The 109209-nt window shown below is 64.5% G+C and carries 124 protein-coding genes and 1 tRNA gene (2 of these 125 cut by a window edge); 73 read left to right on the top strand and 52 right to left on the bottom strand.

Annotated features, from left to right (window positions below; translation table 11 throughout):
- On the bottom strand, nucleotides 1-648 hold the 5' portion of the coding sequence (locus tag ACLB0R_RS01775; RefSeq protein WP_416641604.1) for a DMT family transporter. Its footprint begins 261 nt before the window's first position; only the first 648 of its 909 coding nucleotides appear in the window; it begins with the start codon at nucleotides 646-648; its stop codon lies beyond the left edge, outside the window.
- A gap of 41 nt (nucleotides 649-689) precedes the next feature.
- Nucleotides 690-1616: a c-type cytochrome gene (locus ACLB0R_RS01770; RefSeq protein ID WP_416641603.1), complete on the bottom strand. Its 927-nt coding sequence runs from the start codon at nucleotides 1614-1616 to the stop codon at nucleotides 690-692.
- A 102-nt stretch (nucleotides 1617-1718) separates the two neighbouring features.
- On the opposite strand from ACLB0R_RS01770, the gene ACLB0R_RS01765 reads away from it, so the two are divergent.
- From ACLB0R_RS01765 to ACLB0R_RS01745, 5 genes are all read left to right on the top strand, one after another.
- Nucleotides 1719-3254 carry an aminoacyl--tRNA ligase-related protein gene (locus tag ACLB0R_RS01765; RefSeq protein ID WP_416641602.1) on the top strand — a complete coding sequence of 512 codons (1536 nt, stop codon included), beginning with the start codon at nucleotides 1719-1721 and terminating at the stop codon, nucleotides 3252-3254.
- A 1-nt stretch (nucleotide 3255) separates the two neighbouring features.
- Nucleotides 3256-4011 carry an SDR family NAD(P)-dependent oxidoreductase gene (locus ACLB0R_RS01760; RefSeq protein ID WP_416641601.1) on the top strand — a complete coding sequence of 252 codons (756 nt, stop codon included), beginning with the start codon at nucleotides 3256-3258 and terminating at the stop codon, nucleotides 4009-4011.
- Between the two features lie 182 nt (nucleotides 4012-4193).
- Complete coding sequence (locus tag ACLB0R_RS01755) at nucleotides 4194-4541, top strand: ArsC family reductase (RefSeq protein ID WP_416641599.1); 348 nt, start codon at nucleotides 4194-4196, stop codon at nucleotides 4539-4541.
- 66 nt (nucleotides 4542-4607) lie between these two features.
- The gene (locus ACLB0R_RS01750; RefSeq protein WP_416641598.1) at nucleotides 4608-4889 is read left to right on the top strand and encodes a DUF427 domain-containing protein; all 282 of its coding nucleotides are present in this window, start codon (nucleotides 4608-4610) and stop codon (nucleotides 4887-4889) included.
- Between the two features lie 74 nt (nucleotides 4890-4963).
- Nucleotides 4964-5398: a hypothetical protein gene (locus ACLB0R_RS01745; RefSeq protein ID WP_416641597.1), complete on the top strand. Its 435-nt coding sequence runs from the start codon at nucleotides 4964-4966 to the stop codon at nucleotides 5396-5398.
- A 4-nt stretch (nucleotides 5399-5402) separates the two neighbouring features.
- Here the strand turns inward: ACLB0R_RS01745 and ACLB0R_RS01740 are convergent, their stop codons facing one another.
- Nucleotides 5403-5624: a helix-turn-helix transcriptional regulator gene (locus tag ACLB0R_RS01740; protein WP_416641596.1), complete on the bottom strand. Its 222-nt coding sequence runs from the start codon at nucleotides 5622-5624 to the stop codon at nucleotides 5403-5405.
- Nucleotides 5617-6045: a hypothetical protein gene (locus ACLB0R_RS01735; protein WP_416641594.1), complete on the bottom strand. Its 429-nt coding sequence runs from the start codon at nucleotides 6043-6045 to the stop codon at nucleotides 5617-5619. The genes ACLB0R_RS01740 and ACLB0R_RS01735 overlap by 8 nt, the downstream gene beginning before the upstream one ends.
- A 128-nt stretch (nucleotides 6046-6173) precedes the next feature.
- On the opposite strand from ACLB0R_RS01735, the gene panB reads away from it, so the two are divergent.
- The 6 genes from panB to ACLB0R_RS01705 all read left to right on the top strand — a co-directional run bounded on the left by panB (nucleotide 6174) and on the right by ACLB0R_RS01705 (nucleotide 11533).
- Nucleotides 6174-7034 carry a 3-methyl-2-oxobutanoate hydroxymethyltransferase gene (panB, locus tag ACLB0R_RS01730; protein WP_416641593.1) on the top strand — a complete coding sequence of 287 codons (861 nt, stop codon included), beginning with the start codon at nucleotides 6174-6176 and terminating at the stop codon, nucleotides 7032-7034.
- A 68-nt stretch (nucleotides 7035-7102) separates the two neighbouring features.
- Nucleotides 7103-7840: a tetratricopeptide repeat protein gene (locus ACLB0R_RS01725; protein WP_416641592.1), complete on the top strand. Its 738-nt coding sequence runs from the start codon at nucleotides 7103-7105 to the stop codon at nucleotides 7838-7840.
- Nucleotides 7837-9180: a PQQ-binding-like beta-propeller repeat protein gene (locus tag ACLB0R_RS01720; RefSeq protein WP_416641590.1), complete on the top strand. Its 1344-nt coding sequence runs from the start codon at nucleotides 7837-7839 to the stop codon at nucleotides 9178-9180. Before ACLB0R_RS01725 ends, ACLB0R_RS01720 begins: the two co-directional genes overlap by 4 nt.
- Before the next feature lie 244 nt (nucleotides 9181-9424).
- The gene (gene der, locus ACLB0R_RS01715) at nucleotides 9425-10813 is read left to right on the top strand and encodes a ribosome biogenesis GTPase Der (protein WP_416641588.1); all 1389 of its coding nucleotides are present in this window, start codon (nucleotides 9425-9427) and stop codon (nucleotides 10811-10813) included.
- Nucleotides 10810-11031 (top strand): sulfurtransferase TusA family protein, encoded by a 222-nt coding sequence (locus ACLB0R_RS01710; RefSeq protein ID WP_416641587.1) that lies wholly within the window; start codon nucleotides 10810-10812, stop codon nucleotides 11029-11031. The genes der and ACLB0R_RS01710 overlap by 4 nt, the downstream gene beginning before the upstream one ends.
- Nucleotides 11032-11086: 55 nt before the next feature.
- A complete protein-coding gene (locus ACLB0R_RS01705; RefSeq protein ID WP_434953680.1) occupies nucleotides 11087-11533 on the top strand; it encodes an Hpt domain-containing protein in 447 nt (148 codons plus the stop codon).
- Here the strand turns inward: ACLB0R_RS01705 and ACLB0R_RS01700 are convergent.
- From ACLB0R_RS01700 to purL, 3 genes are read right to left on the bottom strand one after another with little or no spacing between them, the layout of a single operon-like run.
- A complete protein-coding gene (locus tag ACLB0R_RS01700; protein WP_416641583.1) occupies nucleotides 11513-12763 on the bottom strand; it encodes a DUF418 domain-containing protein in 1251 nt (416 codons plus the stop codon). The genes ACLB0R_RS01705 and ACLB0R_RS01700 overlap by 21 nt on opposite strands.
- The gene (locus ACLB0R_RS01695) at nucleotides 12760-13434 is read right to left on the bottom strand and encodes a nitroreductase family protein (protein WP_416641582.1); all 675 of its coding nucleotides are present in this window, start codon (nucleotides 13432-13434) and stop codon (nucleotides 12760-12762) included. The genes ACLB0R_RS01700 and ACLB0R_RS01695 overlap by 4 nt, the downstream gene beginning before the upstream one ends.
- 38 nt (nucleotides 13435-13472) lie before the next feature.
- The gene (purL, locus tag ACLB0R_RS01690; RefSeq protein WP_416641581.1) at nucleotides 13473-15686 is read right to left on the bottom strand and encodes a phosphoribosylformylglycinamidine synthase subunit PurL; all 2214 of its coding nucleotides are present in this window, start codon (nucleotides 15684-15686) and stop codon (nucleotides 13473-13475) included.
- A gap of 64 nt (nucleotides 15687-15750) precedes the next feature.
- Between purL and ACLB0R_RS01685 the strand changes: the two genes are divergently transcribed.
- Nucleotides 15751-16086, top strand: coding sequence for a hypothetical protein (locus ACLB0R_RS01685; RefSeq protein WP_416641579.1), 336 nt, complete (start codon nucleotides 15751-15753; stop codon nucleotides 16084-16086).
- Here ACLB0R_RS01685 and ACLB0R_RS01680 read toward each other — a convergent pair.
- The 9 genes from ACLB0R_RS01680 to aroQ form a co-directional block, all read right to left on the bottom strand.
- Nucleotides 16074-16730 carry an aquaporin gene (locus tag ACLB0R_RS01680; protein WP_416641578.1) on the bottom strand — a complete coding sequence of 219 codons (657 nt, stop codon included), beginning with the start codon at nucleotides 16728-16730 and terminating at the stop codon, nucleotides 16074-16076. The two genes, ACLB0R_RS01685 and ACLB0R_RS01680, sit on opposite strands and share 13 nt — an antisense overlap.
- A complete protein-coding gene (gene arsC, locus ACLB0R_RS01675; RefSeq protein WP_416641576.1) occupies nucleotides 16727-17083 on the bottom strand; it encodes an arsenate reductase (glutaredoxin) in 357 nt (118 codons plus the stop codon). The genes ACLB0R_RS01680 and arsC overlap by 4 nt, the downstream gene beginning before the upstream one ends.
- Nucleotides 17080-17508: an ArsI/CadI family heavy metal resistance metalloenzyme gene (locus ACLB0R_RS01670; RefSeq protein ID WP_416641574.1), complete on the bottom strand. Its 429-nt coding sequence runs from the start codon at nucleotides 17506-17508 to the stop codon at nucleotides 17080-17082. Before ACLB0R_RS01670 ends, arsC begins: the two co-directional genes overlap by 4 nt.
- Nucleotides 17505-17837, bottom strand: coding sequence for an ArsR/SmtB family transcription factor (locus ACLB0R_RS01665; protein ID WP_416641572.1), 333 nt, complete (start codon nucleotides 17835-17837; stop codon nucleotides 17505-17507). Before ACLB0R_RS01665 ends, ACLB0R_RS01670 begins: the two co-directional genes overlap by 4 nt.
- A 49-nt stretch (nucleotides 17838-17886) precedes the next feature.
- A complete protein-coding gene (locus ACLB0R_RS01660; protein WP_416641571.1) occupies nucleotides 17887-18555 on the bottom strand; it encodes a hypothetical protein in 669 nt (222 codons plus the stop codon).
- Nucleotides 18556-18723: 168 nt separating this feature from the next.
- The gene (locus ACLB0R_RS01655) at nucleotides 18724-19716 is read right to left on the bottom strand and encodes an alpha/beta fold hydrolase (protein WP_416641569.1); all 993 of its coding nucleotides are present in this window, start codon (nucleotides 19714-19716) and stop codon (nucleotides 18724-18726) included.
- A 113-nt stretch (nucleotides 19717-19829) separates the two neighbouring features.
- Nucleotides 19830-21182 carry an acetyl-CoA carboxylase biotin carboxylase subunit gene (gene accC / locus ACLB0R_RS01650; RefSeq protein WP_416641568.1) on the bottom strand — a complete coding sequence of 451 codons (1353 nt, stop codon included), beginning with the start codon at nucleotides 21180-21182 and terminating at the stop codon, nucleotides 19830-19832.
- A 4-nt stretch (nucleotides 21183-21186) separates the two neighbouring features.
- On the bottom strand, nucleotides 21187-21696 hold the full coding sequence (accB, locus tag ACLB0R_RS01645; RefSeq protein ID WP_416641566.1) for an acetyl-CoA carboxylase biotin carboxyl carrier protein: 510 nt from the start codon (nucleotides 21694-21696) through the stop codon (nucleotides 21187-21189).
- A gap of 36 nt (nucleotides 21697-21732) precedes the next feature.
- Nucleotides 21733-22167, bottom strand: a complete 435-nt coding sequence (aroQ, locus tag ACLB0R_RS01640; protein ID WP_416641564.1) for a type II 3-dehydroquinate dehydratase — start codon at nucleotides 22165-22167, stop codon at nucleotides 21733-21735.
- Nucleotides 22168-22261: 94 nt separating this feature from the next.
- On the opposite strand from aroQ, the gene thiS reads away from it, so the two are divergent.
- The 3 genes from thiS to ACLB0R_RS01625 all read left to right on the top strand — a co-directional run bounded on the left by thiS (nucleotide 22262) and on the right by ACLB0R_RS01625 (nucleotide 24548).
- On the top strand, nucleotides 22262-23266 hold the full coding sequence (gene thiS, locus ACLB0R_RS01635; RefSeq protein ID WP_416641562.1) for a sulfur carrier protein ThiS: 1005 nt from the start codon (nucleotides 22262-22264) through the stop codon (nucleotides 23264-23266).
- Nucleotides 23267-23458: 192 nt separating this feature from the next.
- Complete coding sequence (locus ACLB0R_RS01630) at nucleotides 23459-24247, top strand: alpha/beta hydrolase (RefSeq protein WP_416641561.1); 789 nt, start codon at nucleotides 23459-23461, stop codon at nucleotides 24245-24247.
- Between the two features lie 133 nt (nucleotides 24248-24380).
- Entirely contained in the window at nucleotides 24381-24548 is a 168-nt protein-coding gene (locus tag ACLB0R_RS01625) for a CsbD family protein (RefSeq protein WP_416641559.1), read from the top strand.
- A gap of 199 nt (nucleotides 24549-24747) precedes the next feature.
- Here the strand turns inward: ACLB0R_RS01625 and ACLB0R_RS01620 are convergent, their stop codons facing one another.
- Entirely contained in the window at nucleotides 24748-26427 is a 1680-nt protein-coding gene (locus ACLB0R_RS01620) for a thiamine pyrophosphate-binding protein (RefSeq protein ID WP_416641558.1), read from the bottom strand.
- A gap of 233 nt (nucleotides 26428-26660) precedes the next feature.
- Nucleotides 26661-28100, bottom strand: coding sequence for an NAD-dependent succinate-semialdehyde dehydrogenase (locus ACLB0R_RS01615; RefSeq protein WP_416641556.1), 1440 nt, complete (start codon nucleotides 28098-28100; stop codon nucleotides 26661-26663).
- 76 nt (nucleotides 28101-28176) lie between these two features.
- On the opposite strand from ACLB0R_RS01615, the gene ACLB0R_RS01610 reads away from it, so the two are divergent.
- The 28 genes from ACLB0R_RS01610 (at nucleotide 28177) to ACLB0R_RS01475 (ending at nucleotide 53926) form a co-directional block, all read left to right on the top strand.
- On the top strand, nucleotides 28177-29094 hold the full coding sequence (locus ACLB0R_RS01610) for an SMP-30/gluconolactonase/LRE family protein (protein WP_416641554.1): 918 nt from the start codon (nucleotides 28177-28179) through the stop codon (nucleotides 29092-29094).
- 161 nt (nucleotides 29095-29255) lie between these two features.
- Nucleotides 29256-29948, top strand: coding sequence for a VIT1/CCC1 transporter family protein (locus ACLB0R_RS01605; protein ID WP_416641552.1), 693 nt, complete (start codon nucleotides 29256-29258; stop codon nucleotides 29946-29948).
- 71 nt (nucleotides 29949-30019) lie between these two features.
- Nucleotides 30020-30727, top strand: a complete 708-nt coding sequence (locus tag ACLB0R_RS01600; protein ID WP_416641550.1) for a CoA transferase subunit A — start codon at nucleotides 30020-30022, stop codon at nucleotides 30725-30727.
- Nucleotides 30724-31041 carry a DUF5076 domain-containing protein gene (locus tag ACLB0R_RS01595; RefSeq protein ID WP_416641549.1) on the top strand — a complete coding sequence of 106 codons (318 nt, stop codon included), beginning with the start codon at nucleotides 30724-30726 and terminating at the stop codon, nucleotides 31039-31041. Before ACLB0R_RS01600 ends, ACLB0R_RS01595 begins: the two co-directional genes overlap by 4 nt.
- A complete protein-coding gene (locus tag ACLB0R_RS01590; RefSeq protein ID WP_416641547.1) occupies nucleotides 31041-31703 on the top strand; it encodes a CoA transferase subunit B in 663 nt (220 codons plus the stop codon). The genes ACLB0R_RS01595 and ACLB0R_RS01590 overlap by 1 nt, the downstream gene beginning before the upstream one ends.
- A 167-nt stretch (nucleotides 31704-31870) precedes the next feature.
- The gene (locus ACLB0R_RS01585; protein WP_416641545.1) at nucleotides 31871-32557 is read left to right on the top strand and encodes a ferritin-like domain-containing protein; all 687 of its coding nucleotides are present in this window, start codon (nucleotides 31871-31873) and stop codon (nucleotides 32555-32557) included.
- An 87-nt stretch (nucleotides 32558-32644) separates the two neighbouring features.
- The gene (locus ACLB0R_RS01580) at nucleotides 32645-33544 is read left to right on the top strand and encodes an alpha/beta hydrolase (protein WP_416641544.1); all 900 of its coding nucleotides are present in this window, start codon (nucleotides 32645-32647) and stop codon (nucleotides 33542-33544) included.
- A 9-nt stretch (nucleotides 33545-33553) separates the two neighbouring features.
- On the top strand, nucleotides 33554-34513 hold the full coding sequence (locus tag ACLB0R_RS01575; RefSeq protein WP_416641542.1) for an NAD-dependent epimerase/dehydratase family protein: 960 nt from the start codon (nucleotides 33554-33556) through the stop codon (nucleotides 34511-34513).
- A 108-nt stretch (nucleotides 34514-34621) separates the two neighbouring features.
- Nucleotides 34622-36355: a B12-binding domain-containing radical SAM protein gene (locus ACLB0R_RS01570; RefSeq protein WP_416641539.1), complete on the top strand. Its 1734-nt coding sequence runs from the start codon at nucleotides 34622-34624 to the stop codon at nucleotides 36353-36355.
- Between the two features lie 39 nt (nucleotides 36356-36394).
- Nucleotides 36395-37840, top strand: a complete 1446-nt coding sequence (gene leuC, locus ACLB0R_RS01565) for a 3-isopropylmalate dehydratase large subunit (protein WP_416641537.1) — start codon at nucleotides 36395-36397, stop codon at nucleotides 37838-37840.
- Nucleotides 37837-38685 (top strand): N-acyl homoserine lactonase family protein, encoded by an 849-nt coding sequence (locus ACLB0R_RS01560; protein WP_416641535.1) that lies wholly within the window; start codon nucleotides 37837-37839, stop codon nucleotides 38683-38685. The genes leuC and ACLB0R_RS01560 overlap by 4 nt, the downstream gene beginning before the upstream one ends.
- Nucleotides 38685-39299, top strand: a complete 615-nt coding sequence (leuD, locus tag ACLB0R_RS01555) for a 3-isopropylmalate dehydratase small subunit (RefSeq protein ID WP_416641533.1) — start codon at nucleotides 38685-38687, stop codon at nucleotides 39297-39299. The genes ACLB0R_RS01560 and leuD overlap by 1 nt, the downstream gene beginning before the upstream one ends.
- Nucleotides 39280-40281: an NADPH:quinone oxidoreductase family protein gene (locus tag ACLB0R_RS01550; protein ID WP_416641531.1), complete on the top strand. Its 1002-nt coding sequence runs from the start codon at nucleotides 39280-39282 to the stop codon at nucleotides 40279-40281. Before leuD ends, ACLB0R_RS01550 begins: the two co-directional genes overlap by 20 nt.
- A gap of 213 nt (nucleotides 40282-40494) precedes the next feature.
- Complete coding sequence (locus ACLB0R_RS01545; protein WP_416641530.1) at nucleotides 40495-40818, top strand: DUF1476 domain-containing protein; 324 nt, start codon at nucleotides 40495-40497, stop codon at nucleotides 40816-40818.
- Entirely contained in the window at nucleotides 40818-41051 is a 234-nt protein-coding gene (locus ACLB0R_RS01540) for a BolA family protein (RefSeq protein ID WP_416641528.1), read from the top strand. The genes ACLB0R_RS01545 and ACLB0R_RS01540 overlap by 1 nt, the downstream gene beginning before the upstream one ends.
- A 12-nt stretch (nucleotides 41052-41063) precedes the next feature.
- Nucleotides 41064-41396 (top strand): Grx4 family monothiol glutaredoxin, encoded by a 333-nt coding sequence (gene grxD, locus ACLB0R_RS01535; RefSeq protein ID WP_416641526.1) that lies wholly within the window; start codon nucleotides 41064-41066, stop codon nucleotides 41394-41396.
- A gap of 60 nt (nucleotides 41397-41456) precedes the next feature.
- Nucleotides 41457-42740 carry a glycosyltransferase gene (locus tag ACLB0R_RS01530; protein WP_416641525.1) on the top strand — a complete coding sequence of 428 codons (1284 nt, stop codon included), beginning with the start codon at nucleotides 41457-41459 and terminating at the stop codon, nucleotides 42738-42740.
- 306 nt (nucleotides 42741-43046) lie between these two features.
- On the top strand, nucleotides 43047-43415 hold the full coding sequence (locus ACLB0R_RS01525; RefSeq protein ID WP_416641523.1) for a BlaI/MecI/CopY family transcriptional regulator: 369 nt from the start codon (nucleotides 43047-43049) through the stop codon (nucleotides 43413-43415).
- Nucleotides 43412-45052 (top strand): M56 family metallopeptidase, encoded by a 1641-nt coding sequence (locus ACLB0R_RS01520; RefSeq protein WP_416641521.1) that lies wholly within the window; start codon nucleotides 43412-43414, stop codon nucleotides 45050-45052. The genes ACLB0R_RS01525 and ACLB0R_RS01520 overlap by 4 nt, the downstream gene beginning before the upstream one ends.
- A 115-nt stretch (nucleotides 45053-45167) precedes the next feature.
- The gene (locus tag ACLB0R_RS01515) at nucleotides 45168-46025 is read left to right on the top strand and encodes an MBL fold metallo-hydrolase (protein ID WP_416641520.1); all 858 of its coding nucleotides are present in this window, start codon (nucleotides 45168-45170) and stop codon (nucleotides 46023-46025) included.
- Nucleotides 46025-46705, top strand: coding sequence for a DUF4230 domain-containing protein (locus tag ACLB0R_RS01510; RefSeq protein WP_416641518.1), 681 nt, complete (start codon nucleotides 46025-46027; stop codon nucleotides 46703-46705). The genes ACLB0R_RS01515 and ACLB0R_RS01510 overlap by 1 nt, the downstream gene beginning before the upstream one ends.
- Before the next feature lie 69 nt (nucleotides 46706-46774).
- On the top strand, nucleotides 46775-47545 hold the full coding sequence (locus ACLB0R_RS01505; RefSeq protein ID WP_416641516.1) for a hypothetical protein: 771 nt from the start codon (nucleotides 46775-46777) through the stop codon (nucleotides 47543-47545).
- Nucleotides 47546-47596: 51 nt separating this feature from the next.
- On the top strand, nucleotides 47597-48559 hold the full coding sequence (nadA, locus tag ACLB0R_RS01500; RefSeq protein WP_416641514.1) for a quinolinate synthase NadA: 963 nt from the start codon (nucleotides 47597-47599) through the stop codon (nucleotides 48557-48559).
- Nucleotides 48560-48989: 430 nt separating this feature from the next.
- The gene (rpsM, locus tag ACLB0R_RS01495; protein ID WP_416641512.1) at nucleotides 48990-49358 is read left to right on the top strand and encodes a 30S ribosomal protein S13; all 369 of its coding nucleotides are present in this window, start codon (nucleotides 48990-48992) and stop codon (nucleotides 49356-49358) included.
- Nucleotides 49359-49467: 109 nt separating this feature from the next.
- On the top strand, nucleotides 49468-49857 hold the full coding sequence (gene rpsK, locus ACLB0R_RS01490) for a 30S ribosomal protein S11 (RefSeq protein WP_416641510.1): 390 nt from the start codon (nucleotides 49468-49470) through the stop codon (nucleotides 49855-49857).
- A gap of 103 nt (nucleotides 49858-49960) precedes the next feature.
- Nucleotides 49961-51025 carry a DNA-directed RNA polymerase subunit alpha gene (locus ACLB0R_RS01485; RefSeq protein ID WP_416641509.1) on the top strand — a complete coding sequence of 355 codons (1065 nt, stop codon included), beginning with the start codon at nucleotides 49961-49963 and terminating at the stop codon, nucleotides 51023-51025.
- A 215-nt stretch (nucleotides 51026-51240) separates the two neighbouring features.
- Nucleotides 51241-51663 carry a 50S ribosomal protein L17 gene (gene rplQ / locus ACLB0R_RS01480; RefSeq protein ID WP_416641507.1) on the top strand — a complete coding sequence of 141 codons (423 nt, stop codon included), beginning with the start codon at nucleotides 51241-51243 and terminating at the stop codon, nucleotides 51661-51663.
- Between the two features lie 82 nt (nucleotides 51664-51745).
- Complete coding sequence (locus ACLB0R_RS01475; protein WP_416641506.1) at nucleotides 51746-53926, top strand: prolyl oligopeptidase family serine peptidase; 2181 nt, start codon at nucleotides 51746-51748, stop codon at nucleotides 53924-53926.
- A gap of 11 nt (nucleotides 53927-53937) precedes the next feature.
- Here the strand turns inward: ACLB0R_RS01475 and ACLB0R_RS01470 are convergent, their stop codons facing one another.
- A complete protein-coding gene (locus tag ACLB0R_RS01470; RefSeq protein WP_416641505.1) occupies nucleotides 53938-54795 on the bottom strand; it encodes an ion channel in 858 nt (285 codons plus the stop codon).
- Nucleotides 54796-54826: 31 nt separating this feature from the next.
- Nucleotides 54827-55741: a LysR family transcriptional regulator gene (locus ACLB0R_RS01465; RefSeq protein ID WP_416641503.1), complete on the bottom strand. Its 915-nt coding sequence runs from the start codon at nucleotides 55739-55741 to the stop codon at nucleotides 54827-54829.
- Nucleotides 55742-55816: 75 nt separating this feature from the next.
- Here ACLB0R_RS01465 and ACLB0R_RS01460 point away from each other — a divergent pair, with 75 nt between their 5' ends.
- The 4 genes from ACLB0R_RS01460 to ACLB0R_RS01445 all read left to right on the top strand — a co-directional run bounded on the left by ACLB0R_RS01460 (nucleotide 55817) and on the right by ACLB0R_RS01445 (nucleotide 61636).
- Entirely contained in the window at nucleotides 55817-56746 is a 930-nt protein-coding gene (locus ACLB0R_RS01460) for an NAD-dependent epimerase/dehydratase family protein (protein ID WP_416641501.1), read from the top strand.
- A 60-nt stretch (nucleotides 56747-56806) separates the two neighbouring features.
- A complete protein-coding gene (gene guaA, locus ACLB0R_RS01455; protein ID WP_416641499.1) occupies nucleotides 56807-58363 on the top strand; it encodes a glutamine-hydrolyzing GMP synthase in 1557 nt (518 codons plus the stop codon).
- Nucleotides 58364-58744: 381 nt separating this feature from the next.
- Nucleotides 58745-61333 (top strand): TonB-dependent receptor, encoded by a 2589-nt coding sequence (locus ACLB0R_RS01450; protein ID WP_416641497.1) that lies wholly within the window; start codon nucleotides 58745-58747, stop codon nucleotides 61331-61333.
- Between the two features lie 138 nt (nucleotides 61334-61471).
- Nucleotides 61472-61636, top strand: a complete 165-nt coding sequence (locus tag ACLB0R_RS01445; protein WP_416641496.1) for a hypothetical protein — start codon at nucleotides 61472-61474, stop codon at nucleotides 61634-61636.
- A gap of 17 nt (nucleotides 61637-61653) precedes the next feature.
- On the opposite strand, the gene ACLB0R_RS01440 is transcribed toward ACLB0R_RS01445, so the two are convergent.
- The gene (locus tag ACLB0R_RS01440) at nucleotides 61654-62943 is read right to left on the bottom strand and encodes an MFS transporter (protein ID WP_416641494.1); all 1290 of its coding nucleotides are present in this window, start codon (nucleotides 62941-62943) and stop codon (nucleotides 61654-61656) included.
- Nucleotides 62944-63080: 137 nt separating this feature from the next.
- Between ACLB0R_RS01440 and pgsA the strand changes: the two genes are divergently transcribed.
- The 3 genes from pgsA to ACLB0R_RS01425 are packed head-to-tail and all read left to right on the top strand — an operon-like array spanning nucleotide 63081 to nucleotide 64346.
- Nucleotides 63081-63632, top strand: a complete 552-nt coding sequence (gene pgsA / locus ACLB0R_RS01435) for a CDP-diacylglycerol--glycerol-3-phosphate 3-phosphatidyltransferase (protein ID WP_416641492.1) — start codon at nucleotides 63081-63083, stop codon at nucleotides 63630-63632.
- Between the two features lie 13 nt (nucleotides 63633-63645).
- Nucleotides 63646-63900 (top strand): molybdopterin converting factor subunit 1, encoded by a 255-nt coding sequence (moaD, locus tag ACLB0R_RS01430; RefSeq protein ID WP_416641490.1) that lies wholly within the window; start codon nucleotides 63646-63648, stop codon nucleotides 63898-63900.
- Nucleotides 63897-64346 (top strand): molybdenum cofactor biosynthesis protein MoaE, encoded by a 450-nt coding sequence (locus ACLB0R_RS01425; RefSeq protein ID WP_416641489.1) that lies wholly within the window; start codon nucleotides 63897-63899, stop codon nucleotides 64344-64346. Before moaD ends, ACLB0R_RS01425 begins: the two co-directional genes overlap by 4 nt.
- Here the strand turns inward: ACLB0R_RS01425 and ACLB0R_RS01420 are convergent.
- Both ACLB0R_RS01420 and ACLB0R_RS01415 read right to left on the bottom strand, forming a co-directional pair.
- Nucleotides 64343-65002: a fasciclin domain-containing protein gene (locus tag ACLB0R_RS01420; RefSeq protein ID WP_416641487.1), complete on the bottom strand. Its 660-nt coding sequence runs from the start codon at nucleotides 65000-65002 to the stop codon at nucleotides 64343-64345. The two genes, ACLB0R_RS01425 and ACLB0R_RS01420, sit on opposite strands and share 4 nt — an antisense overlap.
- A gap of 99 nt (nucleotides 65003-65101) precedes the next feature.
- Complete coding sequence (locus ACLB0R_RS01415; RefSeq protein ID WP_416641486.1) at nucleotides 65102-66004, bottom strand: hydrogen peroxide-inducible genes activator; 903 nt, start codon at nucleotides 66002-66004, stop codon at nucleotides 65102-65104.
- 207 nt (nucleotides 66005-66211) lie between these two features.
- Between ACLB0R_RS01415 and epsC the strand changes: the two genes are divergently transcribed.
- Nucleotides 66212-66892 (top strand): serine O-acetyltransferase EpsC, encoded by a 681-nt coding sequence (gene epsC / locus ACLB0R_RS01410; RefSeq protein ID WP_416641484.1) that lies wholly within the window; start codon nucleotides 66212-66214, stop codon nucleotides 66890-66892.
- Nucleotides 66892-67239 carry a DUF2794 domain-containing protein gene (locus tag ACLB0R_RS01405; protein WP_416641483.1) on the top strand — a complete coding sequence of 116 codons (348 nt, stop codon included), beginning with the start codon at nucleotides 66892-66894 and terminating at the stop codon, nucleotides 67237-67239. Before epsC ends, ACLB0R_RS01405 begins: the two co-directional genes overlap by 1 nt.
- A gap of 104 nt (nucleotides 67240-67343) precedes the next feature.
- Here ACLB0R_RS01405 and ACLB0R_RS01400 read toward each other — a convergent pair whose 3' ends face one another.
- From ACLB0R_RS01400 to ACLB0R_RS01350, 11 genes are all read right to left on the bottom strand, one after another.
- Nucleotides 67344-68378, bottom strand: a complete 1035-nt coding sequence (locus tag ACLB0R_RS01400; RefSeq protein ID WP_416641481.1) for a hypothetical protein — start codon at nucleotides 68376-68378, stop codon at nucleotides 67344-67346.
- A gap of 236 nt (nucleotides 68379-68614) precedes the next feature.
- A complete protein-coding gene (locus ACLB0R_RS01395) occupies nucleotides 68615-69514 on the bottom strand; it encodes an SDR family NAD(P)-dependent oxidoreductase (RefSeq protein ID WP_416641479.1) in 900 nt (299 codons plus the stop codon).
- Between the two features lie 75 nt (nucleotides 69515-69589).
- The gene (locus ACLB0R_RS01390) at nucleotides 69590-69853 is read right to left on the bottom strand and encodes a hypothetical protein (protein WP_416641477.1); all 264 of its coding nucleotides are present in this window, start codon (nucleotides 69851-69853) and stop codon (nucleotides 69590-69592) included.
- Nucleotides 69854-69865: 12 nt separating this feature from the next.
- Entirely contained in the window at nucleotides 69866-70306 is a 441-nt protein-coding gene (locus tag ACLB0R_RS01385) for a hypothetical protein (RefSeq protein ID WP_416641475.1), read from the bottom strand.
- Nucleotides 70307-70585: 279 nt separating this feature from the next.
- Nucleotides 70586-71278, bottom strand: coding sequence for a phosphate regulon transcriptional regulator PhoB (gene phoB, locus ACLB0R_RS01380; protein ID WP_416641474.1), 693 nt, complete (start codon nucleotides 71276-71278; stop codon nucleotides 70586-70588).
- A 13-nt stretch (nucleotides 71279-71291) separates the two neighbouring features.
- Nucleotides 71292-71978 carry a phosphate signaling complex protein PhoU gene (gene phoU, locus ACLB0R_RS01375; protein ID WP_416641472.1) on the bottom strand — a complete coding sequence of 229 codons (687 nt, stop codon included), beginning with the start codon at nucleotides 71976-71978 and terminating at the stop codon, nucleotides 71292-71294.
- A gap of 17 nt (nucleotides 71979-71995) precedes the next feature.
- The gene (pstB, locus tag ACLB0R_RS01370; RefSeq protein ID WP_416641470.1) at nucleotides 71996-72775 is read right to left on the bottom strand and encodes a phosphate ABC transporter ATP-binding protein PstB; all 780 of its coding nucleotides are present in this window, start codon (nucleotides 72773-72775) and stop codon (nucleotides 71996-71998) included.
- A complete protein-coding gene (pstA, locus tag ACLB0R_RS01365) occupies nucleotides 72775-74055 on the bottom strand; it encodes a phosphate ABC transporter permease PstA (protein WP_416641469.1) in 1281 nt (426 codons plus the stop codon). Before pstA ends, pstB begins: the two co-directional genes overlap by 1 nt.
- Entirely contained in the window at nucleotides 74048-75418 is a 1371-nt protein-coding gene (pstC, locus tag ACLB0R_RS01360; protein ID WP_416641468.1) for a phosphate ABC transporter permease subunit PstC, read from the bottom strand. The genes pstA and pstC overlap by 8 nt, the downstream gene beginning before the upstream one ends.
- Nucleotides 75419-75496: 78 nt before the next feature.
- Nucleotides 75497-76546, bottom strand: coding sequence for a substrate-binding domain-containing protein (locus ACLB0R_RS01355; protein WP_416641466.1), 1050 nt, complete (start codon nucleotides 76544-76546; stop codon nucleotides 75497-75499).
- 62 nt (nucleotides 76547-76608) lie between these two features.
- On the bottom strand, nucleotides 76609-77892 hold the full coding sequence (locus tag ACLB0R_RS01350) for an ATP-binding protein (RefSeq protein ID WP_416641464.1): 1284 nt from the start codon (nucleotides 77890-77892) through the stop codon (nucleotides 76609-76611).
- A 231-nt stretch (nucleotides 77893-78123) separates the two neighbouring features.
- Here ACLB0R_RS01350 and ACLB0R_RS01345 point away from each other — a divergent pair, with 231 nt between their 5' ends.
- From ACLB0R_RS01345 to ACLB0R_RS01315, 7 genes are all read left to right on the top strand, one after another.
- The gene (locus ACLB0R_RS01345) at nucleotides 78124-78528 is read left to right on the top strand and encodes a hypothetical protein (RefSeq protein ID WP_416641462.1); all 405 of its coding nucleotides are present in this window, start codon (nucleotides 78124-78126) and stop codon (nucleotides 78526-78528) included.
- The gene (locus ACLB0R_RS01340) at nucleotides 78528-78797 is read left to right on the top strand and encodes an HPr-rel-A system PqqD family peptide chaperone (RefSeq protein WP_416641461.1); all 270 of its coding nucleotides are present in this window, start codon (nucleotides 78528-78530) and stop codon (nucleotides 78795-78797) included. The genes ACLB0R_RS01345 and ACLB0R_RS01340 overlap by 1 nt, the downstream gene beginning before the upstream one ends.
- Nucleotides 78794-79654 carry an HprK-related kinase A gene (locus ACLB0R_RS01335; RefSeq protein WP_416641459.1) on the top strand — a complete coding sequence of 287 codons (861 nt, stop codon included), beginning with the start codon at nucleotides 78794-78796 and terminating at the stop codon, nucleotides 79652-79654. The genes ACLB0R_RS01340 and ACLB0R_RS01335 overlap by 4 nt, the downstream gene beginning before the upstream one ends.
- Entirely contained in the window at nucleotides 79639-80655 is a 1017-nt protein-coding gene (locus tag ACLB0R_RS01330; RefSeq protein ID WP_416641457.1) for a nucleotidyltransferase domain-containing protein, read from the top strand. Before ACLB0R_RS01335 ends, ACLB0R_RS01330 begins: the two co-directional genes overlap by 16 nt.
- 66 nt (nucleotides 80656-80721) lie before the next feature.
- Complete coding sequence (locus ACLB0R_RS01325; RefSeq protein WP_416641456.1) at nucleotides 80722-82029, top strand: FAD-dependent oxidoreductase; 1308 nt, start codon at nucleotides 80722-80724, stop codon at nucleotides 82027-82029.
- Between the two features lie 88 nt (nucleotides 82030-82117).
- Nucleotides 82118-82194 (top strand) — tRNA-Pro (locus ACLB0R_RS01320).
- 162 nt (nucleotides 82195-82356) lie between these two features.
- The gene (locus ACLB0R_RS01315) at nucleotides 82357-82968 is read left to right on the top strand and encodes an SOS response-associated peptidase family protein (RefSeq protein WP_416641454.1); all 612 of its coding nucleotides are present in this window, start codon (nucleotides 82357-82359) and stop codon (nucleotides 82966-82968) included.
- Nucleotides 82969-83080: 112 nt separating this feature from the next.
- On the opposite strand, the gene ACLB0R_RS01310 is transcribed toward ACLB0R_RS01315, so the two are convergent.
- Nucleotides 83081-84304 (bottom strand): hypothetical protein, encoded by a 1224-nt coding sequence (locus ACLB0R_RS01310; protein WP_416641452.1) that lies wholly within the window; start codon nucleotides 84302-84304, stop codon nucleotides 83081-83083.
- A gap of 73 nt (nucleotides 84305-84377) precedes the next feature.
- Nucleotides 84378-84692: a hypothetical protein gene (locus ACLB0R_RS01305; RefSeq protein WP_434953679.1), complete on the bottom strand. Its 315-nt coding sequence runs from the start codon at nucleotides 84690-84692 to the stop codon at nucleotides 84378-84380.
- Between the two features lie 135 nt (nucleotides 84693-84827).
- On the opposite strand from ACLB0R_RS01305, the gene ACLB0R_RS01300 reads away from it, so the two are divergent.
- Genes ACLB0R_RS01300 through ACLB0R_RS01290 form a run of 3 tightly spaced genes read left to right on the top strand, consistent with a single transcriptional unit; the run spans nucleotide 84828 to nucleotide 86430 of the window.
- On the top strand, nucleotides 84828-85217 hold the full coding sequence (locus ACLB0R_RS01300; protein ID WP_434953678.1) for a hypothetical protein: 390 nt from the start codon (nucleotides 84828-84830) through the stop codon (nucleotides 85215-85217).
- Nucleotides 85207-85869: a hypothetical protein gene (locus ACLB0R_RS01295; protein ID WP_416641449.1), complete on the top strand. Its 663-nt coding sequence runs from the start codon at nucleotides 85207-85209 to the stop codon at nucleotides 85867-85869. The genes ACLB0R_RS01300 and ACLB0R_RS01295 overlap by 11 nt, the downstream gene beginning before the upstream one ends.
- Nucleotides 85870-86430, top strand: a complete 561-nt coding sequence (locus tag ACLB0R_RS01290; RefSeq protein ID WP_434953677.1) for a hypothetical protein — start codon at nucleotides 85870-85872, stop codon at nucleotides 86428-86430. It abuts the gene before it with no gap.
- Between the two features lie 9 nt (nucleotides 86431-86439).
- On the opposite strand, the gene ACLB0R_RS01285 is transcribed toward ACLB0R_RS01290, so the two are convergent.
- Nucleotides 86440-86835 carry a hypothetical protein gene (locus tag ACLB0R_RS01285; RefSeq protein ID WP_416641448.1) on the bottom strand — a complete coding sequence of 132 codons (396 nt, stop codon included), beginning with the start codon at nucleotides 86833-86835 and terminating at the stop codon, nucleotides 86440-86442.
- Nucleotides 86836-87092: 257 nt separating this feature from the next.
- On the opposite strand from ACLB0R_RS01285, the gene ACLB0R_RS01280 reads away from it, so the two are divergent.
- The gene (locus tag ACLB0R_RS01280; RefSeq protein WP_416641446.1) at nucleotides 87093-87341 is read left to right on the top strand and encodes a hypothetical protein; all 249 of its coding nucleotides are present in this window, start codon (nucleotides 87093-87095) and stop codon (nucleotides 87339-87341) included.
- A 62-nt stretch (nucleotides 87342-87403) separates the two neighbouring features.
- On the opposite strand, the gene ACLB0R_RS01275 is transcribed toward ACLB0R_RS01280, so the two are convergent.
- On the bottom strand, nucleotides 87404-88558 hold the full coding sequence (locus tag ACLB0R_RS01275; RefSeq protein WP_416641445.1) for a hypothetical protein: 1155 nt from the start codon (nucleotides 88556-88558) through the stop codon (nucleotides 87404-87406).
- Nucleotides 88559-88924: 366 nt separating this feature from the next.
- Between ACLB0R_RS01275 and ACLB0R_RS01270 the strand changes: the two genes are divergently transcribed.
- Both ACLB0R_RS01270 and ACLB0R_RS01265 read left to right on the top strand, forming a co-directional pair.
- Entirely contained in the window at nucleotides 88925-89209 is a 285-nt protein-coding gene (locus ACLB0R_RS01270; protein WP_416641444.1) for a hypothetical protein, read from the top strand.
- A gap of 289 nt (nucleotides 89210-89498) precedes the next feature.
- Nucleotides 89499-90119 carry a cation diffusion facilitator family transporter gene (locus tag ACLB0R_RS01265; RefSeq protein WP_434953676.1) on the top strand — a complete coding sequence of 207 codons (621 nt, stop codon included), beginning with the start codon at nucleotides 89499-89501 and terminating at the stop codon, nucleotides 90117-90119.
- 291 nt (nucleotides 90120-90410) lie between these two features.
- Here the strand turns inward: ACLB0R_RS01265 and ACLB0R_RS01260 are convergent, their stop codons facing one another.
- The 3 genes from ACLB0R_RS01260 to ACLB0R_RS01250 all read right to left on the bottom strand — a co-directional run bounded on the left by ACLB0R_RS01260 (nucleotide 90411) and on the right by ACLB0R_RS01250 (nucleotide 93657).
- Nucleotides 90411-92126 (bottom strand): hypothetical protein, encoded by a 1716-nt coding sequence (locus tag ACLB0R_RS01260; RefSeq protein WP_416641441.1) that lies wholly within the window; start codon nucleotides 92124-92126, stop codon nucleotides 90411-90413.
- Nucleotides 92127-92547: 421 nt separating this feature from the next.
- The gene (locus ACLB0R_RS01255; RefSeq protein WP_416641439.1) at nucleotides 92548-93327 is read right to left on the bottom strand and encodes a hypothetical protein; all 780 of its coding nucleotides are present in this window, start codon (nucleotides 93325-93327) and stop codon (nucleotides 92548-92550) included.
- A gap of 135 nt (nucleotides 93328-93462) precedes the next feature.
- The gene (locus tag ACLB0R_RS01250; protein ID WP_416641437.1) at nucleotides 93463-93657 is read right to left on the bottom strand and encodes a hypothetical protein; all 195 of its coding nucleotides are present in this window, start codon (nucleotides 93655-93657) and stop codon (nucleotides 93463-93465) included.
- Between the two features lie 34 nt (nucleotides 93658-93691).
- On the opposite strand from ACLB0R_RS01250, the gene ACLB0R_RS01245 reads away from it, so the two are divergent.
- On the top strand, nucleotides 93692-94075 hold the full coding sequence (locus ACLB0R_RS01245) for a hypothetical protein (protein WP_416641436.1): 384 nt from the start codon (nucleotides 93692-93694) through the stop codon (nucleotides 94073-94075).
- 335 nt (nucleotides 94076-94410) lie between these two features.
- Here ACLB0R_RS01245 and ACLB0R_RS01240 read toward each other — a convergent pair whose 3' ends face one another.
- The 11 genes from ACLB0R_RS01240 to ACLB0R_RS01190 all read right to left on the bottom strand — a co-directional run bounded on the left by ACLB0R_RS01240 (nucleotide 94411) and on the right by ACLB0R_RS01190 (nucleotide 103515).
- Nucleotides 94411-95736 carry an AAA family ATPase gene (locus tag ACLB0R_RS01240; RefSeq protein WP_416641434.1) on the bottom strand — a complete coding sequence of 442 codons (1326 nt, stop codon included), beginning with the start codon at nucleotides 95734-95736 and terminating at the stop codon, nucleotides 94411-94413.
- Nucleotides 95714-95932, bottom strand: coding sequence for a hypothetical protein (locus ACLB0R_RS01235; protein WP_434953675.1), 219 nt, complete (start codon nucleotides 95930-95932; stop codon nucleotides 95714-95716). Before ACLB0R_RS01235 ends, ACLB0R_RS01240 begins: the two co-directional genes overlap by 23 nt.
- Nucleotides 95925-96113 (bottom strand): hypothetical protein, encoded by a 189-nt coding sequence (locus ACLB0R_RS01230; RefSeq protein WP_416641432.1) that lies wholly within the window; start codon nucleotides 96111-96113, stop codon nucleotides 95925-95927. The genes ACLB0R_RS01235 and ACLB0R_RS01230 overlap by 8 nt, the downstream gene beginning before the upstream one ends.
- 3 nt (nucleotides 96114-96116) lie before the next feature.
- Complete coding sequence (locus ACLB0R_RS01225) at nucleotides 96117-96302, bottom strand: helix-turn-helix domain-containing protein (RefSeq protein ID WP_416641431.1); 186 nt, start codon at nucleotides 96300-96302, stop codon at nucleotides 96117-96119.
- A 220-nt stretch (nucleotides 96303-96522) separates the two neighbouring features.
- Nucleotides 96523-97683, bottom strand: coding sequence for a tyrosine-type recombinase/integrase (locus ACLB0R_RS01220; RefSeq protein ID WP_416641430.1), 1161 nt, complete (start codon nucleotides 97681-97683; stop codon nucleotides 96523-96525).
- Nucleotides 97684-97887: 204 nt separating this feature from the next.
- Nucleotides 97888-98316, bottom strand: coding sequence for a MarR family transcriptional regulator (locus ACLB0R_RS01215; RefSeq protein ID WP_416641428.1), 429 nt, complete (start codon nucleotides 98314-98316; stop codon nucleotides 97888-97890).
- A gap of 17 nt (nucleotides 98317-98333) precedes the next feature.
- Nucleotides 98334-99038, bottom strand: coding sequence for an acyl-homoserine-lactone synthase (locus ACLB0R_RS01210; protein WP_416641427.1), 705 nt, complete (start codon nucleotides 99036-99038; stop codon nucleotides 98334-98336).
- Between the two features lie 51 nt (nucleotides 99039-99089).
- On the bottom strand, nucleotides 99090-99947 hold the full coding sequence (locus ACLB0R_RS01205; RefSeq protein ID WP_416641426.1) for a helix-turn-helix transcriptional regulator: 858 nt from the start codon (nucleotides 99945-99947) through the stop codon (nucleotides 99090-99092).
- 53 nt (nucleotides 99948-100000) lie between these two features.
- Nucleotides 100001-101014: an aldo/keto reductase gene (locus ACLB0R_RS01200; protein ID WP_416641424.1), complete on the bottom strand. Its 1014-nt coding sequence runs from the start codon at nucleotides 101012-101014 to the stop codon at nucleotides 100001-100003.
- A gap of 257 nt (nucleotides 101015-101271) precedes the next feature.
- Entirely contained in the window at nucleotides 101272-102690 is a 1419-nt protein-coding gene (locus ACLB0R_RS01195; protein WP_416641423.1) for an aldehyde dehydrogenase family protein, read from the bottom strand.
- A 372-nt stretch (nucleotides 102691-103062) separates the two neighbouring features.
- Complete coding sequence (locus ACLB0R_RS01190) at nucleotides 103063-103515, bottom strand: universal stress protein (RefSeq protein ID WP_416641422.1); 453 nt, start codon at nucleotides 103513-103515, stop codon at nucleotides 103063-103065.
- 150 nt (nucleotides 103516-103665) lie between these two features.
- On the opposite strand from ACLB0R_RS01190, the gene ACLB0R_RS01185 reads away from it, so the two are divergent.
- The 7 genes in view from ACLB0R_RS01185 to ACLB0R_RS01155 are tightly spaced (at most 10 nt apart) and all read left to right on the top strand, a layout consistent with a single transcriptional unit that may run on beyond the window.
- Complete coding sequence (locus ACLB0R_RS01185; RefSeq protein ID WP_416641420.1) at nucleotides 103666-104982, top strand: pyruvate dehydrogenase complex dihydrolipoamide acetyltransferase; 1317 nt, start codon at nucleotides 103666-103668, stop codon at nucleotides 104980-104982.
- A gap of 10 nt (nucleotides 104983-104992) precedes the next feature.
- Complete coding sequence (locus tag ACLB0R_RS01180; protein WP_416641418.1) at nucleotides 104993-105211, top strand: hypothetical protein; 219 nt, start codon at nucleotides 104993-104995, stop codon at nucleotides 105209-105211.
- A complete protein-coding gene (locus ACLB0R_RS01175) occupies nucleotides 105208-105615 on the top strand; it encodes an acyl-CoA thioesterase (RefSeq protein ID WP_416641417.1) in 408 nt (135 codons plus the stop codon). The genes ACLB0R_RS01180 and ACLB0R_RS01175 overlap by 4 nt, the downstream gene beginning before the upstream one ends.
- On the top strand, nucleotides 105612-106046 hold the full coding sequence (locus ACLB0R_RS01170) for a hypothetical protein (RefSeq protein ID WP_416641415.1): 435 nt from the start codon (nucleotides 105612-105614) through the stop codon (nucleotides 106044-106046). The genes ACLB0R_RS01175 and ACLB0R_RS01170 overlap by 4 nt, the downstream gene beginning before the upstream one ends.
- Nucleotides 106039-107439, top strand: a complete 1401-nt coding sequence (gene lpdA, locus ACLB0R_RS01165) for a dihydrolipoyl dehydrogenase (RefSeq protein WP_416641413.1) — start codon at nucleotides 106039-106041, stop codon at nucleotides 107437-107439. Before ACLB0R_RS01170 ends, lpdA begins: the two co-directional genes overlap by 8 nt.
- Nucleotides 107436-108605, top strand: a complete 1170-nt coding sequence (locus ACLB0R_RS01160) for a S41 family peptidase (protein WP_416641411.1) — start codon at nucleotides 107436-107438, stop codon at nucleotides 108603-108605. Before lpdA ends, ACLB0R_RS01160 begins: the two co-directional genes overlap by 4 nt.
- Nucleotides 108605-109209 carry the 5' end (the start) of a metal-dependent hydrolase family protein gene (locus ACLB0R_RS01155; protein ID WP_416641409.1) on the top strand. The gene runs 676 nt beyond the window's last position, so the window shows 605 of its 1281 coding nt (coding positions 1-605); the start codon lies at nucleotides 108605-108607; its stop codon lies beyond the right edge, outside the window. Before ACLB0R_RS01160 ends, ACLB0R_RS01155 begins: the two co-directional genes overlap by 1 nt.

The raw sequence follows: 109209 nt of genomic DNA, 5'->3' as shown, positions 1-109209 counted from the left end.
CATCAGCGCCCAGGCCTGCCAGGGATGCGCGGTCGCGGTCAGCGCAAAGGCGATCGCCAGCGGCGGGACCGACAGCAGCGAAAACCAGAAGACGATCGTCGGCGCGCTCTCGGTCTTGCTGATCTGGCGGAGCAGGATGGCAACGCCGGCGCTGCTCAGCGACCCGACCAAGCCCGTTATGACGCCGATCGACGCCATGTGTCCGCTGCCGGGCCGAGTGACGATCAGCACGCCCAGAAACCCGGTCGCCACCGCCCCCCAGCGGTGCCAGCCGGTTGGTTCGCGGAGCAGCAGCGCGCCCAGGATCGTCGCGAAAATCGGCACGGTGAATTGCAGCGCGGTCAATTCCGCCAGCGGCAGAAGCAGGATGGTCGAGAAGACGAAGACCATGCTGATCAGGCCCATCGCCGTCCGCGTCAGATGCGCGCCGATATGCCGGGTGCGGATCGAGGCGAGGCCGGGGCCGAGCGCGATCCACGCGGTTACGGGGATGAGCGCGAAGCTCTGGCGGAAGAACAGGATTTCGGCCAGTCGTGCGCCCCGGGCCTCGGCCAGCTTGACGACGACGTTCATCACCGAAAACGCCGCGACCGAGCCCAGCCGCAGCGCAATGCCGTAAAGCAGCTCGTCAGGCGCACGTTCGGTCATGCGCAAGCCCTTATCGGCGGGCACGGGGTTGCGAAAGCGGCTTATGGCGCGCGGCTGCCCATGAAGGCGGCAAGCGCGACCATGTCGTTGATGCTCATGCCGCGCGTCACTTGTGCCATCTGCACCGATGCCGGGCCGCCGCGTGCGCCGCTTTTGAAATTGTAGAGCTGGCGGGCGAGGTAGCTCGGCGATCGCCCGGCGAGCCGCGGGCCGAGGCCGCCTTGATAGGCCGCGCCATGGCAGGTCGCGCAGGCATAAGCCCCGCCGCCCCAATGCTGCGCCAGCGCCTGGCCGCGCGCGATGCTGCCCGGCGGCACATAGGCCGTGTAGCCGAGCCGGCTGTCGCGCATTTCGTGGCGTTTGAAATCGTCGGGCACTTCGATCAGCCGGCCGCCGAGCGGTTCGCTGCCCTTGGCGCCGGTATAGTGCCAGGGGCCGGGGTCGGAAGTGACATGCGGGATCGCCGCCGTCTCCACGACACGGCCGAACCGGTGCGGCTTGACGCTCGCGAAGTAGCTGGCGGCGGCGGCCAGATCGTCGGCACGGACGGCCTTGGCGACCTTCTGCATGATCACCGGGCGATGCGCGCCGTCGCCCCGCGCGCCGGCCGCAAAGGCTTTGACCTGCGCGACGATATAGGGCGCGGGCAAGCCAGCGAGCGACGCATTTTCGGGCCGGCCGCCGCCATTGGGCAGGTGGCAGGTGCCGCAGGCATACTGGTCGGCCCGGCGCACGGCGCGCACCGCCAGCGGCATTGGCGGGTGGTCCTGCGGATACCAATCGGCGGCTTGCGAAAAGTCGCGGATCTGCGCTTCGGTCAACTTCACGGCGCTGCCGGGCGGGCCGATTTTGACGACATTGTCATAGACGGGCGGCTTGGACGGCGGATTATACGGGAACAACCAGGCGGGCGGCGCCTCTGTCGCGCCAACCGCCAGCAAGGCCACAGCCACCCAATATCGCCGCATTGCGCTTCCCCCTTCAGTCTTCATTCCAGCTAAATCGATCGTTGCGCCGCTGACAAGCCCGCGGGGGTGACGCGCGCCGCCTTGCGCGCTAATCGCATCGCCATGATCAAACACGCCCTTGCCGTCACCCGCGAGCAGAATTTCGCCGAATGGTACCAGACCGTCATTTCGGAAGCCGACATGGCCGAGGAATCGGGCGTGCGCGGCTGCATGGTCATCCGGCCCTGGGGCTATGGCATCTGGGAGCGGATGCAGCGGCTGCTCGACGACCAGATCAAGGCGACGGGGCATGAGAATTGCTATTTCCCGCTGTTCATCCCCTTGTCTTACTTCGAGAAAGAGGCAGAGCATGTCGACGGCTTCGCCAAGGAAATGGCGGTCGTCACGCATCACCGGCTGATCGGTGATGGCAAGGGCGGGCTGATCCCCGACCCCGAAGCCAGGCTGGAAGAGCCGCTGGTCGTGCGGCCGACATCGGAAACCGTGATCGGCACGGCGTTCGCGCGCTGGGTGCAGTCGTGGCGCGACTTGCCGGTGCTGATCAACCAATGGGCCAATGTCGTGCGCTGGGAAATGCGCACGCGGATGTTCCTGCGCACTGCTGAATTCTTGTGGCAGGAAGGCCATACCGCGCACGCGACCGAAGCCGAGGCGCGCGAGGAAACGCTCAAGATGCTCGACGTCTATCGCCGCTTCGCTGAGGAGTGCGTGGCGATGCCGGTGGTGGCGGGCGAAAAACCCGAAAATGAGCGCTTCCCCGGCGCGGTCGCAACCTATTCGATCGAAGCGATGATGCAGGACGGCAAGGCGCTGCAGGCCGGCACTTCGCATTTCCTCGGCACAAACTTCGCGCACGCCCAGAATATCCGCTTCCAAAATGCTGAAGGACAATTGGAATTTGCCCAGACGACGAGCTGGGGTGTCTCGACGCGGATGATCGGCGGGATGATCATGGTGCATGGCGATGACGATGGCCTGCGCGTGCCGCCGCGTCTGGCGCCGTGGCAGATCGTCATCGTGCCGATGCTGCGCGATGCGCCCGAGGATGAGGCGATCATCAGCTATTGCAAGAGCTTGCAAGCCGATCTTGCGGCGCTGTCTGCATTCGGCGAGCCGGTGCGCGCGCTGCTCGATCTGCGTCCCGCCAAGGCCGCCAACAAGCGCTGGGGCTGGGTGAAGAAGGGTGCGCCGGTCGTGATCGAGGTCGGCGGGCGCGATGTCGCCGGCGGCAACGTCTCGGTCATTCGCCGCGACCGGCTGTATCGCGAGGACGGCAAGCTCGATAGCGCGATCGTGGCGCGGGCTGATTTCGTCGGACAAGCGGCGAGTCTGCTCGTCGACATTCAGACCGCGCTGCACGCCGAAGCCAAGGCGAAACTCGACGCCAATATCCGCCGCGACGTGACCGATTTCGCCAGCGTCGAAGCGCATTTCGCCGAGAGCGCGACCAATCCCGGCTGGCTGGAAGTGCAATGGTCTAAGCCCAGCGGCGCCGCGCTCGACGCCGTGGTCGAGAAGATCAAGGCGTTGAAGCTTACGCTGCGCAACGTACCGCTCGACGCCTCGCCGGCGGACGGCGCCTGCGTGTTCACCGGCGCGCCGGCGGTCGAGCGGGTGCTCATCGGCCGCGCTTACTGACATGCGCGTCATCGTTACGGCCGGCGCGAATGGCATAGGGCGAGCGATCGTCGAGCGGTTTGCGGCTGGCGGGGCGCGCGTCGCGTTCTGCGATATCGATGATGCGGCAGGAGTTGCGCTTGCCGCGCAGCTCGGCGAGGCGGTTCGCTTCCTGCCCGCCGATTGCGCCGACATGGCCGCCGTCCGCGCCTTCATGGCCGACGCGTTCGACTGGCTCGGCGGCGTCGATTGCCTGGTCAACAATGCCGGCATTCTCGTCTCCAAAACCATTCTCGACCTGACCGAGGACGAGTTCGACCGAGTGATGGCAGTCAATCTCAAGGCCGCCTTCGTCGCGACGCAGGAAGCCGCGCGGCGGATGATCGCCGATGGGACCAAGGGCTCGATCATCAACATGTCGTCGGTCAATGCTGAGCTCGTGATCCCCAATATCCTAGCCTACAACATCTCCAAGGGCGGCGTCGCGCAGTTGACCCGCAACACAGCAGTCGCGCTTGCCGAGCATGGCATCCGGGTGAACGCGATCGGGCCGGGCACGATCCTGACCGATCTCGTCCGCCAATCGATCTTCACCTCGGACGACGCGCGCCGTGCCGTGATGAGCCGCACCCCGCTCGGCCGCGCCGGCGAGCCCGCCGAAATCGCCGAGATCGCGTGGTTCCTGGCGAGCGATGCGGCGTCCTACATCACCGGCCAGACGATCTTCGCCGATGGCGGGCGGATGGCGCTCAACTACACCGTGCCGGTGCGCGAGTGACCCGATTACCGCACGCGAAGTTGACGAAGTTTACACTACGTCCCCCCTTTGTTGCCCACTTCCGCACCGCCGATGAGGCGAAGCGGGCGGCGATAAGCGGGTATCGGCATGATGGTTCCGGCTGGGTGACGGTTGCGGCATTTTGCCCGCGTCCGGCCGTGTAGGACAGCAAAGGAAGCGCGATGACGATCACCCTCCACGGCATCAAAAATTGCGACACGATGAAGAAAGCGCGCGCCTGGCTGGACGGGCAGGGCGTGGCTTATGCCTTCCACGATTACAAGACCGCCGGCATCGACGCGGCGACGCTGCAGGGCTGGGCAGCCAAGGTTGGGTGGGACAAACTGCTCAACCGCGCCGGCACCACCTTTCGCGGGCTATCCGATGCCGACAAGGCCGATATGGACGAAGCCAAGGCGATCGCGCTGATGGTCGCCAACCCCTCGCTCATCAAGCGCCCGGTGCTGGTGCGCGGCGATGAGGTGCTGATCGGCTTCAAACCCGATCAATACGCCGCATTTTTTGGCTGAGGGTGCTTCAATCGCGCTGGTGCGTTCCCCATGTCGTTGATCGCAACCCTCCGGGAGTATTCACGCATGCCGACCGCCAGCTGGAAAGGCAAAGTCCTCGCTCAGTCCGACGACACCGTCGTCGTCGAAGGCAATTATTATTTCCCCGCCGACTCGCTCGACCTGAGCCTGTTCGAAGACAGCGCGACGACCAGCGTCTGCCCGTGGAAAGGCACGGCGAGCTATAAATCGGTGATCGTCGATGGCGAGCGCAACAAGGATGCCGCCTGGTATTATCCCGATCCCAAGCCCGCCGCCGCCGAAATCAAAGGGCGGTTCGCGTTCTGGAAAGGCGTCGAAGTCAACTGACGCGCTGCCCGTTGCAAAGCCGGCCTGCCTGACGCACCATCGCCGCTGAGGCACAAGTCTCGGGGGAGGGAGCTATGGCGGTACGGGAAAAGGCGCCGGCCTGGTATTGGGTCGCGACCATCATTTTGCTGTTGTGGGCGCTATTGGGTGTCGCGGCCTTTTATGCCCAGATCAGGCTGACCAAGGCCGATATTGACGCGATGCCGGCTTATGATGCCGCGCTGCTGAAGAGCCAGCCATCCTGGCTGGTCTATGATTTCGCGCTGGGGACGATCACTGGGTTGGTCGGCGCGCTGTGCCTCGTTATCCGGTCACAGATCGCGATGCCGCTTTATCTGTTTTCGCTGATCGGCGTCGTCATCCAGTTCGGCTGGGTGCTCGGCGCGACCGACATTATCGCGCATAAGGGGCTGCTGGCGGCGGCCGGCTTTCCGCTGGTGATCTTCGTGATGGCGGTGTTCGGCTACTGGCTGGCGATCGTCGCGCGCGGACGGCGCTGGATCAGCTAGGGGATCAGCTGGCGCCGCCTTCCCAGCGGAACACTTCGTCGACGCGCTTGCCGAACACGGCGGCGATGCGGAACGCGGTTTCGAGCGTGGGCGAGTAGCGGCCTTGCTCGATCGCCGCGATCGTCTGCCGCGTCACGCCGACGCGCGCACCAAGATCGGCCTGGGTCATCTCGCCGGCCAGAAAACGCAGCGTGCGGATGTCGTTACTGATGGGGGGCTTAGCCATGCCAGCCACGCCGGTAGCTGGCGATGATGATCACATGCCGCACTGCTTCTGCCATAACGAGCGCGACGAGCGATGCGTTGATGATCTGCCAGGCGGGCGCGTAAAAGGGCATCACCACGCCCGCCACGATCACACCGACCATCAGCACATAATAGCCGATATTGGCGCTGCGGCGCGCAATCGCCCGGTCGCGCTCGTCGGCGGCGGCTTGTGCTTCGCGATGCGCACCGATCGCGAGAATCGCGGCAACTACGGTCACGATGATCAACTGGGTCAGCGTGACGGCGCCGAACAAGCCGAGCATCTTGAGCAGCGGCGGCGCGCCGTTGCGCGTCGCCGCTGCGAGCAGGCTGAAATAGATGCTGTAAGCGACGACCATCGCGAGCAGCGTGAGCCATGCGATCTTTTCCCGAAATGCCATTGTGCCATCCTGTCGATGTTCGATCTATGCGACTCCATGTAAAATAAAATGAACATTGAGTCAAATATCATTGGCATTGGCGCGCCGCGCTCTGGCGCCGGTGGCGCGGCAACGCTAGGGAACGCGCCATGTCGACCACCTACACGCTCGATACCTCGACCAGCCGCGCCAATCCGACGCCGGCGCCGATGAAGCGGCTGACCGTGCCGGCGATCCGCAAGCGCAAAGGCGCCGAGCCGCTGGTGATGCTGACGGCCTATACGGTGCGGATGGCGCAGATCATGGACCCGCATTGCGATCTGCTGCTGGTGGGCGACAGTCTGGGCCAGGTGATTTACGGCTTGCCGTCGACCGTGCCTGTCACGCTCGAGATGATGGCGGCGCATGGCGCGGCAGTGGTGCGCGGCAGCTATCACGCCGTCGTCATCATCGACATGCCGTTCGGCAGCTATGAAACCTCGCCCGAAGTGGCGTTCCAAAGCGCGGCGTTCCTGCTCAAGGAAACCGGTGCGGCGGGGGTGAAGCTGGAAGGCGGCGCGGCGATGGCGCCGACGGTCCAATTCTTGAGCGAGCGTGGCATTCCGGTGATGGGCCATGTCGGGCTGACTCCGCAGGCGGTCAACATGCTCGGCGGCTATGGCGCGCGGGGCCGTAGCCAGGCGGAAGCCAGCAAGATCATCGATGACGCGCTTGCGATTTCACGCGCCGGCGCGTTTTCAATCGTGGTGGAAGGCGTCGTCGAGCCGATTGCGGTCGAGATCACGCGCAGCATCGATTGCCCGACAATCGGCATCGGCGCCTCGGCGCTGTGCGACGGGCAAGTGCTGGTGGCGGAAGACATGCTCGGCCTGTTCGACCGCACGCCGCGCTTCGTGAAGCGTTATGACGACATGGCTGGCCGTATTTCCGCCGCGGTTCGATCCTATGCCGACGAGGTGAGACGCCGTGCCTTTCCGGGACCTGAGCAGACGTATCAGCCCAAGGATTGAACCCTTTTTTTTCAGGGAAGCCGCCGCTAAGGTCCGCGCCTTTCCCGCCCCCATGGAGCCTGCAGGTCTTGGCCGTTCCGCCGCAATCCAACGAAGCATTTCTGCGCGAAGTCGATGAAGAGCTCCGCCGTGACCAGATGGTCGATCTGTGGCAGCGCTACGGCAAGGTCGGGCTGGGCGCGGTCGGCGGCGGCTTGGCGCTGCTCGCCGGGGTGCTGGGCTGGCAGCAATATCAGCGCAGCGCGGCCGCCACGCAGAACGAGCAGCTGACGCAGGCCTATGAAGCGCTCGGTGCCGGCAAGACGGCGGACGCCGCCAAGCAACTGGCGACCATCAGCAGCTCGGGCAAGCCGATCTATCGCGCGCTGGCGCAATCGACGCAGGCCGATCTCGACTTGCGCGATGGCGCCGCGCCGGGTGGCGCCGCCAAGCTGAAGCAGGCCGCCGCCAAGTTCGCCGCGATCGCCAATGACACATCCGTGCCGCAGCCGCTGCGCGACGCAGCGCTGATCCGCCAGACCTATGCCGAGTTCGACAGCTTGCCGCCCGATGCGGTGATCGCCCGGCTGAAGCCTCTCGCAGTCAAAGGCGGGCCATGGCTGGGCAGCGCCGGCGAGCTGATCGCGATGGCCGAGATCGAGCGCGGCAACCCGGCTGCGGCGCGCGCCATGCTGCAGCAAGTCGCCAGCCAAACCGATGTACCGGATACGATCAAGCAACGCGTCGTTCAGCTGAGCAGCGCGATAGAGAATAACGCGCTGCCGACCAAAGGCGCCGCACCCACCGAGGATCACAAGAAACAATGACAGTATCGGCACGGACTTTGGTGGCGGCCCGGACGCTGATGGCGTTTGCCGCCGCGACGGCGCTTGCCGCTTGCGGCCATCATGGCGGGCGGCATCGCCATACGCCGACGCTGGGCGAGCGCGTGCCAATCCTGGCGTCCGAAAATGCGGTCGATACCGATCGCGGCATTGCCGATATCCAGGTGCTGTTGCCCCCGGCGGCGGTGAATGACAGCTGGACGCAATCGGGCGGTAATGTCGACAAGTCGCTGGGCCATGTCGCGCTGGCGGCCGATCCGTCGCGCATCTGGTCGACGTCGATCCCCGGCACCAGCCCCAAGGCGCGGCTCGGCGCGGCGCCGGTCGTTGCCGATGGCACGCTTTATGTGATGGACGTCGATGCGCGCGTCCACGCGTTCGACGCCACTAGCGGCGAGCGGCACTGGACCGAGGAAATCGCCACCGGCAAGCGCAACCGCGGTGCGCGCTTCGGCGGCGGTGTCAGCTACGACAATGGCAAATTGTTCGCGTCCGACGGGATTGGCGACGTCGTCGCGCTCGATGCCAAGACCGGCAAGCAGCTCTGGCACGTCAAGCCGGGCGGCCCGATGCGCGGCGCGCCATCGGTCGCGTATGGCCAGGTCTATGCGCTGACTCAGGACAACCAGCTCTACGCCCTGTCGCAGGATGACGGTAAGGTGCTGTGGAATGCCTCAGGCTCGCTCGAATCGCAGGGCGTGTTCGGCGTCGCGGCGCCGTCAGCGGCGCGCGGGACCCTGATCGCGGGCTTCTCGTCGGGCGAGCTCAATGCGTTCCGCTACGAAAATGGCCGCACCTTGTGGCAGGATACGCTGTCGCGCTCGGTCACCTCGACCTCGGTGTCGAGCCTGGCGGATGTCGACGCCTCGCCGGTGATCGATGATAACCGGGTGTACGCGATTGGCCAGGGCGGTCGCATGGTCGCGCTCGAGTTGCTGACCGGCCGGCGCGTGTGGGAAGAGAATATCGCCGGCATCTCGACGCCGTGGCTGGCGGGCGAATGGCTGTTCGTGATCACCGACGATGCCAAGCTTATCTGTCTGGCGCGGACCAGCGGCAAGATCCGCTGGATCAGCGATCTTGGCGGCTTCACCAACATGAAGAAGCACAAGGGCAAGCAAGTCACCTGGGTCGGCCCGGTGCTCGCCGGCGGGCGGCTGATCGCGCTCAATTCGGAAGGCCAAGTGGTCAATGTTTCCCCGGCGGACGGTCACATCCTCAGCCGGCAAAAGGGCCATGCGTCCTTCTCGCTGCCGCCGGTCGTCGCCAACAACACGCTGTATCTGCTCGACGATAAGGGGAAGCTGACCGTGTATCGGTGAACTCCTCAGCCCCTCTCCCCTGCTTGCAGGGGAGAGGGTTGCGCAGACTTAGTCTTTGCGCAGCAAAGGCTTAGTCGTAGCTGGGTGAGGGGTAATTCCTCCCCTATCGACGGCGGGAGTCCCCCTCTCCAAGCTCCGCTAAGCGCTGAAGCGCTAAGCTGCGCTATCCTCTCCCGCGAGGGGAGAGGAGTTGGCGCACCTCTAACCACTGGCGGTTTCCCGGCGCGGCGCTAGATAGCGGCGCATGGCAAAGCTCCCCGTGGTGGCGATCGTCGGCCGCCCCAATGTCGGCAAATCGACGCTGTTCAACCGGCTCGTCGGCAAGAAAATCGCGCTGGTCGACGATCAGCCGGGCGTCACGCGCGACCGGCGCGAAGGCGAAGGGCGGCTGTTCGATCTCGATTTCACCGTCGTCGACACCGCCGGCTATGAAGACGACGACGCCGCGACGCTGCCCGGCCGCATGCGCGCGCAGACCGAAGCCGCGATCGCGCAGGCCGATGCGGCGCTGTTCCTGGTCGATGCCCGCGCCGGCATCGTGCCCTTGGATGCCGAGATCGCGCGCTGGCTGCGCGGTTCGTCCACCCCGATCGTGCTCGTCGCCAACAAGGCGGAAGGGCGCAGCGGCGAGGCGGGGTTGATCGAGGCGCTATCGCTCGGGCTCGGCGATGCGGTCGCGGTCTCGGCCGAGCATGGCGAGGGGCTGGCCGACCTTTACGAACTGCTGATGCCGCCGGTCGACGCCGCCCGCGCGCGGATCGATGCCGAGGAAAGCGCTGAGGCGGACGGCGAGGAAGACGATGATAACGCCCCGCTCAAGCTCGCGATCGTCGGCCGGCCGAATGCGGGCAAATCGACGCTGATCAACCGCATCTTGGGCGAGGAGCGCCTGATTACCGGGCCGGAAGCTGGCATCACCCGCGATTCGATCGCGGTCGATTGGGCGTGGACCGATCCCGAGACCGGCGCCGCGCGGCCGGTGCGGCTGATCGACACCGCCGGCATGCGCAAGCGCGCGGCGGTGACCGACAAGCTCGAAAAGCTGTCGGTCGCGGACGCGTTGCGCGCGGTCGATTTCGCCGAAGTCGTCGTGCTGCTGCTCGATGCGACGCGCGGGCTGGAAGTGCAGGATCTGAAGATCGCCGATGCCGTGCTGCGCGAAGGCCGCGCGCTGGTGATCGCGATCAACAAATGGGATGTCGCGGAAGATGCATCCAAGCTGTTCAACGGCATCCGCGCCGCGCTCGACGAGGGGCTCGCGCAAGTGAAAGGCGTGCCGCTGCTCACCGTGTCGGCGGCGACCGGGCGCGGGCTCGATCAGTTGATCGCGGTCGCGTTCAAGACGCGCAGCGCCTGGTCGCGGCGCGTGTCGACCGGCGAGCTCAACCGCTGGTTCGAGCGCGCGATCGCCGCCAATCCGCCGCCCGCCCCCGGCGGCAAGCGCATCAAATTGCGCTATATTACCCAGGCGAAAACGCGACCGCCCGGCTTCGTGCTGTTCGGCAACCGGCTCGACGATCTGCCCGAAAGCTATCAGCGCTACCTCGTCAACGGCATAAGGCGCGATCTGGATTTCGGCGCGGTGCCGGTGCGGCTGACGCTGCGCTCGTCGCGCAATCCGTTCGACCGGTGACGCCAAAGACCCTGGTCGACGCGCGCGGGTTGCGGTGCCCCTGGCCGGCGATCCGCTTGGCGCGCGCGCTGCGCGAGGGCGCGACCGAGGTGGAGATCCTGGCCGACGATCCCGCCGCGCCGGGCGAGCTTGCTGCCGTCGCTGCCCATGCCGGCGCCAGCCTGACCCAGGCCGAGCGCGACGGCGTCGCCTTTTTCGTGGTCAAGACAAAAGCATAACGTCAACCGCTCGTTTACCGGATCGCGCTATGCCGATGCCTGGTGAATAGGGACCATGGAGGCTGAAGGCGTGTCATTCGAGGGCAGCACCTTGATCGATTGGCCGGCGTTCGCGCAGGCGCGGGCCGAATTGGGCGCGGGCTTTGTGCGCATCCTCGGCTATTTCCAGGAAGACGGCATCAAGTCGGTCGCCGCGATCGAGGCGGCGATGCGCTCGGGCAATGCTGCCGCGCTCGTCATCCCCGCGCACACGCTGAAGGGCGAATCGCGCCAGTTCGGTGCCGAGCCGCTCGCGATGGCCGCTGAAACGATCGAGACGATCGCCCGCCAATGCGTCGAAACGCGCGACACGCCCGATGCGGCGCTGCCGCACGTGGTCGGCTTGCGCAAGCTGTTCGACGATACGATGGCGCTGCTCCAGCGCGAAGCCAATCCGCTGGTCGAGCGCCGCCCGGCCGGTGCCTTCGGCCGCCGCCCGCTGTCAGGCTTCGGCCAGGGCTGAACCCAGCAGGCGCTGCGGCCGTCCCCGCGCCAGGCTGCGCCACAGCCACTCGGCGGGGCCGTAGCGGAACCGCGCAAGCCAGGGTTGTGACCAGGCGAGCATCAGCGCCCACACCGCCGCGACCACCAACATCAACTGCCAGCGTTGCAACGCCCCATACCAGCCGAAGCCATAGCCGTAGAACAACGTCGTGCAGATCAGCGACGAGGCGAGGTAATTGCTGAACGCCATCCGCCCCGCCGTCTCCAGCCGCCGGACGAGCCAGCCGCCGCGCCGCGCCAGCAGCACGATCAGGCAGGCCCAGCCGCAGATCATGATCGGTCGCAATGGCGCGCTGGCGCCCAGGGTGGTGAAGGCAATTGTCGCCACATCGAACCCCGATCGCGCCGCCAGCCAGGCGAGCACCGCATAAGCCGCGACGGTGATCGCGAAACAGCCAAGCGCGACCAGGGCATAAGTGCGCGGTCGCCACGCGCCGGTCAGCAAGCCGCTCGACAGCGCGACCATGCCGAGCAACATATAGGCCAGCGTTTCGGCACCTACGGCTGCCAATTCCTGGAACGGCGTCAGCGTGTTCTCGGCCCAGCGATCGGCGAGAATGGTCGGATAATCGCTGCGGTGGATTTTGATGTCCTTGGCGAGCGCGGGCTGGCTCGGCACGCCGAATTCGTCGTTGAAATCGGCGAGACGCTCCTGCGCGCGCCGGTCATGGGGGTGGGCGGCCGCATCCCTTTGGGCTTGCGCGACAACCCTCGGCAGCGAGAGGTATGATGCGGTCTGCATCGTCAGCAGCACCGCCGCGAAGACCAGCTTGAACCGGTTGGATCGCTTGCGCGGCAGAAAGGCAACACTGCCGACGATCGCATAATGATGGAGAATATCCCCCGACCAGACCAACCACAGATGCGCGAGGCCCAACACCAGCAGCCAGAACATCCGCGCATAATGGACGCGCCACGCGCTCTCGCCCGCCGCTTCGGCGCGGTCCGCCACCAGTAGGATCGAGGCGCCGAACAAAAAGCTGAACAGCCCGCGCATCTTGCCGTCGACGAGCACGAAATTGACGACCCACACCGCCAGATTGGCGCCGCTCGCCCCACCCCAGGCGCGCGGATTGTCATAGGCGGCCGGCGGCATGGCAAAGGCGGTGATGTTCATCAGCAGGATGCCGCACACCGCAACGCCGCGCACGACGTCGATGGTGGCGATGCGGCCCGGCTTGGCGGTCACAGCCAGGTCGACATCTGCTCTAGCGGCTTCTTGCGCAGCGCGTGGAGCGGCACGGTCGCATCAGGCGCGGCATGGCCGGCGACGACGATCATCACCGGCTTTTCGGTTGCCGGGCGGCGGCAGACGCGGTTGAGGAACTGCATCGGGTTGGGCGTGTGCGTCAGCGTCGCGATATTGGCGGCATGGAGCGCGGCGAGCAGGAACCCCGTCGCGATGCCGACGCTTTCGTTGATGTAATAATTCTGCTTGTCGTCGCCCGGATCGATGCCGCCGCGCCGCTGCGCGAAAACCAGGATCAGCCAGGGCGCGACCTCGAGATAGCTCTTGTCGGCATCGGTGCCGAGCGGGGCGAGCGCTTCCAGCCATTCGGGGCTTGCCTTGCCGGCATAGAAAGCGCGCTCCTCTATTTCGGCGGCCGCGCGGATTTGCGCCTTGATCGCGGGGTCGGCGATCGCGACGAAATGCCAGGGCTGGTGATTGGCGCCCGAAGGCGCCGTCCCCGCCGCTTCGATTGCGGCTTCGATCACTGCACGCGGCACCGGCGCGTCGCTGAAATAACGGCAGGTGCGGCGCTGGCGCAGGCCGTCGCGGAAGGCAGCGGCGCGAGCGACGCGCTCGTCATCGGGGAGCGAGGGGAGGCCGGGCCAGGGTTGAGCAGGATGGTCGAGCATGGTGCGGTCCTAACCGCCCCACGCCGCCGCGGCCATCCTCATGCGGTGCCGGTTCCCATCAATTTGGGGAAGAATCCCTCATGCGCTGCCCGCAACTCTGCCAGCGTGACGACATGGTCGTCGTCGGGCAGCTCGAAGATCAGGCGATCGAGGATGGTGCGGCCGATGCGTTGGACTTCGATCCCCGCCTTGTCGGCGGCGGTCAGCGTGTCGAGCAGGTGCGCGTCGGCGACGGTCGCGACGTAAAGCCCCTGATCCTCGCCGAACAGCGCGCAGGCAACGCCGCAGGGCAGCGGCGCGTTGAGCATCGCGCCGATATTGCCGGAGAGCGCCATTTCCGCGACCGCGACCGCGACGCCGCCGTCGGACACGTCGTGCACCGCCGTCAGCCAGCCATCATTGATCGCGCGGCGGATGAAGGCGCCGTTGCGGCGTTCGGCCTCGAGATCGACGGGCGGGGGCGGGCCGTCCTTGCGACCATGGATTTCTCGCAGCCAGAGCGACTGGCCGAGATGGCCCATCCGCTCGCCGATCAGCAGGATGACATCGCCGGTGCCTTTGAAGGCGATCGTGGCGGCCTTGCGCCAGTCTTTGATCAGGCCGACACCGCCGATCGCTGGGGTGGGCAGGATCGCCGAGCCGCCACCGGTGGCTTTGCTCTCATTGTAGAGCGACACATTGCCGCTCACGATCGGGAAGTCGAGCGCGTGGCACGCCGCTGCCATGCCTTCGATGCAGCCGACGAATTGCCCCATGATCTCGGGCCGCTGCGGGTTGGCGAAGTTCATGCAGTCGGTCGCAGCAAGCGGCGTCGCGCCGACCGCGGAGATGTTGCGATAGGCCTCAGCGATCGCCTGTTTCCCGCCTTCGACCGGGTCGGCATAGCAATAGCGCGGGGTGCAATCGGTGGTGATGGCGAGCGCCTTCTGCGTACCGTGCACGCGCACCAGTGCTGCATCGCCGCCGGGCGGCTGGATGGTATCGCCGCCGACCTTCTGGTCGTACTGCTCCCAAATCCAGCGCCGGCTGGCGAGATCGGGCGAGGCCATCAGCTTGAGCAGATCGCCGGCGATATCGGTGCATTCGGGCGCGCCGGTCAGCGGCGGGCGCTTGGGGGTCGGCACCCATGGGCGATCATAGACCGGCGCCTCGTCGGCAAGCGGGGCGAGGGGGATATCGGCGACCGTTTCGCCATGGTGGACGAGCACCATCCGCCCCGTATCCGTCACTTCGCCGATCACCGCGAAATCGAGTTCCCATTTGCGGAAGATCGCCTCGGCAAAGGCTTCGCGGCCCGGCTTCAGCACCATCAACATGCGCTCCTGGCTTTCGGAGAGCATCATCTCATACGCCGTCATGCCGGTTTCGCGCTGTGGCACCTTGTCCATATCGAGCCGGATGCCGACGCCGCCCTTCGACGCCATCTCGACGCTGGAGCTCGTCAGCCCGGCCGCGCCCATGTCCTGAATGGCGACGATCGCGTCGGACGCCATCAGTTCCAGACACGCCTCGATCAGCAGCTTTTCGGTGAAGGGGTCGCCGACCTGCACGGTCGGGCGTTTCTCCTCGGCATCCTCGCCGAAATCCGCGCTCGCCATGGTCGCGCCATGGATGCCGTCGCGCCCGGTCTTGGAGCCAACATAGACGATCGGATTGCCGACGCCCGACGCCGCCGAATAGAAAATCTTGTCGGTATCGGCGATGCCGACGGTCATCGCATTGACCAGGATATTGCCGTCATAGGCGGGGTGGAAATTGACCTCGCCCCCTACAGTGGGCACGCCGACGCAATTGCCATAGCCGCCGATGCCGTGGACGACGCCGGCAATCAAATGGCGCATCTTGGGATGATCGGGCCGGCCGAAACGCAGTGCGTTCATGTTGGCGACGGGCCGCGCGCCCATGGTGAACACATCGCGGAGGATGCCGCCCACGCCCGTCGCCGCGCCCTGATAGGGCTCGATGTATGACGGGTGGTTGTGACTCTCCATCTTGAAGATCGCTGCCTGGCCATCACCGATATCGATCACACCCGCATTCTCGCCCGGGCCGCAAATCACTTGCGGGCCGGTGGTCGGCAGCTTTTTCAGGTGGATGCGGCTGGATTTGTAAGAGCAATGCTCGGACCACATGACCGAGAAGATGCCGAGCTCGGTCAGGTTCGGCTCACGGCCGAGCGCGTGCAGGACGCGGGCATATTCCTCTTCGGACAGCCCATGCTGGGCAACGACTTCCGGCGTGATCTGGCTCATGCGCGGGCTTTAGCGAAGCGATTGCGAACTCACCAGTGTGATACGAGCTGCCTTCGCAACGCCCATGCTGAACGGTAACGGAAAATTACAATCCACCCTCTCGGTAAATCGATATGGCGCTAGCAATCAGGCCACAGACGGTTCCAACGGCGCCGACAATCCGTACGCGGTTTGGATTGCTCAAGAACGGGTAAGCTTGGTAAGTGCGCTGCTCTTCAAAGAACAAGTCGTCGCCCGCTTGGACGCGATCCTTGATCCGCTGAACGTGACGGTGTGGCCACAGCAGCATGACCAAGCACGGCAGGGTCAGCAAAACCAAGTAGATCCACATTTCGCGTTCCCTAGCCTCGGGGATCACAAACCCAAAATAGACTGCCTGGCCGGCGCTTACCCTCTCTGAGCCGAACCGGCTAGCCAGTTCGCCACTTTTGCCCCCGCCCAAGCGCCTGCGAGCTGCGCCGCGATAAACCCCGGCGCATCGACCGGGCGGATGCCCGAGAAGCTGTCGGTCAGCGCGCGGGCGAGGGTGATCGCCGGGTTGGCGAAGCTGGTCGAGGAGGTGAACCAATAGCCCGCGACGATCCACAGCGCGACGAGCGCGGGCACGGCTTCTGGTTTCGCGCGGCTGCCGGCGACGATGGTGAAGAGCAGGCCGAAGGTCGCGGCGAATTCGCCGAGCCATTGGCCGCTGCCGGTGCGCGCCTTGGTGCCGATTTCAATCAAGGGCATGTCGAACATACCATGCGCCAGTAGGACGCCGGCAAACCCGCCGGCCAGTTGCGCGAGGATCATTGGCAGCCAAACCCGGCGCGGGCTGAGCATCAACGTGACCGCCGGGTTGAACTGAGCGCCCGATATCGGCCCGAGCACTGTGATCAGCACATAAAGGACCGCGCCGGTCGCCGCAGTATTCCCGATCAGCGCGACCGCGACATTCCCGCCGGCCAAGCGCTCGGCCATGATGCCCGAACCGATGACCGTCGCGAACAGGATCAGCGATCCCAGCGCTTCTGCCGCCAGCGCGCGGCGCGATACACCTTTCACAGAATTTCGTGGACCGTCTCGGGCGGACGGCAGAGCCGCACGCCCTTGTCGGTTTCCACCAGCGGCCGCTGGATCAGGATCGGGTGCGCCATCATCGCGTCGAGGATCGTCGCTTCGTCGGCGTCCTTCAGGCCCAGCTCGGCGACCAGCTCGGCCGCGGGGGAGTTGGTCGTGCGCATGCCCTGCCGGTGCGTCAGCCCTGCGTCGCGGTGGAGCTGGATCAGCTTTTCCCGCGTCGGTGGGTTTTTCAGATACTCGATGACGGTCAGCTCGATACCGGGCGTGTCGTTCAGGATGGCGAGGGTGCCACGCGAGGTGCCGCATGCCGGGTTATGCCAGATCGTCGCTTTCACGAAGCGCACCCGCAAGCTGATGTGCTGGTCAGCGCGTCGATTGTCGCCGATGTTCCGTAAACGGTCGATGCGCCGTGCGTCAGGAAGGTTTCCCAGACCACGCCCTGAGGGTCGGTGACCCAGCTTTTCTCCGATTTGGCGTAGCAGCAGGTGGTGGAGCCCTCCTCCACGACAGGCGCGTCGGCCTTGGCGATCCGACCATAGACTTCGGCAAGCTCGGCCTGATCTTCCACCTGAATGCCGAGATGTTCGACGTCGGCCTTCCCGCCGCGCGCCGAGATGGCGAAGTTGACGCGGGGATCATCGAGCATCCACTTGGCATAGTCGGGCTTCAGCACGCCTGGCGTCGCCGCGAACAGGCTTGAATAAAAGGCAACCGAACGATCAAGATCATCGACCGCAACATGGACGTGTAACCGCTTCATGCGACGTTCCTTTCAGTCAGGGCAGTGGCACTGGAACAGTCGCCGCCACCGCAGCAATTTTCGGTGAGATAGCCGACCAGCGCATTCATCGCGGTGAAGTCGGCGGCGTAGATGATCGATCGGCCCGCGCGGGTCGGTCGGATCAGGCCGGCGCGCTCCAGCTGCGCGAGGTGGAAAGAAAGCGAGGAGGGCGGCAGCCCGAGCCGCAGCGCGATTTCTCCTGCCGCAAGCCCTGCTGGCCCGGCAGCGACCAGCGCCCGGAATGCCGCCAGCCGATGCGCCTGCGCGAGCGCCGAAAGTGCGGCAACGATGTCGTCTGACTGATTCATTTCGATATTTCGAATAATATCGAAACGACTGTCCGTCAACCCCGCGACGTTAGCCGCGTGCCGTCCGGGTCGATGCCAGCCACCACGCGATCACCGCCAGCAGCGTGTAGGCGAACAGGCCGAGGAACGCCTGCGACACCGGCACCGGATCGACGATCGTGTCGGGCTGGGGGCCGAACCAGTTGAACGCCTGCAGCGCCGCCATCGCAATGCCGAGCACCCAGGGCGCCCAGCGTCCCGCCCGGCTCGTCAGCCGCGTGCGGCGCAGATACCAGGCAAACCCGCCATAAGCGAAGAACAGCTCGAGCGGCATTTCGATGAGTGGATGGTTCCACAGCCCCAGCCCGAATTTGGGCGCGCTGCCCCATAGCGTCAGGTCAGGCGCGTGGACGAGCAGATCGATCACCCAATGCGACACGACGATGATCGCGCCGATCAACGCCGCCTCGCGGTTGCGATAGGCGAACCACAGCACGCCCGCGAACGCCGCTGCCCACACCAGCGTGCCGAGCAGGCTGTGGGTGTAGGGCATCGAATAAAGGTCCATCGGGTTCATCGCGGTCGTGCCCGGCACCAGCCGCAGATGCTCCAACCCAAGCGCGACGAACGCAAAGAAGCCGAAGTCGATCAGCTGCGCGGCGACGAACAGCCAACCGAGCCTGGGCGCACGCGGCCGCGTTGCCGCGACGAAGGCGGGACCGTAGTGACCGATGAACATGGTGCTTTTCCTCTCCGCGCTAGCGGCTTCCCCGGCGAAGGCCGGGGCCCAGCCGCCGTCGGCTGGTGGCGGGGCGATCCGCTGGCGTCGACCGGCGGTGCAGTTGGGCCCCGGCCTTCGCCGGGGAAGCGGTGGGGGATGAGGTGCGCTTGATCAGTGCCGCCAGCATCAGTGCGCCTCGGCTGGTGCAGGCGCCGGCGCGTCGGCGGTGGCGCCGGTCTTCAGTTCGATGAAGCGATAGACATCGGCCGCGCTCTGGTCAGGGCGTTCCTCCATCGGGACGTGGCCGGTCTTGGGATAGATGATGAGCTGGCTGCCGGGGATGTTGTCGGCAAAGAAATGCGCGCTGCGCACCGGGATCAGTGCGTCGTTCTCGCCCCACAGGATCAGCGTCGGCACCTTGATCGTCTTGAGCTTGGCCGGATCGGCGGGGTCGGGCGTGCCGGCGAAGCGGTCGATGGTCGCTTGGCGATTGCCGGGATAGCGCAGCAGCTCCCAATAGCGATCGACCATCGCCGGCGTGACCAGCGACTTGTCGTAAAAGGCATCCTTGATCGTGTTTTCGAGCAGCGGCCGCGGCGTGATGTACGCGGTCAGCTCGCGCAGCACCGGCGTGCGGGCAATGCGGAAAGCGAGCGGCGGCTGATAATCGGGCGCCGGCGGCTGGCCCGCGGCATCGACCAGGATGAGCCCGGCGAGATGCTCGGGATGGGCGAGCGTATACGTCCAGGCGACGCCGCCACCCATCGAATTCCCCGCAAGCACGATATGATCGACGTTGAGCGCGGCGCGTACTTGCTCGACCACTTCGGCAAAGGCGCCGGCGCTATATTCGCGGCGCGGGCTGGGGCCGGTCAAACCATGGCCGGGCAGATCAAAGCGGATGACGCGATAGCGCGTGCCGAGCCGCCGCGCCCAGGGCTCCCATGTCTGGAGCGAGGCGTTCGAGCCATGCACCAGCATCACGACCTGGCCGTCGCGCGGGCCGGTATCCAGCAGATGGACCGTCAGCCCACCGCCGAGATTGACGAACTGCGAGGGCGGGGCGCCGTACTTGGCGCGCATCTGCCCGGCATCGGTGTCGGGCGTGCGGAAATACAGGAACGCGCCACCCAACGCGACGACGATAACCAGCAGCAAAAAGCTGAAGAACCTACCCATGCGATTTCCCCCCATTCCACATCGTCATGCCAGCGAAAGCCGGCATTGCTCGCCGTTATACTCCCGATAACGCGGCGGCCCCAGTGTTGCTGGGGCGACGGCTCATAATGACGTCAATCCTCCTGCCGCGCCAGCCACGCCTCCAGCCATTTGATCGTATAATCGCCGCGCTGAAATTCGGGATCGTCGAGCAGTGCCTGGTGGAGCGGGATCGTCGTCTTCATCCCGTCAATCACATATTCCTCCAGCGCCCGGCGCAAGCGGCGCAGCGCGCCCTCGCGGCTATGGCCCCAGACGATCAGCTTGGCGATCATCGAGTCGTAATAAGGCGGTACCTTATAGCCATCATACAGCCCCGAATCGACGCGGACGTTGAGCCCGCCCGGCGCGTGATAGGCCTTCACCAGCCCCGGCGAGGGCGCGAAGGTGCGCGGGTCCTCGGCATTGATGCGGCATTCGATGGCGTGGCCGCGAAACTCGACATCCTCCTGGCGCAACGTCAGCGGATGGCCCTCGGCGATGCGGATCTGCTCGCGGACGAGGTCGAGCCCGGTAATCGCTTCGGTCACCGGATGCTCGACCTGGAGGCGGGTGTTCATCTCGATGAAGTAGAATTCACCGTCTTCCCACAGAAACTCGATCGTGCCGGCGCCGCGATAGCCCATATCGGCCATCGCCTTGGCGACGATGCCGCCCATCCGGTCGCGCTCTTCGGGCGACAGGACCGGGGAGGGGGCTTCCTCCAGCACTTTCTGGTGGCGGCGCTGGAGCGAGCAGTCGCGCTCGCCGAGATGGATCGCATTGCCATTGCCGTCGCCAAACACCTGAAATTCGATATGGCGCGGGTTGCCGAGATATTTCTCCATATAGACGGTCGCGTCGCCAAACGCCGCCTTGGCTTCGCTGCCCGCCTGCGCCATCAGGCTTTCGAGTTGGCTGTCCTCGGGCACCACCTTCATGCCGCGTCCGCCGCCGCCGGATGCGGCCTTGATGAGGACGGGATAGCCAATCTCGGCTGCCAGCTTCTTTGCGGCCGCGACATCGCTGATCGCGCCTGCCGAGCCCGGCACCAACGGCAAGCCGAGCGCGCCGGCGGTGCGCTTGGCTTCGACCTTGTCGCCCATCACGCGGATATGCTCGGGCTTGGGTCCAACGAAAATGATACCGTGCGCCTCGACGATCTCGGCGAATTTGGCGTTCTCGCTCAAAAAGCCATAGCCGGGGTGGATCGCATCGGCGCCCGAGATTTCGGCGGCGGAAATGATGTTGGGGATGTTGAGATAGCTGTCGGTCGCCGCTGGCGGCCCGATGCAGATCGCCTGATCCGCCAGACGGACATGCATCGCATCGGTATCGGCGGTGGAGTGCACCGCGACGGTCTCGATGCCCATTTCGTGGCACGCACGATGGATGCGCAGCGCGATCTCGCCGCGATTGGCGATCAGCAGCTTTTTGATTTGCGGCATGCGCTTACTCGACGACGACGAGCGGCTGGTCGAACTCGACCGGCTGGCCATTGTCGATCAGGATCGCTTTCACCGTGCCGGCGCCGGGCGCGGTGATCGGGTTCATCACTTTCATCGCCTCGATGATCAGCAAGGTCTGGCCCGCTTTCACCGCTTGGCCGACCGAGACGAATGGCTCGGCGCCGGGCTCGGGCGTGAGATAGGCAGTGCCGACCATCGGCGACTTGATCGCATTGGCGGCGGGGGTGGCGGCTGGCGCGGCTGGTGCTGCAACCGCCGCGGGCGCCGACATTGCCGGCGCCAGCGCCGGCGCGTCGACCGGACCCGTGGCACGCAGTGCGGTTACCAGGCTCAATAGATTGTCAGTGTCCTCGCCTTGGCGTGCTACTCGCACCCGGCGATCACCATCCTCGACCTCGATCTCGTTCAGGTCGGAGGTTTTAAGCAATTCGGCGAGTTGGCGGACCAGGTCGATATCGACCCGCATGCCGCTCGCGCTGTTATCTTCTGCCATGGCGGTTGTTTTCATCCCTGTTGATCGCGCGTCCTGTCAGATGCGTGCGGCCGCTTCAAGCGCTAGCAGGTAGGACAGCGCGCCGAACCCCGCAATCGTTCCGCGCGCGACCGGGCTGACATGGCTCTTGTGGCGGAAGCTTTCGCGCGCGTGCGGGTTGGAGAGGTGGACCTCGATCACCGGCGTCACGATCGCCTTCACCGCATCGCGCAGCGCGATCGAGGTGTGGGTGAAGCCGCCGGGATTGAGGATCACCGCCTTGGCCTCGGTCGCCTGCGCTTCGTGGAGCCAGTCGATCAGATGGCCTTCATGGTTCGACTGGCGCAAATCGACCGCCAGCCCCAGCACCCGGCCGCGATCCTCGAGCATGCCGGCGATGTCGTCGAGCGTGTCGGCCCCATAGATTTCGGGCTCGCGTAAGCCGAGCAGATTGAGGTTGGGGCCATTCAAGACGAAGATGGTGTCGGTCACATCGGCTTTCCGGTTGAAGCGGTTCGTCAGGGGCTCCTATATGCGGCCAGCCCCGATCTGCCAAACATCCGCCCGAAAGAGGCCGACCGCCGTCATGTCCATCGACCACAACATCTCCGTCCGCATCAATGGCGAGCATCGCCGCATCGCCGCCGGCTTGAGCATTGCCGAACTCGCGAACGAGCTGGGGCTGGTGCCGGAGAAGGTCGCGGTCGAGCGCAACCTGGAGATCGTGCCGCGCTCGACGCTGGCGCAGGTGCTGGTCGAGGATGGCGACGAGCTGGAGATCGTCCACTTCGTCGGCGGCGGCGATCATGGCGCGGCGCTGGCGGATGACAGCTGGAGCGTTGCGGGCAAGACCTTCCGCTCGCGGCTGATCGTCGGCACCGGCAAATATAAGGATTTTGCGCAGAATGCGGCGGCGGTGGCAGCATCGGGGGCGGAGATCGTCACCGTCGCGGTGCGGCGAGTCAACATCAGCGATCCCAAGGCGCCGATGCTGACCGATTTCATCGACCCCAAAAAGGTCACTTACCTCCCGAACACCGCCGGCTGCTTCACCGCCGACGACGCGATCCGCACGCTGCGGCTGGCGCGCGAGGCGGGGGGCTGGGATCTGGTCAAGCTCGAAGTACTGGGCGAAGCGAAGACGCTCTACCCCGATATGCGCGAGACGCTGAAAGCGACCGAGGTGCTGGTGCGCGAAGGCTTCAAGCCGATGGTCTATTGTACCGACGATCCGATCGCCGCGAAACAGCTGGAAGAAGCCGGCGCGGTCGCGATCATGCCGTTGGGCGCGCCGATCGGCTCCGGGCTCGGCATCCAGAACCGGGTGACGATCCGGCTGATTGTGGAGGGTGCCAAGGTGCCGGTGCTGGTCGATGCCGGGGTCGGCACCGCATCGGATGCGGCGGTCGCGATGGAGCTGGGTTGTGACGGCGTGCTGATGAACACCGCGATCGCCGAGGCCAAGGACCCGATCATGATGGCAGCCGCGATGAAAGCGGCGGTGGAGGCGGGGCGCTTGGCCTATCGCGCCGGGCGGATGGGCCAGCGCCGCTACGCCGATCCGTCGAGCCCGCTGGCGGGGTTGATCTAGCGCTGCGGGCGGAGTCCCAATAATTCCGTCATGCCGGACTTGTTCCGGCATCCACCGTGCCGCGCGGACGGGCGTGGATGGTAAGGGCATTACCCCGCCGCATGGTGGACCCCGGCACAAGGCCGGGGTGACGATGGATTTGGGTGTAACCAAAGACTTACAGACGGCGTAGGCTGGGTTGAGGAGACCGCCATGCGTTTTGCCGCCAGCCCGATTGCCTTTACTGCCCTGATGCTTGCCGCCTGCCAGCAAGGCGTCGCCGCCAACCAATCGGCGCCGGCGGCCGCATCAACCACCGCTGATGCTGGGACCACGCAGGATGTAACGCTCACCGCCGCCGACGGCACGCAAGTCTTCGGCACTTATTACCGCGCCGCCAAGCCCAAAGCGCTGATCCTGCTCTTCCATCAAGCGGGATCGAGCCGGCACGAATATGACTCTATCGCCCCCAAGCTCGCCGCCGAAGGCTATGACGCGCTCGCGATCGATCAGCGCTCGGGCGGCACGCTCTATGGGCCCAACGCCACGGTCGATCACCTCGGACGCAGCGCCGATTATCAGGCGGCTGAGGCCGATCTTCAGGCCGCGCTCGATTGGGCCGGCAAGCAAGGCCGGCCGGTGATCCTGTGGGGCAGCAGCTATTCCGCTGCGCTGGTGTTCCGGGTTGCGGCTGCCAATCCGGGCAAGGTCGCTGCCGTGCTGGCGTTTTCGCCGGGCGAGTATCTCTGGTCGCCCAACCTGGTTCATGAAGCCGCCGCCAAGCTGACGGTGCCGGTATTCGTCACCTCAGCCAAGGATGCCGACGAAATTGGCGCGGCCAGGAGCATCCTTGCCGCGGTGCCGGGGCAGACCAAGGTCCAATTCGTGCCTGCCACCGCCGGCATCCATGGCGCCTCTTCGCTGCGCAGTGACCGCAATGCGGCTGGCGCGGCCGATTATTGGACGGCAGTCGACGCGTTTCTCCACCGGGTCGCCCCGTAAATTCGCGCTCAGCGCTCAAGCGTTGTTAGCGAGCGACGAACCGCGCAACGCCCGAGCCGATCGCCCGTTGAGTAGGCCACGCGCCCGGCATCCCCCCTTCGCCGGGCGCGACCAGACAGAAGGAATTTTTGACATGGGCGAACTGACCGACAAGATCAAAGGCACCGTCAACGATGTCATCGGCAAGGCCAAGCAGGAAAGCCGCGACCCGGAAACGCGCGCCGAAGGCCTGGGCCAAGAGCTCAAGGGCAAGGCGCAGAAGGCGGTCGGCGACATCAAGGGCGCGATCAACCGCCTGTAATCGCCATTCAGGTCCTCGTGTGGCGTAGCGAGGAAAGGGCCGTCTCGGTGAAAGCCGGGGCGGCCCGGATGTTTTTTTGGGGGGAGCATCGGCCCTTCCGTCACCCCGGGCTTGACCCGGGGTCCCGCTATTACCCGGCGCTGAAAGAAGCGGGACCCCGGATCAAGTCCGGGGTGACGACGATGATATCATTGGCGTTTTACACACCGCGGAGCCGCGAGATCGTCGTCGAGTTCGTGATCACCTCGATATCGGTCTTGAGGTGAAGCAGGCGGACGCCTTGCTCGTTCAGCGCGGCATCGAGTGCGGGCGCGAATTGCTCGGTTGTCTCGACCATGGCGGACCAGCAGCCATAAGCCTTGGCGAGCGCGGCGAAATCGGGATTGTGGAGCGCGGTGCCCGACAAGCGCCGCGGATAATCGCGCTCCTGGTGCATGCGGATCGTGCCATAGCCGCCATTGTCGACCACGATGACGAGCATGTTGGCGCCATGCTGGACAGCGGTGGCAAGCTCCTGCCCGTTCATCAGGAAATCGCCGTCGCCGGCGACCGCGACGACGGTCTTGTCGGGGCAGCGAAGCGCCGCGGCGACGGCGGCAGGCACGCCATAGCCCATCGCGCCGGCGGTGGGGGCGAGTTGCGTCCCCGGCCCGCCGTAGCGCCAGTAACGATGCCACCAGCCCGAGAAATTGCCGGCACCGTTGCAGATGATCGTGTCCTCCGGCGTCAGCCGCTCCCGCATTGCCGCGACGCACAGGCCGAGGTCGAGCGTGACGCCGTCGCGGGGCTGGGGGGTGGACCATTCGAGATAATCGGCATGGGCTTCCATGCCTTTTGCAGACCCCAGCGTGATCGGGCCATCCTTAAAAAATTCAGCCGCAGCGTAACTGAGCGAAGACGCCGCATTGTGCACCGTTGTGCACACGGACAAGCTGTCCGGGGTATAGACGCGACCGATTTCTGAGGGATCAGGGTGTATGTGAATCAGGCATTGGCTGGGGTGGTTCGGCCGCACCAGCTCATATCCATCGGTTGTTGCCTCGCCCAGCCGTGCGCCAACTACAAGTAACAAATCCGCAGCCCTAATGCGGGCAACGAGCTTTGGGTTGGGACCATAACCAAGGTTGCCAGCCCATACGGACGAGCTATTCGAGATAGCGTCCTGGCGTCGAAAAGCGGCGGCAACCGGAAGACCACAAGCCTCGGCAAACAAGCGAAAGCGAACACCTGTGGCGTTGGCCCAGCCCGCGCCACCGACAATGGCGATGGGGGCTTTGGCCAGAGCAATTGCCTCAATGATTTCCACTGACATTATTTGAGAAATAGCTTGGCTTCGCCATTCCACACGCGGCCGGTCCACCGCTTCCACTTCATCGCGCAGCATATCCTCGGGCAGCGCCAGCACCACTGGACCCGGCCGCCCGCTCATCGCCGTATTGAAGGCGCGGGCGATATATTCGGGCAGGCGCCGCGCGTCGTCGATGCGCGCGGCCCATTTGGCGATGGGCGCGAACATCGCCTCGAAATCGATTTCCTGGAATGCTTCGCGATGGCGATGGCCGCGATCGATATCGCCGACGAACAGGATCATCGGCTGCGAATCCTGCCGCGCGACATGAACCCCGATCGAGGCATTGGTCGCGCCCGGCCCGCGCGTGACGAAGCAGATACCCGGACGCCCGGTCAGCGTGCCATCGGCGCACGCCATGAACGCCGCGCCGCCTTCCTGCCGGCATGTAACGACCTCGATCTCGGGCGTGTCGTGCAGCGCATCGAGCACGGCGAGGAAGCTCTCGCCCGGTACTTGGAACAGGCGGTCGACGCCTTGGGCGATCAGATTGTCGACAAGGATGCGGCCGCCGGTGCGAAGTTGGGTCATGGGCGGGGGTTTAGCGGGGCTTGGGGGCGTTCGCTAGCCAATCGGCCTTCAAACCCTCGCCCCTGAACTGGATGCGCAGACTTAGTCTTGGCGCGAGCAAAGGCTTAGTCGGAGCTGGGTGAGGGGTAATTCCGACGGTCGCCCGTGCGGCTGCCCTCACCAAGCTCCGCTAAGCGCTGGTGCGCTAAGCTGCGCTATCCTCTCCCGCAAGCGGGAGAGGAGTTTTCCACACCTCACGCCTGATGCACCGCCTTGGTCACGCAATAGCTTGCATAGCCCTCCGTCCCACCTTCGCTGCCGAAGCCCGAATGCTTCACCCCGCCGAACGGCGCGTCGGCGCTGCTGATCGCGAAGCTGTTGATGCCGACCATCCCTGCCTCGATCGCGTCGCCCAAGATGTTCGCGCGGCGGACATTTTCGGTAAACGCGAAGGCGGCGAGGCCATAGGGCAGGCGGTTCGCCTCGGCGATCGCCTCGTCCATCGTCTTGAACGGGCGGCTGACCGCGACGGGGCCGAAGGGCTCGGTCGACATGATCTCGGCTTCCAGCGGCACATCGGCAAGCAGCGTCGGGCGGAAGAAAAAGCCCTCGTTCCCCAGCCGCTCGCCGCCCGCTAGCGTGCGCGCGCCCTTGGCCTTGGCGTCGTCGACCAGCCGCTCGATCGCCTCGGGGCGGCGGACGTTCGCCAAAGGCCCCATGCGATTGGCGGGATCGAGCCCGTCGCCCACCGGCAATTGCGCCGTGCGCGCGGCGAACCCAGCAAGGAAATCCTCGTAAATCGACTCCTCGACATGGAAGCGCGTCGGCGAGACGCACACCTGGCCCGCATTCCGGAACTTCTGCGGCACCACCATGTCGAGCGTCTTTTCAAGGTCGCAATCGGCGAAGATCAGCACCGGCGCATGGCCGCCCAGCTCCATGGTCGTGCGCTTCACGCCGTCGGCCGCCAGCCGCATCAGATGCTTGCCAACCGGCACTGATCCGGTAAAGCTCACCTTGCGCACGATCGGCGAGGCGATCAGGTGGCGGCTGACGGTATCGGGCACGCCAAAGACGAGTTGCGCGACGCCCTTGGGCAGGCCGGCATCGTCGAGGCAGCGGATCAGCGCGGAAGTGCAGCCGGGGGTCTCCTCGGGCGGCTTGGCGATGACCGAGCAGCCCGCCGCCAGCGCCGGCGCGAGCTTCTTCGCCATCAGGTAGAGCGGGAAATTCCACGGCGAGAACGCCGCGACCACACCCACCGGCTGCTGGATGACGATCGAGCGTTGCCCTTCCGGCCGCACCAGCACACGCCCATAAGCCCGCAGCGCCTCTTCGGCATACCAGTCGAACAATTGCACCGAGCCTGCGACTTCCGCGCGCGATTCGACCAGCGGCTTGCCTTGCTCGCGGGTCATGATCGTCGCGATCGCCTCGGCGCGGTCGCGGAGCAGTTGCGCAGTCTTGTGGAGGATGGCGGCGCGTTTGGTCGCATCGGTCTTGCGCCAGACGGCAAAGCCCTTGTCGGCGGCGGCGAGCGCGGCGTCGAGATCGGCTGCGCTCGCCAGCGGCACCTCGGCCAGCGCGCCGCCGGTGGCGGGGTTCACCACCGCGCGCGTGTCGCGGCCTTCGCCGGCTGCCCAGGCGCCATCGACGAACAGCGCGAGATCGGCGTCATAAGCGGCATTGGACATGGGCGAATTCTCCTTGGCGGGTCGGGCGTCAGGCGGCAGATAGGTGCCGATACCGAACAAAGCGAGAGGATAGGGGATGGCCGAGCTAAAAATCGTCGCGGAAGGGCTGCGCTTTCCCGAAGGCCCGGTGGCGATGCCCGACGGCAGCATCATCCTGGTCGAGATCGCGGCGGGGCGGATCACGCGGGTTCGGCCGGATGGAGCCAAGGAAACCGTCGCGGAGCCGGGCGGCGGCCCCAATGGCCTGGCGCTGGGGCCGGACGGCAAGCTGTATTGCTGCAACAATGGCGGCTTCAACTACATCACCCACCCCAGCGGTCTCCTGATCCCGCACGGCCAGGCCGATGATTATTCGGGCGGGCGGATCGAGCGGATCGATATCGCGACGGGCGCGGTCGAGGTGCTCTACAAGGATGGCGACTTCGGCTGCATCCTGCGCGGGCCCAACGACATCGTGTTCGATGATCATGGCGGCTTCTGGTTCACCGATCACGGCAAGAACCGCCCGCGCGAGCGCGACATTACCGGCATCTTTTACGCCAAGGCCGATGGCAGCCACTTGGAGGAAGTGATCTTCCCCAGCGAAAACCCCAATGGCATCGGCCTCTCGCCCGATGGCAAGACGCTCTATGCGGCGGAGACTTATACATGCCGGCTGATGGCTTTCGACGTGATCGCGCCCGGCAAGGTCGACCAGACAGCAGGCTTGGGCGGCGCGGGGCGGCCGCTTTATCGCCCGGCCGGATACAAATTCTTCGATTCGCTAGGCGTCGAGGCGAGCGGCAATATCTGCGTCGCGACGATCGGCGAAAGCGGTATCTCGGTCGTGTCGCCGACGGGCGAGCTGGTCGAGTTCGTGCCGACGCCCGACCCCTTCACCACCAATATCTGCTGGGGCGGCCCTGACCTTATGGACGCCTATATCTGCCTGTCGGGAACGGGCAAGCTGGCGAAGATAAGGTGGGCTCGACCGGGGCTGAAACTGGCGTATTGAGGGGATCAGGGGCCATTAATCATCGTCACCCCGGCCTTGTGCCGGGGTCCACCAAGCGTCTTGGTCAAGGGCAGGAAGCCTGAGCGTTTCGCGTTCGGCACAGTGGACCCCGGCACGAGGCCGGGGTGACGGTTGAGTGTAGACAGGCTGGAAGGTGTTAAATGGCGAAGGACGAAGAAAAGCACCTGATCTCGCGCGTCGGCTGGCTTCGCGCCGCCGTGCTCGGCGCGAATGACGGCATCGTCTCGACCGCCAGCCTGATCATCGGCGTTGCCGCCGCGCATCAGCCGCAATCGGCGATCCTGATCACCGGTGTCGCCGGCCTCGTCGCGGGGGCGATGTCGATGGCGGCGGGCGAGTTCGTCTCGGTCAGCTCGCAGCGCGATACCGAGGAAGCCGAGCGCGCCAAGGAAGCGCTGGAGCTGAAAGTCGCGCCCAAGGCCGAGCTGCAGGAATTGACGCGCATCTATGTCGAGCGTGGGCTCGACCAGGCCCTTGCCGAGCAGGTCGCCCAGCAGCTGACCGAACGCGACGCGCTGGAAGCGCATATGCGCGACGAGCTGGGGCTGACCGCCGAGCTGGAAGCTCGGCCGGTGCAGGCAGCCATGGCCTCGGCGGCGAGCTTTACCGCGGGCGCCGCGTTTCCGCTGCTGCTCGTGCTGTTGCTGCCGATCAGTCTGGTCGCGGTGGGCGTCGGGATCGGCTCGCTCGTCTATCTAGCGGTGCTCGGCGTCGTCGGCGCGGTGGCCGGGGGTGCGCCGGTGCTTTGGCCGACCGTTCGGGTGACATTCTGGGGCGGCATCGCGATGGCGGTGACGGCGGGCGTCGGCCTCGCCGTGGGGCATGTGGGCTAGGCGTTGACCATGGCTCGGGCACGGGGCTAAGCGCCGGGGCATTGCTCGACTCTTGTCCGGAGCCCGCCTTCATGAAAAAGCTCTACCCCAATGCCGCCGCCGCGCTGGAGGGCGTGTTGTTCGACGGCATGCTGATCTGCGCGGGCGGTTTCGGTTTGTGCGGCATCCCCGAGCGGCTGATCGACGCGATCCGCGATGCAGGCGTCAAAGACCTGACGATTGCCAGCAACAATGCCGGCATCGATGGCGAGGGGCTCGGCAAGCTGCTCCGCACGCGCCAGGTGAAGAAGATGATCTCGTCCTATGTTGGCGAGAACAAGGAATTCGAGCGGCAATATCTGGCGGGCGAGCTCGAAGTCGAATTCTCCCCGCAAGGCACGCTGGCCGAGCGCTGCCGCGCGGGCGGGGCGGGTATTCCGGGCTTCTACACCAAGACCGGCGTCGGCACGCTGGTTGCCGAGGGCAAGGAAGTGAAGACCTTCGACGGGCAGGATTATATCCTGGAGCGCGGGATTTTCGCCGATCTGTCGATCATCAAGGGCTGGAAAGCCGACGAGACGGGCAACCTCGTCTTCCGCAAGACCGCGCGCAATTTCAACCAGCCGATGGCGACCGCGGGCAAGATCTGCGTGGCGGAGGTCGAGGAAATCGTGCCGGTCGGCAGCCTCGACCCCGACCAGATTCACCTGCCCGGCATTTACGTCAACCGCCTGATCCTGGGCGCGCCGTACGACAAGAAGATCGAATTTGTCACCACGCGCGAGCGGGTGTCGGCGTGAGCGACAAGCCCATCCCCATCGACCTGACGCCCTATGCCCAGAATCTGGTGGGCGCGCGCGAATTTCTGCGGATGTGGGCAACCGAGGACGGCCCCGTCTTCTGCTTCATCAACCCCGTGCCGGTGGGTGCCGACCCGATCGGCTTCGGCGTCGCCCTGGTCGATGCGATCGGCCATGCCGCCAAGGCTTATGCCCGCGCCGTGCAGATCAGCGAGGCCGAGGCGCGGGCGCGCATCTGGGAAGGCGTCGATGCCGAACGCAACCGCCCGACCGACAGCCCGATCGAATTCGTTCCCCGCAAGGAGCAGCACTGATGCCCCAAGGATCCAAAGGCTGGACCCGCGATGACATGGCGGCGCGCGCCGCGAGGGAGCTGCAGGACGGCTTCTACGTCAATCTCGGCATCGGCATCCCGACTTTGGTAGCGAACCACATTCCCGCCGGCATGGACGTGACGCTGCAGAGCGAGAACGGCATGCTCGGCATCGGGCCGTTCCCTTACCCTGACGAGGTCGATCCCGACCTGATCAACGCCGGCAAGCAGACGATCAGCGAGCTACCGCAATCGGCCTATTTCGGGTCGGAGCAGAGCTTCGCGATGATTCGCGGCGGGCATATCGACTTGACCGTGCTCGGCGCGATGGAAGTGAGCGAGGGCGGCGACATCGCCAACTGGATGATCCCCGGCAAGCTGATCAAAGGGATGGGCGGCGCGATGGACCTGGTCGCCGGCGTCAAGCGCATCGTCGTGGTGATGGAGCACACCTCCAAGAACGGCGACCCCAAATTCATTCCCGCCTGCACGCTGCCGCTGACCGGCCGCAACGTGATCGACATGATCATCACCGATCTCGCCGTGTTCCATCGCCCCGATCATGCGAGCCCGTTCGAGCTGATCGAACTGGCGCCAGGCGTGACGGTGGAGGAAGTCGCGGCAAAGACGACGGCGGCGTATAAGGTCGCGGTCGCGGCTTGAAACGGATCGTCGCCCCAGCGGAAGCTGGGGCCGCCTGCCGCATGCGATCCCAGCCTGCGCTGGGATGACGCGCAAAAGGGGCGAGAGCGCCTGATCGTCCTGCCCTGATACCGCCTATCGCCCATGCGGCGTTGCTCTTAACCCAAGCCGGCCCTATTAACGCTCCTATGTTGAACTTTATTCGCCGCCGTTACCTCGATCTACTGGGCTCGATTTACATCTATAACGAGCGCCGCGGCTATTTGAGCATCGATCGCGTGCTCGAGGCCGTGCGCGGCCGCGCACCTGACGATCACGAGCTGATCGCCGCGATCGAGAAGCATCGCGCCGATGAGCGGAAACATTACGTCATGTTCCGCCGCTGGTTCGAGCTGCGCGGAGTGATGCCGCTCAAGGTCGATCGCACCTGCGGCCATATCGATCGTTTCGTGGAAATAATGTTCCGCCGTACGATCGACGAGCTCGATACCCAGGCGATCATTGCCGACGATCGGCTGTTCGAGCGGCTGTGCCGGGTGATCTCGCTGACCGAGCAGCGCGGTCACAAGCAAGTCCATGTCCTGCTCAACCACCCGATCGTCCAGCGCGACAAAACGCTGATGAAGATTTTCCAGATCATCGAGCGCGACGAGCCGAGCCATTGGGCGCCCTATGACGGCTGGCTGAAAGCGAACGGCAAGCGCGACCCCAAATGGTGGGAACGCGCGATCGACGGCTTCATTCATGGCGAGCTCTTGCTGCTCAAGCTGCCGGTCCTGTTCCTCAATCCCTGGGTCGGCCGCTATGAGCGCTGGCCCGACGCTGACGATCCCGTCGTCGAAGCACCCGTTCGTCCCACCGCGCTGGCGGCGTAACAGCGAACCAGGGCTTCCCCGCTCGCCGGGGCGCGGTTATCGGCGACGGCTCTTGCGTCTGCACCGTCGCTCGGCGATGCAGGCGGCATGATCCGCACCCTGCTTGGCATCCTCGCTCTCCTGATCGCCGCTTTCGGCCTCTGGTTCTTCCTCGTGCCGGGGCCCGACAAGCTCAGCCAGCTCGACGGGCTTGCGGGTGGCGGGCGCGGCGCGGAACAGGCCGCGTCGGGCATCGCGTTCGGCACGCATGGCCAACGGCTCGATGTCTGGCGGCCCGCAGGGGCAACGAACGGGCCCCGCCCGGTGATCGTGTTCTTCTATGGGGGCGGCTGGCATGACGGGACGCGGCAAGGCTATGCCTTTGCGGGGCGAGCGCTGGCGGCGCAGGGCTTCGTCGTCGTCATCCCCGATTACCGCAAGGTGCCGGCAGTGCGCTTCCCCGCTTTCGTCGCCGATGCGGCCGAGGCGGTGCGCTGGGCGCGCGACCATGCCCGCGATTATGGCGGCGACCCGGCGCGCATCGCGCTGATGGGGCATTCGGCGGGGGCGCATATCGCTGCGCTTCTCGCGCTCGACTCGCGCTACCTCATCGCGACCTGCGCCGATCCGCACGTCGTGAAGGCCGTGGTCGGGCTGAGCGGCCCTTATGATTTCTACCCCTTCACCACCGATAACGCCAAGGCGGCGTTCGGCGCCTATCCCGATCCGCGCGAGACGCAGCCGATCAGTTACGCGCGCGCCGATGCGCCGCCGATGCTGCTCGTCACCTCGACCGCCGACACCACGGTCAAGCCGCGCAACAGCATTGCGCTGCGCGATCGCTTGCACGCACTGGGCGCACCCGTGGCTTTCCGTGATTATCCGGGCCTGAGCCATGAAGGCGTGGTGATGGCGCTCAGCAAGCCGTTCCGCGGCACGGCGCCGGTGCTTGCCGACAGCGTCGCTTTCCTCAACGCCCGGCTGGACGGCGCTGCGGCTGCGAAGTAGCGGCGCACCATGCGTATTTTGCTGACCGGATCATCAGGCTGGCTCGGCCGGCACCTCGCGCCGCAGTTGCGGGCGGCGGGGCATCAGGTAACCGGGCTCGATGTCGCGCCGGGGGCGTATACCGATGTCGTCGGCACGGTCGCGGATCGGTCGCTGATCGACCGGCTGTTTGCCGAGCATCGCTTCGATGCGGTCATTCACGCCGCCGCGCTGCACAAGCCCGACATCGCGCGGTATCCGGTGCAGGCGTTCATCGATGTGAATGTGACCGGCACGCTCAACCTGCTCGATGCGGCGGTAGCGGCGGGGGCGAGCCGGTTCGTCTTCACCTCGACCACGTCGCTGATGATTTCCGAGGCCATTCGCCGCGCCGAAGGTGAGGCGGCGGTGTGGATCGACGAGACGATAGCGCCGCTCGAGCCGCGCAACATCTATGGCGTCACCAAATTGGCCGCCGAACATCTCTGCCGGCTCTATCACCAGCTCCACGGCTTGCCGTGCCTCATCCTGCGCACCGGGCGCTTCTTCCCCGAGGATGACGACACGCACGCCAAGCCCTCCGGCGAGAATCTGAAAGCCAATGAGCTGCTCAATCGCCGGTTGACGGTCGAGGATGCGGTCGAGGCGCATCTGATGGCGCTCGATCGCGCGCCGGCGATTGGCTTCGATACCTTCATTCTGTCGGCGCCGACGCCTTTTGCGCGCGACGAGGCGGCCGAGCTGAAGCGCGATCCGGCGGGCGTCATCGCGCGCCGCTTCCCCGATGCAGCCGATCTCTATGCCGCGCGCGGCTGGGTGCTGCCCGAGTCGATCGACCGCATTTACGATGCCGCGCGCGCTGAGCGCGTGCTCGGCTGGCGCGCCAGGACCGATTTCGCCGCTGTCCTCGCCGCGCTGCGCGCGGGCGCGCCGCTGCCGGTGGCGCATGATCCGGCCTATACGTCGCCGATTATCGCCGCGGCCACTTGATCGCGCCTCATTCCCGGTGCGGGGCGGCAAGGCCTATTGGCCATACTTGATCGAGTCGCCACAACCCGTCATTGATGCTAGGGATTGCACCGCAACGGGGGGATTGCGATGGGCGAGCGTTTCCAGGTCTATCTGATCAAACCGACGCGGTACGACGACGAGGGCTATCCGCTGCAATGGTGGCGGTCGATGATCCCCTCCAACTCGCTCGCCTGCATGGTCGGCATCGTCGAGGATGCGTTCGAGCGTGGCGTGCTCGCCGATGTGCCGCGCGACATGCACATCATCGACGAGATCAACACCAAACTCTCGGTCGACAAGATCATCCGCAACATCCGCGACAATGGCGGACGGGCGTTCATTGGCCTGGTCGGCGTGCAGTCGAACCAGTTTCCGCACGCGCTCGACCTTGCCAAGCAGTTCCGCGCGGCGGGCTTGCCGGTGTGCATCGGCGGTTTCCACGTCTCGGGCTGTATCTCGATGCTCAAGACGTTGCCGCCCGAATTCGCCGAGATGGAAGCGCTCGGCATTTCGGTGTTCGCGGGCGAGGCGGAAGAAGCGCGGATCGACGATGTGCTGCTCGACGCGTATTCGGGCAAGTTGAAGCCGGTCTATAATTATCTGAAAGACACGCCCGGCATCGCCGGTGCCCCGGTGCCGCATCTGCCGCGCGAGCACGTCACCAAGAATTTCGCCAAATATGCGAGCTTCGATCTCGGGCGCGGCTGCCCGTTCGAGTGCTCGTTCTGCACGATCATCAACGTGCAGGGGCGCAAAAGCCGGTTCCGCACGCCCGAGGATCTGGAGCGCATCGTCAAGGCGAATGCCGAGCAAGGCATCAGCCAATTCTTCCTGACCGACGACAATTTTGCGCGGAACAAGAATTGGGAAGCGTTCATCGATCGGTTGATCGAGCTGAAGGAGGAAGGCTTCCCGGTCCGGCTCGTCATTCAGGTCGATGTGCTGGCACATCGCGTGCCGCGCTTCATGGAAAAGGTCGTCGCCGCGGGTGCCGATCAAGTGTTCATCGGCCTTGAGAACATCAATGCCGACAATCTGGAAGCCGCGAACAAGCGCCAGAACCGCGTCGAGGATTATCGCGCGATGTTCCTCGCGTGGAAGCAATATCCTGTGGTGATCACCTGCGGCTATATCATCGGCTTCCCCAACGACACCTATGACGCGATCATGCGCGATATCGAGATTCTGAAGAACGAGCTCGCCATCGATACGCTCTACATGAACTACCTCACCCCGCTGCCGGGCAGCGAGGACCATCGCAAGCTTTACGAAGCGGGCGTGTGGATGGACCCCGACCTCAACAAATACGACCTCAACCACCGCGTCACACACCATCCGCGCATGGCCGATGACGAGTGGGAGCGGGCGTATCGCGACGCGCATCGCAGCTTCTATTCGTGGGAGCATATGGAGCGCGTGCTCAAGCGGCTGGTCGCGCTCGGCTCGAACCGCCGGCTGACCACGATGCACCGGCTGATCGCGTATCGCGAGGCGGTGCGGCTGGAAGGCGTTGCCAAGCTCGAATCGGGGTGGATCCGCATCAAACGCCGCCGCAACCGCCGGCCGGGGCTGCCAATCGAAAACCCGCTGGTTTTCTATCCGCGCTATCTGGCGCACGTTGCTTGGTCGGTCAGCATCACGATCCATACCTGGTGGAAGCTGAGGCGCATCCTGAAGCGGATCATGAACGACCCCAATCGCCTGGCGTATCGCGATCTCGCGATCACCCCGGTCGAGGCGCCAAACGACTCGCACCTGCTGTCGGATACGCGCTCGACGCCGATCGCCGACAAACGGCGTGCGCAGGCGCAAGCCGCCTAGGGTTGCAGCCGCGCGGTTTGGCGTTAAGGCCGGGAGCCGATGGGGACCGGACCGAAAACGCTCTACGAAAAAATCTGGGATGCGCATGTCGTCGAGCGGCGCGATGATGGGACGTGCCTGATCTATATCGACCGGCATCTCGTCCATGAAGTCACCAGCCCCCAAGCGTTTGAGGGGTTACGCGTCGCGGGGCGCACGGTGCGCCGGCCCGACCTGACGCTGGCGGTGCCCGATCATAACTTGCCGACCACGCCGCGCGTCGACGCCGCTGGCCACCCGATCCCGATCGCCGACCCCGAAAGCGCCGCGCAGCTCGACGCGCTGCGTCGCAACGCACCCGAATTCGGCATCGACTATATCGACGCGACCGCGCCCGAGCAGGGCATCGTGCATGTCGTCGGGCCCGAGCAGGGCTTTACGTTGCCGGGGACGACCCTGGTCTGCGGCGACAGCCATACCTCGGCGCATGGCGCGCTGGGGGCATTGGCGTTTGGGATCGGCACCAGCGAAGTCGAGCATGTGCTGGCGACGCAGACGTTGCTGCTCAAGCGATCGAAGACGATGGAAGTCCGCGTCGACGGTACGCTCGCGCCAGGGGTGTCGGCGAAGGATGTGGTGCTTGCGATCATCGGCCGCATCGGGGCGGCCGGGGGCACCGGTTATGTCATCGAATATACCGGCAGCGTCATCCGCGATTTGTCGATCGAGGGGCGACTGACCATCGCCAATATGTCGATCGAAGCGGGCGCGCGAGCGGGGCTGATTGCGCCCGACGACAAGACTTTTACCTATCTCAAGGGCCGGCCGATGGCGCCCAAGGGAGCCGATTGGGACCGTGCGGTCGCTTGGTGGCGGACGCTCGCGACCGATCCCGGCGCGATCTACGACAAGCGCGTGGTGATCGACGCGGCCGATATCGCGCCCAATGTTACCTGGGGCACCAGTCCCGAGGACGTCGTGCCGATCACTGGCACAGTGCCCGATCCGGCGAGCTTTGCCGATCCCGCCAAGCAGGCCGCCGCGCGCAGGTCGCTCGACTATATGGGCCTTACCCCCGGCACCGCGATGCGCGACGTGCCCGTGCAGCACGTCTTCATCGGCAGCTGCACCAACAGCCGCATCGAGGATCTGCGCGCTGCCGCCGCCATCGCCCGGGGTCGCCACGTTGCCGATGGCGTCCGCGCGCTGGTCGTGCCCGGATCGGGGCTGGTCAAGCGCCAGGCCGAAGCGGAAGGCGTCGCCGCAACGCTGATCGAAGCGGGTTTCGAATGGCGCGAGCCGGGCTGCTCGATGTGTCTCGCGATGAACCCGGATAAAGTGCCGCCCGGCGAACGCTGCGCTTCCACTTCCAACCGGAATTTCGTAGGGAGACAGGGACCTGGCGCGCGCACCCATCTCGTGTCGCCGGCAATGGCAGCGGCGGCGGCAGTGACCGGGCGGCTGACCGATGTCAGGGAGCTGATGGGGGAGGGGTCGCAACCGTGAAACGTGCGCTGTATCTGCTTGCTTTGGGCACCATCTTGAGCGGCGCCGCCGCGGTATCAGTCAGCGGCCAGCCGAGCGGCGCGATCAAATTGTGGCGGCTCGATTGCGGGACGATCCAGGTCAACGACATGGACGCGTTTTCCGACGTGAAGGCCTATGTCGGCCGCAAGACGCGGATCACCGACAGCTGCTATCTGATCAAGCATGGCGACAGCTACCTGCTGTGGGAGACGGGCTTGCCGGCGGCGCTCAAGGGCGCGGCGATGAACAGCAAGGACACTTTCTCGCCGACCGTGACCAAGACGGTAGTCGAGCAGCTCAATGAAATCGGCGTCAAGCCCGAGCAGATTTCGCTGATCGGCATCAGCCATTATCACTTCGATCATCTCGGCCAGTCGGATGATTTCCCCAAGGCCAAGCTGATGATCGGCGCGCGCGACTGGGAGGCGATGCGCGCCAATCCGGTGCCGTTCGGTATCAATCCCGCGCTGGCGACCGCATGGACCAAGAATGGCGGCGCGGTCGATCCCGTCACCGGTGACCGCGACGTGTTCGGCGACGGCACTGTGACGATGCTAGAGACGCCTGGGCATACGCCGGGCCATCATTCGCTGCTGGTCAAGCTCGTGGGGATGGGCCCCATTCTGCTCTCGGGCGATGTCGCGCATTTCCGGGAGAATTATGACAGCAACGGCGTGCCCGGCTTCAACACCGATCGCGCCGACAGCATCGCATCGATGGAGCGCGTGAAGGGCCTGGCCAAGAACCTGAACGCCACCGTCGTGATCCAGCACGACGCCCGCGACATCGCCAAGCTGCCTGCCTTCCCTGCGTCCGCCGACTGATGGAGCCGGTCCGGCGGGTTGAAGGCGGCGCTTATCCCTGGGGCGCCAAGAATATCGATACCGACGTCATCATCCCGGCGCATTGGCTGAAAACCATTGCGCGGGCGGGGCTGGGCAAGGGCGCGTTCGAAAGCGTGCGGGCAGAGCCGGGCAATGTGTTCGACGATCCGCGTTACGCCGGCAGCCCGATCCTGATCGCCGGCGACAATTTCGGCTGCGGGTCGAGCCGCGAGCACGCCGCCTGGGCGCTCGCCGATATGGGCATCACGGCGGTGATCGCGCCCAGCTTTTCCGACATTTTCTCAGGCAATGCGTTCAAGAACGGCATCGTCGCCGTGGTGTTGCCGCAGGACGCGATCGACCGGCTGCTGGCGGTTGCTGCCGAGGGCCAGCCGATCACCGTCGATCTTGAGACGATGACGGTGACGACGCCGTTCCAGGATCGCTTTACCTTCGAGCTCGATCCCTTCCGCCGCCAATGCCTGATCGAGGGGCTGGACGAGATCGGCCTGACACTGGCAAGGGATGCGGCCATCGCCACCTACGAAGCCGGCATCGCGCATGACCGGCCTTGGATCAGCCGGGAGAGAATGCATGAAGGGACTGCTGTCTAACGCGCCGGGCGGCCCCGAGACGCTGGAGATTGGCGAGCTGCCCGATCCCGTCGCCGGGCCGGGGCAGGTGGTCGTCGCGGTCAAGGCGTGCGCGATCAATTATCCCGACGTGCTGATCATCGAGGACAAATATCAGATCCGTCCGCCGCGCCCGTTCGCGCCGGGTGGCGAGATTGCCGGTGTGGTCGAAAGCGTCGGCGAGGGGGTGACGCGGGTTGCCCCAGGGGATCGGGTGATCGCGATGGTCGGGCATGGCGGGCTCGTCGAGAAAGTTGTGGTTGATGCGGCGCGCGTGCACGCGCTGCCGGAAGGGCGCAGCTTCGAGGAAGGCTCGGCGCTGCTGCTCACTTATGCGACGACGATCCACGCGCTGCTCGATCGCGGGCATCTGAAGGAAGGGCAGACATTGCTCGTGCTCGGCGCGGCGGGCGGCGTGGGGCTGGCGGCGATCGAGCTTGGCAAGGCATTCGGCGCGCGCGTGATCGCGGCGGTATCGAGCGAGGAAAAGGCGGCGGCGTGCCGCGAGGCGGGCGCGGACGACACGATCGTCTATGGCCGCGCGCCGTTCGACAAGGAGCAATCCAAGGCGCTGGCCGATCAATTCAAGGCCGCGGTCGGCCCGGCGGGAGCGGACGTGATCTACGATCCGGTCGGCGGCGATTATGCCGAGCCCGCGTTGCGCTCGATCGCTTGGGAAGGGCGCTATCTCGTCATCGGCTTCCCCGCCGGCATCCCGCGCCTGCCGCTCAACCTGACCTTGCTCAAGAGCTGCGATGTGTGCGGCGTGTTCTGGGGCGCCTTTGCGGCGCGCGACCCGCAGGCAAACCAGGCGCATGTCGACCGGCTGTTCCGGCTGTGGAAGGACGGGGCCATTGCGCCCCGGGTGACCGAAGTGTTCGACTTTGCCGATGGCGGCAAGGCGATCGCCAAGATGGCGGCGCGCGGCGCGATTGGGAAATTGGTGGTGCGGGTAGGGGAGTAGGTCTGCCCTTTTTCGCTACCGTCACCCCGGCCTTGAGCCGGGGTCCCGCTATTAGTTAACGCTCGAAGAAGCGGGACCCCGGGTCAAGCCCGGGGTGACGTCAAATCGCTATTGGCAAGACGACCCCTTACTCTCTCGACAGTAGCCACCCCGTTGCCTTGCGCGCCGACGCATCCTATCTCCCAAACAACAGCCAGTGGAGACCCGCCCGCAATGACCACCTTTGACGACCGGGAAAAGGCGTTCGAGGCGAAATTCGCGCATGACCAGGAATTTGTCTTCCGGGTCACCGCGCGGCGCAACCGCTTGCTCGGCCAATGGGCAGCGGCGCTGATGAAGCTGACGCCGGAAGAGACCGACGCCTATGCCAAGTCGGTCGTCCAGGCCGATTTCGAGGAAGCGGGTGACGAAGACGTGGTGCGGAAGTTGCTCGGCGATTTGATTGCCGCCGGGGTCGACATGGACGATGCGACCGTCCGTGCCGCGATCAACGACAAGGCGATCGAAGCGCGCCGTCAGCTGTTGGAAGCGCTCTAATGCCGATGCCGCCAGAGGAGATCGAACGGCTGATCGTCGCGGGCATTCCCGATGCGGCGGTCGAGATCACTGACCTCGCCGGCGATGGTGATCATTATGCCGCGCGGGTAACCAGCTCCAGTTTCCGGGGCCTGCCGCGCATCAAACAACATCAGGCGGTTTATGCCGCGCTTGGCGGGCGGATGGGCGGCGTGCTCCACGCGCTGCAATTGACCACCGCCGTGCCCGATTGAAGGAAGACGCAGATGACCGATGACACCCAGGCCCGCATTGCTGACATCGTTGCCCAGAACGACGTGCTGTTGTTCATGAAGGGGACGCCGTTGTTCCCGCAATGCGGCTTTTCCAGCCGGGCGGTCGCGATCCTCCAGCATCTCAACGTCGAGTTCGGCAGCGTCGATGTGCTGCAGGACCAGGCAATCCGCCAGGGAATCAAGGAGTTCTCGGACTGGCCGACCATCCCGCAACTTTATGTGAAGGGTGAATTCGTCGGCGGATCGGACATCATGATGGAGATGTTCGACACCGGTGAGCTGGCCGAATTGTTCTCTTCCCACGGGCTGGTCGGCGCGGCATAAGCCTCGGCAACAACAAGGCTGTGCACAGCCTGAGCCGCCACGCTTGACCGGGGGGAGCGAATGAAATTGCCGGCGCCGGATGACCTTAGGGTCACGACCGGAACCCTGCCCCCGCTGCTCATTTGCGATCTGACGCAAAGCTATTCGCCCGTCGCGGGCGGCGGCGTTGGCACTTATCTGCGCGAAAAGCGCGACTATATCCTCAACCATACGCCGCACCGGCTGCTCCAGATCGTGCCGGGGCCGGAGGACAAGGTGGTGGCCGATGGGCGCCACATCTGGGCGGAAGTCGGCGCCGACCCGGTGCGCGGCAGCCCCAATTACCGCTTCATCCTGCGCACCAAGATCGTCCGCGAGCTGCTCGCGCGCTATCGCCCGGACATCGTCGAATCGCTCTGCCCCTGGGTGCTGCCGTGGACCGCGATCCACCATCGCCGCGCTTTCCCGGAAACGACATTGGTCGCGGGCTACTCGACCGATTTCCCCAATGCGCATGTCCATCGCGTGATGCTGCCCAAGGTCGGGCCGGCGCTTGCCGGGGCGTTGCGCTGGCTGTCCTATGGCTATGCCGAGATCACTTATCGCGAGTTCGACTGGGTCTACACGCTGAGCGAGGACATCCGCGAAATCCTGGCGGGGCGGAAGATTACGCGGTCCAGCGTGCTGCCGCTGGGCGTCGATACCAGCGCCTTTGCGCCTGAGCGCCGCGACCCGAGCTATCGCGCCGCGCTGGGGCTGACGGGCGAGGGGCCGCTGCTGATCTACGCCGGTCGCATCGACAATGAGAAGCGCGCCGACCGGCTGGTCGATATGTTCCGCCGCTTGCCCGCGGATCTGGGCGCGGGCCTCCTCATGATTGGCGACGGCAAGCTTGCCGAGCGGCTGAAGGCGGAAAGCGCCGGGCTCAACATCGCGTTCACGGGGTTCGAGGGCGATCGTGCCCGGCTGGCGCGGGCGCTGGCCTCGGCCGATATCTATGTATCGGCGATGGCGGATGAGACCTTCGGCATTTCGATCGTCGAAGCGCAGGCGTCGGGGCTGCCGGTGGTCGGCGTGGCGAGTGGCGCGATGGTCGATCGCGTGCCGGCGGGGCTGGGGCTGCTCGGTCCTGTCGATGACGTCGATCAGATGGCCGCGAATGTGCTGGCGGTCTGGCAGGGAGATCACTCCGGCATGGGCCGCGCCGCGCGCCAACACGTGCTCGATCGGTTCAGCTGGACGCGGACGTTCGACCTGCTGCTCTCCGACATCTATCCGCAGGCGCTGGCGCATACCGCCGAGCGGCTGGCGGGTAAGCGGCTTTGGGGCGCGCGCGAGCGGCTGGCAACGGCGGCGGCGGGCTAGGGGTTTCGGCTGGGTTTGCCGGGTGCGGGCGGATCGGCGCGAGACTGGACAGGAGAGCGACCGATCCGCCCAGCTGAAGCGATGTCGCTCGGCGTGATCCAAGCGTTGCACTGCGCGTGCCAAACCGGCAAAGCCCAGGAAAACTGCGGTCGGTGACGGTTAATGGCTGGTTGGCACTGGCCGTGATTGTCAAATATCCCGACAGCCCCGGTAGCAGCACGCGCCGTTCCATTCATCTGCCGTTCATCGCTTGCGACTACACGCGTAATCGTAACGACTACACGAGTAGTCGACGGGGAGTTGGCGATGGCCGAGCGGATCAGCGACGCGGAACATGCGGTGATGGAAGTGCTGTGGGAGCACGCGCCGCTCTCCGCTCAGGGTGTCGCCGAGCGCATCGCGCCGGAGCGCGGCTGGAGCACCAACACCGTCAAGACTTTGCTCGGCCGGCTGCTCGCGAAAAAAGCGATCACGCATGAGGAGGATGGCCGGCGCTACCTTTATCGCCCGGCGGTGGCGCGCGAGGATTATGTCGCGCACGAATCGCGGCGGCTGATCGACCGGCTGTTCGGCGGCAAGCTGACGCCGCTCGTCGCGCACCTTGCCGAGCGCGACGCGCTGAGCGAGCAGGACATCGCCGAGATCGAGGCGTTGCTGCGGGAGTTGAAGGCGTGATCGGCTGGGCGATCGACGCGCTACTCGCGTCGTCGATGCTGATGCTCGTTGTGCTGGTGCTGCGAGCGCCGGTGCGCCGAGCATTCGGGCCGGGCGTCGCTTATACATTGTGGCTGCTGCCCGCCGCGCGGCTGTTGCTGCCGTCATTGCCCGTCGCCTGGCGCGAGGAAGCCGCCGCGCCGATCGCGCGCGCCAGCCAGAGCATCGAAGTGCTGGTGATCGATCCGGTATCGACCCGGCTGCCCGCGCTGGCTCCCGCCGCAACATCGACCGGCTGGTCGCTATCGCCGATGCTGCTGCTGTGGATATGGGCGGCCGGCGCCATCGTCTTTCTTGTCTGGCATCTGATGGCTTATCGCCGCTTCTGCCGGCGGATGCTGGCGAGCGCGCGTGCTGTTGAAGGCGCGCCGGTCGCGATCATCGAGACCGATGCCGCCGCCGGACCGCTCGCCTTCGGGATATGGCGCCGCTACGTCGCATTCCCCGCTGATTTCCGCGAGCGCTATGATGCCGATGAGCGCAGCCTCGCGCTCGAGCATGAGCTGGCGCATCATGACGGCGGCGACCTGATCGCCAATTGGGTCGCGCTCGCCGTGCTGGCGGCCCACTGGTTCAACCCGATCGCCTGGTACAGCTTCCGGGCCTTCCGCGCCGACCAGGAAATGGCGTGCGACGCGCGCGTGCTCGCCCGGCGCGATCCCGCGCTGCGCCACGCTTATGGCCGCGCGATCGTCAAATCGGCGCAGGGCGGTCTGTTGGGCGGGGCGGTTTCCGCTGCCTGCCATCTCCACACCATCAATGATCTGAAAGGGAGGTTGAGGATGCTTTCGAAACTAAGGACTTCGTGGCTGCGGCTGGCGGGCGGTGCCGTTTCGGTAATCGCGATCACGCTGGCGGGGCTGGGGCTTACTGCATCGGGCGGGCAAGCGGCAGAGCGGCTGCGCAGCGGCGTCAGCGATGCAATCGGCGCCGATGTCGCGACGCTCGATGCACCGGTGGCGCCGGCGGCACCCGTCGCGCCGGCTGCACCCGGTAAACTCCGCGCGCTCGCAAAAGCGCCCGTTGCGCCCGCAGCCCCGTTGGTCGGCGAGCAAAATGCCCCTGCTCCACCCGCACCGCCGCCAGCCCCTGGCGACGATGTCGCGGTACCGGCCCCCGTGGCGCCTCCCGCGCCGCCGGCGCCGGGTGACAAGGTCGAGCGCCGCGTGATGGTCTATGCCGATGGCGGCAGTGATGAGGCCGGCGACCGCCACGTCCACAAGCGCATCCGCATCATTCGCCGCGACAGGGACGGCCGCGTCATCAGTGACGAGACGCGCGACGTGCCCGACGTTCCGCAAGTCAGCTCGACCAACTGCGGCCCCGCTGCGGGCGAAGACCATGAGCCGGTGATCCACAAGGGCAAGGACGGCAAGCGGATCATCATCATCTGCACCGACCGGATCGAGCGCATGGCCAACCATGCCGCGACGGTGGCCACCAACAGCAAGGATATCGAGCGCCACGCTTATGAATCGGCGCTGCGCAGCCTGCAGGCATCGCGTGCCCGGCTCACCGGCAAGGGCGATGAAGAGGCGAGCAAGGCCATCGACCAAGCCATCGCCGAACTCCAAGCCGATCTCGCCAAGCTGAACTAGCCCCCTGGTTGCGAAGCGAGCGCGCGGCCGGTGATCGTCGGGAGGGCGATCGCCGGCCGCCTGCGTTTGCGTGACGGCTCTTGCCTTGCCAGCGGCTAACCGCCATCTCCAACGGATGACGGCGCTCCCCACCGGTGACAGCATCACGATCGAGCCGCTCGTCGCGCGCGTGCTGGCGCCCAATCCGTCACCTTACACCTATACCGGCACCCAGACTTATGTGGTGGGCACGACCGATGTCGCGGTGATCGATCCGGGGCCTGACGATGCGCACCACATCGAGGCATTGCTCCGCGCGATTGACGGCCGGCCGGTGCGCGCGATTACCTGCACGCACACCCATCGCGATCACAGCCCGGCGGCGGCGGCGCTGAAAGCGGCGACGGGCGCGCCGATCATCGGTTGTGCACCGCTGGTGCTCGACGATGCCGGCCCGCGCGCTGACGCCTCATTCGATCGCACCTACGCCCCTGACATGGTGCTGGCTGATGGGGAGCAAGTGCGCGGCGAGGGCTGGACGATCACCGCTATCGCCACCCCCGGCCACACCAGCAATCACCTCTGCTACGCGCTGGAGGAGAGCGGCGCGCTGTTTACCGGAGACCATGTGATGGGCTGGTCGACCAGCGTCGTATCGCCGCCCGATGGCGATATGCGCGCCTATATGGAGAGCCTCGCGCGGCTCCACGATCGCGACGACCGCGTCTATTACCCCGCGCATGGCGAGCCTGTGGAGAAACCACGCCAGTTCGTCCGCGGGCTGATCGGCCATCGTCGCCAGCGCGAGAATCAGATCTTGAAGCTGCTCGGCGAGGGGGTCGGCCATATTCCCGATATGGTCGCGCGGATGTATGTCGGGCTCGACCCGCGGCTGAACGGCGCGGCGGGACGATCGGTGCTCGCACACTTGATCGACCTGCGCGACCGGGGCCTGGCGACGGGCGACCGGGACGACTGGCGAAAGGCGGCTTGATGCGGTGTCTCCTGCAATTCCTCGCCGCGCTTGGCATCACCGCCGCGTTGATCGTCGGGGGGCTGTGGGGGCTCAACCGTTACGTCCAGCACCGGCTCGACCCCGACCCGCAGACGATCGCCACCGCCAGCCTGAAAGGGCTGCAGGCGCAGAACAAGCTCTCGGCCTTCACCGCGCAATATGTCGCGGTCGTCACCTCGACGCAGACGCGGCTGGGCTTGAGTACGCAAAAGACGCTGATCATGCCTGGCCTCGTTCGCTACGAAGTCGATCTCGGCAAGCTGCGCCAGCGCGACCTGCAGTGGGACAAGGCGAGCGGCACGCTCTCGGTCACGCTGCCGCCGATCGAGACCGATCCGCCCCAGGTCGATCTGGCGCGGGTGCGCGAATATGGCGATGGCGGCCTGCTCGCGACCTTCACCAACGCGACCGAGCAGCTCGACGCCGCCAATCGCGCCGCCGCACAGACCGAGCTCACCCAACAGGCGCGAGCGCCCGCGATGATCACGCTTGCCCGCGATGCCACTCGCCGCGCGATCGAGCGCAGCTTCGCCATGCCGCTCGCCGCCGCGGGGATCGACGCCAAGGTCGCCGTCCACTTCGCTGACGAGGCGCATACCGATGATCGCCCTTGGGACGTCAGCCGCTCGGTCGGCGAAGTGCTGGGGAATGGCGAGTAGGCGCCCGACTTTATCCCGGCGCCTGATCTGCTAAAAAGCTGATGAGGAGCGAAGAGGGGGAGGGCAACCATGGCAACGCTACCGGGCAACCGCGCGTCGACGCGGGGGGATGACGGGTTTTTCCTGACCATGGCATTCGTCATGTGCGGGCTGATCGTGGTCGGGTTCGTGCAGGCACATTTGCGCGGGATGTCGACGTTCAATTCGCCGCTGATCGTCCATGCCCATGCCGTGACGTTCATGGGCTGGGTGGTCATTTACCTCACGCAGAACTGGCTCGCGACGCGGGGGCCATTGGCGCTCCACCGGCAATTGGGCTGGATCGCGGCGGGTTGGCTGATTCTGATGATCGTGGTGGGGACGGCAGTGACCATCTTCGATATCCGCCGGGGCCATACCCCGCCGATCTTCCAGCCGTTGCATTTCCTGGTGTTCGATACGCTGACGATCGTCGGCGCGACGGTGCTTTTCTATGCGGGCATTGCGTTCCGGCGGCAGACCGATTGGCATCGCCGCCTCAATTATTGCGGCATGGCGATGCTGACCGGCCCCGCCTTCGGCCGCATGCTGCCGATGCCGCTGTTGATCCCTTGGGCCTATCACGCCGCGCTGCTCTGCACCTTCATCTGGCCGCTGGTGGGGGTGATCGCCGATCAGCGCCGCGATGGCCGCATCCACCCGGCCTGGGCATGGGGCTTGGGCGGCATGCTGGTGACCGAAGCCGTGACCGACATCATCAGCTTCTCCCCCATCGGCCTCGCGCTCTACAAGCTGGTTGTCGCGGGTTCGATCGGCGAAGCGATTGCGCCTTTGGCATTTCCGCCCTTTCCGGCGGGTTGATCCCGCCGCTCGCTGGGGCCATGTGGGCGGCGCACCGGCGGGAGAAGACAAATGGACGCGCGTAACGGTATTGGCGGCAGCCTGACGGGGCTCGATCTGCGCGCCGAGATCGACCGGCTGCGCAGCGAGCGCAACGCCGTGATCCTCGCGCACTACTACCAGCAGTCGGAAATCCAGGACCTGGCCGATTTCGTCGGTGACAGTCTGGACTTGAGCCGCAAGGCACAGGCGACCGATGCCGATGTCATCGCCTTTTGCGGCGTCAAGTTCATGGCCGAGACCGCCAAGATCCTGAGCCCCGACAAGATCGTCGTGCTGCCCGACTTGAATGCCGGGTGCAGCCTAGAAGATAGCTGCCCGGCAGACAAATTCGCCGCCTTCCGCGCCGCGCGTCCCGATCACATCGCGCTCACCTACATTAACTGCTCGACCGAGGTGAAAGCGCTGAGCGACATCATCGTCACCAGCTCATCGGCCGAACGCATCCTCGCGCAAATCCCCACCGATCAGCCGATCATCTTCGGCCCTGATAAGCATTTGGGCGGTTATCTCGCGCGCAAGACCGGGCGCGACATGCTGCTCTGGCCGGGCGTGTGCATCGTCCACGAAGCGTTCAGCGAGACCGAATTGCTCAAGTTGAAAGCGCTCCACCCACACGCGCCGGTCGCCGCGCACCCCGAATGCCCGGGCTATATCCTCGATCACGCCGATTATGTCGGGTCGACCAGCGGCATCCTGAAATACGCCAACGATATGCCCGGCGACATGCTGATCGTCGCGACCGAGCCGCACATCATCCACCAGATGGAAAAGGCGATGCCGGGGAAAACCTTCATCGGCGCGCCGGGCGCCGACGGGGTCTGCAATTGCAATATATGCCCCTATATGGCGCTGAACACCATGGAGAAGCTCTACCTCGCCCTGCGTGACCTGAGCCCGCGCATCGAGATTGAGGAGGGGCTGCGGTTGAAGGCCAAGCACAGCCTGGACCGCATGCTGGAGATGACGGCTTGATCCACTCATCCTCTCCCCTTGCGGGAGAGGATAGCGCAGCTTGCCGCTGGAAGCGGCTAGCGAAGCTTGGAGAGGGGGATTCCCGCCATCGATAGGCCGGGACAACACCCCCTCACCCAACTCCGACTAGGCGGTAAACCGCCAAGTCTGCGTATCCCTCTCCCGCAAGGGGAGAGGGGGATAGCGGGATTGCTGTACAGCGAATGTGGCGGCTCGTGGCGGATAAGCTGGCGCAACGCTTACCCAAAAATCCCTGCCGCCCCGCTTGACAGCGCCGGGACTCGCCCCTAACTGCCCGCAATCCGAAAGCACGGCTGCCGGCGGCGCGGTTTCGCGCGTGCGCCGCTATCGTACGTTTTGGGTATGCAACGCGATGAGATGGGGTGCCGCCAGCCATGCGTGCCCCCGTGGAGCTGGGAGAATATCGTTCATGGCACGTATAGCGGGTGTCAACATCCCGACCAACAAGCGCGTGATCATCGCGCTCCAGTATATCCACGGCATTGGCCCGGCCAAGGCGCGTGAGATCACCACCAAGCTCGGCATCGCTGATGCGACGCGGGTGCAGGACCTGACCGATCAGGAAGTGCTGCAGATCCGCGAGACGATCGACGCCGCCTACACGGTGGAAGGCGACCTGCGCCGCGAAACCGCGATGAACATCAAGCGCCTGATGGACCTGGCCTGCTATCGCGGCCTGCGCCATCGCAAGGGGCTCCCTGTTCGTGGCCAGCGCACGCACACCAATGCGCGCACCCGCAAGGGCAAGGCCAAGCCGATCGCGGGGAAGAAGAAGTAACGAAAACAGTCCGGGGGACTGTTTTCGACTTCTTCTCCGCCGGAGGCAGGCAAGAGGCTGACCGCCCGCCGATCTCCGAACCAAGAATTCATGGTCAGGATATAAACCAATGGCACGTGAACCGCAGCGTCTCCGTCGCAGGGAGCGCAAGAACATCACTTCCGGCGTCGCGCATGTGAACGCCAGCTTCAACAACACCATGATCACGATCACCGATGCCCAGGGCAACGCGATTTCGTGGTCGTCCGCGGGCATGATGGGCTTCAAGGGGTCGCGCAAGTCGACGCCTTATGCCGCCCAGGTCGCCGCGGAAGACGCCGGCCGCAAGGCCGCTGAGCACGGCGTCCGCACGCTCGAGGTTGAGGTCAAGGGTCCGGGATCGGGCCGCGAGTCGGCGCTGCGTGCGCTGCAGGCGGTCGGCTTCCAGATCACCTCGATCCGCGACGTGACCTCGATCCCGCACAACGGCGTTCGCCCCTCCAAGCGTCGCCGCGTTTAAGCTTTCGTCCCCGTCCGCGCGCGGTTGATCGCGCAGCGCGGACATTTATCCCACGGCCGGCGCGTCGGTGTTGACGTTCCCGCCCAAAAGCAAGGGGAAGCCCGTGTCTGTCAATGCAAAGAACTGGCAGGAATTGAAGAAGCCCAATGGCCTTGAGATGAAGGCCGGGGGTGATGGGTCGCGCAAGGCGACCTTTGTGGCCGAGCCGCTCGAACGCGGTTTCGGCCTGACGCTCGGCAACGCGCTGCGCCGCGTGCTGCTCTCGTCGCTCCAGGGTGCCGCTGTTACCTCGATCAAGATCGAGAATGTGCTGCACGAATTCTCGTCGCTGGCCGGCGTTCGCGAGGACGTGACCGATATCGTTCTCAACGTGAAGCAGATCGCGCTCAAGATGCAGGGCGAGGGGCCGAAGCGCCTCCAGCTCGCCGCGACGGGTCCTGCCGAAGTCAAGGCCGGCGACATCGCGGTCAGCGGTGACATCGAGGTGATGAACCCCGATCTCATCATCTGCCACCTCGACGATGGCGCGACGCTCAACATGGAGCTGACTGCCGACACCGGTAAGGGCTATGTGCCCGCGACCGCCAACCGCCCGGCCGATGCGCCGATCGGCCTGATCCCGGTCGACGCGCTTTATTCGCCGGTGCGCCAGGTCAGCTACAAGGTCGAGAACACCCGCGTCGGCCAGGAACTCGATTACGACAAGCTGACGCTGACGGTCGAGACCGACGGCACGGTGACGCCTGAAGACGCGGTGGCCTATGCCGCGCGCATTCTGCAGGATCAGCTCGCGCTGTTCGTCCATTTCGACGACACGACGATCACGCGCTCGGCGCCGATCGGCGTTGCCGCGCCCGCCTCGTCGGGCGAGGTTGCGGGCGATACCCAGCAGATCAACCGTTACCTGCTCAAGAAGGTCGACGAGCTCGAACTCTCGGTCCGCTCGGCCAATTGCCTCAAGAACGACAACATCATCTATATCGGCGATCTGGTCCAGAAGACCGAAGCCGAGATGCTGCGCACGCCGAACTTCGGCCGCAAGTCGTTGAACGAGATCAAGGAAGTGCTGTCGAGCATGGGCCTGCGCCTCGGCATGGAAATCCCGGGCTGGCCGCCCGAGAATATCGAGGAAATGGCGAAGAAGCTCGAGCAGGAGATTATGGGTTGATTTCACACCGGTGCGCGCCGCGCCGGAGATGAAATCAACCCGGCCGGCCTCGCGTGAGTGAGGTCCGACGACGCGGAATTCACTTCCGCGTCGGGCCTGCGACGAAGAAAGCTGGACCCCGGATCAAGTCCGGGGTGACGGATTTGATGGGTGGCCACCGTCCCACCTGGCCTGGGGTACCTCATCCGGCCCCCTGACGAACGAAAGGAAGACCCATGCGTCACAAGGTTGGCGGCCGTAAACTGCAGCGGACTTCGGCCCACCGCGCAGCGCTGTTCCGCAACATGGCGGCCGCGCTCATCAAGCACGAACAGATCACCACCACCGTCGCCAAGGCGAAGGAACTGCGCCCGTACGTCGAAAAGCTGGTGACGCTGGCGAAGAAGGGTGGCCTCTCCAATCGCCGCCTGGCGCACGCCCGCCTGCTCGACGATGCGCAGCTGGTAAAGCTGTTCGAGGTGCTCGGGCCGCGTTATGCGAGCCGCAACGGTGGCTATACCCGCATCATCAAGGCCGGCATCCGCGCGTCGGACGCGTCGCCGATGGCGATCATCGAATTTGTCGACCGCGACGTGTCGGCCAAGGGCCAGGATTCGGGCCCGGTGATGACCGACGAGGATTTCGACCAGGCGGCCTAAGCGCCCCATCGACCTATCTCGACAAAGGAGTCGCGCCTGTTACGGTGCGGCTCCTTTTTCATATCCGGGGAGTCGATCGCCCATGCGTCGCGCGATGTGTTTGATCCTGCTTGCGTCCACCGCCGTTCCCGCCACGGCTCAGCCGACCCCGCCCAGCCCCGCCAGCACGAGCACCGCGATGCCCTATCCCGCCGCCCGCAAGGTCGATCAGGTCGACGATTATTTCGGCACCAAGGTCGCTGATCCCTATCGCTGGCTTGAGAATGACGTGCGCACCGACAAGGAGGTGCAGGACTGGGTCGCGGCCGAGAACAAGGTGACCGACGCCTATCTCGCGACTTTGCCCGGCCGGGACGTCTTCAAGGCGCGGCTGCAGGCGCTGTTCAATTATGAGCGGTTCGGCGTGCCCCAAAAGAAAGGCGGCCATTATTTCTACACGCACAATACCGGCCTGCAGAACCAGTCGGCCCTCTTCGTCCGTGACAGCCTGAACGGAGAAGGGCGCGTGCTGATTGACCCCAATGGCTGGTCGAAGGACGGCGCGACGGCGCTTGGCGAATGGGTGCCGTCCGACGATGGCAGCAAGCTCCTCTATACGATCCAGGACGGCGGCACCGATTGGCGCACGGTCAAGGTGATCGACGTCAAGACCGGGCAAGTGTTGCCCGATACGCTGGAATGGGTGAAATTCTCAGGGTTCGCCTGGAAGAAGGGCGGCACCGGCTTTTTCTATGCGCGCTATCCCGAGCCGCCCGCCGGCGCCAAATTCCAGTCGACCAACGAGAATCAGAAAGTCTATTTCCACAAGATCGGCGATCCGCAATCGGCCGACGCGCTGATCTACGCTACGCCCGACAAGCCCAAGCAGGGCCATGAAGTTCAGGTGACGGATGACGGCAAATGGCTGGTCATCACCACGACCGAGGGCACCGATGTCCGCTACGAAATCACTGTGGTCGATCTCACCGCGCCGAAACTGGCGCCCCGCACCATCGTTCCCGGGCTCGAAAACCAGTGGAGCCTGATCGGCAATGTCGGCGGCAATTTCTACTGGATGACCGACAAAGGCGCGCCCAAGGGCCGCATCGTCACCATGAACCTGTTCGCCAAATCGGCGCTGCCGCCGGTGACCGAATTGGTGCCCGAGGACAAGGACGTGCTGGAAAGCGCGTCGATCCTCGGCGGCAAAATCATCGCCAACTATTTGTCGGACGTGAAGAGCGACGTGCGCCGGTTTGCGCTGGACGGCAAGTCGGAAGGGCATGTCGCGTTGCCCGGCATCGGCACCGTGGTCGGCGGCAGCGGCACCGACACCGACAGCGAGAGCTTCTACGCGTTCACCAGCTTTACCGTGCCGACGACGGTCTATCGCTACGACGTGGCGAGCGGCCAGACCAGCGTCTGGGCGGCACCGCAAGTCGCGTTTGATCCTGCCTCCTACGCCGTCGAGCAGCGTTTCTACGCGTCGAAGGACGGCACGCGGGTGCCGATGTTCATTGTCCGCCGTAAGGGGACGACGGGCCCGGCGCCGACGCTGCTTTATGCGTATGGTGGCTTCAACATTTCGGAAAATCCCACCTTCTCGGCGACGCGGATCGCGTGGCTGGAGCAGGGTGGCGTCTATGTGCTCGCCAATATCCGCGGCGGCGGCGAATATGGCCGCGCCTGGCATGATGGCGGGCGGTTGCACAACAAGCAGAATGTGTTCGACGATTTCATCGCCGCGGGCGAGTATCTGAAAGCGCAGGGCATCACTGGCAAGGATCAACTCGCGATCCTGGGCGCGTCGAACGGCGGCTTGCTGATCGGCGCGGTGGTCAATCAGCGGCCCGATCTGTTCGCCGCCGCGCTGCCGCAAGTCGGCGTGATGGACATACTGCGCTTCAACCGGTTCACGGCGGGGCGCTATTGGGTCGATGATTATGGCTACCCGAACAAAGCCGAGGATTTCCCGGTACTTTACGCTTATTCGCCTTATCACAATGTGAAAGGCGGGCGCGATTACCCGGCCATTCTTGCCGCGACGGCGGATACCGACGATCGCGTCGTGCCGGGCCACACCTTCAAATATACCGCTGCGCTCCAGGCCGCGGATATCGGCCCCAAGCCGCACCTCGTCCGCATCGAAACCCGCGCGGGCCATGGCAGTGGCAAGCCGATCGACAAAATCATCGACGAAACCGCGAGCGACTGGGCGTTCATCGCGAAATGGACGGGACTGAACGTCCACCCGATCCTGGGCAATGGCGGCAAGAAAAGCTGAGGTATGCCCCCTCAGCTTATCGGCCGCACCGCGTGGAGGTTGGTGAGGTCGAGGTGCATGACGCCGTCCTGCTCGGTGATGATGTCGACGAATTCATGGTCGATCAGCACATGCTCGCGCAGATAACGCGCTGACCCTTGCGACGGGCTGGCGAGCAGCGTGTCGAGCCCGCCGACCGAGACGGACAGCATGAAGCGGTCCTGCCCTTGCAGTGCCTTGAGCATCGGGCTGTCGTCTTCCAGGACGTGGACGAGCGTCCAGGCAAGCGCGAGCAGCGGGTTGCGATTGCGCACCAGCGGCAGCTCGGTCAGGCGGCGGAAGGTGCGGCCGTCGGGCATGCTGACCGATTCAAGCCATGACATTTGCGCGGTCGCGTCAGCCAGCGGCCGCGAGCGGATCGAGGCGAGCCGCACCATCAGCGCGGGTCGCCCTTCATATTGGCCGATCACCGCGACTTCGCTGAAGGCAAGCGCCTGGCGCGGCCGGGCAAAGCGCGCAAAGATGAGGCCGGTCATCGTGGCCGAGACGAACATCCCGGTCAGAATTTCGGTCGCGGCGATCAGATGGCCGATGCGGCTGGCCGGGTACATCGCGCCGTAACCGACCGTGCCCAACGTATCGACCGAGAAGAAAAAGCCGTCGGCGATCGAGCCAGGCGTCGCATTGGCGATCGCGCCGGGCAGCGCGGCGTAGAGCAGCCCGAACGCCAGGTTGATAACGACGAACAACGCCGCGCTCAGCCCGAAAAAGACGGGCCATGTCATCTCCATGACCCAATAGTACAAGTCGGCAAGCGGGGAGGGCGCGCCCACTTTCATCGCCTGGAAATTCTCGGCCTGGACGGCGATGCGGCGGGGGCGCTGGGGCATGGCCTTCAAATCCGCCAGTTTGCCGGTCGCGTCAACCGAGCGCGCCGCTCGCGACCGCGCGCAGCATCCCGCGCAGCCACACCAGCAGCGGATCGTTTCCGCGATAGCTCGCCCACACGATCGTGATGCCAAGGCGGGGATTGGCGAGCGGGGCGGGGAGCAACTGTAAGGGCAGGGCCGGGGCGAGCGGCGCGGCAAAGGCGCGCGAGATGGTGGTCACCGCATCAGTCGCCGCGACGATCTCGGCAGCGGCGCGAAAGGTCGGCACGATCGCGGCGATCGACCGCTCGATGCCCACCGCCGCGAGCGCGGTATCGATTTCGGACGCAGCATCGCCCATCAACGAAATGACGATGCTGGGGTAGCGCGCATAATCGGCCATTGCCCAGGCGCCGCCACAAGGATGGCCTTGCCGCACGACCACGGCGACTTCGTCCTCCATCAGCGGTTCGGACGCAGCGCCGCGCGGCAAGGGCGTCGTGTCGAGGGCAAAACTCAGGTCGATCTCGCCCAACGCCATGCGTTCGGGCACGGCGGGGCTAATCGGCACCCATTCGATCACGATGCCGGGGGCGGCATCACTGACGCGGCGTACCAGCCGCGCGAGCAGCAGCGAGGCTTGCGCATCGGTCATCGCGATGCGCAGCGTGCGCTGCTCGGCGGCGGGGTTGAAGGGCGGGTCGGTCAGCAGCGCGCGCATTTCGCCGAGCAGCGCGGCGAGCGGCGCGCGCAATGCCTCCGCACGCGGCGACAGCACCTGTCCTTTGATGCCGCGCACCAGCAGCGGGTCGTCCAGCAGATGGCGCAGCCGGCCGAGCGCGCGGCTCATCGCCGGCTGGCTCAGGCCCACTTCGTCGCCCGCGCGTGTCGCGTTGCGATGGCGGAGCAGTGCGTCGAGCACCGGCAAGAGGTTGAGGTCGATCGCGCGAAGATGCTTATCGTGCATGGCATCTATAATAAGCTTGCATTTCACTCATGGTCAAACCCGGCCTAGGTCTGCGGCATCGACGGGAGACAGATGATGAGTGAGGAAATTCTGATGCTGGGTTACGGGCCGGTCGGCAAAGCGACGGTCGCTCTGTTGCGCGCGCGCGGCAGCAAGGTGCGGGTGGCGCAACGCTCGCGCCCGGCCGATTTGCCGGCCGATGTGCCGTTCACATCGTGCGATGTGCTCGATGCCGCCTTGGTGCGCGCCGCAGTGGCAGGGGCGAGCCAAGTCGCGGTGGCGATCGGCTTCGCGTACACCGGCAAGGTCTGGCAGCGCGACTGGCCGATCGCGATGCGTCATCTGCTCGACGCTTGCGCCGACGCCGGCGCGCGCATGGTGTTTTTCGACAATCTCTACATGTACGGCGCCCAGACCGCCGCGCTGACCGAAGACATGCCGCTCACCCGGAAGGGCAAGAAGCCGGCGGCGCGCGCTGCGATCACCCGCATGTGGATGGGGGATTCGCGCGTCAAAGTCGCCGCCTTGCGCGCACCCGATTTTTACGGCCCCGGCGTGACGCTGTCGCATATCGGCGAAACCGGGCTTGCCGCCATCGCGCGCGGCAAGGCGGCGATGCTCGCGGTATCGGCCGACCAGCCGCATGATTATGCCTATGTCCCCGATATCGGCCGGGCGATGGTGACATTGCTCGATGCCGGCGACGATGCCTTCGGCCAGGCGTGGCATGTGCCGTGCGCGCCGACGCTGACCTCGCGCCAGATCCTCGCCATGGGCGCGGAGGCAGCCGGCGTGAAGTTGCGGCTCCGCGTATTCTCACCCTTGACGCGGCGCTTGCTCGGCCTGTTCGTGCCGTTCCTGCGCGAGCTCGACGAAATGCAGTTCCAGTGGGACCGGCCCTATCGTGTCGATGCCTCGAAATGGCGCCGGCGCTTCTGGTCGGATGTCACACCCTATCGGGAAGGCGTAGCGGCCACGATTGCCTCGTTCGCGCCGGCTGCTTGATCAACCCGAGCTTGCCGCGCCCCCGCTGGCGTTTCGCGCGGCAGGCGACTATCTGAGCCCATGATCACCCCCAGCGATTCCATCCTCATCGTCGATTTCGGCAGCCAAGTGACGCAGCTCATTGCGCGCCGTGTCCGCGAAGCCGGCGTCTATAGCGAAATCGTGCCGTTCAACGCCGCCGAAGCCGCGTTCGCGCGGATGGCGCCCCGGGGTGTCATCCTGTCGGGCTCGCCGGCCTCGGTGCTCGAAGAAGGCAGCCCGCGCGCTCCGCAAGTGATCTTCGACAGCGGCGTGCCGGTGATGGGCATCTGCTACGGCCAACAGACGATGATGCACCAGCTCGGCGGCGAGGTCGTGCTCGGCGATAGCGGCGAATTCGGCCACGCTTTCATCGACGTGACCGATGGCTGCGACCTGTTCAATGGCCTGTGGAGCGAAGGCGAAACGCACCAGGTGTGGATGAGCCATGGCGACAAGGTGACGCGGCTCGCCCCCGGCTTTCGCGCGGTCGCGACCAGCCCCGGCGCGCCCTATGCGGTCATCGCCGACGATGCCCGCCGCTATTATGCGATGCAGTTCCACCCCGAGGTCGTTCACACCCCCGATGGCGCGCGGCTGATCGCCAATTTCGCGCGCCATGTCTGCGGCCTCACCGGCGACTGGACGATGGCCGAGTTCCGCTCGACCAAGATCGCCGACATCCGCGCGCAGGTGGGCAAGGGCAAGGTGATTTGCGGTCTGTCGGGCGGCGTCGACAGCGCGGTCGCCGCGGTGCTGATCCACGAGGCGATTGGCGAGCAGCTGACCTGCGTGTTCGTCGATCATGGCCTGATGCGCGCGGGCGAGGCCGATCAGGTCGTCTCGCTGTTCCGCAATCACTATAATATTCCGCTCGTCCATGTGAATGCCGAGACGCTGTTCCTGAACGGCCTGGCCGGTGTCACCGACCCCGAGGCCAAGCGCAAGTTCATCGGCAAGACCTTTATCGACGTGTTCGAGGCGGAGGCGAAGAAGATCGGCGGCGCGGCGTTCCTCGCGCAGGGGACGCTCTATCCCGATGTGATCGAGAGCGTGTCCTTCACCGGGGGCCCGAGCGTCACGATCAAGAGCCATCACAATGTCGGCGGCTTGCCCGAGCGGATGAACATGCAGCTGGTCGAGCCGTTGCGCGAGCTGTTCAAGGACGAGGTCCGCGCGCTCGGTCGCGAGCTGGGCCTGCCCGACATTTTCGTGGGTCGCCACCCGTTTCCCGGCCCTGGCCTCGCGATCCGCATCCCCGGCGAAGTGACCAAGGAACGCTGCGATATCTTGCGCAAGGCAGACGCGATCTATCTGGAAGAAATCCGTAACGCCGGGCTGTACGATGCGATCTGGCAAGCCTTTGCGGTGCTGCTACCAGTGCGCAGCGTCGGCGTGATGGGCGACGGGCGGACCTACGACAGCGTGCTTGCCTTGCGCGCTGTCACCTCGACCGACGGCATGACTGCGCAGGCCTTCGAATTCCCCGGCGGCTTCCTGCCGTGCGTCGCGACCCGCATCGTGAACGAGGTGCGCGGCATCAACCGCGTAACCTACGACTATACGAGCAAACCCCCCGGCACGATCGAGTGGGAGTGACCAAGACTCGCGATCACGCGGGGCGTGATCGCGGCTTGGTCACTCGGCGCCGGAAGGCGCCGCAGGGCACTCGGCGCCGGAAGGCGCCGGAAGGGACTCGCGATCACGCGGGGCGTGATCGCGGCTTGGTCACTCGGCGCCGGAAGGCGCCGCAGGGCACTCGGCGCCGGAAGGCGCCGGAAGGGACTCGCGATCACGCGGGGCGTGATCGCGGCTTGGTCACTCAGCTCAGCAAGGCGCCTGCCTTAGGCCCTTATTCGCCAGTTAACCTGACGCACAACCCCGCCGTCATCGTCACGCAACCTTAGAGTCGCTGAACTGGCATCATGCTGCGGTACCCGGCGGCGACTCGAAATCGCTCTTGTCTGGGGGAAAATCACGATGCTGAAATACGCTTACAGCGCGCTTGCGCTTGTTACGGCGCTGGCCGCGTTCCAGCCGGCTGCAGCAACGGCGGCTCCGAAGGCCGCATCGGACACGCCGGCGGCAGCGCCAGCCGCCCCGGACGCGGCTGCTGATGCCAATGCCGACGGGGCTGACATCATCGTCACCGCCAAGGCGACGCGCGCCGCCACCGCGATTCAGCATGATGAAATCCAGAGCATCCTGCCCGGTATCTCGCCGCTAAAGGCAATCCAGACGCTGCCGGGTGTGCTCTACATCACGGCCGATCCCTGGGGCTATAACGAGCAGAATGCGCAGATCTTCATCCACGGTTTTGCCGGCAATCAGCTTGGCTACACGATGGATGGCGTGCCGCTGGGCGACCAGAGCTATGGCAATTACAATGGCCTGTCGCCGCAGCGCGCGGTGATCTCCGAGAATGTCGATCGTGTGGTTGTGGCGACCGGCGCGGGCGATCTGGCGACCGCGTCGAATAGCAACCTTGGCGGCACGGTTGAGACCTACTCGTCCGATCCTCTTGGACATCTCGGCGCGCAGGTCTCGCATACCTTTGGCAGCTATGGCACGGCGCGTACCTTCGTTCGCGTCGACACCGGCGATTTCGGGCCGGGCGGCAACAACGCGCTGTACCTGTCAGGCGCGCGCCAGCGCGCGCGGGCGTGGGATTTCAACGGTCTGCAGGGCGGCTATCAGGCCAATGCCAAGTTCGTCCACAAGGACCATATCGGCAAGCTGACACTCTATTTCGATTACAACGACTTCACCCAGCCGAACGAAGACGCGACCGTTTTCTTCAAGCCCACCCCGCCGGCGGTGGCGACTCCGGTCCAGCTCTACACGCCGTACACCAAGCCGTTCTTCTACCCGGATTTCGCGACCTATCGCGGCAGCTACCTCAATCAGTTCGGCAATTCGCCGGCGACGGAAGGCAGCAACTACCGCAATTATTATTCGGACGCGCAGCGCACCGATTATCTCGCTTATGTGCGCTATGAGGCGAAGCTGACGCAGGATTTGACCTGGTCGACAACGGGTTATCACCATCACAATGACGGCGCCGGTGTTGTCGCCGGCCCGCTCGGTCAGTCGATCACGACCGCCCAGCCTTATCTCGATCCCAATTACGCGACCGATTGCCATTTTTCGGGTAACGGCAATGGCGTCGTCAACGGCAGCGCCTCGTGCGTCGGCACGACGGCGCCGCAAGCAGCCGCGACCGGTGCGGCGCTGGTCGCGGCGGCGGGCGGATCGGGGCTGATCACCCGCACGACCGAATATCGCATCGATCGCACCGGGGTCATCTCCGCGCTCAGTCTCGACATCGGCAACCACAAGATCGAGTTCGGCGGCTGGTTCGAGCATAACAGCACCACGCAGTGGCGCCGCTGGTATGCGGTCGACGTCAACAACCCCGGCAACAGCACGCCCTATATCCGGCCGCTGTCGGTCGCTCGGCCGCTGTTCACGCAATATCAGGGCGAGGCGCGGATCAACGAGCTGCAGCTGCATCTGCAGGACAGCTGGCAAGTCATCACGCCGTTGCGCGTCGACTTCGGCTTCAAGACGAGCGCGCAATGGGCCGATGGTCGCTTTCCGGTGCAGCCCGTCGCCGGCTCGCTATCGGGTTTGAGCGGTGGCTTGCCGCAGGGCAAGATCAACACGCTGCGCTGGTTTCTGCCGGCAATCGGCGCGAGCTATGATCTGAACGGCCATGAGACCTTCTATTTCAACGTCCAGAAGAACCTTCGCCAATATCCCGCTTATCTGGCGGGCGGCGGCGGTCCCTGGTTCACGGGCAGCCAGACGGCGTTCAACGCGTTCGCGACGCAGGGCAAGCCGGAAACGAGCTGGACCTATGAAGGCGGCTTGCGCACCCATCGCAGCTTTGGCGGCGGCATCGGGCTGGAAGGCCAGATCAACTATTATCACGTCGTCTTCATCGACCGCTTGCTGGCGATCTCGACCAATCCCGGCGGCATCGCGGGCAGCGGCATCACCGGCGGCACATCGATCCTGGTCAATGTCGGCAACGTCCATACTGATGGTGTCGACGCGGCGTTCACGCTGCACCTTGGCCGCACTTTCTCGCTGTACAATGCGGCGTCATACAATCTGTCGACGTATAAGAGCGACTACACCTCGACCGCAACGGGCATCGGGGCGGCGACCAACACCTGCATCGGCGGTTTTGTCGTGACCGGTGGCGTGGTGCCGACCTGCGGCAAGCAACTGCCCGGCGTGCCCAAATGGCTGAACAAGACGGTGGCCACGCTGACGGTCGGGCCGATCGATGCGCAAGTGATCGGCGACTTTGTCGGTCGCCGTTTCACGACCTTCACCGATGATGCGAGCGTGCCGTCCTATTACCTCACGTCGTTCCGCATTGCGGCGCATGTGCCGGAGGGTATCTTGCCGCTCCGCAAGGCGCAGATCGCGCTCAACATCACCAATTTGACCAACGAAAAGGGTGCATCGACGCTGTCGATCGGCTCGGCCACCAACAGCTATTCGGTCTATCCGATCGCGCCGCGCCAATGGTTCCTGACGCTGTCGGCGGCTTATTGATATTTTTCAGGGTTGAAAGCGTTCGGGAGCGGCGATCACCTCGCCGTTCCCGTTTTGCGTCACGCGTCCAGTCTTGGCACAGCGGTTAACCACCTTGTTTGCTGGCCAAAATCGTAAACGACGCGTTAACTTCAGCCTATGGCACAGGCACCCACATTCGCGCCCGCGACCGCCGGGCATCCGTTCCGCACCACGCTCAAGCTGGCGACCGGCAGGCGCGCCCGCAGCGAGGATCACGACCTGAAGCTGTTCGTCCTCAGCTTCACGGCCTTCTTCGTCTGCATCTACAGCTTCATTTCCTAAACCCCGGGGCAGGCGCCCTAGTCGCAGAGCTGGTGGAGCCGCTGGCCCAGCCAGGCAGCGACCAGGCAGCAAGCGGCAGCGATCAGCATCATGTCCTGCGGCGTCACGCCCATCGCGGTCAGCGCGATGACGATGAGCGCGCCGGTCACCATCGCACCGGCATTGACGATATTGTTGGCGGCGACGGTGCGCGACGTCTGATCCTTGGACACGGTGGTCGTCAGGAACGCGTAGAGCGGAACAACATACATGCCCCCGGTCACCGCAATCGCGGTCAGCGACCCGACGACCAGCAGCGCGCGCGGCTGCGCAATGAATTCGCTGACGGTGTAGAGGTGCCCATCGGTCGTGCCGATCCAGTTGCGCGCGAGCAGCGAGAAGGCGACCAGGAACACCCCCATCGCAATCACCGAGCCCGGCGCGTATTTCGCCGAAATCTTGCCGCCGAGCAGCGTGTTGATGATGACCGAGCCGACCGCGACACCAATCGAGAACAGCGCGATCACCAGGCTGGCAACTTCCTTGTCGGCGGTCAGCAGATTCTTGACCAGCGGCGGGAAGGTGATGATCAGCACCGCGCCGATCGCCCAGAAAAAGCTGATCGAGCAGATCGCCATGAACAGTCGGGGAATGTGCATCGTCGCGTTCACCAGCCGCCACGATGCACTGATCGGGTTGAGATCGATCGACAATTCCTTGCCCATACGCGGCGCCGGCGCGACGTTGCGCGCGACCACCCAGCCAATCCCGGCGACGCACAGCACCATGATCGATGCGGCCTCAACCTCGATCCACCCGGCGATCACCGTGCCCATCAAGATAGCAAGATACGTCCCCGCTTCGACCAGGCCCGTGCCGCCGAGCACTTCATCCTCGCGCAGATGCTGCGGCAGGATCGCGTATTTGATCGGCCCGAAAAAGGTCGAATGGACGCCGAGCAGCAGCACCGCCGTCAGCATCAGCGCAATACCCAGCGTCGACTGACCCGCACGGGCGATCATCAAGCCGGCGGCGCCGATCACCATGATCCCGATTTCCGCCGTTTTCACGATGCGGATGATCCGCGCCTTGTCGATCGTATCCGCCAGCTGCCCCGACAACGCCGAGAGCAGGAAAAACGGGATGAGCGACAACCCCGTCGCCAGCGCGTTGAAATTCTGTTCGAGCTGGGGATCGTTATAGACCTTGTAGGTGACGAACAGCACCATCGCGGTCTTGAACAGATTGTCGTTGAAAGCGCCCAGAAACTGCGTGACGAAAATGGGCAGGAAACGGCGCTCTTTCAAAAGGCCGAGCGCATTCAGCATGGCAATTTAATGTCTCCGCAGTGGCAAACTTGGGTCCGCCATAGCCGAGCGGCGCCGTCGCCCGCAAACGGATAATCGGCGGCCTCTCGTGCAGGCCACGGCTTGCCACATCGGCTGGGGCGGCTAGACGGGCGGCAATGCTGACGCTGCCCAATCTGTTGACGCTTTCCCGCATCGTCGCGGTGCCGCTGCTTGCCGCGCTGCTGTGGTGGCCGGGCTGGACGACCGGCTATCTGCTCGCCTTCCTGCTCTATGTCGTGGCGGCGGTGACCGATTATCTCGACGGTTATCTCGCGCGCGCGCAGGGGGCGGTGTCCAAGCTCGGCATTTTCCTCGATCCGATCGCCGACAAGCTTATGGTCGCCGCAGTCATCCTGATGCTGGTCGGCACGCGCGACATTGCCGGCATTCACCTGATCGCCGCGCTCATCATTCTGCTGCGCGAGATCGCGGTATCGGGCTTGCGCGAATTTCTGGGCGGCATTCAGGTGTCGGTGCCCGTCACGCGGCTCGCCAAATGGAAGACGGCGCTGCAATTGGTCGCGTTGGGCGCGCTGATCCTGGCGGGCGCGTTGCCGGCGATCGGCTGGATCAGGCCGGCGGGGTTGATCGGCTTGTGGAGCGCGGCGGGGATTACCTTGATCACCGGCTGGGATTATCTGCGCATCGGCCTGCGGCACATGGATTGAGGACGCATCGCGAATGATCGACATCCTCTATTTCGCCTGGGTGCGCGAGCGCGTCGGTCGCGGCAAGGAACGCGTCGATCCCCCGGCGCGCGTGACGACCGTCGCCGAGCTGATCGACTGGCTGGCGCAGGCGAGCGACGGCCATGCCCACGCCTTTGCCGATCGCGACCGGCTGCGCGCGGCGGTCGATCAGCGCTTCGTTGCGCTCGATGCCCCGATATTGGGCGCGCGCGAAGTCGCAATCTTTCCACCGGTGACGGGCGGGTGATCCGCGTTTCGGTCCACGCCGAGCCGATCGATATCGCCGCTGCGCTCGCCGAGGCGGAAGTGCCGGGCGCGGGGGGGATCGCGACCTTTACCGGCATCGTCCGCGCCGACGACGGCGTGTCGGTGCTCGAACTCGAACATTATCCGGGTGCGACCGAAGCGGCGCTGGAAGCGCTTGCCGATCAGGCGGCGGAGCGTTGGGCGTTGCGCGCGGTGACGATCATCCACCGCGTCGGCGCGATGGTGCCGGGCGACCGCATCGTCTTCATTGCGACCGCTGCCGCGCACCGTGCGCCTGCGCTCGACGCCTGCGCCTATCTCATCGATCGGCTGAAGACCGACGCGCCGTTCTGGAAGCGCGAAATGACGGGCGGAGACGCGCGCTGGGTCGATGCGCGCGACAGCGACGATGCCGCTGCCGCGCGCTGGGCATCGAAAACCGACTAGCCGAGCTTGGGGAGCACCACGCCGTTCACGACATGGACGATGCCGTTCGACTGGCGGACGTCACCCGTCTCGACATAGCTCTTATTGCCATGGACATCGATCAGCGTGATCATCTGGCCGTCGACCGCGACGGTGAGCGGCTCACCCTCGACCGTGGTCAGCAGCACCTTACCACCGCCGGCAGCTGCCTTGGCTTTCAGATCATCGATGGTGATCGTGCCCGGCACGACATGATAGGTCAGCACCTTGGTGAGTGTCGCCTTGTTGGCGGGCTTGAGCAGCGTGTCGACCGTACCGGGCGCGAGGCGCGAGAAAGCGGCATTGGTCGGTGCGAACACTGTGTACGGGCCGGGCTGTGCCAGGGTGGCATCGAGCCCCGCCGCCTTCACCGCCGAGACGAGCGTCGTCAGGTTGCTCGCGGCAGATGCGTTGTCGACAATGGTCTTTGACGTCGACATCGGCGCGCCGCCAACGCTGGGGTTTGATGCGGTGGCAGTGGACGCCGGCGCGCCGGTGTCTGGGGGTGCCGGCGTCGCCATCGGGTCGGACGCTGGCGCCGGCGGCGTGGTGGCTTGCGGCGCCGCAAGCGCGATCCCGGCGCTGCTCGCGAGCAGCATGCCGGTCAGCAACAGGCGCGAGGGGGCGAATAGGGTCATAAGGCTCTCCGTAAGTTGATGCTTGGCGGGGGAACGCCCGCTCGCGCGATCAACCCGCAGCGCCGCGTGGTGGTTGCGCGGCTGCGACGAACCGTGGCTTCAGCGCGCCTCGGCGAGCACGTTGGCGAGGAGCTCGAAATCCTTCTCACGCGGGGAAGCGCGGCGCCAGACCAGCGCGATCTGGCGGAGCGCGTGATCGGCCTTGAGCGGCCGCGCCTCGACCTGGGTCTGGGCGAGGATGCCCGCTTTCACGGCCATTTCCGGCAAAATCGTCAGGCCCAGGCCATTATCGACCATCTGCACGATCGTGTGGAGCGAGGTGCCCAGCATCATCGCGCTGGCGCGCAGCTCGGGCCGGTTACAGGCAGCGAGCGAATGCTCCATCAGGCAATGGCCGTCTTCGAGCAGCAGCAGCCGGCTCTCGTCGATCTCGTCGGCATCGACATAGGGGCGCGGGCCGTCGAACTCGTTGTCAGGGAAGGCAACGTACAGCGCGTCTTCGAACAAGGGCCGCACCGCCACGTCGCCGCACGCATAGGGCAGGGCAAGCAGCACGCAATCGGTGCGGCCATTCTGCAGCCCCTCGCAGGCGGTGCCGCTCGTCTCCTCGCGGAGATAAAGCTTCAGGTCGGGGTAATCCTGGCGCAGCCGCGGCAGGATGCGCGGTAGCAGGAAGGGCGCGATGGTGGGGATGACGCTCATCCGCATCTCGCCCGACAGCGGCTGGCCGGCGGCGCGCGCGAGATCGCCAAGCTCGTCTGCCTCGCGCAGCACGCGGCGTGCTTTCTCGGCGATGCGGTCACCCATAGGCGTGAAGCGGACGACGCGGCGGTTGCGCTCGACCAACGTCACCCCGATCAGCGTTTCCAGCTCGCGAATGCCGGCGGACAGCGTCGATTGGGTGACGAAGCAGGCGTCTGCCGCCCGGCCGAAATGGCCATGGTCCTTCAGCGCCGCCAGATAATGCAGCTGCTTGAGGGTAGGGAGGTACGTGGCAGTCAATCCCGCAATCCTTAGCTGGTGTTGCGGTATATATCGATTCAATCGATCAATAGTAAGCTTTTAAGTGACCAAAACGCTCACAAAGCGTGCGATCCCAGTCAGGAACGGCAGCGTCTGACCACGCTGTCACATCGCTTATGGAAATCGCGCCGCAGCGCGTCTACATAGCGGCGGCGGTAAAGGGCAGGAAAACTGGGGTTAGCAGCAATGGTCGCGCGGCTCGTCGCCTATCTCGATTCGGTGAAAGCGCGTGATCCGGCGCCGCGCAGCCGATGGGAAATCCTGCTTTACCCGGGCGTCCTCGCGCTGGCGCTGCACCGCGTCGCTCACGCGCTTTATGGCGCGCGGCTGTTTTTTCTGGCGCGGCTGATCAACCATTTCGCGCGCTTCCTGACCGCGATCGACATTCATCCCGGCGCCAAGATCGGCCGCAATTTCTTCGTCGACCATGGCTTTGTCGTGATCGGCGAGACGGCCGAAATTGGCGACGACGTGACCATCTACCAATGCGTCACGCTCGGCGGCACCAGCCCCGACAATGGCGTCGCCGGCAAGCGCCACCCGACGCTGGCCGACGGCGTGATCATCGGTTCGGGCGCGCAAGTGCTCGGGCCGATCCTGATCGGCGCCGGCGCGCGCGTGGGCGCGAATGCGGTGGTGACCAAGCCCGTTGCCCCCGGCGCGGTGATGGTCGGCATCCCCGCGCGGCCGACAATGGTCGATGGCGGCAAGGCGGACGCCGCGTTCATCCCCTATGGCACGCCGTGCAAGGACTTGTTCGACCCGCAGACGCAGAAGGTCGAGCTGCTCCGCTGCGAAATCGAGACGCTGCGCCGCCGGCTCGACGCGCTGCTGGCTGAGAATGCGGAGCTGCGCGACAGCGCCTGATGGGCAGCGTCACGCCTTTTCCGCTCAGCCATGGCCGCCAGCCGGCGCAGATCGGCTTCGATCGGCTCGAGCTGACGCGCATCCTCGATCTTTACGGCCGCATGGTCACGGCCGGGCTGTGGCGCGATTACGCGATCGAGCTGGGGCAGGATGCCGCGATCTTCGCCGCGTTCCGCCGCGCCGCCGAGCGGCCCGAATACCGCATCGAAAAGCGCCCCGCGCTCCGCCATCGCCAGGGCATGTGGGCGCTGGTCGGCGAAGGCGGGGCGGTGTTAAAGCGCGGCCACGAGCTGGCCGGCGTGCTTGCGCCCGTCGAGCGCAAGCTGCTCAAGATCGTCGAGGATTAAGCCACCTCGTCATTGCGAGGAGCGAAGCGACGAAGCAATCCAGCCGCTGAGGATGGATTGCTTCGCTTGCGCTCGCAATGACGGTAATAATTCTCGATAAAGGACTAGGCCGGAACCACCGTCTGTACCGGCGGCAGCCAGTTGCGCGCGCCGCCGAGCACGCCGACCACCACAGCGCGCATCTGGTGCCAGAACACCGATAGCGTGAGCAGCGCCGAGCCGATGACGAAGGCGGTAAACGCCGCGCTCAGTTCGACCGCACCCGCCTGCTCGAACAGCGCGTACATCGCGTAGAGCACATAGATGAGGCTCGAGACGAGCAGCGCGCGGCGGTCGATCGCCAGCGCCACAAAGGCAAAGGCAAGGTAGAGCGCCAGCACGATCACCGCCTTGGTCGCATCGACATCGGTGTTGAACACGCCGAGGATGTGGAAGATCGGGTGGGCGATCAGCGGGGCGGCGGCGAGGTGCAGCCAGAAGGCGACATCGCTGCGCCGCGTGCGGCGTTCCTTGTCCGACATGTCCCACCACATCGCCAGCAGGAAGACGAGCACGCCACCCGCCAGCGTGATCGGGTAGATCGCGTTCTTGGTCTCGGGGAACGCCGCGACGACGAGGCCGATCGCCATGCCGACCAGCGCCAGCGCGCCTGCCGCGACCGTGATCGGCACCATGAAGCGCCGCCAATGGATGTAGGTCGCAAGCGCGGTGATTGCGGCGACCCCGGCACCGATCATCGCGGCGGTGCGCTCGGGCAGATGCTGCAGATTGAGCTCCATCAGGATGCCGATTTGCGTCGCTGCAACGCCGCCGGCAAAAGCGAACACCAGCAGGATGCTCGGCAGCGCCATGCGACGGCGCTTCGTGAAATATTCGGCAAACAGCCACGCCGCGACGGCGACGCTGGCGCCGCCCAGCCAGGTGACGACGCGTCCGCCCATCCAGGCGATCGCGGTCAGTGTCAGCACCAGCGCAATCGCGACGAAAATGTCGTTGAAGCCGGTGAGCAGCCGGAAATGCTCTTCATCGACTGCCGGTGCGGATCGCCCGCTGGCAATATGGTTGCGGAACGCGGCCGCCGCCTCGGGGGTCATCACCCCCGCCGCGACCGCCCCGTCGATATCGCTTTCGCTGTACATGCCAACACCTCCTGTTGGGGGGGGTGTAGCATGGGTGTGTTATGAATTCAATACACCAGTTTCCTCTCCCCTCGAGGGAGAGGATACGGAGACTTGGCAGCTTGCTGCCTAGTCGGAGTTGGAGAGGGGGGACTCCCGCACTATCGACGGCGCGATTCCCCCCTCTCCAAGCTTCGCTAGCCGACAAGTCGGCAAGCTGCGCTATCCTCTCCCGCAAGGGGAGAGGAATGGAGACGTCACCCCCCCTGCAAATGCTTGAGGATCACCATCGACTGTTCCGCGCCCGATTGCGGCACGATTTCGCCGGTGCGGTCGGTGATCTGCGCCCAGTGCGCGGCGACGCCCTCGGGTGACAGGTCATCGCCGGTCAGCAGCACCCCCTGGCTCAGGGTCACGTATGCTGCCTGGAACACGCCCGCGCCCGCGCCGACGATCATGTTGGTCGGCGCATCTTCGGACACGAGGTAGAGCGCGGCGGGCGCGACTTTCTCGGGCGCAAAGGCCTGGAACGCTTCGGCGGGGAACAGATCCTCGGTCATCCGCGTGCCCGCGACCGGCGCGATGGTGTTGACCTTGATGCTGTTCTTGGCGCCTTCGATCGCCAGCGTCTTGGTGAGGCCGGCAAGGCCCAGCTTGGCCGCGCCGTAATTGGCCTGGCCGAAATTGCCGTACAGCCCGGTCGAGGAGGCGGTGTTGAGGATGCGGCCGTAATTCTGCTCGCGCATCGTTTCCCACACCGCCTTGGCGCAATTGGCCGAGCCGAGCAGGTGGACCTGCACGACGAAATCGAAATCGGCCGGCTCCATCTTGGCGAAGCTTTTGTCGCGCAGCACGCCGGCATTGTTGATCAGGATGTCGACGCGGCCCCATTGCGCCTTGGCCTGCGCGACCATCTCCACCATCTGGCCATAATCGGTAACGCTGCCGCCGTTCGAGATCGCCTCGCCGCCAGCCGCCTTGATCTCCTCGACGACCTTCAGTGCCGCATCCGAATGGCCAGTGCCATCGCGCGCGCCGCCCAGATCATTGACCACCACCTTGGCGCCGCGCCGCGCGAGTTCGAGCGCATAAGCACGGCCAAGACCGCCGCCCGCCCCGGTGACGATGGCGACGCGATTATCGAAACGGATGGTCATGAAAGGAGCCTCCTGATTGAACTGTCAGGAGGCTCCTATGCGAAGCTGACCGGCTAAGGAAGCGCTGGCGTGCGCTTATCGAGGGTCGTTAAGCTGGATGCACTCATCGCGCTGGCCGTGGCGACACGGCGGGTAATGCGCCTGGGGCGGCGGCGGCGGGAAGGCCTGCTCGGGCGATAGCGACGGCTGGAACACCACGGGCGAGCCGGGTTGCGGCGTGCCCTGCAACGCAGGCTGCACCGGCGCATAACCGCCGATCGCCTGCGTCGAGGCTTGTTGCGCGACCGCAGGGGCAGCGACCGCGACGGCGGTTAGAGCGATAAGGATCGATCGTTTCATAGTGTCCTCCGCTTACCGATGGTGGCGCTTGGCGCGGGCGTGATGCGCGGTACCGGCGCCGGGCTCGATGCAGCCGTCAAACTGGTTCGCCTTGCAGATCGGGTAATGATCCTTGGGCGCGGGCGGCGGAAAGGCCTGGTTCGGGTCGGCCGAGGGTTGCGCCACCACCGTCGCGCCGGGCGGCGGCGGTGGGGCAGGGGGCGGTTGCATGCCGCCGCCGGCCTGGTCCGTCGTCGCGGCATTGGCCGGCGAATTGCCTTGCTGGGCGCGGGGCCCGTCTGAGGGCGTCGGGCTGTTCGACAAGGGCGTCGGCGCAACCGCATCGGGGGCAGGCGGCGCCGGCGGCTGGTTGTTATCCGGCGCGGGGGCGGGCGGCGGTGCCGGCGGCTGATCCTGCGCAATGGCCGGCGTGGCGGCGATGGCGAGCAGTAACGGCAGGGCTAGGCTTTTCACGCTGAACCTCCTTCATGCTTGACCTGGAATGATCAGCACAACGCGCGGAGGCGCGATCGGTTCAGTGGGAGACCAAAGCGCTGTCGAACCTTCAAGACCCTCTCCCCTTGCGGGAGAGGGATACGGAGACTTGGCAGCTTGCTGCCTAGTCGAAGTTGGGTGATGGGTGTGGTCCTGCCCTGTCGACGGCAGAAATCCCCCTCACCAAGCTCCGCTAGGCGCGTGCCGCGCCAAGCTTCGCTATCCTCTCCCGCAAGGGGAGAGGAATCGGTCGACTGATCAGTTCCCCGTATCCAGCGCATACCCCGCCGAGCGCACCGTGCGGATCAAATCCGGCCGGTTGCCGATGTTAATCGCCTTGCGCAGGCGGCGGATATGGACGTCGACGGTGCGGCTCTCGATGTCGCTGTCATGCCCCCATACCGCGTCGAGCAGGCGTTCGCGGCTGAACACCCAGCCGGGATGCTCCAGGAAATGCTTGAGCAGGCGGAATTCGGTGGGGCCGAGCGGCACCACCTCACCACCGCGGCGGACCTTGTGGCCGACCGTATCCATCTCGATATCGGCAAAGGTCAGCGCCTCGCCCGCCAGCGCCGGCCGTACCCGGCGCAGCACCGCGCCGACGCGCGCGACCAGCTCGCGCGGGGAGAAGGGCTTGGTCACGTAATCGTCTGCCCCCGTCTCCAGCCCGCGCACGCGATCCTCTTCCTCGCCGCGCGCGGTCAGCATGATGATCGGCACGTTCGCGGTCTCGGGCATGCGGCGCAGGCGGCGGCAGACCTCGATGCCGCTCAGCCCCTCGACCATCCAGTCGAGCAGCACGATATCGGGCGTCGCTTCCTTGGCGAGCAGCAACGCTTCCTCGCCATCAGGGGTTTGCGAAACGTCGAAATCCTCGCGTTTGAAATGCCACACCAGCAATTCGGCGAGCGCCGCATCATCTTCAACCAACAGCATCTTGGCCCGGGCCATGGGTCTTTCTCCGTCAGGTGAGGGGGGTGGCGCCGCGTTCGCGCTCGCCCATATAGGTGCCGGTGGCCGCGTAATAGACCATCTCGGCAACGTTGGTGGCGTGGTCGCCCACGCGCTCAAGATTCTTGGCAATGAACAACAGATGCGCGACCTGGCCGATGCTCGCCGGGTTCTCCATCATATAGGTGACGAGCACGCGGAACAGGCTGTTGTAGAAATCATCGACCGCGCGGTCGCTTTCGCAGACCAGCACGGCCGCCTGGGCATCGCGCGCGGCGAACGCGTCGAGCACATCATGCACCATCTTGCGCGCCATATCGGCCATCGCGGGCAGCACCGAGATCGGCTCGATATCGCCATGATCGTCGATCGCGGCGACGCGGCGAGCGATGTTCTTGGCATAATCGCCGATGCGCTCGAGCACGCCGGCAATCTTCATCGCCGCCACCACTTCGCGCAGATCGTCGGCCAGCGGCGCGCGCAGGGCAATCAGGCGGACAGCCAGGCGCTCCACATCCATTTCAAGGCGGTCGAGCTGCTTGTCGCCGACCACCACCGCTTCGGCCACGTCGAGATCATGCGTCCGCAACGCCTGCATCGCCTTGTCGATGGCGTCTTCGGCGAGCCCGCCCATCTGCGCGATCAACCCGCGCAGCTGGCCGATATCCTCATCAAACGCTTTTACCGTGTGAACGCTCAACTCGTTTGTCCTGTCTCTCAGCCGTAACGGCCGGTGATATAGTCCTTGGTCCGCTCCTCGCGCGGGTTGGTGAAGATGTCCGACGTGGCGCCATATTCGACCAGCGTGCCGAGGTGGAAGAACGCGGTGCGCTGCGAGACGCGCGCGGCCTGCTGCATGTTGTGGGTGACGACGACGATCGCGTAGCGGCCCTTCAGCTCGTGGATCAGCTCTTCGATCTTGGCGGTCGCGACCGGGTCGAGCGCCGAGCAGGGCTCGTCCATCAGGATCACTTCGGGATCGACCGCGATCGCGCGCGCGATGCACAGCCGCTGCTGCTGGCCGCCCGAGAGCGCGGTGCCGCTGTCGTTGAGCCGGTCCTTCACTTCCTCCCACAAGCCGGCGCGGTGCAAGGATTGCTCGACCACCTGATCGAGCCGCGCCTTGGTATCGGCTAACCCGTGAATGCGCGGGCCGTACGCCACGTTTTCGTAAATCGACTTGGGGAACGGGTTGGGCTTCTGGAACACCATGCCGACCCGCGCGCGCAGCTGCACCACGTCCATGTCAGGCGCGTAAATGTCCTCGCCATCCATGCGGATGTCGCCTTCCACCCGCGCGATCGGGATGGTGTCGTTCATGCGGTTCAAGGTGCGCAAGAAAGTCGATTTGCCGCAGCCCGACGGGCCAATAAACGAGGTCACGTAATCGACCTCGATGTCGATCGACACATCGTCGATTGCCTGTTTGGGGCCGTAAAACACGTTAACGTGACGCGCCGTCATTTTGGGCGCGGATTTGGAAGCAACAGAAGTCATTACCAGCGAGTCTCGAATCGATTGCGAAGATAGATAGCCAGCCCGTTCATCGCGAGCAGGAAGACGAGCAGCACGATGATCGCCGCGCTCGTCTTTTCGATGAAGCCGCGGCTGATCTCGTCCGACCAGAGGAAAATCTGGACGGGGAGCACGGTCGCGGGGTCAGTGAGCGACGAAGGCGGCGTCGGGATGAACGCGCGCATGCCGATCATCAAGAGCGGCGCCGTTTCACCCAGCGCGCGCGCCATGCCAATGATCGTGCCGGTCAATATGCCGGGCAGCGCCAGCGGCAGGACATGGTGGAACACGACCTGAATCGGGCTGGCGCCGATGCCGAGCGCGGCATCACGGATCGACGGCGGTACGCCCTTGATCGCGTTGCGCCCGGCAATGACGATGACCGGCATCGTCATAAGCGCGAGCGTCAGCCCGCCGACCAGCGAGGCCGATCGCGGTAAGTTGAATGTGTTGAGGAACACCGCGAGGCCCAGCAGCCCGAAGATGATCGAGGGCACGGCGGCGAGGTTGTTGATCGACACTTCGATCAGGTCGGTCCAGCGATTACGCGGCGCATATTCCTCGAGATACAGCGCGGACAGCACGCCGACCGGGAACGCCAGCGCCAGCGTGACCAGCATCGTGAACAGCGAGCCCTTGAGCGCGCTCCAGATGCCGACGATGGTCGGGTCGGTCGCATCCGATCCGGTCAGGAAACCCCAGTCGAACGCGATGTGGAGGCGGCCAGCGGCGGTCAGCTTCGCGACCTTCGCCTCGGCGTCGGGCGTGCCTTCGTCTTTGGCGGCGATATCGATGCCGGTCGAGGCGGGCACGTCGATCATCGCTCTGCCGGCGACGATATCGGGATCGGCCTTCAGTTGGTCGCGGACGCGGATCCAGGCGCCGTCCGACAGCAACGTCGATCCGCCCTGCCCGTAAGCCGCTTCGGCAGCGCGCGATACGACGGCGGGCAAGTCAGCGCCCGCCAGCGCCAGATCAGCGCCTGCCCCGCGCAGCCGATCGGGTGTCAGCGCCAGGCCCGAGGCGTGGAAATCGATCGGCAGCGCGACCTCGGTCTGGGTAAAGCCGCGCAAGCCATTGCCGAGCATCGTCGCGAGCAGGAACAGCAGGAAGCCCGCCGACATCACCACTGCGGCCAGCCCGAGCAGGCGGAAGCGGCGCTCGGCGGCATAGCGCGCACCCAGGCGGCGCTGCATCCGCTGCGCTTTCCAATCGGTCGGCATCTGCTCGCCGGCGGGGCTCAAAGGGGCGGGCTTATTCATACGCTTCCCGATAGCGCCGGACCACGGTGAGCGCGATGATGTTGAGGAGCAGGGTGACGGCAAACAGCGTGAGGCCAAGTGCAAAGGCGGCAAGCGTCTTGGCACTGTCGAACGCGGCTTCGCCGGTCAGCAGGTCGACGATCTGCTTGGTGACGGTGGTGGCGCCGGCAAAGGGGTTGAGGGTGAGCGAGGCTACGCCCGAGGCCGCCATCACCACGATCATCGTCTCGCCGATCGCGCGGCTGATCGCCAGCAGCACGCCGCCGACCACACCGGGCAACGCGGCTGGCAGAAGCACCCGGCTGATCGTCTCTGAGGTGGTCGCCCCCATCGCCAGCGAGCCGTCGCGCATCGAGGAAGGCACGGCGGCGAGCGAGTCATCGGCCATCGACGAGACGAAGGGGATGATCATAACGCCCATCACCAGCCCAGCCGCCAGCGCGCTTTCGGAACTCGCATAAGTAATGCCGATCGACACGCCGAGATGGCGCACCGCCGGCGCCACCGTGAGCGCGGCGAAATAGCCGTAAACCACGGTCGGCACGCCGGCGAGGATTTCGAGCACCGGCTTCATCCAGCGGCGCACCCGCGCTTCGGCATATTGCGTGAGGTAGATGGCACTCATCAGCCCGAAGGGAATCGCCACGATCATCGCGATCACCGCGCCGATGAAGAACGTGCCCCAGAACAGCGGCACCGCGCCGAGCGAGGCGCCGGGGTCGCGCGCGTCAATCACTTGCGGGCTCCAATGCGTGCCGAACAGGAATTGCCAGGCCGGCACGATGCTGAAGAAGCGCAGCGATTCGAACAGCAGCGACGCAACGATGCCGATCGTCGTCAGGATCGCGATCAACGACGCGGCGAGCAGCAGCAGCATGATCGCGCGCTCGTTGCGGGTGCGGACGCGGAAGTCGGGGCGAACGTTGAGATAGCCGACAATCCCCCCCGCGAGCGCCAGCAGCAGCGCGATGGCGCCGCCGATCGCGTCGTAGCGGCCTCGGGCTGCGGCATAGGCCGGGGCAAGCGCGGTGGCGAGCGGGTTGAAGCCGAAGGACCTGCTGCCATCGGCGATGGTGCGGGCCTGGCTCAGGATCGCGCTGCGCTCAAAGCCCGGTGGCGGCAGCTGCGCGGCAATGGGCGACGCCAGCACTTCGTGCGCGATCAGCGAGGGCGCGATGAACGACCAGATCAACAGGAATGCGACGGCAGGGGCAACGGTCGCCATCGCGACATAAGCGCCATATTGACCGGGCAGCGCGGTGTAGCGGCGCGTCGTATCACGGCGGAAACTCACAGCACGGACTCGGCCGGTCAGCCAGCCGATCAGGCCAAGGCCGACCACCACGAACAGAAGAACGAACATCGACAAGGGATCAGGGTACTTTCAGCCAAGGCCGTTGGATGGCCGGGGACTGAACACGCGCCCCCGGCCATCGATCAATCAGTTGAGTTGCGTCGGGTCAAGCGTGGTGCCGTAGCTCAGGATGCTGGCGGATTTGTCGAGGACGTCCTTGGGCGCGGCGATCAGGCCGTGCTTCACCAGCGGCCCGTCTGCGCCCCACGATGCGGCATACTCGTTAAGGAACTGCTTCAGCCCGGGAATGGCGCCGAGATGCGCCGACTTCACGTAAATATAGAGCGGCCGCGCGCCAGGGTAGAGCCCGCTCGAAATCGTTTCGTACGTCGGCGCGACCGCGCTGATCGTCAGCCCGTTCAGCGTCGCCTTGTTCGCGTCGAGATAGCTGTAGCCGAAAATGCCGAGCGCATTGGGGTTGGCCTGCAGCTTCTGGACGATTAGATTATCATTCTCGCCGGCGTCGATATACGGCCCGTCGCCGCGGATCTGGAGACAGTCCTTTTTGTACTCGTCGGGCTTTTTCTTGCCCATCGTCAGGCTGTCAGGGAAGATCGCCGCGCAGCCGCGCGCCAGGATCAATTCGGCTAGCGCATCGCGCGTGCCGCTGGTCGCGGGCGGGCCATAGACCTGGATCGGCAGCGCCGGCAGCGCAGGATTGACGTCTTTCCACGTCTTCGTCGTGTTGGGCTTGCCCTTGGGGAAGGCCGCGAGCGCGAGATAAAGATCGGTCGGCGTGAGCGCAAAGCTCGGTCCCGATTTGGCCTGGGCAAACGCGATGCCATCAATGCCGATCTGCGCTTCGATGATGCCGGTCACACCGTGCGCGGCGCAATCCTTATATTCGGAAGCGGTCATCCGGCGCGACGCATCCTCGATATCCGGGAACCGCGCGCCGACGCCGGCGCAGAATAGCTTCATGCCGCCGCCGGTGCCGGTCGATTCGACCACCGGCGCCTTCATGCCCGGGTTCTTGTTGACGAAACTCTCGGCGACCAGCGTCGTGAACGGATAAACCGTTGACGAACCGACGATCTTGATCTGATCGCGCGAGCCGCCGCCCGACGCGCCGAACTGGTCTTGACAGCCTGCCAGCGCAAGCGCCGACGCCATCATCGCAAAAGCCGCAAATCGCATGTGAACCCTCCTGGTGTGGAAGCCCCATCCCCGCAGGGGCATGCGGTGCGCTACCACCCCGATCAACCGGCCCTTGTGACCGTTGCGTTACCTTTTGATGACAGCGGGTCCGTAACCGACGGGGTGGCAGCGCCCGGCGCCGGCGGCAGCAGCACCGAAACCACCGTGCCCTTGCCGACCGCGCTTGCGATATCGAGCCGGCCGCGATGGCGCTCGACGATGTGCTTGACGATCGCGAGACCGAGACCCGTGCCGCCCAGCGCGCGGCTGCGGCCCGAATCGACGCGATAGAAACGCTCGGTCAGGCGCGGCAGATGCTCGGGCGGGATGCCTTCGCCTTCATCGGTGATCGACACGCGCACCATGCCGGTCTGGTCTTTCCACAGTCGCGTCGTGATCGGCGTGCCTTCGCGGCCATATTTCATGGCGTTGCCGATGATGTTGTGGAGCACCTGGCTCAATTGCGCGCGATCGCCGATCACCGGGGGCACATCGCCATCGATATCGGCGACCAGATCGCCGCCGCGCCGATCGGGCGTGTCGGCGAGCTCGGTATGCACTTCCTCGAGCAGATCGCTGAGGTCGACGGGCGTATTGGGGACGCGATATTTCTCGGCTTCGATGCGCGAGAGCGAGATCAGGTCCTCGATCAGCCGCTGCATCCGCCGCGCCTCATCGTACATCACTTTCAGGAAGCGCGCGCGGGTGCTGCGCTCGTCGCCGGTCTTGTCGTCGCTCAGCGTTTCGATGAATCCCAGGATCGAGGCGAGCGGTGTGCGCAGCTCATGGCTCGCATTGGCGACGAAATCGACGCGCATCCGCTCGGCGGCATAGCTGCCGGTCTGGTCGATCAGGTGGACGACGCGGCGCCCCTCGGGCAGCGGCGCCACGTGCATTTCCCAGCGCTGGTCGAGCGTGCCGAGCCCGACCAGGCTGATCGGCGCGCCGTTGGTCGAGGCGAGCCCGCCGGTCAGCCGCTCGGCCGCGGCGGGATGGCGAATGGCGAGGCGGACATCCTCGCCAATGATGTGCCCGCCCAGCAGCGCGCGCGCGGCGGCATTGGCGTGGGTCACGCGCCCGCCGCCAACGAGCATCATCGGCGTCACCACCGCCTCGATCACATCGGCGATGTCGATCGCGGGCCCCTCGCGCGCCGGTGTTGCGGGGGCGGGGGCGGGCGCCTCGGGCACATCGCCGGTCCCGCTCGCGACGAGCACACCCGCCGTCCCGCCGACAACCATGATCAACGCGATCTGCACGTCACCGCGCAACAGCACCGCAACCAGCGCGGACAACAGCACGATCGCGATGGCGGTAGCGGTGCGGGGGCCAAATCCATTAATCATTGTGGGGCAAGCCTTAGCGCAAAGAGCGATGCGGCGCCTAGCACCAGCGCGACATTTGCCGCTGTCGTCATTCCCGCGACGGCGGGAATCCATTCGTGCAGGCCTAAAGTATTCCCGGCGAAGTCCGCGAGAATGGATCCCCGCCTTCGCGGGGATGACGGGCTGGCGATGACGCAGCCGGGAACCGGACTTTACGATTGCGAAAGGGGGGTGAGCCGATAAGACAAGGCCATGGACGAGCCCGCCGACCCCCCTGTGCCCGCGACACCGGCATCGCCATCGCGCCGCGCGCTGATGCTGGGCTCGGTCGGCGCGGCGGCGATCGTCTCGATCCGCCCGGCACTCGCGCAGACGACCGCCTCGGTCATCGCGTGCCAGATTCCGGTGCCCGATCCCGCGCGCGCCGGCCGCTATGTCGCCGCTGACGGCACGCTGGTCGCGCCGGGCACGCAAGGCGCGTTTCCGCCGGCGCCGGTGCCGTTCAAGGGCGAGGATGTGAAGCGCGCGCTGCAGGGCGGCACGCTGCCCGGCGTCAGCAGCGAGCAAAGCAACGCCTACCTCCAATATATCCGCCGCCTGCAATCGGGCACCAGCGGCTTCACTTGCTTCGCCTCGCTGCAGATGCCGCGCCCCTGATGCTGCGCTACCGCGCCGCGCCGGCTGCCGCGCTGCGCCAAGTAGCGATGGATGGGCTGGCGCTGATCTACCACCGCGCTTCGGGGATTACGCACGTTGTGGCGTCCCCGGTGCCTGAGCTGCTTAGCGCGCTTGGCGATGAGGGGCTGACCACCGAAGAGCTGATGGCGGCGCTCGCCCGTGATTATGACCTTGCCGATGGCGATCGCGCTGCGCTGGCAGCGCGGCTCGACGAGTTGGTCGCGGCGGGGCTGGTCGAGGCGGCGTGAGGCACGTCTTTCAGGTGCGGATCGGCCCGGTGGGCTTTCGCGTCGGGTCGGACTGGCGCGCGCCGGTCGCGCAGCTGGCCGATCTGTATCGCGATTATCCTGCCCCCGAGAACGGCATCCCCGATTTTTCGGTGCGGCTGTTCGCGGCGCGGCCGTGGCGGCGCGTGCTGCGCCCGTCGATCACGCTCGGCGGCGATTATGTGCTGCCCGATGCTGCCCCGCTGCCGCTCGCGCAGGGGCTGCTGGCGGCGGAAATGGCGATGAACCTGCAGATGGCGCTCGGCCAGCGGCGTTATCTGTTGCTCCACGCCTCGGCGGTCGAGCGCGACGGGCGCGCCTTGCTGATGACCGGGGAGTCGGGCGCCGGCAAATCGACGCTCGCGGCACTGCTTGCCGCGCGCGGCTGGCGCTTCATGGGCGACGAATTCGCGCTGCTCGATCCGGCGACCGGGCTGGTCCATGCCTTTCCCCGCCTGGTCAGCGTGAAGAACGCGGCGATCGAGGTGGTGCACACCGCGCATCCCGGCGCGCGCTGGGGGCCTGAACTGGCGGGCACGCCCAAGGGCACGATCCGTCACCTCGTGCCCCCGCCCGATGCCCTCGCCGCGATGGACAGGCCCGCCACGCCTGCACTCATCCTGTTCCCGCGTTTCGGCCATGCCCGCGACCGTCGCCCCGTGCCGCCGAGCGAAGCGTTCGTGCGGCTGACTCAGGCTTCGACCAACTACGTCGCGCTCGGCGAGCGCGGGTTCGCGGCGCTGACCGGGCTTGTCCAATCGGTCCCCGCGCGCGCGATCGATTATCCAGACACCGAAAGCGCAATCGCCGAAGTGGAGGCCACATGGGCAGGGCTCTAGTCGATGCGCGCCTGCTCGCCGCTGCGCTGCGCGACCCCGCAAGCACCGCCGCGCTCGACGGCGCCGGCTGGACCGCGCTGATCGCGATGGCGCGCGCCGAGCAGCTGGCGGGCACGCTCGCCCATCGCCTCGCCGGGCTCGATCTGCCGCCGCCGGTCGCTCGGCAAATGGAGGAAGCGCGCTGGTCGGCCGACCAGGGGCGCATTGCGGCCTTGTGGGAAGCGGAAATGGCGCGCCGCGCGCTGGCGCCGCTGGGCGTGCCGGTGGTGCTGCTGAAAGGCACCGCTTATGTCGCCTCCGGGTTGAAAGCGGGGGTGGGGCGCTCGATCGGCGACCTCGACATTCTCGTGCCGCGCGAGGCGCTCGATGCGGTGGAGGCGGCGCTGCTCGGCGCCGGGTGGGAATGGGTGAAGCCCGACCCTTATGACGACGCCTATTATCGCCGCTGGATGCACGAGCTGCCGCCGCTCATCCACCGCGAGAGCGACCGGATGATCGACGTTCACCACACCATCCTGCCGCTGACCGCGCGGCCCAAGCCCAATGCCGCCGCGCTGATCCGCGACCGCGTTGACCTTGGCAAAGGCCTCAGCGTGCTCGCGCCGATGGACATGATCGTCCACGCCGCAGCCCATCTGTTCGCCGATGGCGATCTCGCCGGCGGCTTGCGCAATTTGTGGGACATTCATTGCCTGATCGACGAATTCAGCACCGATGGACTGATGGAACGCGCCGCGCAGCACGGCCTCGCCCTGCATGTCGCGCGCGCGTTGCGGCTCGCTCACGCATTCTACGACAGCGCAGTCCCGGCGGATTTCCGGCGCCTCCGGCTTGCTGACCGACCGTATCTCGATCGCCTCACCGCACGCGATGGCTGGGGTCGCGCCACGCGGCCCATCCTGCGCCAGCGTTTCTATGGGCGCTCGCACCTCATCCGGATGCCGCTGCCGATGCTGGCGCGCCACTTATGGACCAAATGGCGTAGCGGGCATCGCGGTTAACCCCTTTCCCCACTCGCATCACCGCCCTAGCATTCCGGCAACGAAGAACGGTTGAGGGGGCAGGGGATGCGTCACGTCGCGATAATCGGCTCGGGGCCCGCCGGTTATTACACTGCCGAGGCGTGCCAGAAGCTGTTCGGCGACGGCGTCCGCATCGATATTATCGACCGGTTGCCGGTCCCTTATGGCCTGATCCGCTTCGGCGTCGCGCCCGATCACCAGTCGATCAAGGGTGTGTCGCGCCGGTACGAGGCGGTGGCGCTCAGCGATAATGTGCGTTTCGTCGGCCATGTCACCGTGGGCAGCGACGTCTCGATTGCCGAGCTGCTCGAGCTGTACGATGCCGTTGTGCTCGCGACCGGCGCGCCGCACGATCGGCCGCTCGGCATTCCGGGCGCGGATTTGCCTGGCGTCATCGGCTCGGCGGCATTCGTCGGCTGGTATAATGGCCATCCCGATTTCGCCGATCTCGCGCCCCCGCTGGCCGGGCCAAACGCGGTCGTGATCGGTGCGGGCAATGTCGCGCTCGATGTAACGCGCATTCTGTCGAAAACGACGGAAGAATTCGCCGGCTCGGATATCGCTGGCCACGCGCTCGCCGCGCTGGAGCAGGCGGGCATCCGCCGCATCACCATCGCCATCCGTCGCGGCCCGCACCAGATCGCGATGACGCCCAAAGAGCTGGGCGAGCTCGGCCATCTCGCCCGCGCCACACCCCATGTCGATCCCGCCGATCTGCCGCCGGCTGAGGAAGACGCGGCGCTCGACCCAGGCCAGCGCAAATCGGTGGCGCATCTCCGCGATTTCGCGGCACCGCGCGCCGCCGACGCCAAGCCGCTGACGATCGACTTCGATTTCTTCGCTGCGCCCATCGCGATCGAAGGCGATGGCCGCGTCGAGCGCATCATCGTCGAGCGCACCCGGCTCGATGCCGGCGGCAATGCGGTCGGCACCGGTGAGACTTACGCCATCCCCGCCAATCTCGTTATCAGCTGCATCGGCTACCGCACGCCGGCGATCGAGGGCGTGCCTTATGACCCGCGCGCCGGCCGCTTCGCCAATCAGGACGGGCGGATCGCGCCGGGGCTCTACGCGGTCGGCTGGGCGCGGCGCGGTCCCTCGGGCACGATCGGCACCAACCGGCCCGACGGCATTGCCGCCGCCGAGCAGATCGCGGCCGATATCGGTGAGAGCAGCGGCAAGCCGGGTCGCCCGGGGCTCGACAAGCTGCTCTCGGCGCGCGGTGTCGACATCGTCACCTTTCGCGACTGGCAGCGGATCGAGGCGGCTGAGATCGCCCGCGCACGGCCCGGCTCCCCGCGCGAGAAATTCACCACGATCGGCGACTTGCTGGCGGCGATCGGCCGGGCCTGACGCCCCTTGCGCGGGGCAAGGCGCATGGGTATAGGCGCCGCTTCCAAGCTCACCGGCCCCGCGCAACCTGCGCGACGCCGGGCTCCGTCGGGGAGTAGCTCAGCCTGGTAGAGCACTGCCTTCGGGAGGCAGGGGCCGGAGGTTCGAATCCTCTCTCCCCGACCAGATTTCAATAACTTAGATGCTCGCTAAGTTGGCCGTACGAAACGAGTACGGAAAAGAGGGGGTAAATCTACCTCTCAATCGCTCGGGCGCGTTTCATGCAAATGATTGCTTTCCGATAGCCCGCGTCGTTGGATTGGGTTAGCCCGGCAAGGGGATTGGTGCATGTGCAACCATTATCGAACGGATCGGGCAGTACTGAGCACTTGGCGCGACTATATCGGCTGGTCGCTACCGACGCAGCCTGAGCTGCCGCTGGACTTAGCTGAGGATGTCTGGCCCAAACGACGCGGGCTGGTTGCCCGGATCGGCGACAGCGGCGAGCAGATCATTGAGACAATGGCTTGGGGTGTCCCGCGCACCATGCCGGGGAAGCGGCCAGGCACGACCGTCACTAATTACGTCACCAACGTGCGCAATCTCGACAGCCCGTTCTGGCGATCGATGCTGGTCCAGCCGACGCGGCGCTGTTTGGTGCCGTTCACGGAATTTGCCGAGCCGGTGATCGGCGGCGGACGGTCCGAACATTGGTTCCGCGTGCTTGATCGTCCCGTGGCGGCGTTTGCGGGCATCTGGCGTCCATCGGAAGCTGGGGAAGTCTATGCGTTCCTGACGTGCGAGCCGAACAGCTTGATGGCACCGCTACACCCCAAGGCTATGCCGGTGATCCTGCCTGAGGATGATTATGAGCGCTGGCTGGCTGCTCCATGGGATGAAGCCAAAGCGTTGGTGCAGCCGTTTCCGGCGCAGCTGATGGCGGTGAAAACCGGAAGTTAAGGGTCGCCTTATCGGGCAGTTAGCTTGAGTCCGATCCTTTCCCGTTGACGGCCTGCGACGGACCGATGAATCGCTGCTCTATGCGCAACGCAGCCGGTTATTATTGCGTTACTCAGCCTTCACCTTTCTTTGATTCCTCACCAGATGGCGCGGGAACCCTGCAGACCACTAATTCGCCTTCTTTTTGCAACCTTTCTTTGACTTGCGGGATAGGCACGGCCGGGTCGATGAAAGTTAGGTTCGCGCCAGATTGAGATAATGCCTGTCTAATTCGCCCAGTATGAGTGGTATCGGACACTATTACCAAATCGACGTTGCGTAGCAGTCCGCGTGGCTTGTCGGCGGCAATTTTCTCAATCCATGTCGTTAGGTTTTCGGTGTCGGGTGAACCAATTGCCCGCAGGTCGTGTGGGATCACTGCTTTCTCTGTCAGGGCCGTTCGCAGCCATTCAACGGAGGCGGCGAAGTCGGTAGCCCCGGGGGAGCGCAACACCGTCGTGGCGGGATAGGGACCATCTTGGTGTGACCGTTTGGTGCGGAATTGAGTTTCGTTTAGATAAAAATGCCAGTCTTCTTCCTTGTTGCTTATCGGGGCTTTAATGGGTTGGTTCCACAATTGCAGATATTGACGTTCGCTCACGCACATCGCCCGTGCGACAGATGCGGCTTCGTCAAGGACCGTCTTCCATTCGTTCGATTCAAGGCCCACGGGTGCGCCATCGGCGATCCTAAATGCCAGATCAGCTGTCTTGCCTTCCCGGAAAGCTTCTGCCTCATCAGGCGCCGGGCGAACAACCGGGATGATCAGTGTTGATTGATCAGCGGAAAGTCGGGGTTTTTGACGCCACCAGATCGAGCTCACCGAATGCGGAAGAGCAGCGATAAACCAATCTGGAAATAGATCGCTCAAGGCGAAATGTCGGATGAGGGTCCCGTCCCCCCGGTAAATCGCAACCGCGTTCTGGCTGTAACCCAGCCCATGCCAATCATCTAACGTGACGAATGCGGCAGCGTGGTCCGCAACAAGAACATCCACCGGCGCTATTTCATTCGGGATCGGCCCCGACCAACTCTTTTTCCATTCGCCGGAAGCGTCTTTCTGCTCGATGATGACCGTGGCTGTCCTCGCCTTCGCTCCTTGAGGTGCCCCAGCGGGTTCGCGATGGGCAACCTTATCCCTGAAATAAGCAGAGGCACTTTCGAGGTCTCGCGGCACAATGGTTAGTCGTGCTTGCTGGTCGTCGGAAGCGTAGGTTTTGCGTTCAGGAGGCTCCCACTGGTCCGCCACCGCAACGGAGCTCGCCAGCGCTAACGCGGCCAGGAATGCAAAGCGCACCAGACAACCCCGCCCAGAATTGAACTGGCCAGAGGCTAGAGGCATTTTCCAACAGGACAAAGCCGTATGTTAATCAGCTTCTGAACCGCGACACCGCCTTCTTCCACTCCCGCTCATCCGGCCAAGGCAGCACCACAGTCGGAGTCTCCGTCCCAGACGTGCCGATCTGCGCCCGCTTCTGCCCGCACCCGTTGCACTTGAACCTGAGCCGGAACGCCGCCAGCCGCTCTTCCCAGCCCTTGCGCCGGCATAGCCACCAGATCTGGTGAGGATCGAACACAGCGCGGCGCTGGCAGACCAAGCACGTCACGACGACCTGCTTGTGCCAAGCGGCGCATTCGAAAATGGTAGTCGGCATCCTCAGGCCCGAATCGTCGTATTTCGCCATGCGGGCATGGGGCACAGCGGCAAGCGTGTAGGACAGGTCGTGCGACGCGCCGCGCCTCAGTTCGGTCTAAATTTGGGGACATGCTCTCTGGCAATGGTAATTGACTCTTTGCATTTCGCGGCCATGTATCCTCCAATGTCGACGGAAAATGGCTCAGAGGACACAACTATCGAAGCGATGCCGGTTCACGCCGACGCGAACTTTCGGCGTGCCTTTGCTGACCAAACCGTGGTCTTCCCGTTGGGACGGGACATTGATTTGGCATTTCTTGCGCTTAGCCCAGTAATCCACGGCGTCACAGCAGCGCAAGGAAGCGATCGGGCAACGGTTGAAACTCATCCTGCGTTGCATGAGGTTTGCCGTATGAGGGTGTCGCCGTTCACGGCCCTCACGCTTGCGATTCAGATTATCCAACCCCTAGTAGAACAGGGCACAATTAATAAAGAGGCCCTGCTTTCTAACATTGAATCAATTCAAGCAAAAACCGTCCCAAACGACGAAGAGGAAGATAGCGATGGACAATAATATCGCACTTCGATCTTCAGACCCTATCTATAATCGCGTAGCTGAGGTTTTTGGTTCGCTCTTGCGCAATGACGAAGTAAAACAAAACACCGTACAATCTTGGCGCGGCAATGCTCAGATTGCTCACGATATAGCCTTCGGCAAAGTGCCATCCGACCTTTATAGCGATCGCTCAGGTATGCTTTATTCAAGCGGGACGGCGCAGAATATCGAAAACCTGATGCTACTAACATTTCGCAAGGCTAACTTGCCGCTAGTTAGTACGGCGACAATCGAAATTGAGCAGCTCTTCACCCAGGCAACTCACTGGCCTAAAGTCCAGGCAGCTTTCAACGCGTGGTCGTCCTTGGAGGCGGGCTGGGACGGAGAAGAGGCAGTAGCTCCATCAGCGGAGCAGCTGCATTATTGTCGCACATTCGCTTGGCATTGCCAATCTCAGGGAATTCGTGAACCAGAGCATTACATCGCACAAGACGGTGAAATCGGACTTCACTGGAAGGGCGAACTGACTGCGTCCGTTTCATTTCTTCCCAGCGGTCGTTTTCTGGCGTTTTGCCCACAGGGCAACGGCAACGATGTTCGCATTTCCGGTCCGCTTGATATTGCGACTGGCTCACCGACACTTTTCGGAGCGCTTGCTAAGGTCAGATGAGTGCACGGTTGGACGGCTCATCCGGACAGCAAACCTTGCTGCGCCAGCGGTCTGGGCGCGGTTCAGGACTCCGAAAAACTTGCGCGGCTAGTTTCTCTGCAGGTTCCCAATTTAGGTTACGTCCCATTCAGTCGAAGCGAGCTTTTGCCGCCGTCGAACAAAGCCGCAAGCAACACATGTGGGGACAAGGATGGTTGTTCGGTCCTGAGGTCCGACAGCATCAGCGAACAGCGGCTGATGGAACTGAGCTCAGAGCGAGCTCAAGCCGTAAATCTGCGAGCTATGGAAAAGTCCAATCCGCCAAAATCTGTGCGTGTGTCCAACGGAGCGCGTATTGCTAAAGCCACAGATGTCAGATCAATCCGGCTAGCTCGAAATCCCGATAAACAAGTGCTTTTCGTTTACGACGATCCCTGTGATGAGGAGCCTTGCCACGCTGTAATTAGGATGGACAATGACACGCCCGAAGAAGAGGTTGCCGGCGTTCTCGACAAAATCGCGGCAATCTTTAGGCATTCGGTCAAGCCCATCGAGAACATAGCCGCATCAAAGCCAGAGTAATAGGCTCACTCACCCCAATATCATCGCCTCAGCGATAGCCGCGATCAGCACAGCGCGCGGCACCGGCACGTTCGCTGTTACATAGCCAGGGTTTTGCGCCCGACGCATCCCATAGCGCCTGAGCCAATCCCGCCCATGCTGCCGCCAGGCCCGCTGTAGAGGCGCTACGGGCAGCAAGAAGCACAATCCCGACGGCGCGTAGGCATAAGCAATGAAATCGCACGCTAGCGGCTTCTGGACCCACCCGGGCACCCGTCGAGCCTCGTCGCTCCATTGCTCCAAAAGAATGTCCGGCCAGTCCTCGGACCTGATCTTCTCGTCCACGGTGTAGGTGCGCCCGCAGGCCAGGGTGAGCACCCGATCAACACCGCCGCGTTGTGCCCAGCCGTCGTCACGGACGGCCACCGCTGACTGCAGGCGAGGAAAGGCTCGGCGGTAGAGCGGCAGCCACCAATCGGCGTCGGCATAAGATTGGGATAGCCTAAGGCTGTCGTTGAAGTTGTGAACCCTTCGACGGGCAACAGCACCCCGACCGGCTGGCTGGGGTGCTGTGCGATGTGCTGTTGAGGGCGCCGGGTTATTCAGAAGCGGCGCTTTCGCCGTGGCGGCCAGCGAGGTGCGCCGATGGTGATGTTGGGCTTGGGTCGCGGCCTCATGCGATAATGGGCGAACCCGATGCGCAGATTACCGCGCCACCGATCGGGCACATAATCGCAGCGCGTCTCGCGGATGCGGCGGCGATGATAAGCTCGGATAGCGGGTTCTGCGAATTCGTCGGCAAAGTCGCTATCAGGCTCGGCATCGCCGTCGTCTTCGCCGTCGAAGTCAGGCTCAAGGTCCGGGTCGCCATCCGCTTGGTCGAGGTGATCAATGATGCGGGTGACGATCCGGCTCAAGGCCGGGCGGGGTAGCGACGGAATGACCGATAGCAGCTCCTACAGCGCGCTATTGGCGGTTGCACTGCTCGCCATGGTCAAGCCTCCACGCAAAGCAAGCCACGGGCTGCCAGAGCATCACGGACAAGCTGGCGGCGTTCGTCATCCAGTTCCGCGCGCAGCTGCTCGACCACTTCCGATGAGGCCGAGCCGGTCACAGCGCCGATCCAAAGCTCGTCATCGCGGACAAAGAACGTGGCGCCAGCTTCGGTGGCTTTGGCGATCCAGTCGTTGGCGTTGAAGGCGGTGGGTTGGTCGACCGGCTTATGGCCAACCATGCTCGCCAGCGAGATCAACGCGGCCAGCATCATCTGGCCAGGCCAATCAAGATTGCTGTCGTCGCGGCGCAGCGCTTGAAAGTCGCCACGCGTAATTGCCGATTCATCGGCCTTGCTTGTCGTCGCGTGATACAGGCCGACCTGCAATTGGATCATCGCGCCCCGGATCGTGTTGGCCGTAGTGGTCTGGATGGTTTCCTCGGCGGCATCGATAATATCCCATTGCTCCCGCTCGCCGGGTGCATATCCACCGGTGCTGGGCCCGTCATCGTCCGGCAGGGCATTGTAGACGGCGAACGCTTCCTGTCGGCGCTGCCATGCCGCTTCGATAACTGGGTCTCCTGCGTTCGGAGCAGCAACGGCATTGAGGCGACGCACATCAGCTTGGATCGCTGCCACCCGCTCTGGCGCCACGTCGAAGCCTTCATATTCGCCAAGAACCAGTGCCATCTTCTCATCCAGTTCGGTCAGCGACGAAACCGGGTAGCTCACCAACGCCCGGAACGCGTCGACATGCTCTTCTAAACTGCGATCGTGTTCGCACTCGATCGGCCCCACCATGGTATCGTGCAGCCCGTCACGCATCGCGGTCCAGGCGGCGAGGTCTTGCTCATATTGCTGCCACGCAGCCTTGTTTTCCGGCGTATCGTCCACCGCCCTAATCTGGGCGATAGTCATGTTTTTGATGTCCGGCAGCTCAACGGATTCAGGCTGCTTTGGCTTCGGCGCCGTGAGTTCGACGTGCGCCTCAAACCGGCTTTCCGCCTCATCAAGGGCGGTGACCAGCCGGTGGTATTCGGCTCGCTTGGCGCGATAGTCGGCAACGATTGCTGCCCAGCTGGCGTCGCTGATAGCGGGATGATCGGGCGCAACAGGAATTGCGCCCCGATCGGCGCGGGGGCTATTGGCATTCATAGTCGTGTCCCTTCTTCGACAAGGGGTTGCGATTAGAGCCGGCTCGGAAGTTGGCGCTTTCGGCCGGCTCGATTATGTGTTATCCCAAAATTGCGATGTCGTCAATAAATGATAACACAAAATCTCGTGGGCGCCCGAAGACCACTGGAAAAGGAATGCTTATCGGCATCCGAATGCTGCCCGACCTATTGGCCGCACTCGACGCCTGGATCGGCAATCAGCCCGATCCTAAGCCAACCCGACCTGAGGCTGCCCGGCGTTTGATCTGGCAAGCGTTGTCCGGGCGTTAATTCCCGAGATGACGTTAGCGGCTAACGCGCATTTTGCGGTGTTGCACGCACCGATTGGAGCGGTCAGAACCGAGGCATGAAGCTGCCGCCCGAAAGATACGACGAGCCCGAATGGGTGCGAGTCCAGCGTCGGCTTCAGTTCAACGACGCGGGGCGGGAAATTTGGTTCGGCCGGATTTTGTGGAGCTATTATCCGGCACACTGGAAAGGGCTGGCGGTCATGCTCGCGGGGATCGCGGCGACCTTGTGCCTTGTTGTTGTCGTCGACCCTCACATGTCGGGAATTTGTGTCGTGCCATTCCTGATCGGCTGGGCAGTCATGATGTGGATTTGCGAGCAGCATTCACCAAGTCGCTCATAGCTTTGCTCAACGGGATTGCTGCGACGCCGGTTTGTCATCAGTCTCGCGGTTTTAGGCAAACGTTACAGTGTGCTGGCCGAGCCGGAGAGACCCGGCCTTTATCTTGTCTTCCACTCCCAATGTCCGTATCCGTCCGGCCGTTGCACGCTGGGCGCCGCCGTGATGATTAAGCGTCGAGCACGGCAGCAACTCGTCAAGCCGTTCGACCTGGGTCGCGCGATGTTGCGGTTGATGCCGCCGCTTCAACGACAGGGTGCCGTGGACGTGCGATCCGCGCTAAGGCATCCGCATGAGCTCAGATTGCGGATGCACGCCCGTCGCCCCCGATACGAAGTCCCAGCGCCGTGTTCTCCACATAGCGCTAGGGCTCAACGCGATGATGTTCGTTGTGGAGGTCACCGCTGGCTTGCTCGCCAACTCGACGGGGCTCCTTGCCGACGGCCTCGATATGTTGGCCGACGCGTCCGCCTATGCCATCGCACTTACTGCGATTGGCCGAAGCGGGAGGTTCAAAGCCAACGCGGCGACGCTGAGTGGAGTTCTGCTTCTTATTCTCGGCTTGGGCGTGATTATCGATGCGGTTCGACGGATCATATCGGGAGAGCTACCAGAAGGCTTGTGGATGATCGGCATTGCAGCGGCTGCCCTTGCCGTCAACGCTACCGTGCTGCGGCTCCTCAGCAAGGAGAGGAACCAGGAAGTTCATATGCGCACGACATGGATATTCACCCGCGCAGATGTCGTGGCGAACACGGCTCTGATCCTCGCTGGCATCGCGGTTGTGCTGACGGGAATCCGATATTTCGACCTCATAGTCGGGATCGGGATCGGTCTATACGTGGTCAAGGAGGCGATCGAGATTCTCTCCGAAGCAAGAGAGGCGAAGCGCGCCGAAGCACCGAACGGCTGACCGCGCTGCGTCAGGCAGCGGCACGATGATTTAGCGCCCAGTTCCATGGCAGGAGTTCGTCGAGTCGGTTGGCGGGATGGCCTCCGACCATGCGGTTGAGCCGCGCGAAACCTCTTTGCAAAATCCCCGCCAAGCATTCGTTTGTATCCCGTCGCTCTCGTGCCCTCCTCATAATCTCGTTAGTTAATGGCCGCTATGGGACGCAAACTGACATGCCGCTATCGGCGGGCGGGCTTCATCCTCGCGCTGATCGCGTCGGTTTTCTCTAGTCCTTCAGAGCACGGCGGTAGATCAATTTCCGCCGTTCACGACTTGCGCGCCGATGTAAGCCCCCACGTTGCCGGCCGCCGGCGCTGACCGAGCCAATAACTTAGCCAGAGAATTACGAGTCTTTCCTGGCGTTGAGCGGGCGGCGCGATTGATTAGCGCCATGCCGGGACTGGTGTAGGGAAAACTAGCGGCAGCGCCGTAGAGGCCGGCGACCGGGTGCTTGATCAGATCGAGGGCGGCAAGACGCCCGGCCGTGCCGGTGTCCCCGACCGACGAGGGCAGCACGTCCTGCGCAGTGCGAGCCTCTTTCTGCATCAGCGCCAGTCCACGCGAGAACGACGAACGACGCGGCCCTGAAGCCATCGACTTCGCGGCCTGTAATAGGTCCGACGGGGTGAACACGCCGCCGCTGGTGGCTCGCTGACCAGCCGCCTTCTCGACGCGCGTAAACGCCGCAAATGAGGCATTCAGCTTCTTGAGCGCTGGGGCAAATTGCGGGTTCGCCTTTTCCAGCTCATCACGCGCCGCGCCGAGTATGTCATCGATGCGGTCTGCCATCATGCGCTCATTGACGCTTTGCGACCTGTGCAGCCCGCGCGATAGGCGAGTAAGCTCGCTTTCCATCGCCTTGAAATCGTTGCCTGACATCACACCGTTCTTGAAGCGGCCAAGGACTTCATCGGAGACGATGCTGTCGAGCGCTTTGGCCGCGTCGCCGGGAATCTGCTTGGCCTTGCGCAGCGTATCGAAAATGGCATCGCCGAACTCGTTCCTGAGCGGCAAGTTCACGCGCGGCAAGATACGGTTGTAGGCAGTCGAAAGCGCGCCGTAGATTTTGTTGATGCCTTCGTAGCCGATCTCATGGCCATCGTATTTCTGACCGATCGGCTCCAGCACGCGGTTGTAGATCCGGCGGTTCCAATCTTGCAGGCCAATCGCCCGCGCCGCTTTGATTTGCTGACCAAGGAAAGGTTGGGACATCAGTTTGTCCTCGGCCGACTTGGCTAAGCCGCCCGCCATCTGCCCAGGCGTCAACCGAACGCCCATGTCGATCAGTTTCTTCGCCGCGCCTGTAAATTTTGGAGCCAGCAGGTAACCGCCGCCTTCAACTACTCGGTTGCCAATGAATGCTCCGGCCGCCGAAGACGCCGCGCCTTCAACACCAGCGGTCAGCCGCTGCATAGCATTGCCTTTTGCCGTCCCAGCTCCTTCTATGCCACCATAGATCGCAGCGGGGACAAGCACGCGGCCTATGCCCGCTGCTGGTGCGATTTTGTTGATAGGCGAAGCCATGGCGCCAACAGCCCCAGCAATCGCGTTGACGGTCGGATGGGCCTTGTCGTTTGCCGCCTCCCGCGCGTGTTCAAATTGGCGTGCGTCCTGATATTCCTGCGCCAACGTCATCTTCGAACGTGGACCACCAAGTGCGTGATCTAAGGCGTAATATAGCGGGGCGCCTACGGCCGCACCAACTCGACCAATAATGTCGCCTGGAATGACGGCGCGCATAGCCGCATCGGTCGCCGACGTGAACGCATTGTCAGGCTTCGGCTGATACCGGTCAGCTACGGTGCGCTTCGGGCCAGCAGCGGCGCGACCACCATCCAGCGCAGTCACCCGCTTGCCGAAGTCCCGTTGCGCGCGCTCGGTTGCTTGCTCGGGCGTGATATTGTCGGGGGCATTTTCGTAGATGTGCTGGGAGCCATCCGCGAAGGTAACCGTGATGTTACGCGGCATGAGTCACCACTCCGAAAACGTTGGCTGGCTATTGCGGCATTGCACGATCGCCTCGACCGCTCCGATCAGGTGTCGATACGATCTGCGTCGATCTTGGATGTTGAGACTAGAGCACTTGGCGGCTCGATGAACAATACTAGCATCGCCAATCGAGCGATTTGGCCCTGCGTCTTGATCGCGGCTGGAAACACAGCGGTCAGCAGCGGGCGGGGCTAGGAGATGTGATTTGAGTGATAAAAGGGCGACCACGGCATCATCCTTGCCAATATTCGCCCGCTAAGGTCACGGTCCCTTGATGATCAGTATAACTCGCTATCTTCTCTATTTCAACAGCTCAAGATCGCCAACTGCTGCATTCATTAGCAAGCCAAACCCCACCGAGGCCAATGAGGAGACCGACAGGCTGCTAAGTAATTTGTACTCACCGAGGGTGAGCCATTAGACCGAAGAGATTGAGCGTCTCTCCGGTACGCTGATTAGTGCCCAAAATGCCTGGCTCTTTGATGTACGCGGTATCGTGCATGATTTTTGTTTGGACGTGCAATTGATGAACGTCTGGCACAAATTCCAACTTGCCTTGAAAGCGCGAAAATTTATTCATGCGACGGCGCGAATAGAATGCGTACAAGTCTGCAATCTGGATAGCTCGACAACTGCGCTTATCGACTTCTGAAACTGTGGTGTTCACGTGCAGGTTACCCCGTCGCCGCTCGGAAGCGACATAGCGGAAAATGTCAGGATTGTTTCCGCTGCCCGATTCCAACATGTAGGAAATGCCCTCAGCTTTGACCCGTTCGGCGATGCCGTACTTGCCGTTGTTACGGAACTCGAAAGAGATATTCCCAAAGCAAAAGCCAAACCCTGAGAGACTGCCAAAGACCCTACGATGCTCGGCGTCCAGCTTGAGCGCTCTTTGGCGGAATAGCTTGAAATGGTCCTTTCCGATCGAACGGCTGATACCGAACAGGACATTCCCCATGAGAGCCTGCCCGACCTCCTCTAAAAACCTCTCGATTTTCGGCAGATTCCAACCTTTGAAGCAATTGCTGCGGCCATCCAATTGTCGCCCGCGAATGAGATCGACGTCGTATTTGTCGCATATCGCCTCAGCTAACGCCTCGAAGCGCTGCCACCCATCTTCCTCGGCAAGGTAGCCTGCGATCGTCTCGACCTTTGAGACCGTCGCATCGCTATCGTCCAAATAACAAGCGAGCACAGATATAAGCCCCCCAGCGCGACCTCCCCGCGCCAGACGGATTGCATCAAAGACTCGTGGTGCGGGGCAGTTAATCACTTAGCACCCCTTTTCCGCTCAGGTACGGCAAATATAACAACGCTAATCTCCTGTTCCGCGCACATCGATCGGAAACTGTCTGAGGGTTTCATCCGAGGTCTTCAGCAGTTCCGCGATCATATGCTTGAGGGCCGTGTGATCCGCCGACCGAAGGCCGTGCTTCAACGCATTTTTGTTGCCCAGCGGCGGCCCGGGATTCCTGCCTCCATGCAGTCTGCAGCGCCGGCGCCCCTTCATAGCCGGCGACTGGCATGCCGTGCCACGCCGGGTCATGGCCAAGCAGCGAGGTGCCGAACGCGCCTTGTCTATGGGATTGTTCGCTGAATTCATTTCTCTCACCCCCGGTGTGGACGTGCTCGGCAATGACAGCCTGGCCGCCGCGATTATCGACGTGCACGTGCCGAATGACCTGTTCGCCGCCGCGTCTCATCTTCGCGAGCGTTTCAAGTTGGGTGCACATAGTCCGCTGCAATTTGGTGGCTTGGGCAATGTATGCGCCGATGACTTCGACGGTTGTGGACCGCTTCGCCGCCGCAAGCAGTTCAAGCGAAAGTTCGTTGGTTGCTGCGAGTTGCAAGCCGATGATGCTTTCCAGCTCGTTTTGGGGCTCGACTCCCGCGATGATTGCTATGGCCGCGTTGACTGCATCCTCTGACGGCAAGCCGCCACCCAGCGGACGCATGAAGTTACCGATCGACTTGATCATGTGTTTACGGAAACCCGGCGAGCACGCGCCCAGGGCTTCCGCGAGATGGTATGCGAAACCTTGCTCGTCGTCATGGTCGGAGCCGAATTTTACCGAGTTGGTTCCCTCGTCCGCCGACCAAGAACAAGTTGGTCGGCTTGGGCGTTTGGCAAAGGTTTCGCGCGCCAATGCTATGGCATGCTTCTCTCTATCGGTAGGTTTTCGACGCTCCGGGCTGGCATGACCTTGAGTAGCTGCCGTGCCACGATCCGGTTCCAGATCGTCGTTCTTTACGTGATCAGTCATCATAAGTTCCTTGGGTGCTCAAGCGGGTCGAAGTCGTCGTCATCGGGGTAGGGGACCCCGCCCAAAGCGGGGGTCCCGATCCCCTTACGTAGTAAGGGGGTATGTGTGCGGGGTGGATCGGGGGCTGTTAGGGCGGCGTCCGGGACGGGATCGGGAACCAGTTCGGGAACGGTTCGGGGAGCAGTTCGGGGAACACCGGCAACCTCGACAATGGCTGTCACATCCCGGCCCTTTGCCGCGTTGCGAACCCGCTCTGTTCGGATCGCACCGGCAGCAAAAAGACGTTCCATCGCAAGCCGCAATCGATCGCGCCTAAGCCCGAGAGCCTCGCGCATCCCTTCGAATTGAGACGGTGCATAATTTGGGCCTGGCGTGGGGCCGACGTGGCGACCATCGCCCTGATGCGCCCGAGCGCGAAGGCACGCCAAGAATCGTTCGTCGTCGGCATTGGCCCGTATCACCGCATCCATCTCGGCGCGTGTATCGGCTGGCAGCTCGTCATCGGTGGCGAATGCCCAGTCGATCCATCGGAAACGGATTTCCTCGCCAACACGCCCGTGATTGCTCTTCGATCTGCAAAGTCTGCGGGCGTCGGGGTCGTCTTGGTCCGGGCGATCAAGAAACCAGCGAGCCCTGACGTGGGCGTTCCACGCTGTCGACCCTGACCACTGCGAGCCTTCCGCCTTCGCCGGGTGAGCGAGCAACACGATGGTGCACGCCGCCTCAATGGCAAGGCCAGCAAGGGCGTTGCAGAACGCTGCCACGTCCGCACGACGGTTTTCATCGCCTGGGAACAAGCAGGCCACGTTATCGAGAATGACCAGCGTATCTGCGTGCTTTTGGCAGGCCGCTCGGATCGCCTCGAACACACCGCCTCGAATGAACCTGCCCGTCGGGTCAAAAAAACCGAGCTGGGCATCAGTATAGCCTAAAAGGCTGCACAACTGAGGTGCCGCCCCCTTGGGCAAACCTAACCGTCGATTGATGCCGTTCTGCCGCCTGTGAAGCTCGGCTGGGTCATCCTCGGCAGTTACATACAGCGACGGGCCAGCCGCCGAGGGCAAACCGAGAAATGGCCGACCTGCCCATCGCGCGGTTGCCAGCTGCTGGCCCAACAACGATTTGCCGACGCCCGGATCACCGCTAAGCAAGCAAACGGTGCCGCGCGCCAGCCACCCAGATACGATCCATTCGCGTGCTGGCGGGTCGTTTGTCACCCAACCCGTGGTGTCGATCAGCGGCAATACCCATGGTTCAGCGGTAACGACCGTCAGCGGCGGGTCAGCGGACTTTAGCAGCTCATCAATTGCTGCAAGCGGCTTCATTGGCTGCCTCCCAGTTCGAGGCCAGGCCAGCGCGGGTGAGCAACTGACACAGCCATTCAGCTTGCCGTTCGCTCAATGGCGAGGGGTCGACTGCAATCTGGCCGAGGAAACCGCCGCAATGCCGGTTTAAGTCAGTGCCGCTTTGTAACAGCGCCAGCGCTGCGTCGCGGTGCGTTGAGAACGAGGGATTAGACATGGTCCACCCCCGGTTCCAGGCGCAGCCAGTGGATCGCAATAATGCGCGGGATGCCAGCTATTTGTTGCGAAAAATCAGCGCGGCCGATATACTCGTTTGCGCTGTGATCGAATGCGAAGGTCGGTGTCCCCACGCCGGCCTTCTGCGCTTTTGGGCCGCTCGCCCCTGCTGCGATCGTCATGGATTACGCCGCCGCCTGATACGCCGGGAGGCTGCTCAGATAGGCGTCTAAATCAGCGAAGGCGATCAGGGTACGTCGCCCAGACTTGCGCGCAGATAAGTCACCGCGATTGAGAGCTTGATAAATAGCGGTTCTGGTCATGCCAGAATACTGGACCGCATCGTTGATGGTGCCATACGATTTAGTCACGGTGGTCCTTTCTGCGGCTCGCAGCGGATCACCTGTACAGAAGAGGCAAGATGACCGGGCCACGATAACCGCGCATAATACGGTTTGATGTAGCCCGGCATGGATCGTCACCGGTAACGAAGCAGAATGTCTGCCCTGATCAATGATAGGTTATTTTGGTATTGGGGCGCAATTGCATCCCGTACTGTCTCATTGGGCGCAATCCAGAACTCACCGCCACCTATAGCGCTAATTCACCCAACGCCTTGACCGCCGCGTCGCGCACCAGGTGTCCATAATGCCGCTCAATCATTTCGGCGCTGGTGCCCGAAATCTGAGCGATTGTGAGGAGCGGAAGGCCACCGGTCACCAAGTCGGTAATCGTGCTGTGACGCAACGTGTAAGCGCTGGTTTCGGCTGGAAGTTTCGCGGCGGCCACCGCAGCAGCAACTGGGTGTTTCCAGCTATGCCTATCCCAGCCCTTACCGTTGGCGCGCATGAATATCGGAGCGCTGGGCAACTTGTTCGCTGTCTGGCTGGCCAGCAGCTTCGCCGCGTCCACTGGAATGACGATCCGCCGATCGCGGCCTGCCTTGTCTTTGCCCACCGTCAACTCAGACGTGCGCTTGTCGAAGTCGCCAACGTTCAAAGCGGCCATCGCGCCAGGTCGAAGTGGCAGGAGACATAGCGCCCGTACGAACGGTGCGGCCTCCGCATCGATATGCTCCAACAGCTTCCGGCGCTGGTCCTTGTCGAGATAGAGCGTACGCTGCTTGCTGGCATTGGGGACAGCGGCCAGGGCCTCTTGCCATGCTGCCTCACTGTTCGGTGCGCCTGGGGCGAGCACGGTATTCAGCGCGGCCCGCAATGCCGTCATGTCGCGGTTGACAGTGGCCGGGGCGCGGTCGCGGGTTCGCTTATCGCCCTCTTTGTTTCGGCTCACCAGCGATGGCTTATCCTCAAGCCGCTTCCGCCAGTCGCGTAGATGGTGACGGCGAAGGCGGTCGAGTTTTACCCGTGCGATCGGGTCATCATAGACGTGGCGCTTGAACCGGCCTTCGGCATCGTCATTGGCTTTACCGTATTCGCGGCAGGCGTCGGCAACGGTTTCGATCTTGGCCCGAACCGCGCCACCAGCCTCGATGTGTTCGGCGAACTTCTCGGCCTCGCGCTTTGCCGCCGTGAAAATCTCGTTCCCAGCCAGGCTGCCAAAGTCACCCAGGGCTTTCAGGCGATACTTGCCCTTGTCCTCGTCATAAACCCGCGCGATCCACGTGCCCTTGCCGCCGCGCTTTGACGGCCGATACCCAAGAAAGCACCCGACCTTGAGCCGCTGCCAATGCGGTTCGCGCTGGGGTTTCAGCTCGTCCCGAACTTTTACTTTGCTGAGATCGAGCGCCATCGAAAATGCCCGTGTTTGTTCCGTACGGAATAAGTACGGAAAACATAGCCGGACATATTCGGATTGTGCAAGACAGAAAGACCAGCTTTTCTGGGGGTTTTAGCGTCCGGTTGTGTCGCCGGTTGTCTGGAGTCCCTGCCTTCGGGAGGCAGGGGCCGGAGGTTCGAATCCTCTCTCCCCGACCATATTTCTGCCGCTGCCGCGCTAGAGGCGGGCGTTCCCGGCTACTTCCGAAGACTGCAGATACGCCAGCATCGCGTCATAGCTGTCGGCACTCAGCTCGACGAAGACGCGCCGCTTGTCATTGGGGTCGGGGCGGCGGATGACCATCTTGCGGCTTTCAAGGTCGTGGATGTGCCGCAGCGCCGTCGTTGCCGGCACGCCCGCTGCCGCGCACAGCGCCGACATCGGCACGCGCTGGCCATCGAGCTTGGCCGCCGTCAGCTCGAGCAGGATATCCCAGACCGGATCGGCGAACAGCTCGCCGGGGAAATAGCTGTCGCGCAGCCGGCGCGACGCGATCGCCGAGCGGATCGACGACGCGGTTCGGCACGACGCGTCTTCAAAGCCACGAAACCGGATCGCGCCGACGTCCGGGGCAGAGGAGATGGAAATTTCAGCTGCTGTCGTCATGGTCAATGCCCCCAAACTCAATGATTGTGCCGAAGCGTTGCAGGTCCCGTGGCGCCCGCCATGCGCCCCAGGTGTGCGACCAGCGTGTCGAGATCGACCGGCGTCTTGGTCGACGGGCTGAACGCGTAGCTGGAGGGCGCATCGAGCGCCCAGATTTCGCGCATCTGCGCGATCGCCTGGTGGTTGACCGCGATCTCGAGTGCGACGCTGCTGGTTTCGCCAGTGGCGACCGGCAGGCCGATCAGGTGGACATGATAGCCCATGTTAAAGAACCACGGCAGCGTTTCGATCTCGGTGATGCCGAGCATGCGGTCGATCCCGAATTCGAGCGCGACTTCGAGCGAGCCGACGCGGAACGCGGCGCGCGACTGGCGATGCGCTGAGCGGCGAAGCTCGGGGATGACAAAGCCGCGTGTGACTTCCCACGTCGTCTCGTCGGCAATTGGGCGATCCTTGATCGCCACCGCTGCCGGAAAATGATCGCTCAGCATGGAATTGGTCGTCGTCGGGCGGACGCGCTGGCCGGCAACAACCTTGCCGTCCTGGCCGATGTTCAGCAAATAAATCGCCTGATCATCGTCATATTCGTCGCGCTCTTCGCCGTCGATACTGGCTAGGTTCCAGCCCTTTTCTTCGACGAAAATCTCGCGACGAAGTTTGAAAAACTGAGAAAGTTCATGGCAATATTCTTGGCTATTACTAGCGGTGATCACATGAATCATTGCCGTAACCCCCCAGCAGATGCAGGGAGTTAGCTACCGCTCGACCCATCCTCAGTGTATTGGCCTTTTCCCGTAATTCTTGGCCGGCACCACCTCGATCAGCAGGCCGTGGCGCCAGGCTTCGAACACGGCCTGAGCGCGCGTCGATGCACCCAATTTGGCGCGCGCATTGTCGAGATGCGCACCGACCGTGCGCGGCGCAATTTCTAGAATTGCGCCGATTTCCCAATCGGTTTTGCCTTGCGCAACCCAGGTGAGGCACTGCGCTTCTCGCCGGGTGAGGATGTTTTCCGGGATCAGCTCATCATCGGCGATTTCGAGCAGCGAGCGGCCGCAGGTCGCAAAAACCGTCGCGAGCGCCTGAATCGTGCTGCGCTCGGCGATCCCAGGCGGATTGTGGTTCTCGCCCGCCAGCAACACGGCGGCCACTTCGCCCAGCGGCCCCGTCACCGGCACGACGAAGCCGTTCTTCAGCCCGACCTTGAACGCTTCCTCGAACAACCGTTTCTGCTTCTTGTTCAGCGCGGCGCCCGACAAGTCGCTCCAAGCGAAAGGCGAATGCTTCGAGAAAACGAGCGGCAAAGTCGGATCGTCGGCCGCGAGATGCTCTTGCATATAGCGCTCGCCCCAGCCCATGGTCTGCCCGCTGAACAAAACCCGCGGGCGAACCGGCTCGCCGGGCGTCGCCAAACTGATATAGCCGAAAGTATCGTAACCATATAGGTTAACGACGGCGCCGAATTCACGCACAAGCTCGCCGATATCCGACATCGCCGGTGCCTGCTGAAGAAAGTCTAGAGCCCGGTGGCTAACCATCTCCATCGCGATACGCCCTCCAACAAGTCGAACCCCGGGGGTAGCACAGTTTGCAACGTGATCAATCCACGCTTTTCTGCCCGTTAGGCGCATTTGTCTCGGATTGAAGGAGCGCAGGGCGGCACGCGATGCGGCCCGCCAACGCCTCAGGCGATGCTTTCTTCCGGCAGCAACTCTGTGTCGATCTGGGCCTGCATCATATCGTTGTAGCGCGTGCCGGCGACCGCGCCGGGCGGGAAGATGGCGTCGACGGCGGCGATGATGTCGTCGGACAAGGTCAGCGTCGCGGCGCCGACATTTTCCTCGAGGTGCGCGATGCTGCGGGTGCCGGGAATGGGCACGATGAATGGCCGGCGCGCCAGCACCCAGCCAAGCGCGAGCTGCGCCGGCGTGCAGCCTGCGCCCGCCGCAACTGTCTTGAAGCGATCGAGCAAGGGCAGGTTGGCCGCCAGATTCTCGGCGGTGAAGCGCGGCATGAAATTGCGGATGTCGTGCGCCACGAAGCGCGCCTCATGCACGGCATCCGCTAGAAAGCCGCGCGCGACAGGCGAAAAGGCGACGAAGCCGATGCCGAGCTCCGCGCAAGCATCGAGCACCGCGACTTCGGGGTTGCGCACCCAGGGCGAATATTCGGACTGTACCGCCGCGATCGGGTGGACGGCGTGCGCGCGGCGGATCGTATCAGCCGACATCTCGCTCAGGCCGATCGCACCGATCTTGCCCGCCTCCCGCGCCCGCGCCAGCGCGCCGACCGAGTCCTCCACTGGCACGCGCCGATCGAGCCGGTGCATGTAATAAAGATCGATATGGTCGGTGCCGAGCCGCTGCAGCGCGTTGTCGAGCGTGTTGGCGATCGCCGCAGGCGAGCCATCGATGCCGCGCTTGCCATCGTACACATCAAGCACGCATTTGCTGGCGAGGGTGAATTCGGCGCGCCGATGGCCGACAGCCTTGGCCACGAGCCGCTCATTCGCGCCCATGCCATAGAGCGCGGCGGTGTCGAGGAAGGTCACGCCCAGGTCGAGCGCGCGATTGAGCAGGCGGATCGCGTCGGTTTCGTCGGGCACGTCGCCATAGGCATGGCTGAGGTTCATGCAGCCCAGGCCGATCGCGGAGACGGTGAGCGGGCCGATCTGGCGGTGGGGGAGGGTGGAGGTCATGAGTGGTTTCCTATTCCTCTCCCCTTGCGGGAGTTCGAGGTAAACAGTGCCCCGCACTGTTTAGGTTATGCCGGGGGCATGACCGCCCTCGAACTGATAGCGAAGCTTAGCGCTGAAAGCGCTTAGCGGAGCTTGGTGAGGGCTTGATGGGTGGCTGAGTGCTGTATTTTACCCCTCACCCAACTCCGACTAGGCAGCAAGCTGCCAAGTCTCCGTAACCCTCTCCCGCAAGGGGAGAGGGATCTAGCGACGACAGCTCAAGCCTCCTCCAGCGCCACCGCGTTCACGATGTGCGGCTGGGTATATTCGTTGAGTGCATCCGGCCCCAGTTCGCCGCCAAGCCCCGATTGCTTGGCGCCGCGGAACGGGATGTTGGGGTCGATCGCCAGATATTGGTTGACCCACACCGTGCCGCTGTCGATCCGCCGCGCCACCTCGATCGCGCGCTCGACATCCTTGCCCCACACCGTGCCGCCGAGACCCAGATCGCTGTCATTGGCGCGATCGATCACCTCGTCGAGGTCGCTGTATTTCAGCACAGGCAGCACCGGGCCGAACTGCTCTTCCTGCACCAGCCGCGCATCCTCGGGCAGGTCGCGAACGATGGTCGGCGGGATGAAATAGCCGGGCCGGTCGAGCGGCTCGCCGCCGGCGATCACGGTGCCGTGCTGCTTGGCGTCCTCGATCAGCTCCTTCACCCGCTCATATTGCTTCTTGTTCTGGATGGGGCCGATCGTCGTGCCTTGCTTCGATCCGTCATCGACCACGGCCTCCCCGGCGAGCCGGGCGAGCTCGTCGCAGAAGGGATCGTAGATTGCTTCTGGCACATAAGCGCGCTTGATCGCGACGCACACCTGGCCCGCATTGGCCATTGCGCCGCCATAGACTTTCCGCGCCGCTTTCACCGGATCGACATCGTCGAGCACGATCGCGGCGTCGTTGCCGCCCAGCTCGAGCGTCACGCGCTTCACGCCGTCGGCGGCCGAGGCCATCACTTTCTTGCCGGTCGCGGTCGATCCGGTGAAGGCGATTTTGGCGACATCGGGATGGTTGGTCAGGACATGGCCGAGGTCATTCTCGTCGCAGATGATGTTGAACACGCCGGGCGGCAGGATTTCGGCGGCGATTTCACCGAACAGCAGCCCGGTGAGCGGCGTCGTCGGCGCGGGCTTGGCGACTACGGTGTTGCCGGCAACGAGTGCGGGGCCGAGCTTGTTCATCAGCATCAACACCGGGAAATTCCACGGCGTGATCGTGGCGACGACGCCGAGCGGGGTGCGATGCTCGAAAATCTTCGAGCTGCCCTTTTCGCGGTAAACCTTCTCCTCCACGCGCATCCCGGCAAAGGTCTTGAGCGTGTAGATACAGCCCATCATCTCGATCGCGGCTTGCTGCAGCGGCTTGCCTTGTTCGGCGGTGAGCAGGCTGGCGAACTCGCCCTGGCGCGCGCCGATCGCATCGGCAAGCTGGCTCACCAGCGCGGCGCGCTCGTCCTGCGACTTGGCCGCCCAGGCGGGGAACGCGGCCTTGGCAGCGGCGACGGCGCGGTTGACGGTTGCCTCATCCGCCTTGGGGCAGCGGGCGAGCACCTCGCCGGTCGCGGGGTTGATAACGTCAAAGCTTGACGCGCCGGCATCGGCCTTGCCGTCGATCAGCATCGAATAAGTGCGTTCCATTGATCCTGCTCCCGAGTTCGGGCCGCGCGAAGGGCGCTGCCGGGGTGATTCCCCTTGCGCGCGAACAAAGCGCGGATGGGGGTTGGGATCAAGGGTGGGTCGGCTTCCCCCGCGACTTTTCGACCCTTGCTCCCGAACGGGGAAAGGGTTTCGCAGCCCTAGTTTACGCGTCATCGGATGCTTAGTCTGGGCTGGATGAAGGGTTAAATCAACGCTGTCCGTTGCGGTAACCCTCACCAAGCTTCGCCGGCCGGCAAGCTGCGTTATCCGTTCGAGATCGGTCATGCCCCCGGCATGAATTGAATAGTGCTGGGCACTGTTTACTTCGAACTTCCACAAGGAAGAGGAATAAGTGCGTCCGGCCGCCCATATTCAACTCAGCCGATCGATCGCCTCAAGCGTCAGCCCGCCTGGCACGATCATCAGCGGGATGCCGAGCCCGCCCGCATCGCCCGCGAAGTGGCTGACCAAGGGCCCCGGCGCGCCGGTCGCGGCGGCCGCCAGCACCAGCGCGGCGATGTCGGGGTTGCGCGCGACCACGTCGCGGATCGCCTTGCGCGGGTCGCCCTCGAGCACCGTGATCGTCGGCTTCAGGCCCGATTCGGCAAGCAAGGTGCCGGCGGCCGCGGCGCACAGCCCCTCGGCGCGCTGGCGGGCTTCTGCCTCGATCGTCGCCTGCACGCCGCCCCAGGGGACGAAATCGGCGGTCGGCAGCAGCGTGAGGATCTCGACGCCGCCGCCCGTCTTCACCGCGCGCCGCGCGGCGAAGCGCAGCGCCACTTCGGCTTCGGGCGTTTCGTCCATCACCACCAGATAGACCCGCATCGGTCCGGCCTTTCCCGCTCTCCCTGCGAGACAGGTGGCCCGCTGCATACCAATGCGCAAGGGGGAAACCCCGCCCCGCTCTTGACCGGGCGAGCGGGGAGGGCAAAGGAAGCGGTCACTCCTCCCCCGGACTCGAAGGACAAGGATTTCATGCCGATCGAGATCAAGATGCCCGCGCTTTCCCCGACGATGGAGGAAGGCACGCTGGCCAAGTGGCTCGTCAAGGCTGGGGACAGCGTGAAGTCGGGCGACCTGCTCGCCGAGATCGAGACCGACAAGGCGACGATGGAATTCGAAGCGGTCGATGAGGGGACGATCGGCGACATTCTGGTCGCCGAGGGGACCGACAATGTGAAGGTCGGGACGGTGATTGCGACGTTGGTTGGTGAGGGTGAGGACGCCGGGGCGCCGCCAGCGGCGAAGGCCGCGCCTGCGCCTGCTCCCGCGCCGGCGCCAGCGCCGACGCCGGCGCCGCCACCTGCTGTTGCGCCGACTTCCGCCCCAGCACCCGCGCCGGCCCCAGCTCGCGCGGCGGATGGCGATCGCATCAAAGCCAGCCCGCTTGCCCGCCGCATCGCTGCCGAGCGTGGCGTCGATCTTGCGTCGGTGGCGGGCACTGGCCCCAATGGCCGCATCGTCAAGGCGGACGTGGCCGGCGCCAGCACGACCGCAGCCGCGCCCGCGCAGGCAGCCGCTCCGGCGGTGCAGGCCGCGCCATCAGCGCCCGCACCCGCGCCCGCCGCGCCCTCCGCAGCTCATGTCGCCTGGGACGAAACCATCCCGCACACGGTCGAAAAGCTGAGCAACATGCGCAAGACGATCGCGCGCCGCCTGACCGAGGCGAAGCAATCGATCCCGCACATCTACCTGACGCTCGACATCCGCCTCGATGCACTGCTCAAACTGCGCGGCGACATCAACGAGGCACTCAAGCCACGCGGCGTGAAGGTCTCGGTCAACGATCTGCTGATCAAGGCGCTCGGCGTCACGCTGCAGCTTTACCCCAAGTGCAACGTCACCTTCCTGGGTGACCAGCTCGTCACCTATTCGCGGTCGGACGTCGCGGTGGCGGTGTCGATCCCCAATGGCCTGATCACCCCGATCATCAAGGACGCCGCCAACAAGAGCATCGCCGCGATCGCGACCGAGATGAAGGACCTCGCCGCCCGCGCCAAGGAAGGCAAGCTGCAGCCGGCCGAATATCAGGGCGGCACCGCGTCCATCTCGAACATGGGCATGTTCGGCATCAAGCAGTTCGAAGCAGTGATCAACCCGCCGCAGTCGATGATCCTCGCGGTCGGCGCCGGCGAGCCGCGCCCGCACGTGATTGACGGCGTGCTCGGTATCGCGACGATGATGTCGGTGACCGGCAGCTTCGACCATCGCGCGATCGATGGGGCGGAAGGCGCAGCGATGATGAAGGGGCTGAAGGAGCTGGTCGAAGCCCCGCTCGGCCTGCTGGCCTGATCCGGCGCGCATGCTCGGCCGGCGTGCCTGGTGGGAAATCTTCCATGTCGCGCTCGGCGTCGGCGCGGCGGCGCTGATCGCCAGCCTGGTCGCCTGGGCCTATCCGCTGGCGCAGCGTGACGTGTGGATCGTCGCGATCGTCGGCATGGTGACGACGACGGTGATGAGCGTGCCGCAAATCCGCCGCGCCATGGCGGCTGACCGCGCCGAGCAGGGCGGCCCGCGATGAGCGAGGCAGTGCCCGAAGGCGCGCCGGCGATCCGCGCGACGGCGATGGCGGCGGATGCCAACCCCTATGGCACGATCTTCGTCGGCTGGCTGATGGGGCAGATGGCGCTGGCGGCGGGATCGCTCGCGTCGCGCCATTGCCGCGGCCGCGCGCCGGTGGTCGGCGCCGACGGCTTCGCTTTTGCCGCCCCGGTGCTGGTGGGGGACGAGGTAAGCTTCTACGCGACGTTGGTGTCGCAGGGGCGCAGTTCGATGACCATCGCCGTCGATGTCTGGCGGCGCGAACGCCATGGCGAAGGTATTGAGCGCGCGGCGAGCGGTAGCTTCACCCTGGTCGCGATGGGCGATGATGGGCGGCCGCGGTCGATTGGGGAGGCGGATCGTGACGGGCCGGTCGTGAAATGACCGAATGGATTGATCGTCTTTACGCTGGGCGATTTTTGGCTGTCTTCGTTGCCTGTGCAGCAACTGTAATGCTCGCCATTGCCAAGGTTTTTGTGTCGCCAGCATTCCCACCGCCGTCATTCACCGCAGTATTTTTCGTCCCTCTTGTGGTTCTGTATTTTGTCGGTGTTCCCGCATTTTTAGGGATCACGCTCATCATGATCCCGACCCAGACGCTCGTCAAAACCAGGAGCGTAGCGATCCGATCTTTTGCGGTCATGGTTGCCAACTGCTTGTTCGTTGACGGCCTCTGGGCTGTCGGCGTTCTGCCTGGAGAGTATTACGGCGCTCTAAGCGCGAAGGACGGCGTTCGTTATCTTGCAGTCGCTGCCATCGCCGCGGGCATTTGGCTCTTGAGCGATTACCTTTTCCGGAGACCGGTTGATGCCTGAAACCTACGACCTCATCGTCCTCGGCTCGGGCCCCGGCGGCTATGTTGCGGCGATCCGCGCGGCGCAGCTGGGGCTCAAGACCGCGATCGTCGAGCGGGAGCTCTTGGGCGGCATTTGCCTCAACTGGGGATGCATCCCGACCAAAGCGTTGCTGCGCTCGGCGGAAATCTATCACTATATGCAGCACGCCAAGGATTACGGCCTTGTCGCGGACAAGATCAGCGCTGATATCGATGCGGTGGTCAAGCGCTCGCGCGGGGTGGCGAAGCAGCTCAATCAGGGCGTCACCCACCTGATGAATAAGAACAAGATCGCGGTGTTCATGGGCGAGGGCAAGCTGACCGCGCCGGGCGCGCTGACGGTGACCGACAAGGATGGCAAGGCGACCGAGCTTGCCGCGAAGAACATCATCGTGGCGACCGGCGCCCGCGCGCGCGACCTGCCCGGCACGCCGGCGGACGGCAAACGGGTGTGGACCTATCGTCACGCGATGGTGCCGCCGGAGATGCCGTCGAAATTGCTGGTGATCGGCTCGGGCGCGATCGGGATCGAGTTTGCCAGCTTCTACAATGACATGGGCGCTGAGGTGACCGTCGTCGAGATGATGGACCGGATCGTGCCGGTCGAGGATGCCGACGTGTCCGCGTTCCTGGAGAAGGCGCTGAAGAAGCAGGGGATGACGATCCTGACCGGGGCGGGCGTGTCCGACATCAAAGTGGGCGCCAACGGCATCACCGCGACGCTGAACGACAAGGACGGCAAGACCAGCGCCGCCGAATTCAGCCACCTGATCGTCGCGATCGGCATCGTCCCCAACACCGAGAATATCGGCCTGAAGGAGCTCGGCGTCGCGATGGACGAGCGCGGCTTCGTCAAGGCCGACGCGATGTGCCGCACCAACGTGCCCGGCCTCTGGGCGATCGGCGACATCACCGCGCCGCCGTGGCTGGCGCACAAGGCAAGCCATGAGGGCGTGATCGCGGCCGAAGCGATCGCCGGTGGCCACCCGCACGCCATGGACCCGCACAACATCCCCGGCTGCACTTATTGCCACCCGCAAGTCGCCTCGGTCGGGCTGACCGAAGCCAAGGCGCGGGAAGCGGGCTATGAGGTGAAAGTCGGCACTTTCCCCTTCATCGGCAACGGCAAGGCAATCGCGCTGGGCGAGGCGGAAGGCTTTGTGAAGACGGTGTTCGACGCCAAGACTGGCGAACTGCTCGGCGCGCACATGGTCGGCGCCGAGGTGACCGAACTGATCCAGGGCTACACCATCGGCAAGACGGGCGAACTGACCGATGCGGAATTCATGGAAAGCGTGTTCCCCCACCCGACGCTCAGCGAGATGATGCATGAAAGCGTGCTGGGCGCTTATGGGCGCGCGTTGCATATATGAAGGTGATCATCGGCGCGGCAGCGTTGTTATTGATTGGCGCGACCGACGCCAAGCCGGTCGATTATGCCGGGGACGCCGTCGCGCTCGACCGGCTGATCACCGAGAATTATGCCTATGAGGATCATTGGCCCGGTGGCGTGCTGCCCGATTCACCCGTTCTCGCGCATGAACGCGCGGCGGCGCACGATGATGACAGCCTGCTCCATTATGCCGAGGACCGGATCGCGTCGCTGGCGGATCATCACGCCATCACCGGCGCGTCGTTCAAGGACAGTTGGGCGATTGTTCCGACCTATGCCGACCTCTGGGTCACCCGACACGGCAACCACTATGCGATCGAGGCCGTCAAACCAGGTAGCCCTGCGGCAACATCAGGCATATCGGTGGGCGATCAGTTGGTCGCGGTGGGCGATGTGCCGACTGCCGAGGCCGTTGCCACGTTCTGGAGCGCTCTGGGGCTAGCGGTCACCGATGAACGCGCCGATTATGCCGCGCGGGTGCTGGCGGCGGGGCGCCGGGATCGGCCACGCGACCTGACGATTGCCCATGCCGGCAAGATCGTCCGGCTGACGTTGCCGACGCTCTACTCGCTCAAGCAGGACAAGCCGCCGATCAGCGTGATGCGCGAGGGAGGCGGCTCGGTTCGCATCCTGATCAACAATGCGCTGGGTGACCAGGCGACGATCAAGGCGTTCGACGCCGCGATGGCGTCGCTGCCCGCCGATGCGCCCATCATCATCGACCTGACCGACACCCCCTCCGGCGGCAATACCAGCGTCGCCCGGGCGATGATGGCCTGGTTCGTGGACAAGCCGACCGCTTATCAGGTGCATCAATTGCCTGCAGAGGAGCGCGAGACGGGCATTGTCCGCCAGTGGATCGAACAGGTGCTGCCGCGTGCCGGTAAATATCACGCGGCAAAACCCGTTGTCCGTGTCGGGCGCTGGACGGGGAGCATGGGGGAGGGGCTTGCCATCGGTTTTGCCGCCATCGGCGCTCGCGTCGAAGGCACGACGATGGCGCAGTTGAAGGGTGCGGTCTATGACTTTCCCTTGCCGTCGAGCGGCCTGGTCGTGAAATTTCCGGCAGAACGCCTTTATACTGTCGCGGGTCAGCCGCGCGAAGCCTACCAACCGGCACAGACCGGATCACCAAGGGGAAATTGATGAAACGCTTGTCCATCGCCGCCGCCGTAACCGGCTTGCTGGCGCTTGCGGCACCCGCTGCCGCCGATACCGTCGTCATCACCGCCGACCATATGGTCGACGTTGTCGCGGGGAAGACGGTCGACAAGCCGGTTATCGTCATCACCGATGGGCGGATCAGCGCGGTGGGGGCGCAGGGGACGGTGGCGGTGCCGGCGGATGCCCGGCACATCGATTTGCCGGGCCAGACGATCCTGCCCGGTTTGATCGACATGCATGTCCATCTGAACGGCGATCCGACGATCGGCGGGTTTCGCGGGCTCGGCTATACCGACAGCTTCTGGCAGGCGGTCGGCGTGCATAATGCCCGCGCGATGCTGGAGGCGGGGTTTACCGCCGTGCGCAATGTCGGCTCGCCCGATTATGACGATGTCGGCCTGAAGCAGGCGGTCGAGGGCGGCTATATCGCCGGGCCGCGCATCGTGCCGGCGACCTATGCGCTGGGCGCGACCGGTGGGCATTGCGACGGCACCGAAGGCTTGCCGCCGAGCTTCTCGACCGTGGCCACGCCGTCGGTCGCTGACAGCCCGGAAGGCTATCGCAAGCTGGTGCGCACCGTCCACAA

The organism is Sphingomonas sp. GlSt437, from assembly GCF_048015635.2.
Taxonomy (GTDB): Bacteria; Pseudomonadota; Alphaproteobacteria; order Sphingomonadales; family Sphingomonadaceae; genus Sphingomonas.
Note: the sequence above shows the minus strand (reverse complement) of the source record. Positions and strands in the feature narration are given on the sequence as shown.

Coding starts and splice junctions, on each gene's coding strand:
- pstB (WP_416641470.1), bottom strand. CDS start 72,775: ATGACTTCTGTTGCTTCCAAATCCGCGCCCAAAATGACGGCGCGTCAC.
- ACLB0R_RS01190 (WP_416641422.1), bottom strand. CDS start 103,515: ATGCGGGTCTATCTGGTGGTGATGGACGAAACGCCCGAAGCCGAAGTG.
- ACLB0R_RS01215 (WP_416641428.1), bottom strand. CDS start 98,316: ATGACGACAGCAGCTGAAATTTCCATCTCCTCTGCCCCGGACGTCGGC.
- ACLB0R_RS01620 (WP_416641558.1), bottom strand. CDS start 26,427: ATGACCCAACTTCGCACCGGCGGCCGCATCCTTGTCGACAATCTGATC.
- ACLB0R_RS01395 (WP_416641479.1), bottom strand. CDS start 69,514: ATGACCATCCGTTTCGATAATCGCGTCGCCATCGTCACCGGGGCGGGC.
- ACLB0R_RS01545 (WP_416641530.1), top strand. CDS start 40,495: ATGACCACCTTTGACGACCGGGAAAAGGCGTTCGAGGCGAAATTCGCG.
- ACLB0R_RS01465 (WP_416641503.1), bottom strand. CDS start 55,741: ATGCACGATAAGCATCTTCGCGCGATCGACCTCAACCTCTTGCCGGTG.
- ACLB0R_RS01770 (WP_416641603.1), bottom strand. CDS start 1,616: ATGCGGCGATATTGGGTGGCTGTGGCCTTGCTGGCGGTTGGCGCGACA.
- ACLB0R_RS01330 (WP_416641457.1), top strand. CDS start 79,639: ATGGGCAGGGCTCTAGTCGATGCGCGCCTGCTCGCCGCTGCGCTGCGC.
- ACLB0R_RS01660 (WP_416641571.1), bottom strand. CDS start 18,555: ATGTTCATCGGTCACTACGGTCCCGCCTTCGTCGCGGCAACGCGGCCG.
- thiS (WP_416641562.1), top strand. CDS start 22,262: ATGTCCATCGACCACAACATCTCCGTCCGCATCAATGGCGAGCATCGC.
- ACLB0R_RS01460 (WP_416641501.1), top strand. CDS start 55,817: ATGAGTGAGGAAATTCTGATGCTGGGTTACGGGCCGGTCGGCAAAGCG.
- ACLB0R_RS01265 (WP_434953676.1), top strand. CDS start 89,499: ATGAGCTCAGATTGCGGATGCACGCCCGTCGCCCCCGATACGAAGTCC.
- ACLB0R_RS01505 (WP_416641516.1), top strand. CDS start 46,775: ATGGCAACGCTACCGGGCAACCGCGCGTCGACGCGGGGGGATGACGGG.
- ACLB0R_RS01205 (WP_416641426.1), bottom strand. CDS start 99,947: ATGCGCCTAACGGGCAGAAAAGCGTGGATTGATCACGTTGCAAACTGT.
- ACLB0R_RS01405 (WP_416641483.1), top strand. CDS start 66,892: ATGGGCAGCGTCACGCCTTTTCCGCTCAGCCATGGCCGCCAGCCGGCG.
- epsC (WP_416641484.1), top strand. CDS start 66,212: ATGGTCGCGCGGCTCGTCGCCTATCTCGATTCGGTGAAAGCGCGTGAT.
- ACLB0R_RS01615 (WP_416641556.1), bottom strand. CDS start 28,100: ATGTCCAATGCCGCTTATGACGCCGATCTCGCGCTGTTCGTCGATGGC.
- ACLB0R_RS01180 (WP_416641418.1), top strand. CDS start 104,993: ATGCTCGGCCGGCGTGCCTGGTGGGAAATCTTCCATGTCGCGCTCGGC.
- ACLB0R_RS01260 (WP_416641441.1), bottom strand. CDS start 92,126: ATGCCGCGTAACATCACGGTTACCTTCGCGGATGGCTCCCAGCACATC.
- ACLB0R_RS01170 (WP_416641415.1), top strand. CDS start 105,612: ATGACCGAATGGATTGATCGTCTTTACGCTGGGCGATTTTTGGCTGTC.
- ACLB0R_RS01450 (WP_416641497.1), top strand. CDS start 58,745: ATGCTGAAATACGCTTACAGCGCGCTTGCGCTTGTTACGGCGCTGGCC.
- ACLB0R_RS01585 (WP_416641545.1), top strand. CDS start 31,871: ATGTTGAACTTTATTCGCCGCCGTTACCTCGATCTACTGGGCTCGATT.
- ACLB0R_RS01200 (WP_416641424.1), bottom strand. CDS start 101,014: ATGACCTCCACCCTCCCCCACCGCCAGATCGGCCCGCTCACCGTCTCC.
- ACLB0R_RS01740 (WP_416641596.1), bottom strand. CDS start 5,624: ATGGCTAAGCCCCCCATCAGTAACGACATCCGCACGCTGCGTTTTCTG.
- ACLB0R_RS01610 (WP_416641554.1), top strand. CDS start 28,177: ATGGCCGAGCTAAAAATCGTCGCGGAAGGGCTGCGCTTTCCCGAAGGC.
- ACLB0R_RS01745 (WP_416641597.1), top strand. CDS start 4,964: ATGGCGGTACGGGAAAAGGCGCCGGCCTGGTATTGGGTCGCGACCATC.
- ACLB0R_RS01550 (WP_416641531.1), top strand. CDS start 39,280: ATGAAGGGACTGCTGTCTAACGCGCCGGGCGGCCCCGAGACGCTGGAG.
- ACLB0R_RS01340 (WP_416641461.1), top strand. CDS start 78,528: ATGCTGCGCTACCGCGCCGCGCCGGCTGCCGCGCTGCGCCAAGTAGCG.
- ACLB0R_RS01160 (WP_416641411.1), top strand. CDS start 107,436: ATGAAGGTGATCATCGGCGCGGCAGCGTTGTTATTGATTGGCGCGACC.
- lpdA (WP_416641413.1), top strand. CDS start 106,039: ATGCCTGAAACCTACGACCTCATCGTCCTCGGCTCGGGCCCCGGCGGC.
- ACLB0R_RS01540 (WP_416641528.1), top strand. CDS start 40,818: ATGCCGATGCCGCCAGAGGAGATCGAACGGCTGATCGTCGCGGGCATT.
- ACLB0R_RS01230 (WP_416641432.1), bottom strand. CDS start 96,113: ATGACGATCGCAGCAGGGGCGAGCGGCCCAAAAGCGCAGAAGGCCGGC.
- ACLB0R_RS01695 (WP_416641582.1), bottom strand. CDS start 13,434: ATGCTCGACCATCCTGCTCAACCCTGGCCCGGCCTCCCCTCGCTCCCC.
- ACLB0R_RS01510 (WP_416641518.1), top strand. CDS start 46,025: ATGCGGTGTCTCCTGCAATTCCTCGCCGCGCTTGGCATCACCGCCGCG.
- ACLB0R_RS01390 (WP_416641477.1), bottom strand. CDS start 69,853: ATGAAACGATCGATCCTTATCGCTCTAACCGCCGTCGCGGTCGCTGCC.
- ACLB0R_RS01590 (WP_416641547.1), top strand. CDS start 31,041: ATGCCCCAAGGATCCAAAGGCTGGACCCGCGATGACATGGCGGCGCGC.
- rpsM (WP_416641512.1), top strand. CDS start 48,990: ATGGCACGTATAGCGGGTGTCAACATCCCGACCAACAAGCGCGTGATC.
- ACLB0R_RS01175 (WP_416641417.1), top strand. CDS start 105,208: ATGAGCGAGGCAGTGCCCGAAGGCGCGCCGGCGATCCGCGCGACGGCG.
- rplQ (WP_416641507.1), top strand. CDS start 51,241: ATGCGTCACAAGGTTGGCGGCCGTAAACTGCAGCGGACTTCGGCCCAC.
- ACLB0R_RS01275 (WP_416641445.1), bottom strand. CDS start 88,558: ATGAATGCCAATAGCCCCCGCGCCGATCGGGGCGCAATTCCTGTTGCG.
- ACLB0R_RS01685 (WP_416641579.1), top strand. CDS start 15,751: ATGCTGAACGGTAACGGAAAATTACAATCCACCCTCTCGGTAAATCGA.
- ACLB0R_RS01195 (WP_416641423.1), bottom strand. CDS start 102,690: ATGGAACGCACTTATTCGATGCTGATCGACGGCAAGGCCGATGCCGGC.
- ACLB0R_RS01270 (WP_416641444.1), top strand. CDS start 88,925: ATGAAGCTGCCGCCCGAAAGATACGACGAGCCCGAATGGGTGCGAGTC.
- ACLB0R_RS01575 (WP_416641542.1), top strand. CDS start 33,554: ATGCGTATTTTGCTGACCGGATCATCAGGCTGGCTCGGCCGGCACCTC.
- ACLB0R_RS01755 (WP_416641599.1), top strand. CDS start 4,194: ATGACGATCACCCTCCACGGCATCAAAAATTGCGACACGATGAAGAAA.
- ACLB0R_RS01240 (WP_416641434.1), bottom strand. CDS start 95,736: ATGAAGCCGCTTGCAGCAATTGATGAGCTGCTAAAGTCCGCTGACCCG.
- ACLB0R_RS01300 (WP_434953678.1), top strand. CDS start 84,828: ATGTCGACGGAAAATGGCTCAGAGGACACAACTATCGAAGCGATGCCG.
- purL (WP_416641581.1), bottom strand. CDS start 15,686: ATGAGCCAGATCACGCCGGAAGTCGTTGCCCAGCATGGGCTGTCCGAA.
- ACLB0R_RS01305 (WP_434953679.1), bottom strand. CDS start 84,692: ATGGCGAAATACGACGATTCGGGCCTGAGGATGCCGACTACCATTTTC.
- der (WP_416641588.1), top strand. CDS start 9,425: ATGGCAAAGCTCCCCGTGGTGGCGATCGTCGGCCGCCCCAATGTCGGC.
- ACLB0R_RS01570 (WP_416641539.1), top strand. CDS start 34,622: ATGGGCGAGCGTTTCCAGGTCTATCTGATCAAACCGACGCGGTACGAC.
- ACLB0R_RS01420 (WP_416641487.1), bottom strand. CDS start 65,002: ATGACCCTATTCGCCCCCTCGCGCCTGTTGCTGACCGGCATGCTGCTC.
- ACLB0R_RS01665 (WP_416641572.1), bottom strand. CDS start 17,837: ATGAATCAGTCAGACGACATCGTTGCCGCACTTTCGGCGCTCGCGCAG.
- leuC (WP_416641537.1), top strand. CDS start 36,395: ATGGGGACCGGACCGAAAACGCTCTACGAAAAAATCTGGGATGCGCAT.
- nadA (WP_416641514.1), top strand. CDS start 47,597: ATGGACGCGCGTAACGGTATTGGCGGCAGCCTGACGGGGCTCGATCTG.
- ACLB0R_RS01295 (WP_416641449.1), top strand. CDS start 85,207: ATGGACAATAATATCGCACTTCGATCTTCAGACCCTATCTATAATCGC.
- ACLB0R_RS01580 (WP_416641544.1), top strand. CDS start 32,645: ATGATCCGCACCCTGCTTGGCATCCTCGCTCTCCTGATCGCCGCTTTC.
- ACLB0R_RS01655 (WP_416641569.1), bottom strand. CDS start 19,716: ATGGGTAGGTTCTTCAGCTTTTTGCTGCTGGTTATCGTCGTCGCGTTG.
- ACLB0R_RS01280 (WP_416641446.1), top strand. CDS start 87,093: ATGGGCGAACCCGATGCGCAGATTACCGCGCCACCGATCGGGCACATA.
- ACLB0R_RS01445 (WP_416641496.1), top strand. CDS start 61,472: ATGGCACAGGCACCCACATTCGCGCCCGCGACCGCCGGGCATCCGTTC.
- rpsK (WP_416641510.1), top strand. CDS start 49,468: ATGGCACGTGAACCGCAGCGTCTCCGTCGCAGGGAGCGCAAGAACATC.
- pstC (WP_416641468.1), bottom strand. CDS start 75,418: ATGTTCGTTCTTCTGTTCGTGGTGGTCGGCCTTGGCCTGATCGGCTGG.
- ACLB0R_RS01600 (WP_416641550.1), top strand. CDS start 30,020: ATGAAAAAGCTCTACCCCAATGCCGCCGCCGCGCTGGAGGGCGTGTTG.
- ACLB0R_RS01750 (WP_416641598.1), top strand. CDS start 4,608: ATGCCGACCGCCAGCTGGAAAGGCAAAGTCCTCGCTCAGTCCGACGAC.
- ACLB0R_RS01220 (WP_416641430.1), bottom strand. CDS start 97,683: ATGGCGCTCGATCTCAGCAAAGTAAAAGTTCGGGACGAGCTGAAACCC.
- pgsA (WP_416641492.1), top strand. CDS start 63,081: ATGCTGACGCTGCCCAATCTGTTGACGCTTTCCCGCATCGTCGCGGTG.
- ACLB0R_RS01355 (WP_416641466.1), bottom strand. CDS start 76,546: ATGCGATTTGCGGCTTTTGCGATGATGGCGTCGGCGCTTGCGCTGGCA.
- ACLB0R_RS01625 (WP_416641559.1), top strand. CDS start 24,381: ATGGGCGAACTGACCGACAAGATCAAAGGCACCGTCAACGATGTCATC.
- guaA (WP_416641499.1), top strand. CDS start 56,807: ATGATCACCCCCAGCGATTCCATCCTCATCGTCGATTTCGGCAGCCAA.
- ACLB0R_RS01605 (WP_416641552.1), top strand. CDS start 29,256: ATGGCGAAGGACGAAGAAAAGCACCTGATCTCGCGCGTCGGCTGGCTT.
- ACLB0R_RS01315 (WP_416641454.1), top strand. CDS start 82,357: ATGTGCAACCATTATCGAACGGATCGGGCAGTACTGAGCACTTGGCGC.
- ACLB0R_RS01515 (WP_416641520.1), top strand. CDS start 45,168: ATGACGGCGCTCCCCACCGGTGACAGCATCACGATCGAGCCGCTCGTC.
- ACLB0R_RS01530 (WP_416641525.1), top strand. CDS start 41,457: ATGAAATTGCCGGCGCCGGATGACCTTAGGGTCACGACCGGAACCCTG.
- accB (WP_416641566.1), bottom strand. CDS start 21,696: ATGGCAGAAGATAACAGCGCGAGCGGCATGCGGGTCGATATCGACCTG.
- phoB (WP_416641474.1), bottom strand. CDS start 71,278: ATGGCCCGGGCCAAGATGCTGTTGGTTGAAGATGATGCGGCGCTCGCC.
- ACLB0R_RS01350 (WP_416641464.1), bottom strand. CDS start 77,892: ATGATTAATGGATTTGGCCCCCGCACCGCTACCGCCATCGCGATCGTG.
- ACLB0R_RS01400 (WP_416641481.1), bottom strand. CDS start 68,378: ATGTACAGCGAAAGCGATATCGACGGGGCGGTCGCGGCGGGGGTGATG.
- grxD (WP_416641526.1), top strand. CDS start 41,064: ATGACCGATGACACCCAGGCCCGCATTGCTGACATCGTTGCCCAGAAC.
- ACLB0R_RS01475 (WP_416641506.1), top strand. CDS start 51,746: ATGCGTCGCGCGATGTGTTTGATCCTGCTTGCGTCCACCGCCGTTCCC.
- ACLB0R_RS01440 (WP_416641494.1), bottom strand. CDS start 62,943: ATGCTGAATGCGCTCGGCCTTTTGAAAGAGCGCCGTTTCCTGCCCATT.
- panB (WP_416641593.1), top strand. CDS start 6,174: ATGTCGACCACCTACACGCTCGATACCTCGACCAGCCGCGCCAATCCG.
- ACLB0R_RS01630 (WP_416641561.1), top strand. CDS start 23,459: ATGCGTTTTGCCGCCAGCCCGATTGCCTTTACTGCCCTGATGCTTGCC.
- ACLB0R_RS01670 (WP_416641574.1), bottom strand. CDS start 17,508: ATGAAGCGGTTACACGTCCATGTTGCGGTCGATGATCTTGATCGTTCG.
- ACLB0R_RS01705 (WP_434953680.1), top strand. CDS start 11,087: ATGGAGGCTGAAGGCGTGTCATTCGAGGGCAGCACCTTGATCGATTGG.
- ACLB0R_RS01185 (WP_416641420.1), top strand. CDS start 103,666: ATGCCGATCGAGATCAAGATGCCCGCGCTTTCCCCGACGATGGAGGAA.
- leuD (WP_416641533.1), top strand. CDS start 38,685: ATGGAGCCGGTCCGGCGGGTTGAAGGCGGCGCTTATCCCTGGGGCGCC.
- ACLB0R_RS01250 (WP_416641437.1), bottom strand. CDS start 93,657: ATGAAGGGGCGCCGGCGCTGCAGACTGCATGGAGGCAGGAATCCCGGG.
- ACLB0R_RS01720 (WP_416641590.1), top strand. CDS start 7,837: ATGACAGTATCGGCACGGACTTTGGTGGCGGCCCGGACGCTGATGGCG.
- pstA (WP_416641469.1), bottom strand. CDS start 74,055: ATGAATAAGCCCGCCCCTTTGAGCCCCGCCGGCGAGCAGATGCCGACC.
- ACLB0R_RS01470 (WP_416641505.1), bottom strand. CDS start 54,795: ATGCCCCAGCGCCCCCGCCGCATCGCCGTCCAGGCCGAGAATTTCCAG.
- ACLB0R_RS01345 (WP_416641462.1), top strand. CDS start 78,124: ATGGACGAGCCCGCCGACCCCCCTGTGCCCGCGACACCGGCATCGCCA.
- ACLB0R_RS01325 (WP_416641456.1), top strand. CDS start 80,722: ATGCGTCACGTCGCGATAATCGGCTCGGGGCCCGCCGGTTATTACACT.
- moaD (WP_416641490.1), top strand. CDS start 63,646: ATGATCGACATCCTCTATTTCGCCTGGGTGCGCGAGCGCGTCGGTCGC.
- accC (WP_416641568.1), bottom strand. CDS start 21,182: ATGCCGCAAATCAAAAAGCTGCTGATCGCCAATCGCGGCGAGATCGCG.
- ACLB0R_RS01235 (WP_434953675.1), bottom strand. CDS start 95,932: ATGTCTAATCCCTCGTTCTCAACGCACCGCGACGCAGCGCTGGCGCTG.
- ACLB0R_RS01735 (WP_416641594.1), bottom strand. CDS start 6,045: ATGGCATTTCGGGAAAAGATCGCATGGCTCACGCTGCTCGCGATGGTC.
- ACLB0R_RS01210 (WP_416641427.1), bottom strand. CDS start 99,038: ATGATTCATGTGATCACCGCTAGTAATAGCCAAGAATATTGCCATGAA.
- ACLB0R_RS01760 (WP_416641601.1), top strand. CDS start 3,256: ATGCGCGTCATCGTTACGGCCGGCGCGAATGGCATAGGGCGAGCGATC.
- ACLB0R_RS01525 (WP_416641523.1), top strand. CDS start 43,047: ATGGCCGAGCGGATCAGCGACGCGGAACATGCGGTGATGGAAGTGCTG.
- ACLB0R_RS01765 (WP_416641602.1), top strand. CDS start 1,719: ATGATCAAACACGCCCTTGCCGTCACCCGCGAGCAGAATTTCGCCGAA.
- ACLB0R_RS01245 (WP_416641436.1), top strand. CDS start 93,692: ATGGCCAAGCAGCGAGGTGCCGAACGCGCCTTGTCTATGGGATTGTTC.